Source organism: Sulfitobacter sp. GN1-4, assembly GCF_055693825.1.
The window spans coordinates 1494349-1606708 of sequence record NZ_JBVFUQ010000003.1 but is presented as its reverse complement, the minus strand read 5'-3'; the positions used below and the strand labels follow the sequence as shown (position 1 = coordinate 1606708).

The following is a 112360-nucleotide window of genomic DNA, read 5'->3' as shown; positions in this document are numbered from 1 at the left end:
CTGAAAGGTGAGTTTGGGGATGATGCGGATGTGCGTTTTGTTGTCATGGACCTGGCAGCGCTTGCCAGCGTGCGCAAAGCGGCGGCTGACGTTCTGGATACCGTGCCTCGGATCGACGCGCTGATCTGTAATGCCGCTATCGCTCAGGTGCCGACGCGCAAGCTGACCGTCGATGGTTTTGAAAGCCAGCTTGGCACAAACCACTACGGGCATTTCCTGCTCGCAGGCCTACTTTTCGATCGGATCGCCGCGTCAGCGGGCCGGATCGTTGTCGTGGCGAGCCTTGGCTACAACATGGGCCTGAAAACCATCAAGTTTGATGATATGAATTGGGACAACGGCTATGGAGCCAACACCGCCTATTCGCAAAGCAAATTGGCGCAAATGATGTTCGCTTATGCGCTTCAGGACAGGCTGGCCGCTGCGGAGCGCACGGACGTTGAGGTCTACGTCTGCCACCCCGGCTCGTCTGCGACATCGCTTATTGAGACCAGCGGCAGCTGGCTTACCAAGCTGCTCTTCCGGCTGATGAGCATGACACCCTTGGTTCAAACGGCTGAGCAAGGCGCATACCCCGAGGTGATGTGCGCGACCGAGGACGGCCTGGTGCAGCGCGCCCTTTATGGCCCCACCGGTCGGTTCGAATTTGGCGGCCCCGTTGGCCGGGGGACGCTGAACCCACACGCCTACGACAAACCCGTGATGACGCGGCTTTGGGATGTCTCAGAAAAAGCGACAGGGTTCAGCTGGCCTGTCTAAGCCTGTCGGTGCTTGGGCAAGAGCGCCTGTTTGAGGATCGCATGAGATGGCCTGAAGTGCCGCGACGCACTAGCAGACTAGGCCTCCATCGCCGCACGCGCATCCGCAGCGGTGCCGTATTGCGGCAGGTCTGCAGTGGTCTTTCCGTGGGCCGCAAGCAACGTGTCCCGCACATAGGCGATCTGAGCGGTTTCTTCTATGATTTCCGCAAGATACTGCGCTTTCATCAGATCTTTGCCAACGCCAATTGTTCCGTGGTTTGCTAGAACGGCGGCCACCACTTTCTTGTCGCGAAAAACCGGGCTGATCTCTTTGTCGGTCTGCGGCCCCCCTTGCGGTGACAGCGGGATCAGCGGCATGCGCCCGATTTTTTCAATCGTCTGCACCGTCAGACACGGGATCTCAATGCCTGCACTGGCATAGCCCGTGGCCCAAGGGCTGTGGCAATGAACGACCGCGCGAATATCATCGCGGATGCGGTAAAGATCCAAATGAAAATCAAGATCTTTGGACGGCTTATGCGCAGAGGGTTCAAGTGTCCCATCCAAATGCACCACCTGCAGGTTCTCGCGGGTGCATTCATTGAATCCGACACCTGAGGGTTTGATCACAATGGCATCCGCGCTGTCCAGCCGCACCGAAAGATTGCCCCCTGCGTTTGTTTGCAGCCTAAGATCAAAGCACCGCTTCGCCGTGGCGATCAGCGCATCTTTCTTTTCGTTCAGATCATTCATGCAGGCTCCTTTCAGGGCGCAAGCGTGTCCAGTTGGGTCAAGATCGCCTCTGTCACAGGGGCGTCAAAGATATGGGCGTCCAGGACGGTCAGGCCGATCTGCGGGGCCAGTGTGGCCTTGAACGTGTCGTGACACAACTGACGCAGCTTGCGGTCCTGGATCGCCCCGCCGGGGCGGTCATGATGCGAAAACCCACCCATGGGCAAAATCACATGCACGGGGCCTTCAAGCGCGTTGAGGTCTTGCGCAAGGATGGTGGTGACATGCGCCATTTCATCGAGCGATAGTTTGACATGGGTAAATTGCGCCGTGTGCGCGTAATGCGGTCTGGCCAAATATTGTTCGGGCAGCAGATCAAGCTGTCCCAGGCCGATAAAATTCATCGCACCGGGCAAAACCACACGCGGCAAATGCCCTGCCGCGCTGAACCGCCCCGGCATGGAGACATGTGCGCCTGCAATATGGATACGGGTGATTTCATGCGGCGTCAGATCGACCACCGCATTAAAGGCGCCGTTTTCTGCAAAGCGCGCAAAGGCCGCCCCGCCATAGCCGTTTGAATGAAAGACCATGCTTTCGCGCCCCTCGGGCTGACAGCGCTGCGGTCAGGGCGGAAACGGCGCCGTCCGTGGCACCCAAGCCCGTGACGCCGACAGAGGGCGAGATGTCAAAAAGCTCACCCTTGCGGGTTTTCTGACACAGGCCTGCGGCCATGAGCGCGGTGTTTTCCAAGGCCTCCCGGACCATGATGTTCAGCCCCGACAGGTCCGCAAGCGTTGGCACCAACACGATGGAATTGTCAGCAAGAGCGGCGCGCGGATCAAAGGGAAGCGTTGTGACCAACAGCTTGGGGAACGTGATTGGCAAAGCGCGCAGCACGTTCATCACGATCTCACCACCGGTGCCGCCGCCGATGCCAATGACAACTTCTGCGTCTTTCTGGGTGGCCTCGATCACCTGCGCCAGCACCCGGTCTGCAGCCTCCACCATCGCCAGGCACTTTTCTGCACCATCGAGAACCTTGCCGCCCACGTCCAAAGACACGTCGATCATCCGGCAAGACACCCCAAGGCCTTGCAATTGTTCCCGAAGGTAGCCTGCTTCATCTGCCTTTGTGGCCAAAGTGGCCAGAATGAGGACTTGCGCCATCGCTCAGCCTTTTACCGCGCCTGCTGTCATGCCGGTGATGATCTGCCGGCTGGCAAAGAGCGTAAAGATGATCGGCGGGATCGCCAACAACATGCCAGTGGCCATGATCACACCCCATTCCACGTTAAACTCGCTCATGTTGTTCACGATAAGGATGGGCACGGTTTTGGTGTTCCTGTCGCTCAGGGCTGAGGCCAGAAGGTATTCGTTCCATGCAATGCGGAAAGTAAAGATCGCGGCTGCGGCAAGGCCGGGTTTGATCAAGGGCAGGACCACTTTGAAAAAGACCTGGAACGGGCCAGCACCGTCTACCCGCGCGGCCTCTTCCAAGGAACGTGGGACCTGCACAATGAAGCTTTGCAAAATCCAGATGACAAAAGGCAGGTTCATCGCGACATAGATGATGATGATGCCCGAATGCGTGCCAGCCAAACAGACGTCCCCCCGCCCCCCAAAGGTGTCGCGGATCGCACCGCCGATCAAACCATCGCGGTCGAGGCAAAATTCATTGTTCCACAGCCCAAAGACCGGCACCAGCAGCACCGCTGGCGGGACCATGCGGACCATGAGCGTAGTGACAGAGACGGTATCGCGGCCCATAAAGCGGAACCGCACCAGCGCATAGGCGGCCATGGATCCGATGACGAGCGTCAGGGCCGTAGAGACCAGCGCGATGATCAGCGAGTTCTTGAAGGCCCCGCCGAATTTTAGCGCGCAGAAATCAAGGTGTTCAGGTTCATACCACAAGACATCGCAAAGGGCGGTTTCGTAGTTCTGGATCGTTGGCAGAAAGATCAGGCCAGACGTGCCTGAGATAATGTCCACGTCCAGCTTGAACGAGTTCACGAACATCAAGATCACAGGGCCCACGGACATAAAGACCAACAGCGCTATGACGGCAAAAAAAGCGGGGCTGTTCTTTTGGGATGGCGCGCTCATCAGCTGTCCTCCTCTGCGGCCATGCGGACACGGGCCGCACGGGCCTCTTGCCATTTGTTGAAAGCAAACATCGCAACCGTCAGCAGCATGAGCAGTATCAGCAGGTAGTTTGACATCGCGGCCGCCACACCCAGCTCACGGAATTCCGTTGCGGTGCGTGAGATGCGCAGCGCCAGGATTTCCGTGCTCAGACCCGGCCCGCCCTCTGTCAGAACCAGGATAACCTCCAGCACCTTGAAGGCATCAATCAAACGCAGAAGCGCGGTGACGATCAGCACCGGCATCATCAAGGGCAGCTTGATATGCACGATTTGCTGCCAGGGGTGGCACCATCAATGCGCGCGGCCTCAAGCGCGGAACGCGGCAGTGATTGCAGCGCGGCCAGCGACAGAATGAAGATGAAGGGCGTCCACTGCCAGATATCAGCGATGATGACCGAGGCCAGCGCATGTTGGCCCAGCCAATCCACGTCCGGCAGGCCCAGCCATTCCAGCGTTCGGTTAAATGTCCCGACCGTTGGGTGGTACATGTACCGCCACATCAGACCCACCACCACGGGTGCAATCATCATCGGCAGGATGAACATGGTGCGCAGCAATGACATGCCGCGGATGTCTCGATCCAACAGCAGGGCCAGGCCGACGCCCAGCACCATTTCGATGGAGACGCAAAAGAATGCAAAGCGCAGCGTGACGCCAAGGCTTTCGCGAAAGTTTGGATCGTTCCAGAGGGTGACATAGTTTTTCAGCCCAACGAACTCAGCCTCACCAATGGTTTGGCTTGGATCCCAGGCGCGAAAAGACCCCCAGATCATGTAGCCCAAAGGATAGATCAGGGCGATGGCCATGATGATCGCGGCCGGGGCCATGAACATGTAAGGCGAAAGCCTATTGACGCGCGACGTGAACATGAGGGCGATCCGTGTTGTGTGTCAGGTGCGCATGTGCTGCGCACCTTAAGGTATCAAATGGTTGGGGTGGGTACGCAGAACGCACCCACCCCATTGGTCTTACTGCCAGGTGTAATAACCGGCTTCTTCCATCACAGCTTTGGTGCGCTCAGCCACACCGTCCAGCGCGGTCTGGATGTCCAGATCTTCGGTCAGAACCTTAGACAGGGTTGTGCCCAGATCCGCGTTGATCTTACCCCAAACCGGGATGATCGGACGCCAGTCAGGGTCAGCATACTGCAGCGCTTCGCCAAAGGTCGCCATGTGCGGGAACTTTGCGTTCACGTCCGCATCCGCGTGGGTTGAGAACCGCGATGGGTTGCCACCGGCGAGCGCCACCAGCTTGTCCCCTTGCTTGGAGGTCAGCCACTGCATCAGCAGGAACGCGGCTTCTTTGTTTTCAGCATTGGCTGGGATGCCGATGCCAAAGCCTCCTGTTTGTGAGCCGCGGCGCACGCCCTCAGGGTGCAGCGCCCAACCGACGTTGCCCAGCACCTCTGGTGCGGCGCGGTCAGGGTCAAGCGTTTGACCGGACACCACAGTGGTATCGAGGAACATGGCGGTATCGCCTGCAAGGAAGGCTCCCAGCGCCTCGCCAAAGCCAAAGTTCGTGGCACCTTCCGGCCCGCAATCAACGATCTGCTTGAGCGCCTCTGCTGCGGCAACGCCTTCGGCGCTGTTCATCGTCGGGTTCCACTGGTCATCAAAGATGCGCCCGCCCAGCGGTGCCAGATGCAGCAGGAACGCGTGCGATGCGTGGTGGCCGGATGCCGCACGAGAAGCGACACCGCCCATGCCTGGCTCCAACTGTGGGATCTGGCAGGCCAGCTCCAGCAGCTGGTCATAGGTTTGCGGCACTTCAAGACCGTGCTTTTCAAAGATGTCCTTGCGGTAGCCCAGCACAGACGTCTCAGACCCGTATGGGATCCCAAAGAGCGAGCCGGTCTTGCCTTCCAGATACCCCTTTGCACCACCGGCAAAGCCGATGTTGTAAACATAGCCGTCGATCAGATCGTCGGCGTCATAGCTGGGGTCGGCCAGCTTTGGGTTCATGAAATACTTGGCAAGGTTTTCCAGTTGGTCCGCATAGACATAGTCAGCCTTTGAGAAAACCACATAGGCGATCAGGTCATATTCCCCTTCATCCTGCCCCAGCTCAAGGGTTTGGCGTTCCCGCATCTTGAGGTAGGGCAGCTGGTCCACTTCGACCTCAATGCCGGTTTCCTTGGTGAATTCCGGCAGGATTTGCATCACGGCATTGTAGTGCGGGTGCGCGGGGAAGTTCACGATCAGCGTGGTCCCCTCGTATTCGGCATAAGGATCGGCCATCGCCGTTCCGGCCATCAACGCTGTTGCCAGCGTGGCAGTCTTGAGTGATTTGAGCATTATTGCTTCCTCCCTTAGAAACCTTTGGCGTCAGAGCGCCTGTTCACTTGTCTTGTCGAATAAATGCATGCGCGGGGTGTTAACCTCGAACTGCAATGTCTCTCCGAGCGCCATGGGCGTTTCAGAGTTCATCTCCACGGTGACCTTTTGGCTGCCGCAGGTGCACATCAGCACCGATTGCGCGCCGACGTACTCGGACACCATGACATTAAGCGTCAGTGCGGCATCCGCTGCGGCATCCGGGTTAAAACTCAGATCCGAGGGACGGATACCAAGGATGACATCGCGCCCGCTGTGCACGCGCGCTGTTGCCGCCCGCTCCTCTGACAGGCGCAACGAAAAGCCATCGCCCTTGATGCGGATAACGCCGTCCGTCTCTTCGATTTGTCCGTCAAGGAAATTCATCGGCGGCATACCAAGAAAGCCCGCGACAAACTTGTTGACCGGGCGTTTGAACAGCTCTTCGGGGCTGCCCTGTTGCTGGATATGCCCACCGTTCATGACCACGATCCGGTCCGCCAGCGTCATCGCTTCAATCTGGTCGTGCGTGACGTAGATCATGTTCTTTTCAACACGCTGGCTCATTAACGCCAGTTCGGCGCGCATCTGCCCCCGCAGCTTGGCATCAAGGTTTGAGAGCGGCTCATCAAAAAGGAAAATCCCGCTGTCTTTGGCCAAGGCGCGCGCCATCGCAACACGCTGACGCTGACCGCCAGACAAGGCACCGGGTTTGCGATCCAGAAAATCGGTCAACCCCACCATGTCCGCCACTTCGCGGACCTTTGCGTCAATCTCAGATTTGGGGCGCTTTTGAAGCCGCAGAGCAAAAGAGATGTTCTGGGCCACGTTCATATGCGGATAGAGCGCATAATCCTGAAAGACCATCGCCAGGTCGCGATCCTTGGGCTCAAGATGCTTTACGGGCCTTTCGCCGATATAGATTTCGCCCTCAGACACATCTTCCAACCCTGCGATCATGCGCAGCGTTGTGGATTTCCCGCAGCCAGACGGCCCGACAAGAACGGTGAACTCATTGTCCGCCATCTCAAGGCCAATGCCGTGCAAAACCTCGACCGCGCCATAGCGCTTCACCATCCGTTCCAAGCGAATTTGCGGCATTGATTCCGTTCCTCCCGTTCGCCTCACTATTTTGTATACAAAGTTAAAAGTAAATATGCAAAATTGCCTTTGGTTCCTTTTCAATGTAACGTCAGGCGACAGAAAGGATCTAAACCATGGCCACGATCGCCCGATTGTCGACAGGAAAGCGCATAGAAGCCGCGCTGACAGAAGAGATCGCCGCAGGCGAGCTTGCCCCCGGCACCCGGCTGGATGAAGCCAGCCTGGCGGCAAGGTTTGACGCCTCTCGCACACCGGTGCGCGAAGCACTTGGCCGCCTGACTGCGCAAGGCATCCTGGTAGAGGGCGCAAAACGTGGCGTGTTTGTTGCCGAATACAGCCGCGAAGAACTGGCGCAGATCTTTGAAGCGATGCACGAAATCGAAGCCGCTTGCGCCCGCATTGCCGCCCAGCGCCTTAATTTACTATCGAAAACGGAGATTGAGACGGCGCAATCTGCCTGCATCGCAGCCGCCCAAGCAGGTGACCGCGCTGCATATCTGCGCGCGAACGAAGCCTTTCACATGGCGATCTACCGCGCGACGGGAAACCCCCATATGGCGGAAATCGCCTCTGAATTCCGGCAACGCACGGGTCCGTTTCGCGCCAAGAAGTTCGCCACCAAAGAAGACCTCATTGCCTCTGCTGAAAGCCACCAGGAGCTGATCAATGATATCTTCAGCGAAGATCTCGTCCCAAGCGTCGTCTGGTATGCGCGACCATATGGCGACCAGTTTTTTGCAGGCGCTGAAGGCAAATTAGGCCAGCGCCGCAAATCAACCCTTGCCAATGTGTGCGGTTTGATATTTTTGTATACAAAAGTGAATCGCACCGGGAGGACCTCAGTATGGGCGTTGCAGAAACCAAGATTTATCCAATCAACACCGGTTGGCTGGAGGCGGATCTGGGCACCTATATCTTTTGGAAAGGTCCGGCGGGCAAAAAGTACTGGAACCCGGTCTATTGCCACTACGTCGACACAGGTGAACATAAGATCCTCATCGACACCGGCCTGCCTGATGAAGAGCGCGCCAGCAAATATCACCACAAATGTGAAAAACGCGGCTGTCTTGAGGTGCATGAACACCTGCAGCAGAAGCTTGGCGTACATCCCGACGAGATTGACGCCATCGTCTTTACGCACCTGCACTGGGATCATGTGCAGAACATGAAGCAGTTCAAGAACGCCCGCTACATTGCCCCTAAGGCCGAGATTGAGATGGCCTATAACCCCCTGCCCCTCTACTACCGCACGTATGAGGCCAACATCGGCGTCGAACAGGCCTATGCGGGCTGCGTGTTCGAAGCAGTTGAGGATGAATGCGAGGTCTTGCCGGGGATCACGATGTTCCACACGCCTGGCCATTCCGTTGGCCACATGTGCGTGACGGTGGCGACCGCTATGGGCGACATTGTCGTTGCAGGGGACGCCATTTTCGTTGAGCGCAACCTGGAGCCGAACCCGGCTGAGGCCTGGCGCTATTGGGTGCCCGCGCGGTTTGTGAATTCCTACGAAGGCTGGAAATCCGTCGAAGAGATCGACAAGCGCGCCGATTACGTTCTGCCCTGCCACGACGAAGCGGCGAACGCGCGCTCGGACGTATATCCTTACGAAGGGATGCCGCTGCGCAAACGCCGCCAGAGCATTCCGGGGTTCAAGTTCTACTTTGGTGACATGCCAGACGGATCCGTGGCCAAAGCGGCTGACGCCATGAAGCGGGATGAGGTTGAGGCCTATCTTGCCAGCCTGACTGACCCCAAGGACATGGCCGAATACTAGGTCTATGACGCAACCGATCGACAGTCTGCTGACAATTGCCAAAGGCTATGACGCGATTGTCTTTGACCAATGGGGGGTTCTGCACAATGGGCAGACCGCCTACCCCCACGCCGTCGATTGCCTGAACCGCCTGCAGGGCCAGGGCACGGTGATGGCCGTGCTGTCCAACTCAGGAAAACGGGCCGCGCCCAATGCCGCGCGCATCGCGTCCATGGGATTTGAGGCGGGCCATTTTGACGTGGTGATGTCCAGCGGTGAGGCACTTTGGCAAGAAATCCAACAAGGGTTGGTCCCAAAGCACCGTTTCTTTCCGATTGAGCGTAGCCCCGGCGATGCCGCGATCTGGGCCGAGGGGCTCGATTTGCCGCTCAGCGATACCCTGTCAGACGCGGAGGCGATACTGTTGATGGGGCTGCCTGATGGCAGCGCCTTTGCGCAATGGGAGGCCATGCTGGATGAGGCCCTCTCCCGCGGTGTGCCGATGTATTGCACGAACCCCGACAAGGCGAGCCCACGGGGCGACAGCTATGTCATATCGCCGGGTGTTCTGGCCGCGTCATTTGAAGACAGGGGTGGCAAGGTTCGGTTTTACGGCAAGCCGCACCGCCCCATCTTTGATGCGCTCAGCGTGCGCCTTGGGGCCGGTCGGGTGCTGATGGTGGGTGACAGTCTGGAACATGACATTGCGGGCGCACAAACTATCGGCTGGGACAGCCTGCTGATCCAAGGCGGGCTTTATGCGCAGGAATTTGCATTGGGCGCGGCAGCGGATGTTCTGGCCGCTCTTTTACATGAAAAGGGCGTGCGCGCCCCAACCTACCGGATGGAGTTGTTGGCATGACTGCGGCTGATCTTTTATCGCGCGACTTTCGTGCCCTGTCGGCGCGTTTGGGCCAAGACCCGTTGCAGGTCCAAGGCCCGGGGGAAACACATCCATCAAAGATGGGCGGGTGATGTGGATCAAAGCCTCCGGTACAGAGTTGGCGGACGCCAATGACAAAGACATTTTCGTCGCAGTGGACCGCATCGCCGCTCTTGCCGAGGCGCGTGAAGAAGCAGGGGATGGCAGTTGCAAATCAACCGTCCTTGACCCGTCCCTGTCGCTGCGGCCGTCGATTGAGACAACGTTTCACGCAGCCCTTGAGTGGCCTGTGGTGGTGCATACCCATTCTGTTGCCACACTCACCCACGCCATAAGCCCCGAAGGGCGCAACATTGCGGACGAAAAGCTTGCCGGTTTGCCGTTTGTGCAGGTGCCTTATGCCAAACCTGGCCTGCCTTTGACGCGTGAGATCCTGGCCAGGATCCAGCCCGACACGCAGGTGATTGTGCTGCAAAATCACGGTCTGATCTGCTGCGGAGAGACTGTCGCGGCAGTAAGCGAACTGATTGCGGACGTCGAGAACCGTCTGGCCTTGCCGCCCGCTGAGACCGCCGCCCCTAACGTGTCTGCGGAGCCTCCTGAGGGGTTTGAATGGGCCAGCGCCACTTGGTTGGCGCGCAACGCGCGCGCGCAAGAGGCTGCGTTGTCAGGGACGTATTATCCCGACCACGTTGTCTTTTTGGGTCCTGCCTTGCCCGTTACGAATTACGACGGTGCCCGCCCGGTTATTCTTGTGCCGGGGCAAGGGGTTCTGTTGCGCAAGGGGGCGACATCTTCGCAGATCGCGATGTTGCAGTGTTTGTCAGATGTGCTGGCACGCCTTCCAGATCATTGGAGCCTGGAGGCGATTGGCCCTGAGGCAGAGGCAGAGCTGCTGGATTGGGACGCTGAGAAATACCGCCAGGCCTTGGCGGCCCGCAGCTGATGTTTTCGCTTGGCATAGATGTGGGCACCTCCGGTGTGCGCAGCGCCGTCGTAGAAGGCACAACTTTGATATCACAGGCGCGGGCCTCCTACCCGCCGCAGAACCCCGACGGGATTGATGCCACCAAGTGGTGGACCGCTGTTGAGGGCTGTCTGAACGCGCAAGTTGGCGCGCTTGTGGCCGCAGGGCACGATCCCAAGGACATCACAGGCATCGCCGTTGACGGCACATCGGGCAGCATGGTGCTTGTGGATGCAGGTCTGGTGCCGGTGGGCCCGGCCTTGATGTATAACTCCAAGGGTTTCGACGCAGAGGCGGAAAAGATCGCGCGCTTTGTCTCTGGCCCGCATATCACAAAGGGGAGCAATTCAGCACTGGCCCGCGCCATGCGGCTGATCAGCTTTGCAGAAGCCACACCGCAGCATTTGCTGCATCAGGCGGATTTCATCGCATCAAAGCTGTGTGGGCATGCGGCCGGGTCTGATTTCAACAACGCGCTGAAAACCGGCTTTGACCCTGAGCGCAATGCTTGGCCAGACTGGTGTGATCAGGTGATCGCGCCGTCGCTCTTGCCCGTCATCGCAGCCCCCGGCACGCCCGTTGGAACGCTTGCGCCCGCCCTGGCAGAGCGCTTGGGGCTTTCTGCCAAAACACGCATCCATGCGGGCACCACAGATAGCATCGCCGCATTTCTTGCAGCCTCTCCCATTGTGCTTGGCAGCGCGGTGACGTCTTTGGGATCCACCTTGGCCGTGAAGCTTTTGTCCGACACCAGGATCGACGACCCAGAGATCGGGCTCTATTCCCACCGTCTTGGGGCGTATTGGCTTGTGGGCGGGGCCTCTAACACCGGGGGCGCTGTGCTGCGCGCCTTCTTTGATGACGTAGCACTTGCGCAGCTTAGTGCGCAGATCGATCCAAGCGTCGAAAGCGATCTGGACTATTACCCCCTGCTGTCGCCTGGGGAGCGGTTTCCGGTCAATGACCCGGCACTTCCCCCCGGCTTGATCCGCGCCCCGCAGATGACGCCGCATTCCTGCATGGGCTTTTTGAAAGCATCGCCCGCATCGAGGCACGGTGTTACCAAAAATGCATGCCAGCGGAGCGGTGATGCCTACTCAGGTGCTGACCGCCGGTGGCGGGGCGAAAAACCCCGTCTGGCGCAGTATTCGCGCCCGGCACCTCGGGATGGCACCCGCCATCGCACAACATGACGACGCCGCCTATGGGGTCGCGATGCTGGCGAAGAGCGCGCGGCCGTGAGCGGCGGAGGACCGGCGGCGGAACGAAAACCGTCGAGGTTTTGGCACCAGTCCCCCACCCAAGGCACTGGCTTTGCCGTCGTCTTTCGACAGGTTGTCCCATTAAACCTTCCATAAATTTCAACCACCTGAGCAGGCAAACCCGCATCAGTGCAGCCAAATTCTGTCGGTTCAGACTTCCATTTCTCAAAGTTGTCACGCAATACTCCACCCGATTGCACACTTAATTTGATCGCTCCCAATTTTAGGCCCAAGCAATGTATCGGATCGCCCTCCTCGGAATACTCCTTGTCGTCATCTCGCCGCTCTTGCTCTATTTTAGCGGGGGCCTTGGGGTGGGCTTGGATCCATTGGGCGGCGAAACGCCTCCTGATCTGGGAAACGATCCGAGCTTTCCGAGTGATGGGTTTCAAGACATCAATAATCCTCCACCAGTCTCACCCGTTGGCTACGCTCTTGAAAGGCTCGCCGTGTTCACACCCATTCTCGGCTTTATCGCCACAGCAATGGGCGTTGTCCTTGGCTGGAGAAAAGACCGCCGCGAAGTTCTTCGGGCTGAGCTGGAGAACAAAGAGTTACGGCTTAGAATACAGCGGCTTGAAACAGGGAGCTGAGCTTTGGCGCGCTCTCACGCTTCGCAATCGCCCTGGTCAAAGAAGCGTCTGTTGATCACGCGTCATCCTGACCATCACGCGACGGCCTAGGCCCACTTCGCCGCCTGTTCCCAGACCCGCTTCCGGGCTGCGCGCAACGAAGCCGCTTTTGTACATGACTACACGGAGCTTCAAACACTCCAGCGCGGCTTTCGCTTTGAATTCCGGCGAATGGGTCTTCTGTTTCGGCATCCCTGATCTCCTTCTCGTCAAAGATCAGCTGACAACAATCGTAGCTGACGTCAGTGGCCGCATTTGGAGGAAGTCACTCAAACCAATACAGTTGCTTGAAACCATCTCAACTGACGCCGCACATAGTTTGGGCAGATCGTTGAGACTGTACCGGTTTGTTTTGGGTGGTGAAGCGGAGGGCTCCGCTTCAACCTTTCTCTTGCTAGTGGCCACTTTGCAATCGACGCAGTCCAATCTGACGTTGTTGCCACCGTAATCAGATCGGTTTCGAATTGCTGCGCAGCCCCTGCAACCTTACACGCTTTCGCGCGATAGCTTCAGGACGACATCATTGCGACCGGGACCATTGATGTTCACGGTTCCTCCGCCCTTGCTCCAGAAATCCCTGCTAAACGGATCATTGCCGTCCCATTTGGTGTAACCTCTGTCACTGTCGGACATGTTCTTTTGCTGCCGCTCCCCGCTGAAAGAAGGAGGCTTGCGATCTGCGTCAGGTGACATGGTGACCGGTATCACACCATGATCGCCGGACCGAACCATAAACGTCAGATGAGGGCTTGCGGACTCGATCGTGAGAACCTGTGTCTGGCCTCTTGAATTGTATTCCATTTCGAAGTCGCGGGTTTCGGCTGTCTTCTGGTCTTTCCCCCAAGTGCGCGTTTCGATTTCATCGAATAGTACCTTGCGCGATGGGATATCCCCGTGCTCTGCCGAATACGCGAGGCGCGACCAGCTCCTACCGCCGTTGCTTACATAAAACCCCTCGAGCCCTTTGTTGGCATCACTGACGTTATACTCAGGCATTTCGAACTGAACGGTATACTTGTAAGTTGGTCCTGATGGCACCGCCCCCGCTGATGCATCGTCGTCCGGGTCTCGCTTCTTTGCGATTTCTGCAATGAAGTCCTTGTAGGGCGGTAATTGAGCGGCGGCTCTACGCGTCGCGCGGTTCAGATCGCGGCGGCTATCCACGTATTCGTCAAACACGCGGTCCGCGTCATTGGTCACATCATCTGCTTCGCGCCGCAAGGCAGCCAAATCATCTAGAGCTTGACCAAGTTCTCGCGCTTGACGATTTGCGTTCCCGCCTTGGGCGTAGTTCAGATAGGCATCTTGAAGCATAGGGTAAGTGATTGTTGTTAAGCCTAATCCGGCGGCTGCAGCGCCTAAATAGGTTCGCAGTTCTGCAAAGGTGCCAGCCCCTTGCGCCACGGCGCCAATCGTGGCGACAGCGCCCATCGCTGTCAGACCCACGCCCACAGGCGTCGCAATCTGCCGAAGCGGATCTCTTTCCCTGCGCGCGACTTCCCGTTTCGCAATATCTCTTGTGACCTCCAGCGCACCTCCTACGGCATCCATGTGATCTGTCAGAAAGTCCCGAAGGGTCTCGCGATCCTCCGCATCAAACCGCCTGAAGTTGTTCTCGCCGCCAGCTTGACGAACGTCGTTATCAATTTCTTGGGTCAACTCCCGAATTCGGGCGTATCCCTGCCGTTGGCCAAAGGCCTGAATGTAGCTGTTTCGGTTCCCAGAAGGGCCACCATCCGCGATGTCTTCCAACGCATTTTCATGCGCAACTTTGATCCTTGCGATTAAGTTCTGGAAGCGATCGGATGTCCTGGCGTCGACAGTTTGACCGTCCACCTGGATATCTGCGGTGTCCCTGGCCCGTTCTTTGAACGCGTCTTCAAACGCCGATCCGTCAGCAGGTACGCCATCTGCGGCCAATTGCAATCGGGATCCAGCATCGCCTGTGGCAACGTTGATGCCCGCATCCTTTGCACGGGCGGCGAGCACCTCGCCCACCTCTTCTTTGGCGACACTATCTGCAAGATCCGCTTTCTGACCACGGGCCAGGACAACGGTGTCATTACCCGCAGCGTCGCGGTAGTAGGCCCCGTCCACACCTTTTGGCAGGGCGTTCTTTTTGGAGCCGTCCGCGATGTTCGCCGGGTCGGTCTTGCGCATGGTCTTGACGTCGATGTCCTGCAGACCATCCGCGCCGAGTTCTTTGGCAAAGAAGTCGTCGAGCGTCTTGTTCTCCGCCTTTGTCCGGTCCGCGCGCCCGCTACCGGTGAGCGCATAGGCCAGGGCGTCGCGTCCTTCCCGCGTTTCTGCTTTCGCGCGGAAGGCGTCTTTTGCCATGCCGGTCAATTCCTTAGCTTTGGCATCATCGAGTTTCAGGTTATTCGGTTTGTCAGAACCGCTGGTTCCTGCAGCGGATATGTCGCCAGCTTCATAGCGGACATTCACATCAGGGCGCGTCGCAAGGGCCATCCGCGCGCCAACGCCGCCGTCTGCGACATTCACACCAGCTTCCTTGGCCTGTTTGCCCATGACATCGCCAACACCAACAAGCGCGCTTGTCTGGCGAACGTCGTTCCCCATCTTGCTGTTAAGAACGATGCTCTCTTGACCACCTTTTCCGGGCACAGATGACCCAACCACGCCTTCACCCAGCGTCTGCAGGACAACACGTCCAGACGCTGCGCTCGCATCTGTCGTGCTCGATGCTGCTTTCCCATCGATTTTCTGCACGCCAGAGGACGCGACCTGATCCAGGTAGTTTGCAACAGCTTTCTGTTGCTTTGGGTCCAATTCCGCTGGGCTCTTGCCCGTCAACGCCTCGGACAAAGCCGCACGTCCCAATTCGCTCTGAGCGGTTGATTTGTACGTTGCAGAGGCATCGGCGATCGCTTGCCGTGCGGAGACGTTGTCACCCACACTTGGCACAGTTTCCACGTTGGACATCAGCCGGCTGACATCGACATCGTCCGTCTTGTGGCTGCTTCGTGCCGGATCAACGCCGCTTTGCTCAGCCGTTACGCTGTCCTGGCGGCCAGAAGCGCCCGTTTTGTCGGCTTGAGACTGACGATCAACGCCATCCTGACGCCCACCGGCCTGCCCTTTCTGATTGGCCGCACTGCCGTTGTCGCCTTCGGTTTTGCTCTGCGATTTGTTGTCCTGATCGTCAGAAAGCGCCTTTTTGCGCTGAGGCTTCTCGGCACTGTCTTCGGTCATTAACTTTGAGAAGTTTTTCTCATTGCCCGCATCTTCAACTCGAGATTTACCGTTGCGCGATGCTTCTGCGCTTTGGTCGATAGCTTTCATCATTTCCTCGTTAAATATGAATCCCGAGACTGCTGTCCGTTGATCCAACTAGGCGAGTCAACAAATTGCCATAATTTCGCCATTTTTTTGCCACAATTGGAAACGGTGCTTTCTAGTGCATCGGATTAGGGTTCCAAATCGACCTAGTGGCAAAGCATGGCTGTCGGACGTTTTTCGAATCTCTCGGAGGTCACGGTCTGGCATCTGCGCCAAACCCACCAAGGCTACGTCAACGAGTGCTAGCTTGAATTGTCTCGCCAAGACCCTTCCAAAACATCTGACAAGCGTTCTGAGTAGGATTTGGCTTCACCTTGCTTTTGCGACAGCGCTTGCCTGATGAAACTCCCATAGGTTTTGCCTGGATGGGCAGGTGCACGATGGTTGCCAAAGTCCGTACCAGAGCGGCAGATGGCGTATCGAATGTGAGACGGAGCAAGACCCTTCGAACGGTAAAGTCGAAGGGAATTCAGCGGCTTGCCAGAAATTTTGGGTGCAGATGAGAGGGCAAAGCTCGAACCAAACCTGCCTCAAGTAGCCGAAGGCGGTAGGCCATTTGAAAATGGTGCGGTCGGAGCGCAGCAAACTCGCATATCATGATGTTCCACAGCGCTCCATTAACACAATAAAATCAGATGCCTAGATTAAGTCAGTGCGTCAACGTGTTCCACGCTGTACCATTACATGTCAATTTGGAAGGTGGATATTAGAGTGGATCAATTTGGCTAGAGAACTGAACAAACGTTCAGACGCGTTCGTCAAATTGGCGATGCCTGGAAAGTATGCTGACGGCGGTGGCTTGTGGCTACACAAACGCCCTGATGGTGGCGCGCAGTGGTTCTTGCGGGTGACTGTCCATGGGCGACGCAGGGAGATGGGATTGGGGTCTCTTCCTTATGTCTCCTTGAAGGAAGCACGGCTGAATGCGGACATGTGGCGTGCGGATCAGCCCCACCTAAGTGGTCCAGCTTGAGTGTTAGTGCATAATTGGCCCGGGTTCCATCGGGACGATGGTTTCCGGGGCCGGTGGGCGGTAGCCCAAGGCACTATGTGGTCGTTTGGTGTTGTAGTGTTTCCTCCATTCTTCGATCAAAATTTGCGCCTCTCGCAAGCTGTAGAAGACCTCCCCGTTTAATAGCTCGTCCCGCAGCCTTGCATTGAAGCTTTCACAGTACCCATTTTCCCAAGGAGATCCCGGCTCGATGTAAGCGGTCTTAGCACCAACGGCTGCAATCCAATCTCGAACGGCCTTAGCTATGAACTCTGGGCCGTTGTCTGATCGGATGTAGGCTGGCACGCCACGCAGGATGAACAGGTCCGTCAACGCGTCGATCACCTCGGTCGAGTTCAGGTTGCGCTTCACTCGGATCGCCAGGCATTCCCGGCTGTGCTCATCCAGGATGTTCAGAGTCCTGAATGCCTTCCCTTCATCAGTTCGATGGTGCACAAAATCATACGACCACACATGGTTGCGATACTCAGGCCTAAGCCGGATGCGCGAGCCGTCGTTCAGCCAGAGCCGTCCTTTCTTTGGCTGTTTCATTGGCACTTTAAGCCCTTCACGCCGCCACAGACGTTCGACACGCTTGTCGTTCACAAGCCATCCGGCGTCTCTGAGTAAAGCTGCGATCCGGCGATAACCATACCGACCATACTGGCGGGTCAGTTCGATCATATCAGACACCAGACGCTCCTCGTCAGCGCGCCCGACTGGCAAACGCCTCTGTGTTGATCGGTGCTGCCCCAAGAGGCGGCAGGCGCGACGCTCTGAGATGTGGAACTGGCTTCGCACATGGTCGATACAGGCACGACGACGTGAAGGGCTCAGTAGTTTCCCCGTGCAGCCTCCGATAGGATCAGCTTATCCAGCGTCAAGTCCGACACAGCTCGCCTCAGCCTCTCGTTCTCCTTCTGAAGCCGCTTTAGTTCCTTCAGTTGGTCGGTTCCCATACCACCATATTGCTTACGCCAGCGATAGAATGTCTGTTCTGTTATCTGCACCTGGCGAATGGCATCCACGCGTGGCGTTCCCTGTCCGCAAAGCACCTCAACCTGCCGTAACTTCGTGACAATCTCTTCCGGCTTGTGTCGCTTGATTCCCATCTATGATCCTCCGTTTCCTAACTATAGGGGCGGACCACTTCAGTGGGGGAGGATCAATGACGCGGATATCCAAAACCTGTACCGCGACTTTGCCGATGCGTTTAATAACCCCGGTAGCCTTGCAGATTTTGCAGCAAACTCGTTGGTTGACGACACGCTTTATGCGGCGGTCTTCATTCCTGGCGGCCACGGCGCGATGCTTGGTTTGCCTGATAATGCTGATCTGGGCAAAGTGCTGCATTGGGCGCACAACACCGGCCTTCATACCCTTGCGCTTTGCCATGGGCCTGCTGCGCTTTTGGCTGCTAAAAATGAGGCTGGTTTCTTGTATGACGGCTATAAGATCACCGTCTTCCCTGATGCAGTGGACAAGCAAACGCCGATGATCGGATATTTACCCGGACCGATGCTGTGGTGGGTTTGCGAAAAACTGAACGCATTAGGCGTGCAAACAATCAACAAAAAAGCTGACAGTTCGACACATGTTGACCGCCGGCTCGTGACAGGTGCAAGCCCCCAGGCTGCGAATAGCTTTGGTAGGTTGGCCGCAACGACTTTGCTGAAGCGTACGGAAGCAAGTTCTTAGGTCGAGTCGGCACGAATAGAAGAGCGGTGCAATAGCATTTGCAACTCGAACCCATTTGAATTGAAACGCCGTTCTAAGCTAGGCGGCTTTTCAAGAGGTCACCAGACTTTAGCAAAATGGGGTGACCGACCATCGAGAATGCTGCGTTGATTTGCTTTAACGCGCGAAGCGTTTCTTGATGGATGTTGCTCGTTTCTATGCTCTCGGACAGCCCCTCTCGAAGGCGACCAATGTGGCTGCGCTGTAGTTTTTGCTCGACCTTGCGCACTTTTTCTTTGGCGGCCACCAGCTCGCGCGCTTCGGCCGGGTTTTGGTTCATCATCACATTCAGGGCGAGCTGCACATTGCTTTGAACGCGGTCCGCAAAATCACGGATTTCTTCGCGGCCTTGGGGAGAGAATTGAACGTTTTGCAGATCCAGACGCTTGGCGAGTTCCAGCATGATCCGTGCGATGGTATCGGACGCAGAATCCAGATTGGATGCAATCGAGGCAAGTTCCATCGACCGGCGGCTCAGGTCTTCGTCCAAACCCTTTTGCCCAAGGCGGGCTAGATAGAGTTTGAGCTCAAGGTGGGTCTGTTTGATGGCTTTGTCTTGATTGCTGATCAAGCTGGCGGTGGCGGCATTCCACTGGTCATAAAGGGGTTCGACCGTGATCAGCATCTGTTCAATCTTTTGGCCCATCCCCAAAAGCTCTCGCGCTGCACAGTCAATGGCCCGGCCAGGACGGTCCAGCAAAGCAGGGTCCAGGGCGCTGGCTTGCTCCAGCCCGCCAGGCTGATCGGGTTTTTCAGGCATGAAATATGACACCACGGCCGTAATCAGCCCGACGAATGGCAGTGCCACGAGCGCTAAGCCGACGTTAAACGCGAGGTGCAAATTGATCGCTTGCCGCGCAGGCGTCGTACCAAGCCAGGATAACAGGTCGGGCATCACGGCAATCAAGGGGAGCACCAATGCGGCACCGCCACCCCGGAGGATCAGATTGGCCACAACCATGCGTCGCGACGCGATTGGCGCAGAATAGGTGAGAACATATGCAATAACCCCCCGCCCAAATTGGCCCCGAGGATCATGGCGGCGGCGGCAGGGGGTGGAAGGATGGATTGTCCTGCAAATGTGACAAACAGCAAAACGGCCGCGACGCTTGAGTGGACGCCCCAAGCAAACACAGCGCCAATCACGAAACCGGTCAGTACATCGCCGCCCAGATAGGCCATGACGGCCTGCGTGCCGGGATGGGATATCATCGGTTCGGTGGCACTTCGGATCATATCCAGCGACACAAAAATCAGGGCAAGCCCGATCATGATGCGCCCGATTTGCCGCGTGTTGCTGCCTTCGCCGCGCAGAAACACGGTGACCCCGATCAGCAGCAGCAAAGGGATCAGCAGAGGCTGACGCACCATCAAAAGCTGCGTAACCACTGCCGACCCGACATCGGCCCCCAACAAGATCGCCAGCCCTGTCGCCGCTCCCAACCCTCCTTTTGAGACAAAGTTGGACACCAAAACGGCGACAGCTGTCGCGCTCTGCAAAAGCACTGCCGCGCCCATGCCTGTCCCCGCCGCCAGTAACCGGTTCTTGGCGGAATGACGCAACCAGCTGCGCATAGGTGCTGCAAATCCACGCTCGACGCCGGTGCGCACAAGGCGCACGGCCCAAATCAACAGCGCCGCAGCGCCTGCGATTTGTATGACGATTTGAAGGGCGTGCGGTTCACTCACCGGTCATGCTCTCCCGCTGATCAAGAGGTCTTGAATGGAAAGGGACCGTCACCGTCATCGGGGCCGATGCGGATCGACTGAAAGCCCCCATCCCATCGGTGCAGCAGGCATCCGTCCTCTTGGGTGTGAAACCCAACCGGCGCATCAGGCCGCCGGTCGAAGGCAAAGGTGCTGTTGGGTGATGGTGCAGAGATCGCGACATGGCCTGCGATTGTCTGTATCATCATGGCGTGGATATGCCCGCACACAATGCGAAGCTCACCCACATAGCCGCGGACGGCATCGGAGAAATCCTGTTGATTGGTCAGGCCGATGTCATCCATGAACTTGATCCCACATGGAAAAGGTGGGTGATGCAACGCCAACAAAACTGGTGCACCATCTGCGCGGACCAATGCGGCACGCAGGAAGGTCAGAGTTCCAAAGGTTAGGGTTCCGTGCTTTTGGCCCTCGACCAGTGTGTCCAGGCCGATCAGGTGAATCTCGCCGGTCCTGTGATCCCAGTTGATGGGGCCCGCGTTCGGGATGCTATCAGCAAAGACTGCACGCATCGGCGCGCGCGCATCATGATTACCGGGGATGACATGCAGCGGCACCTCCAGAGGAGCGATCAGTTTTCTGAAGTGGTCATAGCTTTGCGCACTGCCATCATCGCTGAGATCACCGCTTACAAGTACAGCATCAAGCCCCCCGATCTGGTGACGAATTGCGCCGATCCGGGTTACCAGGCGATCCAGTGCATCTGCGGTGTCGAGCCGACCCCCGACACGCCCACCTGGTGCCACGATATGCGTGTCAGAGATTTGCAGGACTGTTGTCATTTGATCCCAGCACGCAGGAAGGCTTGAACAAATTGACGTTGGAAGATCAGAAAAGCGATCAGCAAGGGCGCGACTGACATCAGCGTTGCGGCAGAGATGACACTGATATCCACACCGTTTTCAGGCGCGCCGAAGATCGACAAACCGACTGTCAAAGGCCGCGTTTCCGGTGAGTTGGTGACGATCAATGGCCACAGGAAATTGTTCCAGTGGGTTGAGACCGATACCAGCGCGTAGGCCAGATATGTGGGCTTTGCCAAGGGCACATAGACCCGCCACAGAATGCCCAGCAATCCACAGCCCTCAATCCGCGCAGCCTCGTGCAGCTCAATGGGGACGCCCTTAAATGACTGGCGCATCAAGAATATTCCAAACGCGCTGGCCATGTAGGGCATACCGACGCCAAGGATCGTATCAAACAGCCCAAGCCGCGAAACCATCGCATAGTTTTCGACGATCAACACTTCGGGCAGGATAAAGAGCTGCATCAGCACCAAAATGAACACGAAGTCCTTTCCTGGAAACCGTAGCTGCGCAAAGGCAAAGCCCGCCAGAGTGGTCAGAAAGAACTGTCCGATCAGGATGACGGTCACCAGCAGAAACGTATTGATGAAATACTTCAGCCATGGCGCGCCCTCCCAAGCGGCACGAAAATTATCCAGCGTCCAGGGAGAGAACAGGTTCAGATTGACCGCGTCCGACGTGGAATGTGTCGCGGCCCAAAAGGCGAACAGCAGGGGGAAATCCAGATGATCGCCAAAAGGATCGCGCCAAAGCTGTCCATGAATTTGGTCAGGCTCTTCATTGGTAGTGCGTCCTTCTATCGAGATAGAGGAACTGCACAGCCGCGACGATCCCCAGCACCGCAATAACCATCATCGTCATAGCCGCCGCACTTGGCGCATCAAAGAAGGCGAATGCCATCTCGTAGATGTAATAGAGAATGAGTTTGGAGGCATCTGACGGCCCGCCCTTGGTCAAAATGAACAAATGGTCGATCAGTTTGACGGAGTTGATCATAGCATTCACAGCGATGAACAGAGTTGTGGGCATAAGCAGTGGCAACACGATCCGGCGGGTATAGGTCCAGCGGCTAGCCCCTTCGATATCGGCGGCTTCCTTCAGATCCGCTGGTATCGTTTGCAGAGCTGCGAGGTAGAAGATCATGAAAAACCCCGCCTCTTTCCAGATGGTGACGATGATGATCGCCCAAAGCGCCGTTTCCGGCTGGCCCAGCCAGTTGACGGACGGCAGGCCGAACAGGCTGCCGATCTGGTCCAGCACCCCCAAGCCGGGCGTATAAAAGAACAGCCACAGGTTTGCGGCGGCGATCATCGGCAAAACAGTTGGTGTGAAATAGGCTGTGCGGACAAAGCCACGGGCGCGGATTTTTCCATTGGCCCAAAGCGCCATGGACAACGCGATAAAGATCGACACAGGGATGGTGATGCCTGCGTAAAGCAGGTTGTTCTTGACCACGATCCAGAAGGTCGGATCGGCAAAAAGATCGGCGTAGTTTTCGGTGCCGACAAATTCGGTAGGTTTGCGGCGGGTGCCGCGGGAAAACAGGCTCGACCAGAGGGTCGCGACGGACGGATAGAACGCAAACAGCGTCAGCAAAACAGCAGCAGGCGACAGCAACAGCCAGCCATAAATAGCCTGTCTTCGGCGTTCAAGATTGGCGTGGGCTGACATGGCACGTCTCCGCTGCGTGGAAAAGTCGGGCCGACGCACGTGGCGCCGGCCATAACAGTATCGTTACTGGTAGTCTTTGAGCAGACGCTTCGCGGCGGCTTGTGCCTCGGCCAGTGCTTCGGCTGGTTCTTTCGCGCCGGTCAAAGCGGACTGGATCGCATTGTTCAGACCATCACGCACGCGTGCTGTCTCGAAGGTCGAGAATTCGGCCACAGCGTTTTCCAGTTGGTTACGCGCCACCAAGGCAGGCGGGAATTCGGCGACATATGCCTGAAGCGCCTCTGTCTCATAGGCTGCGGGTGACACGCCCATGTAGCCAGTGCCGATGGACCATGCGGCTGCCTGATCAGGTGCAGTCATGAACTGGATCAGCTTCATTGCAGCGGCGCGCTCCTCGTCAGACGTATCTTTGAAGAGGTAGAAGTTGCCGCCACCCGTTGGGGAGCCTTTACGTACATTGGCGGGCAATTCGGCTACGCCGAAGTCAAAACTCGCGCCTTTCTTCACCGCAGTCAGGTTGCCGGTTGAATGCCACATCATCGCGGTTTGACCCTCAAGGAACGCCTGACGCAACGTGCCCCACTCAACGGTACCTGTGGGCATGATGCCATGCTCAGCCGAAAGCGATTTCCAGAACTCCAGTGTTTCCACGACCGTGGGATCGTCGAAATAGGTGGTCAGACCGTCATTAGACATGACCTCTTTGCCATTCTGGATCGCGAGCGCCTGGAACATCCAATAGGGATATCCTGTGGAGGGGATCATCAGGCCGTAGGTGTCGCCCTGGGTCAGGGCTTTGCCCATCGAGATCATTTCGTCCCAAGTCGTTGGCGGTGCTTCTGGATCAAGGCCTGCTGCGCGGAACAGGTCTTTGTTGTAATAGGCCACGATCGTGGAACGCTGAAACGGGATGCCCCATGTCTGGCCTTCGATCTTACCATTGGCCATGAGCGCGGGATAGAACCCGTTCAACCATTCCTTGTCCGCATCCGTTGTTGCGACCTCCTCGAACGGGATAACCAATTCCTGTTCGATCAGGTCATAGGCATCGATGGAAAACATCACCGCCAATTGGGCAGGCTCACCAGAGGCAAGTGCGGACAAGGCCCGCACGCGCGTGTCATCGTAGTTGCCCGAATAGATGGCGTTCACCTTGATGTCCGGGTTCGCGGCTTCAAAGTCTGCAACGATGCCGTCGACTACTTCGGTCAAGGCACCCCCGACCGCAATCGGGTAGTACATTGTCAGTTCGGTTTCAGCACTTGCCGGAGCGGTCAGGCCAACCGCCATCGCAGTGGCCAGCCCCAATCCAGTTGTCGAAAATAGTTTCATCTCTCTCTCCCTTGGTTTTCGTTGGTTGTTTTGTCAGCCGGTGATTTTCACCCAGCCAGTCGTTGACCCGCAGCGTCAAAGACGTGCAGGTTTTCATCATGAAAGGTAATTTCGATTTCGCTGCCATCGGCCATCATCGAAAGACCCGGCTTGAGGACGCAAAGCCCTGCAGCGCCTGCATGATCCAGACCAATCAGCGTCTCTGCCCCCAGAAACTCACTTTCATTGACAGTGCAGCGCATCCGCCCTTCGCCCTTTGGCACAATCTGGATGTTCTCGGCTCTGATCCCGATTGTCTTGTCATCGCCAAACCCGTCCAGAACGGACGACTGCAACAAAGCCATGGGCGGCGCGCCGACAAACTCGGCAACAAAGGTGTTGTTGGGCCTGCTGTACAAATCCTCGGGCGCACCAACCTGCTGGATATGCCCGTCTTTCATCAGCACAACCGTGTCGGCCATGCTCATCGCTTCTGTCTGGTCGTGGGTTACATAGACAACCGTGATGCCCAGATCGCGTTGCAGTTTCTTTATGTCCTTACGCACGGCATTTCGCAATTTGGCATCAAGGTTAGACAGCGGTTCATCCATCAGACACAGGCGTTGACCCGCCACGATGGCGCGGGCCAAGGCGACACGCTGGCGCTGACCGCCTGACAATTCGCCTGGTTTGCGATCCTCAAGCCCAAGTAGGCCGGTGATTTCCAAAGCGCGGCGCAGCTTTTCGAGCCGCTCTTTTTGGGGACGCGCCGGACCTTCAGGCCAAACATGACATTTTCGGCAACCGACAGATGCGGAAAAAGTGCGTAGGACTGAAACACCATCGACAAGTTCCGGTCCGATGCCGCACTTGTCGTCACGTCCTTGCCATCGATCAGGATCTTGCCCTCGTCGGGCAGTTCCAATCCCGCTAACAGACGAAGCGTCGTTGATTTCCCGCACCCCGACGGACCCAGAAGGGCGGTAAAGCTACCCTCGGGAATATCCAGCGTGATGCCTTCAACGCCTAACTGGCCATTCCAACGCTTTGCTACGCCGTCGAGCTTCACAAACGGTGTTGTTGTCATGTTGCATGTCCTTCAGCCACCAGCAGGCGATCTTTGATATTGTCCAGCAATGGCGCAAATTGCGCCCCCGGCCGTCGGTCGATGATGATCCGGTCCATGTCCGCAATATTGCCGCCCAACGCGGGGGCCTGACGCCCGAACTTTGAGCCGTCGATCACAAGGAGTGATTGTTTGGCATTTTCACAAATCTTTTGTGTCGCGCTGACTTCAGTTGTGTGAAACTCCAGCAATCCGCCGTCTTCCGCGATCCCGGCAGCGCCAAACACCGCGAAATCCGCACGGAACCGTCCAAAAAAATCCAGCACTTCGTTGCCCAGAATGTCACGATCCGGCAAACGCACCTCACCACCGGGCAGGATGATCCGGTTTGAGATATCCTCGCTCAACGCCATCGCGGCACTCAGGTTGTTTGTGATGACGGTGAGCCCTTTCCTGCGGCGCAACGCCTGCGCAACGCTCAGCGGCGTGGATCCTATGGAAATAAACAAGGTGGCACCGTCAGGGATCATCTCTGCGGCGGCCTCTCCGATGGCGCGCTTGCCCATCAGGTTCGTGCCAGCACGTTGATCGAAGGGCGTGTTGAGAAATTCTTCACTCAGCTCGATGCGGCCGTGGACACGGTGCAGCATGTCGCCTTCGCAAAGAGTGTCTACGTCTCGCCGGATTGTCTGCATGGACACATTGAACCGGTCAGCCAATGACCCAATGGTCACAGCACCCTGTTCAAGCACCAAAGCCGAGATCGCTTCGCGTCGTCTCTGTTTTTTTGATGACATTCCGCCCCCAAGACCCTGAGTCTCTCGCAAGGTTAATCCGCGCAAAACAACAAAACAACATTTTATTTGCACGACTTAGTCAGCGCCCCCCAAGATACCCGCCTTCGGGCCTAAAAATGAGCCATGATGCGCCAAAAGCGCTGGCGAAATATGTTGTTTTGTTGTTTTTGCTTTCGCTTGCGAAATATTTCTCTAAGGTGTTCCCCAAGCGGGCGATCAGAAAGCGAAATGGGGAAGCATGCTGACAACGCAGTCGATTTTTGATCGTTACGAAGAAGTGCGGGCACGGTTTCCAAATGTTGTTGCCCGCGAAGCCTCGCTTGGGATCTCGTCATTGCTGGACATCGCCGATCAGGTTGATGCCTTTGTTTTTGACGCATTTGGCGTATTGAATGTGGGCGAAACGATGATCCCCGGTGCAGATTTGCGGCTGGATCAGCTGCGGGCACGAGGTTGCGCAATTCGCATCCTCACCAATGCCGCCAGCTATGACAGAGAGGGTGCAATTGCGAAATTCAAACGCCTTGGATTGCGCGTGGAGGATGACGAAATCATCACTAGCAGGGAAGCTGCCCTTCAAAACCTGACCGAAGGGCATTGGGGCGTTATCGCCGCCGACAATGACTCGCTGAACGATCTGCCTAGCAGCGTTACGCGCCTGAAAGACAATGCTGACGACTATGACAAGGTCGAACAATTCCTATTCCTATCGACAGCTGACTGGGCACCCTCGCGTCAGGACTTGCTGGTGTCAGCGATGCAGCAGCACCCGCGAAAAGTATTGATCGCAAACGCAGATCTGGCCGCACCTCGCGATGATGGATTCTCCGTTGAGCCGGGGCACTATGGCCACCAGATTGCTGACCAATTCCCTGGCCATGTCCACTTCTTTGGAAAACCATTCCCCGAAGTCTATGACTTGATCGAAGCGTCACTGGCTTCGCTTAAACCTGACCGGATAGCGATGTGCGGCGACACTCTTCATACGGATATTTTGGGCGCTGCGGCACGCGGCTGGCGCACGGTATTGGTCACGCAAGATGGCTTGTTCGCGGGCTACGAAACGCAGCCATTTTCAGAGCAAGCGCACCTTTTTGCAGATTGGCACCTCAGCCGAATCTGATCGAGCGGATTTCAAGTTGTTTGTGTGTCGAAGGTTGAGTCTGTTGATGAGTTCCCACCTGCCCAGACGGGCAGCGCAACATCCTGTGGTACACTGTGCCGGTCAGCGTTGGGTTGTCGCTTTGGGGGGGGAAGGACAAAACTCGAGAAGCCGAAAATAGCCTCTGGCAATCGACGAAGCGTACGACAAAACTCATCGTATGCATCGTTGATCGATCTCATGTTTTCCCGAGCCACTTTCATAACCACAATGCCTACTGCGTCAAAAGTTGGAACGATGACGCCATTCCTTCCGTTTGCAAAGCAAAAGTTACCATCATCTGTCTTGAACGTCTGCACCCTCGAGCTTTAGGGTTTGACTTCGCATCCGCAGCGAACTTCCGCTTCCCGCCCTCTTTGATGATTGCTACGCCAACAAGTGAGTTCGCATTGCGCTCTAAACTTGCATTCACGCCACTCCGGTGTCTGGAAGCTTTATCCGCATAACTAAATTCAGTGCTTAGTACGAAAGGTTGCCGGTGCTCGCCTCATTTACCGTTGACCGCTGTAGTAGCATACTGTGTTGCGGGTGAATAAGGCAGTCTTCCATGGACCAAACATCACTACACAAACCGTTGTCCAAGAGTTTTGCTCTGTTGGCGCAAAGGTTGACGTCCGGGTGGACAGACAGTGCCTGCAGCCGTAAATCATCTTTAATTACAAATCACTAATGTCGAATGTTGGTGCGGTCGGAGAGACTCGAACTCTCACGGGTATTACCCCACAGCGACCTCAACGCTGCGCGTCTACCATTCCGCCACGACCGCATGCCATGGAAGGTAGCCGGGGTGTAGCCGGGAACGTTGAACTTGTGAAGAGGAAAAAGGCACAAAAAACCCCGGCTGCGGGGGGCAACCGGGGTCAGGATTTTTCAGTGTTGCGGTCTCTATTCGCTGATCGAGAAAGTCGGCAAACCGCTGCTTGATGCAGGCTGTGGCTGCGGCAAAGCACCCCCGCCGCTGACCATGCGCTGGGATGCCGCGCGGATCAGCTCAGTGCGCTCAGGCTGGCCGGGCACGAACACCGCTGCGGCACCGCTATCGACCGCTTGCAGACCCGCAGCGTACCAGCTGGCGGCCATGTCCACGCGTTTCGCGGGGCCGAACCCTTGGCTCAGGTGGTGGCCCATCAGCTCGCCATAGACCCCCTCGCCCATTGCAAAGAGCAACAGCGCCGATCCGACCGCGACGTCCATGTTGTCAGTACGGTAGCCTACACCCATGCAGATCCGCGCGGTGCCAGCCAATTGCGCGGGCGACATGCCGGTGGTCAAAATGAATGAGGACACATCCGCCACAACCGCTTCTCGCGATTTTAGGGAAAGGGCGGCAACATGATCCTTCATTGCGGGGCCAAACCCTTGGCATTGCTGGGCAATTTGATCGGGGGTAAAGCCCTGGATCTGGCTGACCAGTTCTTCTGATTTGGCGATGGCATAGGTGCGCGCCAAGCAGAACTGTTCATTAATCGCGACATTGGGATCAGACATGCTGGCCAGCGTTGTAAAGCCGCCATTGGTGTTGGTGATCAAGGACACCGTGTTGCAATGCGATGCCAACGACGCCTGGGTGCCTGCGCCAAGGAAATTGGGCAAAGCGGTGGTGGGCGCCACAGCGGCCGCCAGACCAGCGGCCCCCGCCAGGGTGCCCGTTGCAGCCACCGTTGTTGTCGCGGGCGCGGGCTGTGGGGCGGTCTGCGGCGCCACCACGATGGTTGTTTGCGGTGCCACGTTGCCTGCCGGGGATTGGCCCGCCATCTCAGCGCGGTAGGTTTTCAGCAAACCACGGGTGCCGTCGGGGTTGGTTGCGACCTGTTGTTGCACCGCATACCCACCCGCTTGCGCGCGGTTGTAGCTGGACACCAACAGGTTTTGTTCAAACGCAGACAGCTGGCCCGTGACCGGATAGCCCAAATAGGCTTGGTAACGCGAAATCGCGTCCCGGCTTTTGCGGCCCAACTGGCCATCCACTGACCCCGCGTTAAAGCCGAAGTAATTCAAAGACGCCTGAATACTGCGCCCTTCTTGCGTGGAAGGGATGGTTGAGCGTTTCTTGTAGGTCCGTTTTGTGGTGCTGCGCTGCTTTTTGGCATTTGCACCGACGATGCCGCCGATGATGGCACCTGCGATAAAGTCGCCCGCATCCGCTTGAGCACGTTCAACGGGCAGGACGGCAAGAGAGGCTGCAACAAAAGCCCCGGTCATGAACTTAAAATGCATTCAAAATCTCCAAATAAACGAGTCGGATATGGGGCCAAGCCTACCACAGGTCTGCCGATCCCCCAAAAACACAGGTGGTATTGAGCGGCGGATGCCCCTTGAAAGACAGTCTGGAATTCCCGACCTTGGACAGGTCATCTCATGAAAGGACGCCTTGTGACCCAGAACACCGCCGCCGACGCCGGACCTGTCGTTCAGGTTGATATCGTGTCTGACGTCATGTGCCCCTGGTGCATTGTCGGGTTCAAACAGCTGGAACAGGCCTTGGGGATGACCGGTGCGGGTGCCTACATCCGGTGGCATCCTTTTGAGCTGAACCCGGACATGCCAGCAGAAGGGCAGAACCTGGCGGAACATATCGCACAGAAATACGGCAGCTCACCCGCCCAATCCCAGGCAGCACGGGCGCAACTGACGGAGTTGGGTGCGCAATTGGGGATCGCGTTCAACTTTCAGGAAGACAGCCGGATCGTGAACACCTTTGCTGCGCACCAACTGCTGGGATGGGCACAATCGCAAGGCAAACAGCATCCGCTGAAAATGGCGCTCTTTGCGGCTCATTTTACCGATGGCAAAGATGTCTCGCAGCCTCAGGTGTTGGTGGATGTCGCCGAAAGCGTAGGCCTGCCCGGCGCGGAAGCGGCGGCGCTTCTGGCCTCAGGCGAACGCGCGGAGGAAACCCGCGCGCATCAGCAGTTCTGGACGTCACGTGGTGTCTCCGGTGTGCCTTCCATGGTTTTTGAGGGGAAATACATGCTGACCGGGGCCCAAGGCGCACAGACCTATGCGCAGATGTTGCAAAAAGTACTGGCCGAACGTGCCGCGGCCTGACCAGCCCCTTCCCCCCAGACCCGCCAGGGACTAAACCGCGCATATGGTTGAGTGGATCATCTCAGACGGTTTAACCGACTACCGGACCGCAGAGGCCTGGATGGAGGCGCGGGTTGCCGCAATTTCTTCGGGTGCGGCCCCTGAATGTATCTGGCTGGTAGAGCATCCACCGCTCTACACCGCTGGCACCTCGGCTGAGGATAAAGACCTGATCGACCCGATGGGCCTGCCGGTGTATCAAACTCGGCGGGGTGGGCAGTACACCTATCACGGCCCCGGCCAGCGCGTGGCTTACGTGCTGTTGGACGTGGCCAAGCGCGGGCGCGACATCCGCCAATTCGTCAAGCAGCTGGAACGCTGGGTGATTGAAACGCTGGCGCAATTTGGGCTGCGTGGCGAAATTCGCGATGGCCGGGTTGGCGTTTGGATCAAACGCCCCGAAAAGCCTGCAGGCCCAAACGGCCAGGTCGCAGAGGATAAGATCGCGGCGGTGGGCATCAGGATGCGCAAGTGGATCAGCTTTCACGGAATCAGCATCAACGTGGAGCCGGATCTGACGCATTTTGAAGGCATTGTGCCCTGCGGCATCGCCGATCACGGGGTCACATCGCTTGTCGATCTTGGCCTGCCGGTGACGATGGACGATCTGGATGTCGCATTGAAAACGAACTTCGATCTGGTGTTTGGCGAAACGGGCGTGGAATCAGCCGTCTGAACAGGCGCTTCGCCGCCCTGCCCTGCGCCTTGGCGGCCCCGAATTGCCCCATCAGCCAACATCAGGCGGGCAAACGGACCTAACCCTTGCTGGATGAGGGAAAAATATCGCAACTTTTTCCCCCTGCGACCATCGCGCCCATTGCTCCGGCGCGAGTGCTCGCCTAGAACGAGGACCAGATCCGCATCGCGTGTAGCCAACAGGCGGGGTGCGACCAAATTCTATATCTGAGGAGGCACCGCATGGCAGACGCAGCCATTCACGGGCACGACCATGAAGACAACCGGGGCTTCTTTACCCGGTGGTTCATGTCAACCAACCACAAAGACATCGGCATTCTGTATCTGATTGTCTCAGCCTTAGCTGGTTTTGTATCCGTCGCTTTCACCGTTTACATGCGGTTGGAACTGATGAACCCAGGCGTTCAGTACATGTGCCTGGAAGGCGCACGTTTCATTGCTGACAGCGCCGCAACCTGTACGCCCAATGGGCATCTTTGGAATGTTTTGATCACCGGTCACGGCATTCTTATGATGTTCTTCGTGGTGATCCCGGCGCTGTTCGGGGGCTTTGGTAACTACTTTATGCCACTGCAAATCGGCGCGCCTGACATGGCGTTCCCACGGATGAACAACCTGTCCTTCTGGCTTTATGTCGCTGGTACAACGCTGGCGGTATGCTCCGTTCTGGCCCCTGGCGGCAACGGGCAGGCAGGCTCTGGCGTCGGCTGGGTGCTGTATCCACCGCTTTCTGTAAAAGAGGGCGGCATGTCGATGGATCTCGCGATCTTTGCGGTGCACGTCTCTGGCGCATCCTCGATCCTGGGCGCGATCAACATGATCACCACCTTCCTGAACATGCGCGCACCTGGCATGACGCTGTTTAAGGTGCCGTTGTTCTCTTGGTCGATCTTCGTCACTTCTTGGCTCATTCTGCTGTCCCTGCCGGTTCTGGCGGGTGCCATCACGATGCTGCTGATGGACCGTAACTTTGGCTTTGCCTTCTTTGATCCTGCAGGCGGTGGTGACCCGGTTCTTTACCAGCACATCCTGTGGTTCTTTGGGCATCCTGAGGTGTACATCATTATCCTGCCGGGCTTTGGCATCATCTCTCACGTGATTGCCACGTTCAGCCGCAAGCCTGTCTTTGGCTACCTGCCGATGGTCTGGGCGATCATCGCGATCGGTGCCTTGGGCTTTGTCGTCTGGGCGCACCACATGTACACGGTGGGCATGACGCTGAACCAGCAGGCCTACTTTATGCTGGCCACCATGGTTATTGCGGTGCCGACAGGGGTAAAGATCTTCTCTTGGATTGCCACCATGTGGGGCGGCTCAGTTGAGCTTAAAACACCCATGCTCTGGGCCTTTGGCTTCCTGTTCCTTTTCACCGTCGGTGGTGTGACGGGCATCGTGCTGTCGCAGGCCGCTGTGGACCGCTATTACCACGACACATATTATGTGGTGGCACACTTCCACTACGTGATGAGCCTGGGTGCGGTGTTCTGTATCTTTGCGGGGATCTACTTCTACTTCCCCAAGATGACGGGCCGCATGTACCCTGAATGGGCGGGCAAGCTGCACTTCTGGACCATGTTCATCGGTGCCAACCTGACCTTCTTCCCACAGCACTTCCTGGGCCGTCAGGGCATGCCACGCCGCTACATCGACTACCCAGAGGCATTTGCCTACTGGAACCTGTGGTCCAGCTGGGGTGCGTTCCTGTCCTTTGCGTCCTTCGTGTTCTTCTTTGGCGTCATGATCTACGCCCTGACACGCGGCGCACGGGTGACAGAGAACAACCCATGGAACGAATATGCCGATACGCTGGAGTGGACGCTGCCGTCCCCCCCACCAGAGCATACGTTCGAAATCCTGCCAAAGCAGGGAGAATGGGACAAACAGCCAGGACATTGATCCGGTTGCACCGCAAGATAAACGAAAGGCCCCAACCGTTGTTGGGGCCTTTTTCTTTGTCCGGCGCGGTGGCGTTTCCTTGCAAGGAAACGGCCAAAACCCTTTAAAGGGTTTTGCCCCCTACGCCACGTCAGTCTGGACAGAATGACGGCGCTCCGGTCAGGTTGCCACCTGCACCCGTCCCGCGCGCCCAACACCCAAAGGAATACCCCATGACCCTCGCCATCACCCCCATCTATGCCGCCCTGACCGCGCTGATCTTTCTGGCACTCAGCTGGCGGGTCATTTCCTACCGGCGTGCCAATATCATTTCGCTGGGCGATCAGGGTGACAAGAATCTGCTGAAACGGATGCGGGCGCAGGCGAACTGCGCTGAATACGCGCCGATCGCCCTTTTGCTGCTGCTGCTGACCGAGCTTTCAGGCGCCCCCGCCGTGGCTGTGCATGTGATGGGTGTGGCGATTGTGCTGGGCCGCGTGCTGCATGCCTACGGGTTTGCCTCAACCCCGCAAAAGATCATCTTCCGTCAGATGGGGATGCTCTTGAACCTTTTGGCCATTGGCCTTGGGGCCTTGGCGCTATTGGCTCACGCCTTGGTTTGATCGGGCCACCACCGGCTTAGCGTCCGCCATCCCCAGACCCCCAGCACAACCGCGCCAACGGTCCCGGCCAGAAACGGCACAACCAGCGCCGTAGGCCGCGACACGATCTGCTCAGCAAATCGCACAAGCACCCCTGACAGCATCAGCCCCACCGGCATCATGCCCCAGGCCAAAAGACGGTAGAGGCTGTTGACCCGCCCCAAGAGCGCATCCGGGATCATCCGCTGGCGATATGAAACCGAAACCGTGTTCCACACCAGACCGGTGAAGTTAAACAACATCAGCACAATCCCAAGACTGATGGCACCGGGGGCAAGGGCCATGGCCAAGAATGCCGGGGCCGACAGGACCAGCATCCATTGGGCGGTGCGCAGGGGGCCAAGCACGCGGACAATCACCTCTCCGTACCATCCGCCCAAAATGCCCCCTACTGCGCCTGCCGCCAGGATCAACCCATAGGCCTGCGCGCTGAGGTTCAGGTTTTCCTGACCATGCAGGATCAGGGCAATCATCACCATTTCAAACAAGAGGTTCCAAAAACCAGTGATCAGCGCCAGCGCCCTGAGCAGCGGGGCGGCACGCAGAAAATCATAGCCCTCGCGCAGCTCTGCCCGCCAATCTCTGCGTTCTTTCGGCGCGGGTTTGAAAGATCCTCGCACCTGCAGCAAAAGCAGGATGGCCAGCACATAGGCGCCCGCGTTCATCGCAAAGGGCGCGGCAATCATCCAAGCAATCAAAAACGCGCCCAGCGCCGGCCCCAAAAGGGCGTTGCCCACCAGCTCAACACTCCAAAGCCTGCCGTTTGCGCGCTCTAGCTGGGCATGCGGCACGATGGCGGGCAGCATGGTTTGCGCGGCATTGTCGCGAAACACCTCAGCGCCGCCCACAAGGAAGGCGGCTGCAATGATCAGATACAAAAGCGGCGGTGCACCTGTTTCTTGCGGCGCGGGCAATGTGCCCGCCTGCCAGATCATAAAGGCTACCAGCGCAAAGCCTACGCCGCGCAGGATGTCCATCCACAGGATCAACTGCCGTCGGTCCACCCGGTCCGTCACAACGCCCGCAGGCAGTGCAAAGAGAAACCAGGGCAAGCGCAGCGCGACAGGCACAAGCGCAATCATCAGCGGGTCGCGCGTCAGCAGGGATGCAAGCCAAGCCCAAGCCACAACAGCAATGCCATCGGCAAGGTTTGTCAGGCCACTGGCGGCGATGAAGGGGCGGAAGCCCTGGGGCGATTCTGCAGATGACATGATTGCACAGTGGCGCTTCAACCATGGTTGAGGTCAAGGTCAGAGCACAGCAGACCTACGGCGCGGCGGGCGTGTGTGACTTTCTAGAAATTTTTCGCAGCTTGTATCATTTCCCTCTTGCAGGACCGTGCCGGGATGGGTATTTCGCACTCACCCAAGGATGCGGGCGTAGCTCAGGGGTAGAGCATAACCTTGCCAAGGTTAGGGTCGGGCGTTCGAATCGCCTCGCCCGCTCCAATTGGGGCCTGCCACCCAGCAGGCATGAATGAGACCGCCTTCGGGCGGTCTTTTTCGTTTCCAACCTGTCCAAACGCTTGCCCTATTTGGGCCCCTCCCCTCATCCGTCAGCCGCTGATGGTTACCGCACAGCATATCCGCACGCACGCCCATGTCCCAATCCTGGTACGAGAATGTGCCGTTTCAGCGCTTTCGCCGCAATTCGGGCATGTTCTGTGCAAGCCAGCGGCCAATTCCCTAATTTTTCCGAAAATAGTGTCATAATGAGGCCGATATCCTGGTGTCTAAAGGTTCAACCCCTGGTTCTGCCACGTTGGAACCGCTTTGAGACCTGAGGTACACAATGAGATTGCTTGCTGTCGACGACGATCCGCTGATCCTTGACCTTTTGCCGATCGTCTTTCGGCAAGCACAGCTGCCCAACATCACCGTTGCCTCTTCTGGCGCTGCGGCGCTGGAATTGATCAACGATCCTGATCTGGAATTTGATGGTTTGATCCTGGACATTGAGATGCCCAACATGACGGGCATTGAGCTGTGCGAGAAAATCCGCCAGATCCCGCTTTATCGCAACACGCCCATTCTGATGCTTACCGCTGTCACAGACAGCACACGCATTGAACGCGCCTTTGCCGCGGGCGCAGATGACTACATCACCAAACCCTTTGACGTAAAAGAAATCGCAACACGGGTCCGCGTGGCCGAGCGCATGACCGAACGCTCAACACGCGCGCCGGTTCTTGATCTGGCCCAGATGCCATGGGATGCCGAGGAAGGCTCGCATGGGTTTGACATCAGCGAACCCATTCGATTGGCCGCCCATCATCAGGTGATCCTGCCCTTCGCTTTGGGCAACTACCTGTCACAGCTGTCGCGCCGTCGCCTGGACACCTGCACCATCTTTGCCGCGCGCATCGCGGATCTGGAACACTACTACCAGCGGAGCAAGCCACATGAATTCACCCAGCTTCTGACCCATGTGGTTGAGGCCATTACCGATGTCGTGGACTGGCCGCATTTGCTGATGGCCTATGAAGGCGACGGGACATTCATGTGCATCACGCAAGGGTCGGAACCGCCCGCGTGGCCTGAGATTGAGGATAAGATCCAATTGGTTTTGGCCGCCCAACCCTCTCCTTTTGAAGATGGGCGCAATATCAGTCTGGATGTCTCTGTTGGGAACCCGGTGATGCCAAATGCCAGCCGCAATCAGCGTGTGAAAAAGACCTTTGACCGCGCCCGCGACCGGTTGCGCAACCGCGAGAAGATTAAGCTCAAGCAGCAGGCCAAGTCGGCGCGCCAAGGGCATCCGCAATTCTAAGGCATGCGGATCGCTCAGCGGCGGACATGCTTTGGCCTCAAGCCCCCAACATTGCCTCTGATCAATGGTTTCAACGGGTTGCGGGATACGTCGCATCAACAGGAAACGCATTTCGCCGGTGAGCAGAAATGCATACACTCGACCTCCTCAACCCTGCCTGAAATCAGAGATTTCAACGGGTTGCGGGATACGTCGCATCAGCAGAAACGCATTTCGCTCTAGTTTATGGGAAACTCACGGAGGCACCAGGTGGCGTTGCGCCGGTAGTCCTCAATGGTGTCATCAACGCTGCGCCGGTCACGCATCACCGACAGCGCTGCTTTCTTCTCGCGCCATGTGCCGCTGACATGGCGCTCTAAGATCAGGGTCGTGATGCCTAACATCACATCCTTTTCCGCCTGCCCAATCATATCGGCACGCGACAATGCGACAGCCGTCAATGCAACCGTGTTGGCACAGCGCAGTGCCGATGCCTCGCGGCCTTCATAGACCCGTTTGGCGTCACCCGCTTGTGGGACCGCGAACAACATGGCTGTCAAAGCTAGAGAAAGCGCTTGGCGCATCAAAAGACCTTAAAGGTCATCGTGGTCAAAGATCGTTCAATGCCGTCGATATCCAACAGCCGGTCATTGATGAAAACACCAACATCTTCATCCTTGGGAATATAGACCTTCATCAGCAGATCATAGTCACCCGAAGTTGAATACAGCTCTGAATGGATCTCACGCAGGGCAATTTCCTCAGCCACCTTATAGGTTTGGCCAGGCTTACAGCGGATCTGGATAAAGACACAGGTGCTCATGTCGGTCTCTTTCGTTGGGACATGTAAGGGTCGCACAAGGCCAAGCGCCCTGCAATGGGTGATATGGTGCGCAGATGCCCCCGCCGGGATCGCACCCACCCTTCCTGAACGCAAGGATTTCAACAGGTTGCGCATTGCGCACGGTCCTTCTCCAGATGCACCTCGCAATAGCTACCGCAAGGTGCGGATCAATCCTGCACCAGTTGCCAGCGATTGTTCCCGCAGGTGCGGCCACGGGGTTGGCCTGTACGCTTTGGTTGATATAAGGCAACTCATTATTCGCGCCCGGAGGCCCCACATGCGCAGCGCAAGCCTGAACCGCACCACTGCAGAAACGGACATCACTGTTGAGATCAATCTCGACGGCTCAGGTGCCTATGACAATGAAACTGGCGTGGGGTTCTTTGATCACATGCTGGATCAGCTGGCGCGCCACTCTTTGATTGATATGAAAATCCGCGCCAAGGGCGATCTGCACATTGATGACCACCACACCGTCGAAGATGTGGGCATCGCCTTGGGTCAGGCGCTGGCCTCAGCCTTGGGCGACAAACGCGGCATCCGCAGATATGGGTCCTGCCTGTTGCCCATGGATGACGCTTTGGTGCGCACCGCGCTTGATCTATCCGCCCGCCCTTTCCTGATCTGGAACCTGGATTTGCCCACCCCCAAGATCGGCAGCTTTGACAGCGAATTGGTGCGCGAATTCTTCCAGGCCCTCAGCACCCACGGCGGCATCACGCTGCACGTCGATATGCTGCACGGCATCAACAGCCACCACATCGCAGAAGCCGCGTTCAAATCCGTCGCCCGCGCCCTGCGCGAAGCGGTTGAGGTTGACCCCCGCAAGGCTGAGGATATCCCCTCAACCAAAGGCGCATTGTGAGCAAAGGTCTGCCCCCGTGCTAACGGCGATTATTGATTACGAATCCGGCAACCTCCACTCAGCGCATAAAGCGTTTGAGCGTATGGCAAATGAAGTCAACGCAGGCGAGGTTTGCGTGACCGCGGACGCCGATGTTGTGGCCCGCGCTGACCGGATTGTGCTGCCCGGTGACGGTGCATTTCCTGCCTGCATGGCGGCGTTGAAAGGCTCAGGTGGCCTTTATGACGCGATGGTTGACGCAGTTGCGGTCAAGGGCCGGCCGTTTCTGGGTATTTGCGTTGGCATGCAGCTGATGGCGACATGGGGCCGCGAATATGAAGATACCCCTGGCCTGGATTGGATCGGCGGTGAAGTGACCAAGATCACGCCCGCAGATACCACGCTCAAAGTGCCGCATATGGGATGGAATGACCTGATCGTTGATGCCGCACATCCCGTCTTTGCCGACCTCAAGACAGGCGATCATGCATATTTTGTGCATTCCTATCACATGGCCGTCGCAAACCCGGCTGAGCGGCTGGCCCATGTGGATTATGCCGGTGACGTCACTGCCATCATCGGACGCGACACCATGCTGGGGATGCAGTTCCACCCCGAAAAAAGCCAACACACCGGCCTGCGTCTGATCGCGAATTTCCTGACCTGGGCCCCGTGATCACCTGATCCGGGTCCAGACCTCTTTGCTGCACCCCGCATCATTACAGGCCTCCAGGCGGAGTTCTTTGCCAATCACCTGGACACGGGATTTTTCAAAACTGTTGGCCTGCGGATCGCGGTATTCGCCCAGAAAGCTGCCATCAGGCTGCGGGCGCATGCCCCAGATAAACTTGTCACCCACCGCATTAGACGGCGTGTCATAGCCGCGCCGGTTTTTGGCCCGCTCCACCCGACCACAGAGCGCGCGCCCACACCGCCGGGTGCGCACATGAAACAACACGCCCGTTTCATCAAGCGGCGTTTCCCACAAACCGCGCGGGATTTCGACCTGTCCTTCGGCCTCTTGCGCGCTTGCCCCCCTGCCCATGCCGCGCAGATGGCAGCACAGATCAAAATGCGGCGATACGTCATTCGAATTTCCCCAGCCGTGGCAACAAACCCCTGCCACAGCTTAGAAAAATCAAACTGGTGTTTCAATAACCTGCGTGGTCTGTGAAGTTATTTGACCCGGGACCACTTGCCACCACTGCGGCAAACGCCCAACACACAGCCTTTCACATCCAGCGCATTGCCGGACAGTTCCAGACGACCGTTGTAGGTTTTGTCCCGATCCGGGGAATAGACCTTGCCGCCGGCATATTTGCCGCCGCCTTGGCTTTTCATATCCCAGATCAGCTTGCGACCGTTGTTGTCTGACGCAAATTCCTTACCGGCAGAATCAAAAGACTTCACCAAAGTGCCGCAAATCGCGGCCCCGCATTCGGTGATCTTGATCTGACCGTAGTTGCCATTGTCATCCTTGATGGTTTGCCAGGTGCCAACAATTGGATCTGCGGCCAAGGCAGCCCCGGCCATCAATACGCCAGCAATGCTTGATGCGATAAGTGTTTTCATAGTGTCCTCCCGTTTTGCCCCAGTGTGCGCGCGGGCTGCGCTTTCTGGCAAGCCTGACCTTGGGTCGCGTTGCAAATCGGGCAATCCCATGCCACAGGAAGCCAGGACAGCTTAGAAAGACACGCCCATGATCCTCTTCCCCGCCATTGATCTCAAAGACGGCCAAGCGGTGCGGCTTGTGCATGGCGACATGGAGAAATCCACCGTCTTTAACGACGATCCCGCCGCCCAAGCCCGCAGCTTTGTTGAAGCGGGATGTTCTTGGTTGCACCTGGTTGACCTCAACGGCGCTTTCGCAGGCGAGCCGGTGAATGCAGCCCCGGTTGAGGCGATTTTGAAGGCCTGCGATGTGCCTGCCCAATTGGGCGGCGGCATCCGCGACATGGCCACGATTGAGCGCTGGCTGGACAGGGGATTGGCCCGCGTGATCCTAGGCACGGTGGCTGTCGAAAACCCTGATCTGGTGCGCGAAGCCGCCCGCGCGTTCCCAGGCCACGTGGCCGTGGGCATTGACGCGCGCAACGGCAAAGTGGCCACCAAAGGCTGGGCTGAGGAAACCGATGTGATGGTCACAGACCTTGCCAAATCCTTTGAGGACGCAGGCGTTGCGGCGATCATCTACACCGACATCCTGCGCGACGGCGCGATGGGCGGGCCCAATACGGCGGCCACTGCCGATCTGGCCCGCGCTGTCTCAATCCCCGTGATCGCCTCAGGCGGCGTCTCATCGCTGGGCGATCTGCAAGCGCTGAAAGACACCGGCGTCATCCACGGCGCCATCTCTGGCCGCGCGCTCTATGACGGGGCCATCGACCTGGCGCAAGCGCTCAAGATGCTCGCGCCCTGAGCTTCATCTTTCCAATACACCTCATCCCCACCTTCCCCCACACACAAGCCTCTGTTACGAAACGCCATGCTCAAAACCCGTATCATCCCCTGCCTTGATGTTGCCGATGGCCGCGTTGTGAAAGGCGTGAACTTTGTGGGTCTGCGGGATGCGGGCGATCCGGTGGATGCCGCCATCGCCTATGACGCGGCGGGTGCGGATGAGCTGTGCTTTCTCGACATTCACGCCACCCATGAAAACCGCGGCACCATGTTTGATCTGGTGCGCCGCACGGCTGAGCATTGCTATATCCCGCTGACCGTCGGCGGCGGTGTACGCAGCGCGCAGGACGTGCGCGCGCTGTTGCTGGCGGGCGCGGACAAGGTCAGCTTCAATTCAGCCGCCGTCGCCAATCCAGACGTCATCGCAGAGGCCGCCGATCAATTTGGCAGCCAATGCATCGTCTGCGCCATCGACGCGAAAACCGTCTCCCCCGGCAAATGGGAGATTTTCACCCACGGCGGGCGCAAACCCACCGGCATCGACGCAGTTGATTTTGCCCGCATCGTCACCGCCAAAGGGGCCGGAGAAATCCTGCTGACCTCTATGGACCGGGATGGCACCAAGGCCGGGTTTAACCTGCCCCTCACCCGCGCGATCTCGGATGCGGTGCATGTGCCCGTCATCGCCTCGGGCGGTGTCGGCACGCTTGACCATTTGGTCGAAGGCGTCACCGAAGGCGGTGCCTCTGCGGTGCTTGCGGCCTCAATCTTCCACTTCGGTGAATACACCATCGCTGAGGCCAAGGCGCATATGGCTGCGGCCGGCATCCCCATGAGGCTGACATGACCCTTGATGATCTCTACGCCACCGTCGTGGCGCGCAAAGCAGCTGACCCTGCCAGCAGCTGGACGGCGCAATTGTTGGCCAAAGGCCCCGAAAAATGCGCCGAGAAATTTGGCGAAGAAGCGATAGAAGCGATCATCGAAGCCGTCAAAGGTGACAAACCGGCCCTCACCTCTGAGGCCGCTGATGTGCTTTACCATCTGCTGGTAATGCTGGCTGCGCGCGATGTTGCCTTGTCCGATGTGCTGGCCGAGCTGGAGCGCCGCCAGGCGCAGTCGGGTCTTGCGGAAAAAGCCAGCCGGTAGACGTGACGGCAGCACGTCCGCTAAAGCTTGCTCGAGATAACCCCGGTCGCAAACCCACCCATCCGCAGCTCGCCAAAAAGGCGCTGATATTCGATCTTTGGACAGCGGTTCTGAATGACCGTGACGCCCCGCGCCTCTGCGCGTGCAGCTGCCTGGGCGTGCTCCACCCCGATCTGCATCCAGATGGTCTGAAGCCCCTCAAACAGCGCCAATGCTTCATCCACAATATCGGGCACGGCCTCAGAGCGGCGAAAGATATCGACCATATCCACCGGCCCCTCAATCTCAGCTAAACTGCCGACAATCTCGCGGTCGAAAAGCTGTTGTCCGGCATAGGCGGGGTTCACCGGCACCACCTCAAACCCCTTCAGGCCCAGATACCGGGCCACGAAATAGCTGGCCCGAACCGGGTTGGTCGATACGCCGACCACGGCAATTCGCTTGGCCCGCTTCAAAACGTCTCGCAATACTGCGTCTGAATATTCCATGGCCGTGCTTACCCTGCCCTGCGCACAAAAAAAGCGCTCTCAGGCAACAGCCTCAGAGCGCGTGAGTGCGGAACGAGGGACAGTGACAACGCAGGCAAGTTCCAAAGACCTGCGTTCACTCATTGAAATAGGAACTGATGCCCTCCGCCAAAAGGGCGATGCCAAAGCTGTGATCAACTTCACGCGCCATCGGCAAACCTTTGCCGAGTGTTAGTCAAAGATGTCTTCGACCAGATCAAAAACGTCCTCAGCCAGATCCTTGAACCAGCCTTTGCGCTTCTTGGCCTTGCGTGGCTTGGTTTTTTTATAGGCCACAGCCTTTGATTTCTCAGGAAAGCGGCGCAGGTCGGGCTGGTGGCTGACAGCCTTGCTTTTCTTTTTGCCCGCCACGGGCAGCATTTTTAGATCGCGCAGCGGCGCGCCGCAGCTGCCACAGCTGAGCTCATGGCGCTGCTTGTCCAGCCTCAAAACAGTGGTACTGCCGCAAAAACAACAGGTTGCGACTTTACTTGGGTGGCCCATATCGCCTCACGTTATGCATTTCCTCTCACTGCATATAGGGCGATTGCTGCTGCGTTGGAGACGTTGAGAGAGCCAAATTGCCCAGCGGCATCAATTTTGACCAAGGCATCGACCGTTTCGCGTGTTTTTTCGCGCAAACCCGGCCCTTCGGCCCCAAGCACCAGGGCCACAGGGCGGTCGCGCTTGCCCTCAACTGCGGCCTCAATCGTTGCATCCGCTTCGCCGTCCAAGCCCAGCACGAGATAGCCCATTTCCTGCAATGCCCGGATCGTATCGGCCAAGTTTCGCACCCGCAGATAGGGCTGGCGTTCCAAGGCACCTGAGGCGGTTTTGGCCAATGCGCCGGTTTCAGGGGCTGAATGGTGGCGCGTGCCAATAACGGCAGAAGCCCCCAACACCTCAGCGGAGCGCAGGATGGCACCAACGTTGTGCGGGTCTGTCACCCGGTCCAGCAACAACAAACGGGGGGCCGCCGCACCAATGGCCACGTCCTCCAGCTTGCCCCAATTCAGTGGCTTGACCTCCAGTACAGCCCCCTGATGCACAGAGGCAGGATCAATCGGCGGGCGGAACTTTCGCGGGTCCACAACCTCAGGCGCCAGCCCGCCCGCCTCAATCGCATCGGCAAGTTTGGCCTGCGCGTTCGGGGTCACCATCAAGGTCAGCTTTTCGCGCCGGGGATTAACCAAGGCGTCCCGCACCGCATGCAGACCAAAGAGCCAAACCGTCGCATTTGCTTCGGCTTTTTTGTCCTGCTCTTTTTGAACCACCCACTTGGGTTTCTTCATGATTTGCCCTTTCGCGACACCTGCAGATTTGGCGTCAGATTTTGCCTTGACGCCCCTCAGGCCCGCTTGTAATCACGCCTTCACGTCGGGCGCAATTGCGCAGACGTAGTGGGCGACAGGCCGCAAGGTGTGGCAGGGGACTGTAACTCCCTCGCGGAGACGCACGCCTGGTTCGATTCCAGTGGTCGCCCACCATTAAACTCAACATGCTGTTTTTTATGGCCATGAGGTGCTATCATGCACCCCATAAGGCCCATTTTCGATACAAACAGACGTGATTTCGATACAATGAGTGATGAAGAGAAGGTTCCCTACCTCAAAATCGACCGTGGTCGATACTTCTACCAGCGTCGTGTTCCGCAGAAGATGCAGGCCCATCTAGGCATACGTCGGTGGCAGTTGCCCTGTGGCGATGTCAGCTACTCCAAAGCGGTTCAGATGGTCGTCACATGGGCTGAGGAACATAATGAGCTTATTGCTGACCTTCGCAATCCAGAGAAGCTGCGGCAAGCAGGCATTGCCGCTGTTCGCAAGGTCAAAGCCCGACGTGCCACAGAACCCGACCCTCTCGACCTACCCCGCTTCTATGAGATGACGGAGCAACTTGATGGGGAGAAACAGTTCTTCCCCCGTCATGCAATTCCTCGGCCCTGGCAAGCTGCTGCAAAAATGTTGCGTGATGCAGAAGCGGCATATGCGGGGAAACCTGATCAGCAGACCACAATTGAGACTATCAACTTCTGGATCGAGGAAACGAGGCGTGGTGATCCACCAAACAGGACCAAGGATGTCCACCGATATCCAGAAATAGTAAGACACATCGAAACGCTGGACCCTAAACTCGTTCAGGATGCCAAGATTAGGCTGATCAATCTACCACCACCAATGGCACCAGAACTATACTTGGACTGGTTGGTCGAAGCCTACGATGTTGGGTTCGGACCAGATTGCGACCCTCCTACCGATCCTGATCAAAAAGATGAGTATGACTTCATCAAAAGAAAGCTGGAACGCAAGATATCGGAACTTTCACCCGATCCGCACACACTTACCGCTATGACCGAAAAGTATTGCGACTTTCATTCTATCAGACCTGCAACAAGGTCTAAGTATCGTCGTGAGCTTGCAAGGCTCATCGCGATCACGGGCGATGTTCCTATTGCGCATGTTCGAAACCAAGACCTGAAACGTCTTAGGGATGCTTTGATCGGGGAGATAAAACCTGCTTCCATTCAAGCAGTGTTCACCCCAATCAAAGGCATTTTCAATTTCGCCTACGATGAGGGTCTGATTGAGCTAAACCCAATGAATGGTGTGAAACTTCCACGCGATAAACGCCCCATCGAAGAGCGGAAATGGAAGCCCTTTGAACCCGCCGAGGTTAGTCGCCTGCTGAACGCAGCAGAAGAGGTCTGGGGCAAACCTGCCAAAGGTTTGTCAGACGAACGACGTACTGCGATTCACATGGTCGTTCGCGTCCTCGCGTTCTCAGGGATGCGGCCAGTCGAAGTCATCAGACTTACTCCTGACGACGTGAATGCGGACATGATTAGGATCAGAGGCAGCAAGACTGAAAGCTCAACTAGAGTGATACCCCTGCACCCTGAACTAATAGACCTGCCAGAATGGGTAGGAAACGGCGGACTCGATACGTTCCAAACGATCAAGTCGGACCAGGTTGGTTCTGTCCGCCACAACTTCGCCAGGCTATTGCGAGAACAGATGCCTGAACCAATCAAGGACCCCCAGAAAGCTCTCTACTCGCTGCGTTCGACGTTCGTGAATGCTATGCGCCGTGCTGGTGCCGACATTCAGGTGCAACGTGCCATCTTGGGCCACAAAGAAGCGGGTGCCATTCGCCATTATGATGATGGCCCCGAATTTGATGTCAAACGACGCTGGGTGGATGCGACCGACCCAAGGGTTTTGTGAAATGAAATACATCTGCATGAGTGTGTAATTTTTCCATAAGAATAAGGATATTTGTGATTTTTCAAATACTCTTATTGGGACAAATACCGCTCACTATTGGGACATCGTTGAGTTGATCCAATCAGCTTTAGAATCTCTATGGGTCGTGCAACACGTACGGCCCATTCCATATTCTGAGTTTGGTTATTCACACATGGCCAACCGCTTCTAAGGCACGCTTAACCAGTCCAACGAGATGCTGACACTTGCGAATACTCCAGTGTGACAAATCCCTTTTGAAGGTCAGCCGAGTGAAAGGCGGCGTTTGTGTTAATCAACCAGAGCCGCTTCGCGATCCAGAAATAGCTCCGCAATCCGATGTCCACTTGCTTCAGTCAATGATCTGGCAACCGGTGGCATCTCAACCACCGCTCGACCGACATCATCCATCGCGATGCGTTGCCCTACTTCGGGTGCATCCAGCCTAATTAGGTTATTGCGCCCAACCATCAACCCAGCTTGACCAATTGCATTATGGGACTGTGCCCGCATTACAGAGGATGTAAAATGGCTCCGCCAATGCCACAGTCCGCCAACCCGCTGCCACCAAGTCATCTTGTGTATATCTTGACCACAACCAAGACTCAGAATGCGCACCTGTCGCCGATCAATATCAAAACAGGTCAACGCATCTACCAATCCAACCATCGTCGGATTGTTGGCCCAAATACCACCATCCACGAAAGTGTAACCCCCCTCTTTCAATGAAGCAAAATTGGTGGGTGCTGCTGCGGTGGCCAGGCCGACCGTAACCAGTGGCTTGTGCTGATCCCTTTGATAATCGGGATGATGTGGAGTCTTGAACACGTAGGGCTCACCATACCTCCCCTCAAATGAAGGTATACACAGCGGGGTCTTGCTTGAGCCAAACAATGCATCGCCAAACTCACGACGCAGTTCATTTTCCAAATTGTCCCGGTTGTAGGTATGCATGACGTATTGAAGGTGCTTCTTAATCCATTTCTGTAGCCGGTTGCCGGGAAAGATGAACTCTCCACGCTCCAAATAAATCTTGGAGATTTCACGGGCAGATTTCCCCTGAGCAAGGCCCATGGCGATAATCCCACCAGTGCTTGTACCAGTGATCATATGAAAATGGTTTCCGATGGGTTCGCCATCTAGGAAACGGCTTTCAAGCTCTGCCAGCACCAAGCAAGGCAGCAATCCGAGAATGCCTCCACCATCAATGCTGAGTAGGCGAAATGGTTTACCTTCAGGCCATGGCTGAACCGGTCTCAAGGTTTGTCGTGTCCCATCTGAGCGTCTTGGAACTGTGTGATCATACTTGTCATCACGCGGCATATTCTGCCCCCTTTACTTCACCGGGGCCATCATGACGCCCACCACCTACCCACCTACCGGTTGCCTCCCAAAACTCATACGAAGCCAACCATCGAGCGGCCCAACCGATGGTCGTCCTACTGATCAACATTGATCCATTCCACTGTTTGGCCATTGGGTCGAACAGGCAAAGTGGCGACAATCGAATGTCAGGCCCTTCAAAATACACGTGCGGTAGAGGTGCATCTTCGGCAGCATCAAAGTTTGGCACCAATGAAGGCCGCAGCACACGAACAACGGGCATTATCCTGCATAGGTCTCGCCGCCCTTGAAGAGGCAAACCGTACTCAACACTGACGTGAAAAGGGCGATCCAAACCGGTCAGGTTACCGAACCACGCTACTGAGGCAGGCCCGAGGCCGAGCGTCGGCTGGAACTGAGGCCAATCACGCCGCATGGTTCTAACTTGTTCTTGCAGTGTCTTCATGGCTTAGACCAATGAGTGCCATAAAAGGTTGAAGGCGGGATTGATGGCTTCGCAACCGCTGCCGCAGGTGCTGCAAGTATCGCACCGGTCGGGCCAAACTTGTGAAGACCGCTTTGGATCATGCCACCCAAGTCGTCGCCGAGGTCATCAACGACTGACTGGCCGACATTCTCGCCGAACAGTTCTTTCAACACTTGGACCTTTTTCGATAACGCAGATTCAGTACTCAGGAGCACTTCGAGTTGCTGGAGAAAGAGCCGCAGGTCCGTGATCAAAAGGTCCTGTGCTGTTTGGTTTTCTGGCCAGCGATCTGTGAAGATGTCACCGGGGCAACATGGGTTTTCGACATGAATGAGTACCCCCTGACGCTTCGCTGCCTGAAGGCGTTCCAGCATATAAGTAGCGATGACCCGCAGGTTTTCTCCAATAGTTCGCCCAGGTGCTGCGACCTCTAGGCTCAAGCAGCTATACATTACTGAAGCAGGCATACGCCGGTCACGGGTAGACCAACGGATATTCCGATTGCGCTTTAGCAACTGGAGGGCGACAGTTACGGCTGATTTGCCCCCAACTACCGTAGAATGGGCCGGTACAGGCACCGTATCTGCGTCGGCCATGACGCGATCCCAACCACGGTCTGAGGCCGTAACCAATTTCGAGTACTCTTGTTGGAAATCTTTGTCGATTGGGCAGCGGGCGTTGTAGTCGCTCACAAATGCGAAACTGTTGGTGAGTACTATTTTGTCGTTGGCGCGTGGCTCCTCCAACTTCGAATGGAAGATGTGGCTTCGCCGGGGGTCGTATTCATCCAGTAAGATCGATGGTGAAAGATCGATGTGCATATCGTCAGCGTATGTGATCGTTACGCAGCGGGACTGACGATGGGTCATATCATAATAGCGCGACCCCTTTTCACCACGAACCGCAACATAGAGCATGTCTAATATCTCACAGGGCGTCATGCCACTGACCATCAACTCCACGATGATATCGATGTCGAAACCTTCGAAGCGAAACTTGGCACGAATGGTTGCACCGATAGCGACTGATCCTTGCTGATAGAACAGACGAATGAGTCCCTTGAGTGGGCTGCCGTCCCGTTCCAGGTGCTTTTCGATGGCAGCTTTACGTTCTGCCAACAGTGCGTGATGGCTTGGAGGCAGTTCGATTTTGACAGCGGCTGCCGCCAGCAACCGTTCTCCAGTATTGTCCCAAGGTGAACGTGGCACCCCCAGTTGCTTATTCATGGTGACCCCTTTCTAAGGTCTGGCCATCACAACATTTAGTGAGGGCGACAGGTTACTGTTCGATATGCTGGGCGTCGTGCAGACTAGACGCCAAAAAAATACATCAACTCCGAACATACATGCGTCCCAACGTCGCGCTTGTCAATTACAAAAAGTTCGCCATAGTGAACTTTGCAACAGGGAGGATCAAAATGACCAACAATATGGGGGACCGAATTCGTGAACTTCGAAAAAGGAAGGGACTCACCCTAGACCAACTTGCGACCAATGCAGGTAGCAGCAAGAGCTATATCTGGGAACTCGAAAACAAGAACCCACCACGACCGTCGGCAGACAAGCTATCAGCAATAGCAGAAGCTTTGGATACCACTCTGGATCACCTGATGGGCACACCATTCAACAGCGAAGATGACCTATCGCCAGAAGACAGAGTTTTCTTTCGAAAATTCGTAAGCCTTGATCCTAAGAAAAAGGACAAGATGCGCCAAACCCTCGACCTTTGGGATGACGAATGACCATGGAAAAAACACCGGAACGTTGGGCATTTGACCTTTCGATAGTGCTTCGAGCAGCCTACGGTGAAGACCGATTCCCAATCGATGTTAAAAAGCTGGCTGTCGATTACAGCAAGCAAAAGTATCCCGGCGATCCAATAACCCGCGTCCGAGAGCGCAATACTGATGGCTTCGAAGGATTCTTGACGCCACACCCGGGTGGCAAACCAGAGTGGGGCATAGGTTATGCCAGTTCCATCGAGTCAGACGGCAGACGGCGATTTACCATCGCCCACGAGTTCGGCCACTATCTGATCCACCGGCAAAAATATCCTAACGGATTTGAATGTCGGCCTGAGGATATGGCCGCGTGGGATAGCGAATACAACCGGCTTGAGGCCGAGGCAAACCAGTTCGCGGCCAATCTACTAATGCCACTTGATGATTTTCGAAACCAGATCAATCCAAAAGCTCCGGCTGATCTAGATGACCTCGGTAAATGTGCCGAGAGGTATGGCGTGTCCCTGATGGCCGCGACGCTTCGATGGCTGTCTTTCACACAGCGACGTGCATTGCTCGTTGTCAGTCGAGAGGGTTTTGTATTGTGGGCAAGGTCTAGCGAACCAGCGTTCAAAAGCGGAGCATATATCAAGTCATCGATCTCCCCGCCGGTTGAAGTACCATGCGAAAGTTCGATCGCACTAAACCGAAATTCACGAGGCGTCGTTCCAAAGCTCACACATCCAGAGGGAGTGTGGTTGCGTGAGCCGGTGGAAGAGCATGCTCTCGTATCGGAACGTTATGACCTTGGGCTATCACTTCTGCTTCTAGGCAATTCCGCTCCTGTTGCGGGCGTCGAAGAAGAACATGTCTTAGACCTTTTGGAAGCCCAACCAAAGTTTTAAAAGGACCAGACTGTACAACTCTTGCAAACGTCACTCGCAATCACAAATGAGAGGCGACTGTTTGGTTGGTCGAGGCGGATTGGCAGCAAGTTTGGTAAAACAACGATAAAGGACGTTGACCAGCAAATCTCAATTCAACTTGGCTTAGCGAAACGAACGTAACATCCCTTCGTATTTGCGTAAGTCTAACGGGCTACTGCCTTGGTCCACGCCCTCAGATTCAAGCTTGTACAACTCAATAGTCAGGTCACCACGCTGCTGCGGCGTCAAAGACAAGCCGAGCTTCAGTACCATTTCGTCCAACTGAACAATCACTTCTCGCATTAGCTCCAAATCAATCTGCTCCTTCGATCTGGCTCTGCTGAAGATTTCGTGTGGTTCCACGTCGAAGACGCTGGCCAATGCGGCGATCCTTGCTTGCGTCAAGGATGATGTCCCTCTCTCCAACCGCGATAGTTGAGTGACCGACATGTTTAGGCGACCTGCCAGTGTCTCTTGAGAAAGACTGTGCACTTTCCTGAGTTTCGCGATGTTGTTGGGGACCTTGGGGGTCATTTTTGCTTACCCATCTTTGTTGCTTAGCCGACATCATCGCTGATTTTCTCCAGTTCATGCAGTCACTTAATATGGCATAAATCCACCAAAAACGTCATAATATGATTGATGCGATTCGGAAATGCGCACTTAATGCGTTGTCAGACCTTAACACGTCATTGCTAAACAGGAGAGACCATGAACCCCATAATGAAGATATGCGCCATAATCGCCGTTGCTACACCCGCGTTGGCAGATGACAACAGCATGTATGAGAACACTGACGCCTTCTTGGCCGATCTTGAACAAATGTCAGCTCGTTGTGGCACTATGGCCGAGGGCCAAGTCGATGACGAAATTTTCGGCATCCAGTTTGCCCGGGGTACCGATGGCCGTTGTACCATGGGTTCTGGAGAGATCGATCCGCTGGTTGCCGAGTTCTTTTCCGAAAACAGCCTTTCCTGGGCTGGTTTGATCAACGGGAACAGCATTTGGGTCACCACACAATAAGCATTGCTGGCCATTCAGCCCACCCTATTGAGCACCAATGCGAGGCTCCCATCGAAGCAACATCTGAACAACGACAGCGGCTCCTTGAGTCCATCTTTCGTCGGAACGCATTCCGGCTGCGGCATGGGAAACCTAGCTATGATCTATCGCGTGTTTATGCTGATGGCCTTGTAAAAATCAGGGCGTCAAAAACATGCAAATTCGAGCAAAGCGACGCATCGAAGTGGTCCTCCAGACCAACCGACAGCAATGTGTTGCCCTTTCGTGGTCGTCGATAAGGGCCCTCACGGTTCTCTTGTGAAGCACTGGAGATTATTTTTTTCTTCACGAAAAAAATATATTTTGAACAATCGGTTACGAGAATATTGCAGTTTTAGTCGGGCTTCCTACATCAGGTGAACAACAATTGTTGAGAGAGGTCGATTCCTCTCGAACCTGCTAACGTAAAGGAGGTTTCGTAATGAAACATGCAGAGACAGTGGTGCCGGGCCACTTTAACACACCGGCAAACCAAGTGGCTTTGGCCATCAGAAAGCAGCAAGACATTCAAGAGCTTCAACGTCGTGCAAGTGATGCAGGCTATGATGCAGATGCGGGATTTGATCTTGCTTTCGAACCTTGGCTTCGTGACGACAACTTCGTGTTCGACGACAATTGCAACGACTGGGGCTTGATCGGCCTTGATCCTGAAAAAGTATATCCAACGCTGCTACAAGTGCCCTTTTCGAACAGTGTTCAGCTTTTGATCTTTGCGGTAAACGTCCAGCATTTGCCACGGGACAACTGGAAGGCCGAGCTTTCGATTTACCATATTGCAGACCTTGGATATCCTGACGAGGACTACCCCATTTTTGAATACTCGAACCATTGCGATACACCGCTGACCATCCAAGTGGATATGGCTCGGTGTGGCGACGAACTTACGTTTGCAGATGGTCTTGGGATCGAATGCCTGGATGCGAAGATAAGCAGTGCCGTACGGGCACTTTCGTCACTTCTTCAGGGGCGAGCCAACTCAATTTCTGATGCAGGCAACGTTGAATACCTGATGTAATCGCACATCAGCCGCATTAGCCTTCTGCATCCTCCGCGACCGTCGGTTCTTCCCAACCAAGTTGGTCGGCCAGATAGAATTCTAAGGCGGCGGTGACGATTTCACCTAACGATTGATCTGACTGCAAAGCGAGCACCCGTGCCTCCAGTAGGAGTGCCTGATCGATGTTTCGGATTGTATTGCGGACATGTGCCATGGTGACGGGTCTCCCTTTGTCTCCATGTATTTAGGTGTCAGTTCCGACCGACGAGGCAGGTTCGGGGATGCGAATTGACATGCCCTCTCGTGCAGTCCGCTAAATAGCCATGCAACCTGTCTGACACGTGGTCAATCAGCGCACAAACCTCACAGGCACGACAGGCTGTCGTCAATATAATTAGGGGCAATCTGGTCAACTTTGCCCCTCTTTATAGTCAAGCCTTTACATGGAGAAATCCAATGACTGCAAATAGGTTGGAACGTTTGTATCGCTCAGGTCCCTCTGTCGTCTATCTGCGTGTCAGCACACCAAAACAAAAGAAAAGCGACTATAGGAACCAGATCACCACAATTAGAAAGGCGATACCGAAGCTACGGTTGACCACACCCGATACAACCCAACGAAAAGAGGTCATGTCAGGCAAAGCCGATATCGAGAAACGTATCGGTGGCCAGTTGGGCTCAGCAATTCGGCAGATGAAGCGCGATCCAGATATGATCATGCTTGTGTCTGAGTTTGATCGGATTGGCCGGGTCACAGCAGTATTTGAGATGCTCCAAGTCCAGGGGTTGGGCCATCGCATTTACGCTACAAGCTGTGGGAAAAGCCTAACTGAAATGATGACAGATGGTGACCACCACCGGATTGCTGAGCGGACGCAAGCTAAAGACATACGCCGTCAGCAGGGGACAGATCGGTTCTTGGCCAACGGTGGCATTCTGGGAAACCCCGATATTGTTAGAATCTCTCCTAAGGGTACGAACACACAGAAGAACAAAGCAAAAGACAGGTTCGAATTCGCTCTAAGTATCCTGAAGGAAAACGTAATTCAAAACCGAGGCAGACAGCCAGCATATCAATTTTTGTGTGACGAGTTGAATGAACGCGGCGTCCGTACAGGACAAGGAAGGCTGTTCACGCCAGGCAGCCTTTCTCAACTCGTGAAAGGGAAAAAGAAGCTTTGGGACCATGCGAAAGACAGCTTTCACCGCCCAAGGCGTCGCATCAGAAAATTGGTCAAACTAGCTATTCAGCAAACCAGATATCGGTATATCCGAAAAAAGCAGAAAGCTACGATATCTCCACTCGCCTTGGTCAAGCCAATTGCGCTCTACATTCAGACACTACCCCGTGTACCTCACTCTCCCGTGGGTCTCGTCCGCCATAAGGCCACCTATGACCACGATGGTACAGGACGGTGCAGAGGGCCGCCAAAGGCTCTATGAGGGGTGCACAGTCAACGCTGTGCCCCAGGGAGCCATCTGTAGAGGGTAGGAACGGATACCCCAACAGCCGCAGCCGCATCTCTCACCGCCGTACCGTTTGCCAAGAGTTCTCGAACCGCTGCCACTTTGTCTTCAGTCATCTTCTTTGGGCGTCCGCCAACTCGTCCTTTTGCCCTTGCTGCCCGGAGACCGGCCTGAGTGCGTTCGACAATAAGATCACGTTCGAACGCCGATATGGCACCCATGACGTGGAACAAGAGCCTGCCACCGGGTGTCTTGGTGTCGATGGCCTCTGACAAACTCTGAAACTCGATGCCGTCACGGTTCAATTGATCCATGATCTCAATCAAGTGTGGTAGACTGCGGGCAACGCGGTCAAGCTTATACACCACCAGTTTGTCTTCGGAATGGGGACGAAGATAAGCCAATGCGTCAGCCAACACAGGACGATCTTTCTTCGCGCCTGAAGCCGTCTCAGTGAATATCTTCTCGCACCCCGCAGCCTTCAGTGCTGTTAGCTGCGCGTCATGTGTTTGGGTGTCGGTGCTGATCCGTGCGTAACCTATGTTCATTTACTCTCCTTCTCGAAACTCATCATGATCATAACAGGATGATTGATTTGAATCGATAGGGGTTTTTGATAAGATCAGAATCGATAATACATGACTTAATTGCAGCTTGTTCGAGCTAGTATCGAGAACTCCGTAAACGACCGTTTGCGAGAAACGAAGCGGTTAGTGCGGAGACTGCCCCATCGCGATCATGAGATGGTGCTGTTGGTGATGCGCACCGATTGTCATCAACCCAAAGAATCCCAGTCCCAGCACTTGGTTCAACTCTTCCTCCGAAGCTGTCTGAACCAACATTGATGCGCCGCCTCCCACTTCTTCCGCGATGACTGTCCAATCCGATGATCGCTGCAACATTGGGCTATGTGCCAACACCATACGCCTGATGGATTCCCCGACTACTTCATCCCCCATGACTATGAATGTCACTCCCAAGCCATCGACCCTTCGTTCAACCAACGCTTTAGTCGTCACGTTGTCCATATCCACGAGATGATCACGCAAAGCTTTGATATCGACCTGCGCCCAATCCGTGTCTGGGTCATCACGCAGCAGGGTGACGATCTCAGCAATCGCTGCGAACTGTGACTGACCCGTTTCATTAGGTGACCCCGACGTATGCGCATGTTGTGCCATAGCACCCGATGCGACGAACATCATGGCTGCTGATAAAAGTCCTAGCTTCATTGAATCCTCCTTTTTCTTGATAACCCTATCCAACTTCACTTTGGTCGCTTATGATCTCGATCATATGATTGCTGATCCTTTCTCCCATCTACCCAAGACTGCGTGTCGCGCAATTGACATGCAAAAAGGTGACGTGCTGTTTCGCCAGGATCAGACAGCATCGGGACTTTACCGTGTCGTTTCTGGCTACGTGACGCTGCAACGCACTGGGCTGGGTGGCGACACCTTGACCCTTCACAGAGCGGTGTCGGGCGGGCTGTTTGCGGAGGCATCAATCTTCTCAGAGAACTACCATTGCGATGCGATTTGCACTGCGGCTGGCAGCGTCACAAAGATCGCAAAGGCGGATGTCATTGCTACGATGCAATCCAATCCTGCGTTCTCCGAAGGCTTCACAAGGTTGCTGGCTGTTCAGGTCCAACAGTACCGCGCACATATCGAGTTGCTGGCAATCCCGTCAGCCAAAGAACGCATACTGGCGGCTGTTCAGGCAGGCTACCTCGATGCAACGGTCACCGAGTTGGCGACCCGCATCAATCTTAGCCATGAAGCTTGTTATCGCGCACTGCGGGCATTGTGTGATGACGGTCGTGTGGTTCAAACGGGACGTGGACAGTACAGCCTAGCGTAATCATTCAGATTAATTGGCTGATAGTCAGCTAAACTGGCACCGTCGGAGCTTCACTCATCAAGCTGTCCAGCATCGGGCATGAAGATGTCCCCTCATCACAACTCGCAGACAGGCTCTGTAAGGCCGCACGAAGTCGTTCAAGACTATCAATCTTGGCATTGATCGCAACAATTTGGTCTTCGGCCATGCTCTTCACTTCCTTACAAGAACGGCCTTGCTCGTCGTTCAGTGAAAGCAACGTTTGGATGATCGACATCGGAAACCCAAGATCACGGCAACGCTTTACGAAACGCAATTTTGCGATTTCATCAGCGGTATACAGGCGTCGCCCCGCCGCCGAGCGATCAGGTTTCGGAACAAGCCCTTCACGTTCGTAATAACGGATCGTCTCAATGTGGACGCCGCTCTTCTGCGAAGCTTTCCCGATGGTAAACATTTCTCTTGCTCCTGTAGTCGCTACAGGAGCTATGACTGGATGGCGGGTGCCAATGCAAATAAAACTTTGGCGATAACCGCACAGTCGGGACGACGAGGGATAGCAATATGAAAAATAAACTATTGGCATTTGGCATTGGGGGAACGCTGCTTGCTGCGCTGTGTTGCTTTACGCCGTTGCTACCAATCGTTTTGACCGCACTCGGTCTTACTGGGTTATTGGGTGTGCTGTATAACGACGCAGTTTTGCTGCCAATTCTGGCTGGGTTTCTTATTCTTACGGGGTACGCGGTATGGCAACGACGGAAACAGTAGTTGTTCTTGAGTCCAAACTGACCTGTCCCGACTGTGGGCATGTTGAAACTGAAATGATGCCAACAGATGCGTGTCAGTGGTTTTACGAATGCAAGTCATGCCAAACTGTACTCAAGCCACTGAGCGGTGATTGCTGCGTTTACTGTTCGTATGCAACGGTTCCTTGCCCGCCGATACAAGAGGGCAAGTCCTGTTGTGGATGAAACGACTCCACTGAATTGTTAGTGGGGAGGGTTCCTGCTGGCTTGGACATCGCGTTCCCGCTCAGACCAAGTTGATCTGATGTAGGCGAGGATATCCCATATCTCGTCATCGGTGAGTGTTTCGCCGAAGCCTGGCATCCCGCTGTTGAACCCAGTGACACCCCTAACCTCCAATGCGGCAGCACCACCGAACTTAGTGTATTCGAACAGCAGTTCATTATCATGATGCCATGTATGGCCCGTCTCGTCATGCGGCGGGGCTGGAAGTACACCATAAGCGTCAGGGGTTCGCCAGTTCGGCTGCCCCTCAAGATTAGCACCGTGGCACGATGCGCAGTTGGATGCATATAGGCTTTGACCCGCAACGATGTCGCGGTGATCCCAGTTGTGATCAGCGGCGACTGGGGATGCCAAAGACAGCAAGATTGGGATCACCCACCTCATGCCACATTCACCCATGTTCGCATCCCGCCAACGGCGTGGCTGAGCATGTGGCAATGGATCAACCAGCGACCAGGGTTATCGAAGACACAAATGACATCACGGCTTTCACCTGCGTTTACCAGAGTTGTGTCACGCAGGTCGCCCAAGGCTCCACTCTCATCAACCTCATAGAAGTGGTGACCATGCAGGTGGATGCCGTGTGGGAACGAGGTGTCGTTTACAAGTGTAATCCGCACAGTCTCACCATTTTGGAATGATCCGAACGGGTCGCCTTGTAGGTCCGAAACGTTGTTGAAGGCCCAGATGTTATCACCATCATGGCGACCGCCCATTGCACCCCCCATCATCGTCAACGTCAGATGTTGCGTGGGATCAGCAGGTGTTGGCAGATTAGGCGGCGACAGGGCCATGATCGGCCCACCCATCCTATCCGTGTTTGTGCCACTCACAGCCAGATCAGCCAATCTATATGGCCCTTGACGGGTCAACATATCAAACCCAACGTGACCAGTGATGTCTACGATCAAGTCGGCCCGTTGTGCGGGTGCGAGGGTAAGCTCGGCCATAGGACGTGGCTCCGATAGAGCCATGCCATCCAAGGCCACGACAGACCCGCTGACGCCGCTGATCGCGACGGGAAAGATTCGGTTAGTGGCGGCGTTGATCAGTCGAAACCTGACCCGATCCCCAGTTTTCACCTGATCTTGGGACAGGAACGCACGGGCGAAATTTCCCAGGTAACCGGCATGGGCGACGCTGTGCATGTCAGTGAACTCATCTGATAGGCTGCCATTTTCCTGCATCTGCCAATCTGCCATCAACACAGTGATGTCGTGATTGATATCTGGGGGAGTTTCATCCTCAACAATCAGTGCTCCCATCATGCCACGTGCGACTTGTTCATGTGAAATGTAATGGGAATGATACCAATAGGTGCCTTCGTCAGGTGGGACAAAGCTGTAGGTTTTGGTGTCGTAAGGATCAATCAACTCTTGCGTCAACATCGGGACGCCATCCATCTGGTTTTCCAGCCTGATGCCGTGCCAATGCACAGCGGTGCCTTCTTCAAGACCGTTCTCAACATCGATGCTCACACGCTCACCACGACGCACCCGCAGTTCGGGACCTGGCATTGATCGGTTGAAGCCCAGCATGGATGTCACGCCATTTCCATCTGGTAGGATTTGTTGCGTCACCGCTTCTGCCCTCAATCGCACTGTTTCTTGGGCTGCAAAGCTCGGGAGGGGCATGACCGCTGTGGCTGAGGCGGAAGCCAAGAAGTGTCGTCTGTTCATGTGGTGCCTCATGTTGGCAAAGTCAGAGTTGTTGTGAGAACAACGGTCGTTCCCAGTACCGCGAGGATGACCAACCATTCGACTGATATAGATTTGGAGAGATGGCTTGCAGCGGCTGGATCACCTGCTCGAAGCGCAGGAATGAACCGAAGTTTATTGGCCGCAGCCAACCCAAGAAGCAGACCGACCAGTAACACCTTGATGATCAATGCCTGCCCGTATCCTGTGCCCAAAAGCGCAGGGAGCGAACCGACAAGCTGGTAGCCCATGTAACCACCAACGATGATAAGCGCGGGGACTGCGACAGCCGCAACAACGCCAAATCGATGTCCCACATCCGCCGCCGAAGCGAATGTGACAGTTGATGTTGCCAAGCGTTTCAATGGTGTAAGAATACCGATCCACAGGGCAACAGCTAACAAGTGCAACGTCAATGCGATGTCGAGCAGCGTCGTGTCTCGGCTAGAGATGTGTCCAACGTGATCGAATGACCAGATCGCAATGATTCCACCCAAAACCGCGACCCAAGCTCCAACACGCCCCATAAACAAGCCAGCGATCAACAGGCCGAGACCCACCAAACGCAATAGCAATGCCGTACCGACAGGCGTCGTCCATAGCAGGCCCAGCATCTCTGGATCAGTCATACCGCTGAGATCACCCGTCAGGTTGGCTCCGCGTAATGAGAAGGCAAGGACGGTCGCCGCCAACCCTAGAACGGCGAATGCTGCGGCCAAACCACGTGTGCGATCTAGCCGAAACATCAGCGTCGCCATGACAGTGCCAGCAGCAGTCATCACGCCAAGGTAGAGGGCAAATTTTGTGACGATGGCCGCCAGACCGAACGCATCAGGCATCGTTATTCGACTGTGAAGCTAAAGGTGCCGTTCAAGGCGTGGCCATCTACTCCAAGCCCACGCCATTCGATCACATAGGTTCCCGCACCCATGTCGTGCATTGGCAAGGCAAACTCCTGTGTGAACGCCGTTTGGTCGCCAAGGTCCATGTCCATACTGTGTGTGTCGGCATGTGTGATCGCGACCCGCGTCAGACGGATGTCACCTTTGAAGTTCATCAAGACTTCGGTCGGCATCTCTGTGACGATGGCCTCGTTAGCTGGTGTCGTTGTATCGAGGGGTGAGTGTGCCATCGCACCTGTCGCCCAAATCCCGATCATGCCTGCGAGTAGAATCTTCTTCATCGTTTTTCCAGTCTTGTTGTTGGAGATCAGTTGATCCCGTTGGCACGTTGCAGTTCCCGAATGTAGGCGATGATCATCGTGACATCGCCCCGTGTTACACCCTCAACTGGGGGCATGTCGCCAAACGGCCAATGGTGTCCCCGAACGCCCATAGCGGCGGCCCGTTGGAACGCCTCATCACCGTGATGGCTTGGTTCATAGATAACGTGGACCAGCGGCGGTGCGACGCCATCTTGGCCCGCCGCATTCAGCCCGTGGCAAGCCGCGCATTTGGCCTCATAAGCGAGTTGCCCGATCTGGGCATTCTGCGACAGCGTGTCAGGCAGCAGGACATTTGCAAGAACTCCGTCTTCCATGGCGATGGCAGCGTCTGTCGTTGTCGTGTGCGGTACTGTGGGCCACATCGCGTAGCCCACACCACCTGCAACCAAAATAGCAGCAATAGCGATAGTCGATTTCATTGAATGCACTGCTCCTCATGTCTTTCTTGATGTTGCTAAGCTTTCCAGTAGGTGGAGGGTCAAACGCTTTCTGATCACAGCTTTGAGAGCATCCAGATTGCCATACCGATCATCATCAGGTTCTCGGTAAGCGACACGAACCCAAGTGGAACTTTGCTGTCACCGCCGACACAGGCGCACTTAAGTTCGCGTTTGTCGATGTAGACCGCCTTGAACACACTGATCGCGCCGATGCTTGCCACAAACAACGCGGCTGGTGCTGAAATCCAAGTAAGAACACCCGCTATCATGAGCAGCCCCGCTCCCGTCTCAACGAAAGGATAAACGTAGCCGTAGGGAACCCATCGCTGAGCAAGCAGGTCGTAATTCAGGAACATGGTGGCGAACCGTTCAACATCTTGCAGTTTCTGTAGACCCAACAAGACCATTGAAATCGAGATAAACAACTCAACCGTCCGCTCTGTGAACATGGTGCCAAGGATGAGCCAGGTGACTGCAACAGCCATCAAAGCAGCAACCGTGAACAAGGCAACCACGGGCTTATAGGTCGTGGCATCTTCAGCCTTGGTGGTTTTCCCAAAGTATGCATTCAGATCATCGAAGCCACCAATGCGGGTTTCGCCAATGAATGTCTGTGGCGTCGTCTTTACATCATGCTTGGCTTTGAACGCATCAACCTCGTCACGGCTGGTGAGGTGGCGATCATCAACTTGAAAGCCCAGACGTTCCAGCAAGTCTTTCGACTTCAATCCGTACGGACACATGTGATCGGTCATTACCATCCGATAGAGGGTGGCAGTTTTGTTGGCGGTATCTTTGGGCATCGTCATTCATTCCTTACCAAGGTGCGGGCATCCATCCGACTGGTCCCTTGAAACTCATTCATCACCAACCTAATCTCTCCAGTAACTGGAAGGTCAAGAGGTGAGTTCGGTGAATATTTCTGCTGCATCAAAGGCTGCGGGTCTCCCCGTCAAAACCGTGCGTTACTACGCTGACATCGGCCTTGTTCAAGCTCCGTCGCGTTCTAATGCAGGGTATCGCACCTATGACGATGCTTCTGTGCGAAAGCTCGTGTTCATCCGAAGATCACGCGAGTTTGGTTTCACCATCGAAGAGTGCCGTGAACTCCTCGGACTATACCAGGATCAGGACCGCACCAGTGCAGAAGTGAAACGCATAGCGACTAAGCGACTGGAAGAGATCGAAGAGAAGCAACGTGAACTTCAATCGCTTCATGATGAGTTAGCTCACCTGGTGACATCTTGCCGTGGTGATCATCGCCCCGATTGTCCGATCATCGATTATCTCGGTTAACCGTTGATCTCAGCCAAAGCCTTTGGGTCTTGGATGAGCGCACAATGATCAACGTGTCCGATACGCTTCATAGGAACCTCCTGACCTTGGTAGCATAATCGGCATATCGCTCACCGTAGGTCCGTCTCAACCAAGGCTCTTCCGCAAATGGGGCTACGATGAGGACCGATACGGACACCAAACCGATCACGAATGCCGAAGGCGATGCCGACATCAACATCCAGCCAAGCACGATCATCATATCCGATACATATTGCGGGTTACGGGAATACCGATACAGCCCTCCTGTCCGTAGCACCCCAGAAGCACCGCCTGTTTGATCGACGCCAAACTTCATCACTTCCGACCACACACCCAGATTGCCAAGGGCGATCAACGCCCCTCCCAAACCGTATCTGATCGCAGCGGGAATGGACCAAGAACCCCACTCCATCACACCAACGCCAATCATGGTGCCGAACAGGGTGAACGTTGGCACCCAAACCAAAATCGGTGTCAGTGCTGTATACTCATTTGGTGGCCACAGTCGGCGTTCGGGATAAACGATGGACCAGACCATCGCAGCCAAGGTCCCGAACGCAATAACGATCCCAATGGATGTAAGCAGAACGACCATCATGTTGCCCCATGGATGTGCTGCATCGCATCTCGACGTTCCAGCAACGCCTGACGCACGATCTGGAATGCCGACGACAGGAACAATGTCGCCATGACCCCCGCAACAATGAGGTCAGGCCAACCTGTCGCTGTCCCCCAGACGCCGAGGGCGGCAAAGACAACAGCTACGTTGCCGATGGCGTCGTTGCGTGAACACAGCCAGACCGATCTGACATTGGCATCTCCGTCTTTGTATCGAACAAGTAAGAGAACGCTGGCGAGGTTTGTTGCCAATGCCATGACACCAACGACGCCCATAATGCCCGCTTCAGGCACTCCAACGTAGAATACGCGGTAAAGGGTCGAGCCAAAGACCCAAAGCCCCATCAACAGGAGGCTCAGTCCCTTTGCCAATGCAGCATTCGTGCGCACCTGTATTGACGCACCGATGACTGCCAATGAAATGCCGTAGGTCAGGGCATCGCCTAAGAAATCCAATGCATCGGCCTGAAGGGCCTGAGATTTGGCGTAGTGACCCGCCGACATCTCGACCACAAACATCATGGCGTTCAGGGCGATAACGATCCATAGGCGGCGTTTGTAATCAGCAGAGACGCCTTCGAACTTCGCATCATGTCCACAGCAACCTGACATTACACAGCCTCCTTCACATTAGGATGTTGAGGGGGCAATGCTGTTGCAGGACCGTTGGGGATGGTCGGCACCAGGCCACGACGGAGGCGTTCCACACGTACATTCATCCAGTGGCGGATCATGAGTCTATACAGCAATCCTTTGATGCCACGCAGTTGCTGATGTTCCGTGTAAAATGCATCTGGTGATGCGAATATTCCAAAGTCAGAGTTGATCCCAGTTCTTTGGATGTATGTATCATGCCCAGACCATCCGACATCAGGTGCGTGGAGGTTGTCCGTGCCAGCACCATAGCCACAGATGCTATCCTGATCAGGGAAAGCTGTTTGCAGGGCAGCCAGCACCGCATCATCAAGGATGAAACCCTCAAGGGTGACCCACCTCCCGTCCAACAGAACTTCCACCCAAGAGTGTAGGATGTTGGTAGGTGCAAGGGGGTAGACGATTTCGGGAACGATACCACGTTGCAGGGACTTGTGGATCGTGAAGCCGTGGAAGCGGCACGGCAAATCCAAGGCCCGCAGCAATGCCATCAGTAGCGTGGTCTTTGTATTGCACTGACCGTAACCATCTCGCAGCACGTCACTGGCTGTCAGCGTGTCGTCGCTGTTATAGCCAAATGCGATTTCGTTCCTGACAAACTCATAGGCGGCTTCTGCCCGTTCGGCGGGTTCAAGTTTGGACCACCCTCGATCCGCAATCAGTGACTGGATCGGGCCTGCTGAGTAATTGAGGAGTGGGGTCTGTTGGGTCATTGAATCAGAGGACATACGAATCGCCTTTTCTTTGTGTCCCACCCTATCTACAACCTCTAGTGACTAGAGCTTCAAGAGGTAAATCGTATGTTTTCTATCGGGCAACTGTCAAAGCAGACGGGTGTGAAAGTTCCGACCATTCGGTACTATGAACAGGTTGGATTGCTGGTATCCGCAGGTCGCACCGAAGGAAATCAACGACGTTATGACAAAGATGGTCTGGAACGGTTGGGATTCATTAGACATGCCCGTGACCTTGGATTCTCCATTGAAGCCATCACCGCGTTGATTAATTTACAACAACATCCTGACCGCTCCTGCCAACAGGCCACTGAGATCGCCCAGCATCAACTGACCGATGTGCGAGAGAAGCTTCTAAGGCTCAAGGCACTGGAAACCGAACTGGTGCGCATCGCCGACGGATGTGATGGGGAAGGAAATTCGGAAGAGTGCTATGTTCTAGCATCGTTGGCCGACCACCAACACTGTCGTGGCGACCACTAGCAATCGTACTATTTCGATACATTAGGCCAAAAATTCGATACAAATTTCTCACTCGCTCGGTGAAGGCGATATATAAATCATTAAATATAATAGCGTTTTTTCTTCATGATCAGGGTACTAAATTCGATTCCAGGGTCGCCCACCACTTTCTCTCTTTCCCAGATGTTCTCGGCGTCCCCCTTAGGGGATCAAAACATTTGCGCGGTCAAAGCGGGCCACATCCATGCTGAGATCGTCGTAGACCACCTGGATCGTGATGGTCTGAACTGAGCCTTGGCGAAAGGTCAGCACCGGCAGTCCATCGTCTTCCAGCACGGCGTTGGGGGTGGTGAATTGTTCGTGGCACGGCGGCAAGGGCCAGTTTTGCATCGTTTCATCGTTGACCGAAATTGCCATGGCTTTCAGCCCACAGCGCCAGGACCAGATGTGGGTGACATAAAGCCAGTCTTTGCCATCGTAATCCCTGACGGCCACCCAGTTGCCTTTGGTGGCCTCCATGATTGGTTTGACTTCCACCGCTGTGGTGAACTTGCCCGAAGGCGTTTGCGGATCAGCCACAAGGCCAGCGGGTACAACGGCCATGTTGAACTCTGCGGATGGATCAGCGGTTGACGCCGCTGGCGCGATCTGGGTGGTTTCTGTCTGCACCTGCGCGGTCTCACTGGCCTGGGGGGCCGTCACTGCGGCCGTGGCGGCACTGTCTTGTGGTGCAGCACTCATGCCGGCGGCAAGGAGTACGAAAAATATGTCAAGCATGGGTCTTCTCCCGTCGGGGCCGAAAAATGCGTTCTTTTGTCAAATCCATTTCGCGCCTATAACACTCTGAAAAAAACAGGGCGCACAGCAGTTATGGCACGCAAAGCCGCAGGCTCGCAAATTTTCAATGTTGTCGTGGTGGCTCAGCAAGGACGGCTGGCCTATGAGGCCCTGCTTTTTGCAGCGTCTTTGCGGCACACATCCCCGGATTTTCAGGGCAAGCTTTTCGTAGCTGAGCCGCAGCCCGGGATGCTATGGTCCAACAGCCCCGCGATCAAAAACGCCGAGGTGCGTGCAGCACTGGCGGATCTGGGGGCGGAAATACTGCCCTTTGAAAACAAGCACTTTGGGCAAAAATACCCCTACGGCAACAAGATCGAGATGTTGACGGCCCTGCCCAAGGGAGAGCCCTTTGTTTTCTTTGATAGCGATACGCTGATCACCGGCGATCTGAACACCGTTCCCTTTGACTTTGATCGCCCCTCAGCCTCGCTTCGGCGCGAAGGCACCTGGCCTGAACCCCAGCTTTATGGGCCGGGATATGCGGGGATCTGGAAATCGCTTTATGACAAGTTCGACCTTGATTTTGAAAGCAGCCTCGATCTGAGCCAGCCGGATGAATACTGGCGCAGGTATCTCTATTTCAACGCAGGCTTTTTCTATTACAAATGCCCGCATGTCTTTGGTGAGACGTTTTTGGAGTACGCCTTGGCCATCCGCGACGCACCGCCAGTTGAGCTTTGTGCACAAAGCTTTGATCCCTGGCTCGACCAAATCGCCCTACCGCTTGTGATCCATGCGCTTGGCGGTGGTCGGGACACCTTACCGCCGGGCTATCTGGACGGCGACGTCAGCTGCCATTACCGGCTGCTGCCGCTGATTTATGCGCGCGAAAGCGACAAGGTGATTGAGGTGTTGGAAACCGTCGCGGCGCCCAACAAGCTCAAGAAAGTGCTCAAAGGATCGGATGCGATCAAAAGGATGGTTTTGCAGGGGCGCGGTCAAAAGGTGCGCGCGCTCTTTGATCAGGAAAACCTGCCCCGCAAAGAACAGGTGATCCGAAACCGGATCAAAAAGAACGGGTTTTGGATTCTGCTAGCCCTTATTTTTGCCGTTTGCCGCCCCCGCCGCGGGGACAAACGTTCTGCAAAGCACCGCGCCACCAGAACATTGAAACACCCTGAGGGGTGATTTGGCGGGCTTTTCCTTCACTGGCGGGCTTGGCTTGTCTGGCCAGCACCGATCCCGTAACCATGGCCCATCCCCCACGCGGGCCTTTCAAAGGAGATTTTACATGACCGATCCCGTTTACGGCTTTGACACGCTGCAAATCCACGCAGGCGCACGCCCTGACCCGGCCACCGGCGCGCGGCAGACGCCGATCCACCAAACCACCGCTTACGTTTTCCGCGATGCTGATCACGCAGCAGCACTTTTCAACCTGCAAGAAGTCGGCTTTATCTATTCGCGCCTGACCAACCCAACGGTGGCCGTTCTGCAAGAACGTATCGCAACGCTGGAAGGCGGCGTGGGTGCGGTGTGCTGTTCATCCGGCCATGCGGCGCAGATCATGGCGCTGTTCCCGCTGATGTCACCCGGCATGAACATCGTGGCGTCCACCCGTCTTTACGGCGGGACGGTCACCCAGTTCAGCCAGACGATCAAACGGTTTGGCTGGGAATGCAGGTTTGTCGATTTTGATGATTTGGACGCGGTCAAAGCGGCGATTGATGACAACACCCGCGCGGTCTTTGGCGAGGCGATTGCGAACCCAGGTGGCTATATCATGGATGTGCGCGCCATCGCGGATATTGCGGATGCCGCAGAAATCCCGCTGATTATCGACAACACCACAGCAACCCCCTACCTGGTGCGCCCGATTGAGCATGGCGCGACGCTGGTTGTGCATTCCACCACGAAATACCTCACCGGGAACGGGACCGTCACGGGAGGTTGTGTTGTGGATTCGGGCAAGTTTGATTGGTCCGGCAATGACAAATTCCCCTCTTTGAGCGCACCAGAGCCTGCCTATCACGGTCTGAAATTCCATGAGACCTTTGGCAATCTGGCCTTTACCTTCCACAGCATCGCAATTGGCCTGCGCGATCTGGGCATGACCATGAACCCACAGGCCGCGCACTATACTTTGATGGGCACCGAAACGCTAAGCCTGCGCATGGACCGGCATGTTGAAAACGCCAAGAAAGTGGCGGAGTGGCTGGAAAAGGACGACCGCATTGAGAAAGTGACCTATGCGGGTCTGAAATCCTCCCCTTATTATGAGCGCACCAAAACCGTCTGCCCCAAGGGGGCCGGTGCCCTTTTCACCATCGGGGTGAAGGGCGGATATGACGCCTGTGTCAAACTTGTGAACGCGCTTGAGATCTTTAGCCATGTGGCGAACCTGGGCGATACACGGTCACTTGTCATCCACTCAGCCTCCACCACGCACCGCCAGCTTTCCACCGAGCAGCAAGAAGCCGCCGGTGCAGGCCCCAATGTGGTGCGCATTTCTATCGGCCTGGAAGATGCAGACGATCTGATTGCCGATTTGGATCAGGCGTTGACTAAGGCGTCCAGCTAACAAAACCGCCCGGTTTCGATCGAAGCCGGGCGATTTACCCAAAACGAAGATTCGTGCCGCATACTCAGGATGCGATGCGGCAACCGCAGCACTTTCCTTGAAGCGCTTCCCGCGCTATGTTCTAGGAAAAGGTGGCAGTGGCTGCCCCCTAGCCCTTGTGTTGATGCGACGACATGAAACCAGGATTTGCCCTTTCTCTCTCTTTCGAAGGCATTCGGCTGTTGCGCCGGGCCGCTGGGGGATGGCGCACTGTGGGCGAGGTTGGGCTTGACGCGGCGGATTTGGGAACCGCGCTGACGGGGCTGCGGGACAAGGCCGAAAAACTGGCCCCTGGGGCCGTGTTTACCAATGTGCTGCTGCCGAATGAGCAGATCAAATACCTCACGATTGACACGCCAGGCATGGATGCCGCGGACCGCCATGCAGCGGCAGCCGCAGCGCTTGATGGGGCCACGCCCTATGCGGTTGAGGATCTTGCCTTTGACATCAGCGCTGAGGGCGACAAGACCCACATCGCTGCGGTGGCGCGCGAAACGCTTGCCGAAGCCGAAGGATTTGCCACCGAACACGCGTTCAACCCCGTCAGCTTTTCAGCCGTGCCCGCAGACGAAGGGTATCTGGGCGCGCCATTTTTTGGGCTGGCATCAGGGGCGGAGGGCGCATTGCCGTCCGGCGAAACGGTTGAGCCTGATGGCGTCGCTGTTGTGGTCATCGGTGATGTCGAAGACGAAGCGCCTGCACCCGTCGAAGAACCCCCAAGAGCCGCCGCACCTGCGCCCGACACTAAGCCGGACCCTGAGCCAGAACGCCAGGATGCGCCCAAAGCCGAAAAACCCAAAGGTGCCGCAACGCCTGAAAAGGCGGAGCCGGTTCAGGCGGCACCAGCCCCCCTGCCCCTCAGCCCGACACCAGTGCGCCTGCGGCCGCAGCCCCGGTTGGCTTTTCCAGCCGCCGGTCCCAAGACAGCAGCAAGGCACCACAGCTTGGCGGCGTCAAACGCGACGCACCGCCAGCAGCCAAACCACCCCAGGTCGCAGCCCCAGCCCCCGCGCGGCGTGAACCTGAAATCGCGGCAGGCAGCGTTACGGCAAGCCAGATCGCGGTTGAGCCTGACAGCAGCTCGCTTGCGCCAGACACCCCGCCCGATCCGCCGCCCCCTGCGCCAAAGACCGGTTTCCTAAGCCGCCGCCGGAACAAAGAACCAGCCACCGCTGAGGTGATCGCCGCCCCTGCCACAGCAGGCGGGCCCGCAGATGTCTCAGAACAAGAGCGGTTGACCATTTTCGGCGCCCGCAAAAGCGAGATTGGCGGCAAGCCTCGTTTCCTGGGCCTGATCCTGACGGCTGCATTGCTGGTCTTCCTGGCCGGTGTTGCGGCCTGGGCTTCGGTTTTCCTGGATGACGGCGTAAAGCTCTCGCGCCTCTTTGGTGAGCGTGAGCCTGAGGTGACATTCTCTGAGTTGGCCAAAGATCTGCCTTTGCCAAAAGAAGCACCTGCGCAGCCCGAGATTGTGACAGCCTCGCTAAGTCCCGAGCTGACCGAAGAGGATGCAGCGGTGTTGGACGCCTTGCGCGAACCCGTCGAACCCCTGCCCCCCCAAGAGCTGACGGATGCAGAGTTGGCCGCACAATACGCGGCGACGGGCATTTGGCCGCGCGCCCCGCAGGTGCCGCCGGAACCTGCGGATCTGATTACGCTCGACGATCTTTACGTCACCAGCATTGACGCCGTCAGCACCGCCGCGGACGCCATCGCCCTGCCACCGATTGATACCTTCACAACCGACGCAAGCTTGGCGCTTGTCACGTCACCGGCAGCGGCGGGCACGCAATTTGCTTTGGACGGCGCAGGCCTGGTCATTCCGACCGCCCAAGGGGCGCTGAGCCCGGATGGCTTTACGGTCTTTCTTGGCCGCCCACCGGCTGTGCCACCGGCCACGCCAACGCGGTTCCAGTCAGAGCCGCAAGACACGGCCATACGCTCCGCTCTGGCTGCCGCACGGCCCAAGCCGCGTCCGGCTGATCTGGTTGAAAACACCGAACGCGCGCAGCTCGACGGGTTGACCCGGTCAGAGCTGGCTGGTCTCCGCCCGGTTGAGAGACCCCAGTCCCTGCAAGAGCAAGCGGCAGCAGTCGCGGCAGCGGTTGCGGCGGAACCCATCGCCACGGACGGTGCCGTGGCCCTTGCCTTGGCCCCGACACCCGATCTGGAAAACGCCACAAAGCTGGCGATTGCCGCATCATTGCGCCCTGATCCGCGCCCACGCAACTTTGCCCGCATCGTCAAACGCGCGCAGCGCGCCGCCCCGCAAGAAGAAGTGCGCGTCGCAAGTGCCGCCGCCGTGGCCCCGCGCACTGTGACACCAAAGATCCCGTCAAAGACCTCCGTTGCCAAACAAGCAACGGTGCGGAATGCCATCAACCTGCGCAAGATCAATCTGATTGGCGTCTATGGTAAGCCCTCCAACCGGCGCGCGCTGGTCCGGCTGGAAAACGGGCGCTACAAAAAAGTGGTTGTGGGCGACCGCATCGATGGCGGGCGGGTCTCTGCCATCGGCGACAGTGAGTTGCGTTACACCAAACGGGGCCGTGACCTGGTGTTGCGGATGCCCAGATAGAAAAAACGCCGCAGGCAAATGCCGCGGCGTTTTCTGAGCCTTACTGGGGCCTTAGGACGCTTCTTTCAACTCACCAGAGGCGATCTGCTCTTGCTCAATGCTTTCAAACAGCGCTTTGAAGTTGCCTTCGCCAAATCCATCGTCGCCTTTGCGTTCGATGAATTCAAAGAAGATCGGGCCAATGACGGTCTTTGAGAAAATCTGCAGCAGAATGCGCGTTTCGCCGCCATCCACGACCCCTTCACCGTCAATCAGGATGCCGTGCTTTTGCATCCGCTCAATCGGCTCTTCGTGCCCTACCACGCGTTCTTTGCTCATCTGGTAGTAGGTCTCAGGCGGGCCAGGCATGAACTTCACCCCGTTTTCCGCAATCGCATCTGTCGCATCATAGATGTCGCGCGCGCCCACGGCGATGTGCTGGATGCCTTCCCCTTTATATTTCTTCAGATAGGCCACGATCTGCCCCTTCTCATCGCGGTCTTCGTTGATGGGGATACGGATCCGCCCACAGGGCGAGGTCAACGCACGTGAGGTCAGCCCGGTGTATTTGCCAGAAATGTCAAAGAAACGGATTTCCTTGAAGTTAAAGAGATCACCGTAAAACTTGAACCACACGTCCATGTTCCCTTTGAACACGTTGTGAGTGAGGTGATCGAGGTAGTAAAACCCAACGCCTGCGGGTTTTGATTGGGCGATCCAGTCGTATTCCCAGTTATAGGGTGAGGTGTCATAGTATTGATCAACGAAATAGACCAGCGACCCGCCAATGCCCTTGATGGCAGGCACATCCAGGACTTTGCCACCGCCCGTATATTCCTCAGCGCCTTTCGCCACAGCCTGCGCCAGCGCCTGCTGTGCATCTGCGACGCGCCAGCCCATGGACGGCGCGCAGGGGCCATGTTCTTGCACGAAACGGGCGGCGAAACTGTCGGGTTCGGCGTTCAGCACATAGGTGATATCGCCCTGCTGCCACAGCTCAATGGCTTGGGTTTTGTGATTGGCCACGTGGGCATAACCCATGCGCGCAAAAAGCGTGCGCAGTTCTTCGGGGTTCGGGCTCGCGAATTCGACAAATTCAAACCCGTCCGTGCCTGCGGGGTTGTCTGATGTGATCTTTGACTTTGGTGCGTCATGCGGAAACGGGCCCATGTGATACCTCTTGCTGCGGCTGATGTTCTGTTGCCTACCAAGATATGAGCGGACATCCGCGCTGTCCGCGCATTCTCCTACATGAAATATTGAAAATATGCGTAGATTGCGCGCATATTAACATAAACACGCTCAAAGGCCGCGCCATGCTGGATGACACCGATCTCAGGCTTCTTTCCGCCTTACAGAAGAACGCACATCTCACCGCGCATGAGCTGGGTGAAACGCTGAACCTATCCGCCTCACAGGCCGGTCGGCGGCGGCAGCGGTTGGAGGCGGATGGATACATCAGCGGCTATACTGCGCGGCTGGATCCGCTGAAGCTGGGTTTGAACGTCCAGGGCTTTATCCAAGTGCATCTTGGCACGCACGGCCCCGATCATTCGCGCAGTTTTGCCCAGCTCTTAAGCACCCGGGCAGAGATCGTAAGCGCTTGGACCATGACAGGGGATGCGGATTATTTGCTGAGGGTCTATTGTGAGGACCTACCGCATTTGAACCGGCTGATTCACGAAGTGCTCCTGCCCCATGCCGCCGTATCGCGGGTGCACAGCCAAATCGTCATGGACCAGCTCAAGCGCGACGGGCCACTGCCAACGTAACGCCAACAACGCCCTAATAAGAGGATCCTCATGGAAGGTTTTTTGTTCCAAGCCAGCATCTATCTCGCGGCAGCGGTCATCGCGGTGCCCATTGCTGCGCGCTTGGGGCTGGGGTCCGTTCTTGGATACTTGGCGGCGGGCATTCTGATTGGCCCGCTTCTGGGCCTGGTGGGGGCTGAGACAAAGGACCTGCAGCATTTTGCGGAATTCGGCGTTGTGATGATGCTGTTCCTGATCGGGCTTGAGCTTGAGCCCCGCGCGCTGTGGGACATGCGGCACAAACTGGTGGGCCTGGGTGGGTTGCAAGTGGGCCTGTCCACGCTGGCGCTTATGGGCATTGCGATGGCCTATGACCAGCCGTGGAACGTGGCGCTGGCCATCGGTCTGACGTTGGCGCTGTCCTCAACCGCGATTGTGCTGCAGACCCTGTCGGAAAAGAACCTGATGCAGACGGGCGGCGGGCGCTCTGTGTTTTCTGTGCTGTTGACGCAGGACATCGCGGTGATCCCGATCTTGGCGCTGCTGCCGCTGTTGGCCTTTTCCAGTGGGGCGGGCGTGCTGCCCGATGGCTCCATTTCCACAGATGGCGAAGCGGTTGCTGATGCGCACAATGGCGGCGGCGATCACCATGGCCCGGCCGCGGCAGAGGCCGCCTTTCACTTTATTGAAAGCCTACCGGGCTGGGGTGTGACCCTTGTGACATTGGGGGCCGTCGCCTCCATCATCATCGTCGGCGTGTTCTTTACCCGCCCTGTGTTCCGGTTCATCCACTCGGCCCACCTGCGTGAGATGTATACCGCCCTGGCACTTTTGATTGTGACAGGCATCTCTTTCCTGATGATCCTGGTTGGGCTTTCCCCTGCCCTGGGCGCGTTCCTAGCGGGCGTCGTGCTGGCCAGCTCTGAATTCCGGCATGAGTTGGAGACGGACCTTGAGCCGTTCAAAGGCCTGCTCCTTGGCCTGTTCTTCATCACGGTGGGGGCCGGGATCAATTTTGAGCTGCTCTTTGCAGACACGATCATCATCCTCGGCATGGCGCTGTTGGTGATTATCGTCAAAGGTCTGATCCTGTTCGTTCTGGGCCGCATTTTCAAACTTAAGGGCCGCGACCAATGGCTTTTTGCGCTCAGTCTGGCGCAAGCGGGCGAATTTGGGTTCGTGCTGGTCAGCTTTTCTGTCACCACCGGCGTGATGCCAAATGCGGTGGCTGAAACGCTGCTTTTGGTGATTGCGCTGTCGATGTTGATCACGCCGCTTTTGTTCATCACCTATGATTTGATCAGCAAACGCATGGAGGACGTCGGCGGACCGCTTGAGGCGGACGATATCGACGAAGAAGGGCCGGTGATCATTGCGGGCGTGGGGCGGTTTGGTCAGATCGTGAACCGGCTGGTGCAGGCCAGCGGATTTGAAACAGTTGTTCTGGATCACGACCCCGAAACCATCGCCGTGATGCGGCGCTTTGGCTACAAGGCCTTCCTGGGCGATCCCACCCGCCCCGACATCTTGCGCAAAGCGGGGCTGGATGAGGCCAGCACGCTGGTTGTGGCGCTGGACGATCCGAAATCTGCTGTTGCCCTGATCTCATATGCGCGCAAGCAAAGGCCGGATTTGCACATCGTGGCCCGCGCCCGCGACCGGCAAGAGGTGTACCGCCAATATCAGGCCGGGGCGACAGACATCGTCCGCGAAATGTTCGACAGCTCATTGCGCGCAGGCCGCTATGTCTTGGAAAATCTTGGCCTGTCTGAGTATGAGGCGCATGAGGCGGAGCGGCTGTTCTACGATCACGACCGGATGTCGGTACGCGAACTGGCGGAGGTCTGGAAACCGGATGTCGCCGCCAAAGATAACCCCGCCTATGTCGCGCGCGCCAAAGAGCTACAGAAGGACCTTGAGACAGCCTTTCTGAACCGGGAAAGCGAGACCGACAAAAAGCGCGCTTAAGAACGGCTGACGTGCAAGGGCCTCTTACCCGTCGCTGACCCCTGCTTGCGCAAAGGTCGCCATGCCAGCGTGGCACGCCATCGCCCCTTTGAGCACGGCAATCGCCAGCGCCGCACCAGAGGCCTCTCCCAGGCGCATGCCCAGCTGTAGCAAGGGTTCTTTGCCCATGGCCGCCAAGAGCGGTGCATGGCCGCCCTCAGGGCTCAGATGCCCTGCCACGGCGTGATCAAGCGCGCCGTCCTGCGTCTTGGCCAGCGTGAGCGCCGCGGCTGAGCAGATGAAGCCATCCAGGATCACCGGAATGCGCAGGCTGCGGGCCCGCGCCATGGCACCGGCCATCGCGGCCAATTCGCGCCCGCCCAGGCACTGCAAAATCGCCAGCCCATCGCCTGCATCTTTGTGACGGGCCACACCATCGGCCACGACTTGGGTTTTAACGTCGAGCCCTGCGTCATCCACACCGGTGCCGCGCCCCGTCCATTCGGCAGGCGTGCCGCCCAAAAGCGCGCAGGCAATTGCGGCTGCGGATGTTGTGTTGGCGATGCCCATCTCACCCACCACCAACAGGTCTGCGTCGGGCTTCACCGCCTGCCACCCTGCCGACAGCGCGGCGATGACCGCCGCTTCGCTCATTGCAGTTTCTTGCGTGAAATCGGCAGTGGGCTGATCCAGATCCAATGCTACAACGTCCAATGTCGCCCCACTGCTGCGCGCAAGCTGGTTAATCGCCGCCCCGCCGTGCTGGAAATTCAGGACCATCTGTTCTGTCACTTCGGCAGGAAAGGCCGACACCCCGCGCGCAGCAACCCCGTGGTTGCCCGCAAATACAATCACTTGCGGCGTAGAAATCTCGGCGTTCTCGCCGCCCCGCCAACTGCGATACCAAAGCGCAAGGTCTTCTAGCCGGCCCAAGGCACCGGGGGGTTTGGTCAGCTGCATGTTGTGATCTGCCGCCGCCGCAAGCACCTCTTGATCGGCACCGGGCTGAGAGGCCAGGACCGCGCGAAATTCGGACAGGGTTGCAAATTCTTGGGTCATGGGCATGCTCTAGCTCTGGTTCGTGATGCCCCTGTCTAGCGACTGCATCGCACCATCGAAAGAGCCGGAGGGGCAGAAAGATGACCGGAAACGACATGACGCGATCTGCGTTCGCGCCCCGCCTGTCAGACATCGCGCTGAGCCTGGGGTTGCTGACCCGCCTGCCCCTGCCAGCCTCCGCCTTTCCCGACACCACCACGCGCCCTGCGGGCCATGCGGCCTGGGCCTATCCGGTCACCGGGCTGGCGGTTGGGGTGATTGTTTTAGCGGTGGCAAGCATCGCGGTGTGGCTGGGCCTTTCCACCGGGATCGCCGCCTTGCTGGCGCTGCTGTCGGGCACCGTGATCACGGGCGCGATGCATGAGGACGGTTTTGCAGATTGCGCCGATGGGTTTTGGGGCGGCTGGACAGCTGAAAGACGTCTGGAGATCATGAAAGACAGCCAGATCGGCACCTACGGGGTGATTGCCCTGATTGGATCCTTTGGGCTGAGGTGGTCCGCCATCACCCTGTTGCTCAACGCGCAAGCGGGCCTTGCCATCTTGGGCGCTGCCATCCTGTCGCGGGCCGCGATGGCCGTTGTGATGACCCATCTGGGCAACGCCCGGCAATCGGGGCTGTCGCATATGACCGGGGCACCGCCCTCCAAAGCGGCTTGGCTCGCTGTTGGTCTGGGCCTTGTCGCGGTATTTGTATGGGTTCCGGCACCCGTTGCATGCGTTTTTGTTGTGACAGCGGTTACAGCCGGATGGATGGCCATCGCGCGTGCAAAAATCGGCGGTCAAACCGGCGATGTCTTGGGCGCGACGCAGCAGCTTGTTGAAATTTCAGTGCTGATGGTCAGTGCTGCCACGCTGACGTAAAAACGCCGCCTCATGAAAGAGACGGCGCTTATGTGTATTCAAATTGCGCTTTGCAGGTCACATGGCCGTCGCCTTAGGCGGCGATACGGCTTTCCAGCACGTCGCCCACCTGCTTGGCCGCGGCCAGTTCATCGCCACCGCTCACAGCAGCAACTTCACGTGTCAGACGTTCCAACGCGGCTTCATAGAGCTGGCGTTCAGAATAGCTTTGTTCACGCTGATCATCCGTGCGGTGCAGGTCGCGCACCACTTCGGCAATCGCAATCAGATCCCCAGAGTTGATCTTTTGTTCATATTCCTGGGCACGGCGTGACCACATGGCCCGCTTGACCTTGGCCTTGCCTTTCAGCGTCTTCATGGCGTGGTTGATCACGTCAGGGGATGACAAGGCACGCATGCCAATCTCTGTTGCTTTGTGCGTTGGCACACGCAACGTCATCTTATCTTTCTCAAAAGCGATGACGAACAGCTCCAGCGAAATGCCGGCGACTTCCTGTTCCTCAATGGAGACGATCTGACCAACGCCGTGGGCTGGATAGACAACAAACTCATTGGGACGGAAATCAAGCTTCTTCGACTTACTCATGTACTGGCTCCTATGGCGCGGGATCCCCCGCAATTCAGTCTGTCACACGCTCAAAGAGCGCAAAAAACGCACGCCAACGGACATCTCAGTGCGTCAGCTGCGCTTGGTTTGGGTGGTAGAGTCAACAAACGCCGCGTGCGAAAATCGCGTTGCGGCGTGATCTGACCGTGTAATCGTTCCTCATTGAGACGAAGTATATCACAAAAATAGCCGACTCAAAAGCTGTGAGCGTTCTGAGCGGGGATAACCCCTTAAACATCAACATGTTAGCCAGCATGCCGCAGCCAATCACGCCGCTGAGGGGGCCGAATCAGCCGCCTTCACCCGGCGCTTCTGAAAAATACTTCTCCAGCTTGCCTGCTTCGCCATCACGTTCTTCGGCATCGGGCAGTGGGTCTTTCTTGGTGATGATCACCGGCCAAAGCTCTGAATACTTGCGATTAAATTCAACCCACTTTTCCATGTCCGGCTCAGTATCAGGTCGGATCGCATCCGCTGGGCATTCGGGTTCGCAGACGCCACAGTCGATGCATTCATCGGGGTGAATAACCAGCATGTTCTCGCCTTCGTAAAAGCAATCTACGGGGCATACCTCGACGCAGTCGGTGTATTTGCAGGCGATGCAGGCGTCGTTGACGATGTAGGTCATGAGAAACTCTGTCAGCTTTGATTGACGGTTAGCTAAATCAGCCAGAGCCATCAATCAAGATGGCGCGCCTTAGAAAGATCAAGACTGCGACGATCCTTCTTGGTTGGGCGCCCTTTTCCTTCAAAGGCGGGGTTTGGCGTGGTGATGTTCTTTTCTTTGGGCTTTGGCGGGGACAAATCGGTGTATAACGCCTGCGCCTCGGGCGCGGGTCCCCGCCGTTCGCCCAAGACATCTATCTGGATCACGCGAATATGATCGCCCTGGGCAAAGGTCAGCACATCACCTGGGGCCACCATGCTCGACGGCTTGTGGGTCAAATTGCCGTTCACCCTGACGGCACCGGTTTTGACTTTGCTTGCCGCCAAGGACCGGGTTTTGAAAAACCGCGCGTGCCACAACCATTTGTCCACGCGCAGTTTCGCAGCCGCCTCAGACACTTACTTGTTGTCCTTCAACCCCATGAGCGCGGCGGCGAAGGGGTTGTCAGGATCAATCTGCTTTTCCTTTTTGGTGGACGGGCTGAGAAGTTCTGCGCCTTGCCACCCTTATCGCCGCGCGGACCACCGCCTTTGCGGCCCTTGCCCTGCGGCTTGCCTTTGCCACGGGGCTTGTCACCGCGACGCTGGTTTTGGTTGCCACGCGGCTGACGGCCCCAGGTGAAGGTAAAGAAAACCTCCATCTCAGGGGCGTCCTCTGCGCCTGTGTCTCCTGATGCCGCAGGCTCGGTCGGGGCCGCCTCGGCAGGTGCCTCGGCCGCTGGGGCCGCTTCTGCCTCTGGGGCTGCTGCCTCTGCGTCAGCTGGCGTCTCTGCGTCAGGGGCTGCATCCGGCGCATCGGCTTGCGCCTCTGGCGCGGCTTGTGCCGGCTCTGCTGCGGCTTTCGCCTTCACGCGTTCGCCTTTTTCAGCGCTGTATCCCAGCCCGCCCATCAGGTCGGCAAACTGCTCCAGCGTCATGCCGGTGATGGACAGCATATCGGCCTTGGCCTCAAATCCTCCACGAGAGTCCTCGGCCCGCAGCATGTCGGCCAAACGCTCTAGCATATCAATCCGGATCGCACGCGTGCCTGCGTTGCGGTAGCCCGACATGGTGTCGGACCCGTCAGGTGCGCCTTGTTCCACCGGAATGGTGACCAAGCCGGGTGGAGGTGCTTCAGGAAACTCTGACAAGCCTTTGGAAAGCGACCACAAAACCAAACGCAACCGCGTCGGCGCGGGCTTAAGCAGGAGCGGCATAAAGATGGTGAACTGGCCAAAACGAATGCCATGTTTGCGCAGCGCACCCCGGGCATCCTGATCAAGCGATTTCACGTCATCAGCAACCACCGCGCGCGGCAAAACGCCAAAGGCTTCGACCATTTGAAAGGCAAAGCCGCGCGCCAACCCGGTCAGCTCTTCGTCCTTGGACAGGGCCAAAAGCGGCTCAAAGAGCGCTGCAATCTTGCGGTCGATAAAGTGCTGCAACCGGCGCTGCACCTTCTGCGCAACCTCTGGTCCGGCCACATCGTCCACGAAAACCTCAACCTGCGGCTTGAGCGCATCCTGGCCCGCGACCAATTTGCCCACCGCAGCGGTGCCCCACATCAATCCACCCTGTTCGGTAAAGTCGATCTCTGTATCAGGCGCATTGTAAAAACGGTCTGCGCGCAAATGGAACTGCGGTGCAAGCGCCTGAAGCGCCGCTGATTTGATCGTTTTCTCTTCTGCCCCGCCGGCACCTTTGTCAGCACGGAACCGGAAACCATCCAGCTTGCCTACAAATTCACCTTCTACAGTCACTTCACCGGTATCGTTTACTTCGGCCACCATGGCTTCCTTCTGTCCTAGCCGGCGCAACAAAACTGAGGTGCGCCGGTCTACAAATCTTTGCGTCAAACGCTCATGCAGGGCATCTGATAGGCGGTCTTCTACGACACGCGTGGCCCCACGCCAATGGCTTTCGTCCTGCGTCCACCCTTTGCGTTGCGCCACATAGGTCCATGTGCGGATAAACGCCAAGCGCTTTGACAGCGCATCAATGTCGCCATCAGTACGGTCGATGCGCTTGATTTGACGGGCCAGCCAATCATCCGGGATGCGCCCGCGCTCATGCAAATCGTTGAAAATACGCTCTAATAACTGGGCATGCTCTGCGTGGCTGATGCCGCGAAAATCAGGCACGCGGCACACATCCCACAGCAGTTTCACCGATGGCCCATCAGAGCAGCGGGCAAAGACCTCATCCACCTGCCCCAAAGCTTTCAGGGCGCGCAGATCATCCGCTTCGCGTGCGCGCACGAGGCGTTCATCGTCTGGCTTTTCCTCCAGCGTCGCAATCAACCGGTCGATGGAGCCAAACTGCAGCGCGTGATTGCGCCAGTTGATCTTGTTCTGTGGGGTAAAGCTGTGATCCATGATGGCGCGCGCCACACCGTCATCCAAGGATGGCGCATCGCCGGTCACGCCAAAGGTGCCGCTTTTCATCCCGCGCCCCGCCCGGCCTGCAATCTGGGCCAGCTCATTCGGAGCCAGGGGGCGCATCCGGCGGCCATCAAATTTGCTCAGGGCAGAGAAGGCGACGTGGTCCACATCAAGGTTCAGCCCCATCCCGATGGCATCCGTGGCCACCAGGTAATCCACCTCTCCGTTTTGGTACATATCGACCTGGGCGTTGCGGGTGCGCGGGCTGAGCGCGCCCATCACCACGGCCGCCCCGCCCTTTTGGCGACGGATCAGCTCTGCGATGGCATAGACGTTTTCCACCGAAAACCCGACAATCGCGCTGCGGGGCCGCATCCGGCTGATCTTTTTCTGGCCCGCATAGACAAGCTCTGACATGCGCTCGCGTTTGACGAATTGCACGCCGGGGATCAGTGCCGCGATGGTGCCCCGCATGGTGTCTGAGCCCAAAAGTTCGTCTCATGCAGGCCCCTTGCCCGCAACAAACGGTCGGTAAACACATGGCCGCGTTCGGGGTCTGCGCAAAGCTGGATCTCATCCACAGCAAGAAAATCAACGCCCATCCCCTCCGGCATCGCCTCAACCGTGCAAACCCAATACTGGGTGCGCGGCGGCACGATCCGTTCTTCGCCCGTGACCAGCGCCACAACCGAAGGCCCCCGCAGTGCGACGATCCGGTCATAGACTTCTCGCGCCAACAGCCTTAGCGGCAAGCCAATGATGCCGGTCCGGTGCCCCAGCATGCGTTCAATCGCGTAGGTGGTTTTACCTGTGTTGGTCGGGCCTAAGACGGCCACAACCCGACGCTCGTTTGACACTCTGGTCCCCGATCAAAGCTCGCGGCCGATGCCGTCACGCTTAAGGCGCTCCAGCGCCTTGGCTGCGTTTTCATGGTTGGGATGCAGGGCCAGAACCTTGCGGTAAAGCTCAGCTGCGCGCGGCAGGTCTCCAAACTCTTGCATCATGACCGCCAGGCCAAAGATGGCGTCGAAGTGATCAGGGTTAAGCGCCAGGGTGGTTTGCAGATCATCAAGGGCGGGGCCGTAAAGATCGGCGCGAAAATACGCCTCCGCCCGCGCGTGATAGCCTTCGGCGAAGGCTGGCGCGTGATCGGTGAGCGCGGTCAGATGTTCGATGGCCAGGCCGTAAGCGCCCTCCTCCATCGCCTCACGCCCCTGGCGCAGCAGCAGATCCATTGAGGCAGAGCCCGATTTCGACCATTCAAGCTCAATCTCAGCGGCCACGCGCGCAGCCTCAGCACCGGTTGCATTTTGCAGCCGTTCCAGCAGATCAGGCAGCGTGGATTGGGCTGAAACCGTGCCGGACAGCAACACCAACGTTGCAACTGCCGTAAGGTGACGTTTGAGGTTGACGGTCAAGATGCGCATAACAAATGTGAATGTAACAGGCTGCCGCTACTTTACCAGATGTGCCGGGGCCATTTAGCCAAAAAGGGTACAACATGAGCGATATTGTGAATGCAGCTGTGGCAGCACTGAATGAAAAGCTGGGCGGCGCAGATTTTGACGGCTCTGCCAAGTTCGACATCGAAGGCGAGGGCGCTGTGATCATCGACGCATCCGGCGCGCGCGCGTCCGACGATGAGGCGGATGTCACCTTGTCCGCAGCCGCCGATACGTTCCAGGAAATCATGTCAGGTGAAACAAACCCGACCTCTGCCTTCATGACGGGCAAGCTGAAAGTTGACGGCGACATGGGCATGGCCATGAAATTGGCGACCGTCCTGGCCTGATGGAGCTGGAGCCAGCCCCTTTCTACACGGATGTGGCACCTGGCCCCGAGGGGGGCAGGCCCATTGGGCTGTCACATCTGACGGCAAACGAATTCGGGTTGGCCACTGGCCGCTTGCGGGGGCCAAGGGCACGGTGTTGCTTTTCCCTGGGCGGACGGAGTACATTGAAAAATATGGCGTTACCGCCGGGGATCTGGCGGAACGCGGTCTTGCCACCATTGCGGTGGATTGGCGCGGCCAAGGCCTGGCGGACAGGCTGACGGATGATCCGCTGCTGGGCCATGTTGAAAGCTTTTCGGATTACCAAAAGGACGTCGCCGCGATGATGCGTGCCGCGCGCGCGCTGAGCTTGCCGCGGCCTTATTTCTTGCTGGCCCACTCAATGGGGGGCTGCATCGGCCTGCGTGCCGTAATGGAAGGGTTGGGCGTTCAGGCGGCGGCCTTCACCGGGCCGATGTGGGGCATTTATGTCAAACCACACTTGCGGCCCATCGCGACCCTTATGGCGCATCTGATGCCCAAAATCGGCAAAGGCCTAAGCCTGCCGCCCGGCACCAGCCGCGCGCCTTACGTGCTGAACGATCCTTTCGAGGACAACATGCTGACCAAGGACCGCGCGATGTGGGAGATGATGCAACAGCAGTTGCAGGCCCATCCGGAGCTGTCGCTGGGCGGGCCCAGCTTTACCTGGTTGCGCGAAGCCTTTGCAGAAACACAACATTTGGCGCAACGCGCCGCGCCGAACCTGCCTGCGGCAACCTGGTTGGGCAGCAACGAACGCATCGTCAGCACGCCACCTATTCATGAGCGAATGGACAGTTGGACGGGCGGACAGCTTGAAGTGGTTCAGGGCGGTGAACATGAAGTGCTGATGGAAAGCGCCGACATGCGCGCCCCCGTCCTTGATGGCATCCAAAAGCTGTTCTTGGGCACAGTCACAAGCTAACCGCTTTGACATTCACCGTGTTGGGTTAACTTGAGCCCTATGACACGCGAACCTGTTCTCACTTTCACCGAAAAAGGCATCTATTGCCCTGCTGGCGATTTCTACATCGATCCGTGGCGCCCGGTTGAGCGTGCGCTTATCACCCATGGCCACGCCGATCACGCGCGCTGGGGCATGGGGACATATCTGGCCACAGATCAGGCATTGCCGGTTATGCGGCACCGTCTTGGGGATATCTTGGCCGAAACGATCGCTTTTGGAGAAGTCCGCCAGATCGGCAGCGCGCAGGTTTCCTTTCATCCGGCGGGGCATGTGCCCGGATCTGCGCAGATCCGGGTGGAGGTGAAGGGCGAAGTCTTTGTCGTCTCCGGAGATTACAAAGTCGTTAACGATGGGCTGTCAGAACCCTTTGAGCCAGTGCCCTGCCACCATTTCGTGACAGAAAGCACCTTTGGCCTGCCGGTGTTCCGCTGGGCCCCTCAGGCGGATGTCGGGCGTGATATCAACACCTGGTGGGCCGCCTGTGCTGCGGCAGGAAAGACAGCGTTTTTAGGGGCTTACGCCTTGGGCAAAGCGCAACGGCTGATCAGCATGCTGGACCCAGACATCGGCCCCATTGTGACACATACGGCGGTTGAAAACACCAATGAGGTGCTGCGCGCCCAGGGCCTGCAGTTTCCCGCAACCCTCAAAGCGGCGGGTGATTTTGACCACAAGGCGCATCCTGGGGCCATCGTCGTTACGCCACCCTCGGCGATGGGCAGCGCATGGGCGCGCAAGTTTGGCCCGCAAGAGACCGCATTTGCATCCGGGTGGATGGCAGTGCGCGGCATCCGGCGGCGGCGCGCAGGCGACCGGGGTTTTGTGATCTCAGACCATGCGGATTGGTCGGGGCTGCTGGAGGCCATCACACTAACGGGTGCAGAAAACATATATGTCACGCATGGTTACACCGATATATTCACCCGGTATCTTAATGAAAACGGCTGGAACGCCCAAGTTATCCCCACCCAATTCGAAGGCGAAACCCTCGATCAGGAGGCGCAGTCATGAAACGATTTGCGCAGCTTTTTGAGGCCATAGATCAAAGCACCAAGACCACGGTGAAAGTCTCTGCTTTGGCTGAGTATTTCGCCGATGCAAATGAGACGGACAAGCTGTGGACCATCGCGCTTTTCTCAAGACGGCGGCCAAAACGCGCGGTGACGACGACAAAACTGCGCGAATGGGCGGCGGAAGTGGCCGGCATTCAGCTTTGGCTCTTTGAAGACAGCTATGCCATCGTGGGCGATCTGGCTGAAACCATCTCGCTTGTTTTGCCGACAAGCGACGCTGTGGATGATCGCCCGCTTTCCCATTGGATCAATGCCTTGCGTGCATTGGCAGATGTGGATGAACCCGCGCGCAAGGACTTTGTTCTGGCCTCCTGGCGCAGCCTTGCGGGGACAGAGCGGTTTTTGTTCAACAAACTGATCACCGGCGGCTTTCGCGTCGGCATCAGCCAAAAACTGATGACGCGCGCCCTGTCCAAGACGACAGGCAAACCAGAGGCTGAGCTTGCGCATCGTCTGATGGGCAACTGGCATCCCGATAGCGTCAGCTGGCACAGCTTGATTGAGGCCGAAAATACCGGCGCAGATGCGTCGCGACCCTATCCGTTTTATCTGGCCTACGGGCTTGAGGATAACCCGGAAACCCTAGGCAGCCCAGAGGCTTGGCGCGCGGAGTGGAAGTGGGACGGCATCCGCGGCCAGCTTATTTTGCGGAACGGTCAGTATTATGTCTGGTCGCGCGGCGAAGAGTTGATGACAGCGCGTTTTCCCGAACTGGCCCGCGCCATTGACCATCTGCCTGGCGGCACGGTGCTGGACGGCGAACTGTTGGTCTGGCCTGCGGGTGCGGCGCAACCGGGTTCCTTTAACGCGCTGCAACCGCGCATCGGGCGCAAAACGGTCCCCAAAAAGCTTTTGGCAGAAGCCCCCGTTGTTCTGCATGCCTACGATCTTCTGGAATGGCAGGGCCAAGACCTGCGCGGCCAGCCTTTCGCCCAGCGGCGCGCCCAGCTGGAAGCGGCCTGCGCTGATCTGCCCCTCGAAGCGCCTGTGCGCCTGTCGCCGCAACTGGCGTTTGACGACTGGCAAACGCTTGCCCACCTGCGCAGCACCGCCCGAGAGGCGCATGCCGAAGGGTTGATGCTGAAACGGGCCGACAGCCCCTATTTGGCGGGCCGGAAAAAGGGGGACTGGTGGAAATGGAAACTGGACCCGCTGACCATCGACGCGGTGATGATCTATGCGCAGTCCGGATCGGGCCGCCGGGCCAATCTTTTCACGGATTTCACCTTTGCGGTTTGGAACGGCAATGATCTGGTTCCCTTCACCAAGGCCTACTCTGGCCTGACCGACAAAGAGTTTCGCGAAATTACCGCTTGGGTGAAGAAAAACACCCAACAACGCTTTGGCCCCGTCCGCCAGGTGACACCGCATCACGTGTTTGAAATCGCCTTTGAGGGCATACAGGCCTCCAAACGGCACAAATCCGGCGTTGCCCTGCGCTTTCCACGGATGAAACGCTGGCGTCAGGACAAACCGCTGCAAGAGGCCAACACGCTTGATGATCTGATGGAGATGCTGCGCCAATATGGCTGATGCCTAAGTGATGCCGCCGCTTGGCCGCTGAACCGCTTGCCCTTCGCCGTTGCCGCGCCTACCTAAAGGCAAATGCAAAGAGGTACTGTAATGCTCCAACTCCCCTTCCCCGTCCGCGACGCCAACGCCGCCTCCGGCGACAAGAACCTTGGCGATCTGCCTGAATGGGATCTTAGCGATCTCTACACCGGGGAAGACGCCACCGAACTCAAGCGCGATCTGGATTGGCTTGAAAAAGCCTGCGCTGATTTTGCGGCTGATTACGAAGGCAAATTGGACACGCTGGATGCCGGTGGTTTGCTGGATTGCGTGTTGCGCAATGAGAAAATCAACCAGATTGCAGGGCGCATCATGTCCTTTGCAGGCCTGCGGTATTACCAGCTGACCACGGATCCGGGCCGGGCCAAGTTCATGTCCGACATGCAGGAAAAGATCACGAACTTCACCACGCCTTTGGTGTTTTTCACGCTGGAGCTGAACAAGCTACCGGATGATCATCTGGTCGGACTGCTGGGTGAAAACACGGACCTTGCGCGTTATAAGCCGATTTTTGACCGCATCCGGGCGATGAAGCCCTATCAACTTTCTGATGAGCTTGAGAAGTTCTTGCATGATCTGGGCGTCGTCGGCGACGCCTGGGAGCGGATGTTTGACGAAACCATCGCCGGGCTGACATTTGACGTGGAAGGTGAGACGCTGGGCATCGAAGGCACGTTGAACCTGCTGACCGATCCAGACCGCGCCAAGCGCGAAGCGGGTGCGCGCAGTTTGGCTGAGGTTTTTGAGAGCAATATCAAAACATTCGCACGCGTGCACAACACCCAAGCCAAGGAAAAAGAGATACTAGACCGCTGGCGTGGCATGGAAACCGCCCAGACCGGCCGCCATCTGTCAAACCAGGTGGAACCTGAGGTGGTTGAGGCGCTGCGCAACGCGGTGGTGGGTGCCTATCCCAAGCTGTCGCACCGCTATTATGAGCTAAAGCGCAAATGGCTGGGTCTGGACAAGATGCAGGTCTGGGACCGCAATGCCCCCCTACCGATGGAAGACCCCCGTTTGGTCAACTGGGGTGAAGCTGAGCAGATCGTTTTGGATGCCTATAACGCCTTTGACCCGCGCATGGGCGAATTGGCGATGCCGTTCTTCCGCAAAGGCTGGATTGACGCGGCGGTGAAGCCGGGCAAAGCACCGGGGGCCTTTGCCCATCCCACCGTCACCGACGTGCATCCATATGTGATGCTGAACTACCTGGGCAAACCCCGCGATGTGATGACCCTGGCCCATGAGCTGGGGCACGGCGTGCATCAGGTGCTGGCCGCAGGTCAGGGTGAGATGCTGTCTTCAACCCCGCTCACGCTCGCTGAAACCGCCAGCGTCTTTGGCGAAATGCTGACGTTCCGCAAAATGCTCGATGGGGCCAAAAGTGCGACCGAACGCAAAGTGATGCTTGCCGGCAAGGTGGAGGACATGATCAACACCGTGGTCCGCCAGATTGCGTTTTACGACTTTGAATGCAAACTCCACGCCGCGCGCCGCAATGGCGAGCTGACGCCAGATGACATCAACGCGCTTTGGATGTCTGTTCAGGCGGAGTCGCTTGGGCCCGCGTTTGAGTTCATGGACGGCTATGAAACCTTCTGGGCCTACATCCCGCACTTCGTACACTCGCCCTTCTACGTCTATGCCTACGCCTTTGGTGATGGCCTGGTGAACGCGCTCTATGCGGTTTACGCCGAAGGCGAGGCTGGGTTTGAGGAGAAGTATTTCGACATGCTCAAGGCCGGTGGCTCCAAGCATCATAAGGAACTGCTTGCCCCCTTCGGTCTGGATGCCTCAGATCCCGCGTTCTGGGACAAGGGGCTCAGCATGATTTCCGGCTTCATCGATGAATTGGAAGCGATGGAGGACTGATGCCGCTGTTCCTGCGCGGCAGAGGAATACATTCACAGGCGGTTAAGCAAATTGCGCTAGCGCTCTGACGTCAGCAGTTGGAGCGCGCCTGTGAAGGTATTCGAGAGTATTTTTGCGTCCATTGATGCCTTTATCTACCAATGCAAAAACGACGACGCCTATACCATGCAGTATATGGAAGGGGGCGTTGCGGCCATCACCGGCTACAACGTTGATCAGATCATCGGCAACCGCGATGTGTCTTACGTCGGTTTGACGGAAAAAGACGATGTCGAACGGGTCTTTGCCGAAGTCGACGCGGCCATTGCGGCCAATGAGGCTTGGGATGTCTTTTACCACATTCGCCACCGCGACGGCTCCTCCATCCCGGTGCGCGAACGGGGATCAGCCATCTTTGACGGCGATGAACTGGTCCATCTGCAAGGCATGGTGGTGTCTGCGATGGCCGAAAGGGATCTGAGCAAGAGCATCCAAGAGGTGAACGACACCATGTTGGAGACAAACACCAAAATCATCGAGCTCAGCCGCGAAATTGCCACCTCCACCCGCAAACTCAGCATGCTGGCGATCAACGCGGGCGTTGAGGCGGCCCGCTCAGGCGAGGCAGGCAAAGGCTTTGCGGTGGTGGCGGATGAGATCAAGATACTGGCAAAGCAGAATTCGCAATGGGCCAAGCTGATTGAGGATTGTGCGGAAACCACCCAACGGTAAGGGGTGGAGAGAATGCAGTCCCTGGCACCGTAGCTGATCATAGAGATGCGGCCAGACCTTGGATTAGCGGTGACACCGGGTGATCACGGGCTGGGCAGTTCTACTGCGACGCCTGCGCACTATTGCTGGCCCCTTCTGCTCAGGCGGGCACCTCCCTGCCCCCCGCCACTACCATCCGGCCGGGCCGTTATTTCAACTGACTGTCCTTTGATCCCCGGCGGTTGATACCGCCGCGCGCCTGAAATTGCGCGTCACGCTCTTGCATACACTCGATGCACAGCTTCACCCCCGGCACCGCCTTTCGGCGCGCTTCGGGGATCGGCTCATCACACTCGGCGCAATGGGTCAGGCTTTCGCCGACAGGCTGTTTGCGGGCCTTTAGCCGGGCCAGCTCATCCGTGATGGAGGCCTCAATCTGTTCGCTCACCGCGCCGTCTTTTGCCCATCCCCCGGCCATATCACCCTCCATAGAAAAACCCTGCCTGAGGATGCAGGCAGGGTTCTATCGTTGTCAATTCAGCAGCGCTTAGGCTGAGACGAGCATGCCTTTTTCGCGGGCAAGGTCACGCATGCGCTTTTGCAGCTTTTCAAACGCCCGCACCTCAATCTGGCGGATCCGTTCGCGGCTGACCCCATATTTCTCGCTGAGGTCTTCCAAAGTGATCGTCTCATCGCTCAGCCGGCGCTGTGTCAGGATATCGCGTTCGCGGTCGTTCAGCACATCCATGGCACTGGCCAACATGTCGCGGCGTGTCTCAAGCTCATCACGCTTTTCATAGTCACCCGCCTGGTCGGCATCTTCGTCTTCCAACCAGTCCTGCCACTGCATGGCGCTTTCGCCGTCAGAGCCCACTTGCGCGTTCAAAGACGCATCACCCCCCGACATGCGCCGGTTCATGGAAATCACTTCTGCTTCTGTGACGCCCAGATCCGTTGCAATCCGCTTGACGTTTTCGGGACGCAAATCGCCCTCTTCCAGCGCGCCAATCTTGTTTTTGGCTTTCCGCAGGTTGAAAAACAGCTTCTTCTGACCGGAGGTCGTGCCCAGTTTCACCAAGCTCCATGAGCGTAGGATGTATTCCTGAATGGACGCCCGGATCCACCACATTGCATAGGTCGCCAGACGAAAGCCTTTTTCCGGGTCAAACCGCTTGACCGCCTGCATCAAACCGACGTTGGCCTCTGAGATAACCTCCGCCTGCGGCAGACCATAGCCGCGGTAGCCCATGGCGATCTTGGCAGCCAGTCGCAGATGGGATGTCACCATCTTATGCGCGGCCTGCGTGTCCTGCTCTTCCACCCAACGTTTGGCGAGCATGTATTCTTCTTCCGGCTCCAAAAGCGGAAACTTGCGGATCTCCTGCATATAGCGGTTGAGACCACCCTCCGGCGTTGGTGCCGGCAAATTTGCATAGTTGGCCATCTGTGTCCCCTTTCCCTGCAAGAACGCGATATGTTTATAGCGTTAACATGCAAATGGTGATGCCTAAGAAGCGTTTCAAGATACGCTTGGTGATTTTCTTAATATTGGCACAAGATGTATGAAGCAGAAGTTATATTACCGTGCTGTCACGGCCATGTGCTCAAGGTTTCAATCGCAAATCAGCGCAGAATTTCCAGCAAATCTGACATGTCCTGCGGCAATTGCGCTTCAAAACGAACGTTTTCCTTGCTCACCGGGTGCTCAAAACCCAAAACCGCCGCATGCAACGCTTGCCGATCAAAGGCGCGCAGGGCTGTTGCGGCGGCCTCGGACACTGCCGATTTGGCCAACTTCCGACGCCCGCCATAGGTGGGATCGCCCACCAATCCGTGGCCTGCATGGGCCATATGCACCCTGATCTGGTGGGTGCGCCCCGTCTCAAGCCAGCATTCCATCAGCGCCAGCACAGGCGGTGTGCCAAAGGCCTCCACCGTGCGCGCCCGCGTCACAGCATGCCGGCCGCCCTGAAACAGAACCGCCTGCCGCTGTCGGTCTGTCTTGTGCCGCGCCAGTTGGGTGGTCAGCTTTAGGATATTGCCGGCCTCAAACGAGGCCCCTCGCACCTCGCGCAAGCGCGGATCATTGGCATCTGGCACACCGTACACCAAGGCTTTGTAATACCGTTCAACAGTGTGCTTTTCGAACTGGGCCGCTAGCCCGTGATGGGCCGCATCCGATTTGGCCGCAACCAACAACCCGCTGGTTTCCTTATCAATCCGGTGCACGATGCCCGGACGTTTCATGCCCCCCACGCCAGAAAGCTGATCACCACAATGCGCCATCAGCGCGTTCACCAAAGTGCCAGCAGGCGTGCCGGGTGCGGGGTGGACCACCATGCCGGCAGGCTTGTTCACAACGATCAGATCATCGTCTTCAAACACCACATCAAGCGGGATGCTCTCCGCCTCAATGTGGCTCTCTGCTGCGGCAGCGACGGTAATCTCCACGATCGCGCCTTCGGCCACCTTGGCGCGCGGATCTTGTTGAACAGCACCGGCAACACTGACGGCACCTTGTTCGATCAATTTACCCAACCGGGTGCGCGACAGGTTCGCCGCCTCTGGCACATCTCGGGCCAGCGCCTTATCAAGGCGCGACGGTGGATCTTCCCCCAGAACGAATGAAATGCGGTGTGTGGACATGGACGACCCAGTAGAACCAGCAAACCTGCGGTTTTTGCGGCGGTTGGTCACGGTGCTGACCGTGGTGATGATTGCAGGCGTGATAGTGGTCATTGGCCTGCTTGTCACCCGCCTGAATGCAAGTGCGCCGCCTTTGCCAGATCAAATCACCCTGCCCCAAGGCGTGACCGCCACGGCATTTACCCAAGGGTCTGATTGGTTTGCGGTGGTGACGTCGGACAACGAAATCCTGATCTATGACAGGCTCACAGGGGCGCTGCGCCAGACCATCGCGATTGATTAGGGGCCGGTGCCCATCGCACTGGACCGCGCAGCACGTTGAAATCGTTGATTTCAGGTAGCCTAGGGCCGGTCTGCACGCAAACATTGATATAAGGGGAAGAGTGGTACCACCTCCTGGCACAGAACACGTGTTTGCCGCTGTCCATATGCATCCGCCAACGCCAAGCCTGTATTGATATTTTCGCATTCATCGTCCATATACGCCCTAGAGCGTCCGCCTGCAGCGTCGACCAAATGGTCTACTGAATGGTCGACAGAGTGGTCTACAGGATTTTGAGAAGCAATGGCACGCAACAAGCTGACAGACACAGCCATCAAAAACGCCAAGGCGGGAACGCTGTCTGATGGTGGTTTGCTGTATCTGCGCAAAGAGGGCAAAGAGTCAGGCCGCTGGTATATCCGTTTCTCCCTTCGGGGTGAGCGGCAGGTCATGGGCCTCGGTTCCTACCCCTCCACCACACTGGCCGAAGCCCGCAAGCAGCGTGACCATTGGGTGCATGTGCTGAAAAACGGCAAAGACCCACGCGCAGAGAAGAAGAAACAAGAGGTAGAGGCGGATCTGTCGGCAAAGCACACCGTAAGCAGATGGGTGGAACTCAAGTTCGAGGCGCTCAAGCCCCAGCTCAGAAACGGTGGCGAGGGCTCCCGGTGGGCTTCACCACTGCGCATCCACGTGCTGCCCAAGCTGGGCGAGATACCGATTGAGGACATAACGACTGATGACATCGTGAAGGCGTTGCGGCCTATATGGTTGAGCAAGGCAGTGACAGCAGAAAAAGCGATCAACAGACTGGCCGCGGTATTCGACTTCGCAGAGGCCGGCGGGTTGGATGTGACACGCCAGACCATCCGCAGGGCAAAGCTCCTGTTGGGCGCACAGCCTAGTAGCAAAGAACACATACCGGCCTTGGATTGGCGTGAGGTTCCAGACTTCTATGCGTCTTTGGGCGAAAGCGCAGTGGAGCTGTGCCTGCGGATGTTGATCCTAACGGGCACAAGATCCGGCTCAGTTCGGAATTGCCACGTTGATCAGATCGACGGCGACACATGGACAATCCCCAGCAAATTCATGAAGGGCCGAGAGGGCAAGGTGAGTGACTTCCGCGTGCCCCTGTCCGATCAGGCTTTGGAGGTGATCGAGCTTGCCAAGGCCCAGGGTGATGGACTGCTATTCACAGGCCGCGCAGGCAGACCGCTATCAGACATGTCGCTATCTATGTTCATGCGCCGCAGGGATATGGAAGCCAGGCCGCACGGATTCCGGTCGTCATTGCGCTCATGGCTGGCAGACGAAGGGATCTCGTTTGAGGTTGGTGAGACAGTCCTCGCCCATGTGGTCGGCAATCGTGTGGCGCGCGGTTATCAGCGCTCTGATCTGCTTGATGTCCGTCGCGGGGTCATGCGGTCATGGGCTGACCATGTAGCCCCCAGAGCGGATGCCGGCTCGAACGTCACGAACCTGCACGCCGGCTAAACGCCCCCAAAATGATTCGTTTTCAGGCTTACATGTTCCATGAGAACCTAACTGTGAGTTACTGTTTTGCATGAGTTTTTCCGTGCCGGCACTTGACCGAAAAAAGTTGCAAGGCGTAACACGCAACGACGCCATGAGTGCTCATTGCGTGCAGGAGGTGAGCTTAGGGCAGCAAATACATGAATTACATCTGAAAATGCCGGTTCACGAGATCCTGACTGTTACACTCACCCATATTAGAAATTATATTTTCTACAATAATTACAATATCTTAAAGTTAATTTTTTACGTGACAGGCGCAAGCCACCTGTGCCAGCGATGATGGACATCAACAAATGCCGAAGGAGGCCAGAATATGACTACATCAAATGAAACAGCTGCCGCGCCTCTGCGCCGGTTCATGTCACTCAAAGAGGCCACGGTCTACGCCGGGGTCGGACGCAGCAAGCTCTATACAGAGGCCGAGGCAGGTCGCCTCAAGTTCACAAAGATCGGACGGCGCACTGTGATCGAAATTGCTGAGGTTGATCGCTGGCTTGACGCGCACGTCGCGGCATCAGAGGCCGCCGCCTGAAAAAGGAAAAATGGTAAGAGCGCCACGAGCTCTTACCCTTCAATCCTTCGAACACCACACCACGAAAGGAAAAACGATGAACAACCAAACACGGTGTGACAGTGTCAATTTCATACAATCTCCCAAGCTCCACTGCAAGGGCTAGTATCCCCAGAAGCAAACGCACACTAGATCTTGAGGTGCGTCATGCCAGCTGATTTTGCGCATCTTTTCCCTGAGGTCGATCATCCACCCCACGCCGTCTTGGATGCGGATGGCAATTGGAGCGGCACAAATTTCCTCGCCTACATCAGCGAAGAGGAGTTCAAGGAGGCGGCTGAAAAGGCCACGCAGTTGGAGGAAGAGGCTGCCAACCGAGACCGGCAGTTCGAAGAGAAGCGGCAGCGTCGGAACGACTTGCGAGACGCCGTGGGAGTGGAGGCCCTATCGCGGCTGCCAGAGTTGGCGCAGGAAGTCTTCGCTTCGGGTGGCGATGTGGCAACCGGCAGATACGGCAGCTATCTACGCTTTGGCGAGCGAAAAACCTCCGGCTACATCAGCGTATGCATTTCGGGCGCGGATGCAGGAGTTTGGAAGTCCTTCAAGAGCGGCGGCATCGTTGAAAAAGGCGGGCTCTTGCACATGTGGGCATACCACATGGGCGTCCCGCTGTCGGGCAACTATTGGGATGTGGTCGAAAGCCTGGCCGGCCGGCTTGGGATCAATGGGCGCAAGCGGACGGAGCAAGAACGCAAGGCCACAGCAGACCGCCTCGCAGCGCAGGAAGCACAGCGGAAAGTAGAGGCCGAGCTTGAAGAGCTGGAGCTGGCTGCAAAGATCCGGGCCGTTGAGAGCGTGGCCGTTCCGCTTCTTGGCACCGAAGGCCAAGCCTATCTGCAGGCCCGCGGCATCGAAGAACTACCGCCAGATCAGGTTTGCCAATTCATACCAGCTGGAGCCTTGCTGAACGTCGATCACGCACCGGGTTATGCCGAGGTCGCATCGGTGCTTTTTTGGGCCACTGACGACGATGGCAACCGCGTCGGCGGACAGCGGGTTTTCATCAACGCGAACGGCGAAAAGATCCACATGCCTGGCATCGGTGCAAAGTCGTCTTTCGGCAAGGTCGGGCGTGGCTCTGTACGGTTCCCAGAAAAGCCGGGCGCATCCAATGATATTGTGATCGTCAGCGAGGGCCCTGAAACCGCGTTGAGCCTGTGGTCACTGGCAAGGTTCCAGTCACACGCATGCCTGTCTATAGGGCAGATTGCGCCAGAGTTGGAGCGGCTGGATGAGGACGCCCGCGTTGGCATCGCCGCTGAGAATGACCCCGCCGGAAGTGACGGGGCAAAGGCGTCTCTGGCCATCATCCAAAAGGCGCAGGCGCTTGGGCTGAACCACGCCGTTCTGAGGCCTGACACGCCGAAAGACGGTGGGGATTGGCTCGACGTTCTCAAGGACAAGGGCTTTGACACCACACGCTCGGAGCTGTTGGCGCAGCTGAAGTTCGAGGGTCGCAGGCCCCGTCCATTGGCACCGGCACTGCAGCTGCCATTCCCGGTCAGGATGCCAGAGCAAGAGCGCGCCCAGAGCATCGCAGATGCAAACGCCGAGGTGCTGGATCTCGCAATGACGTGGGTCGCAGATGTTGTTCAGCGGGCGGTGCCATCACGTGAGCTTGCATCCGCATATGACGCCCTGCGCGAAAAGCGAAACGAGGGCCTGATCGGCGAAAAGGAAATGGCCCGCGAACGCCGTGTAGCAAGGCGCACGATTCAGCGCCGGCACGATCTGCCAAAGCCGCCAAAGGTTCGGCCTGGCCCGATGGATTTTCAGCCAGATAATCAGATCGGAATCATCGCAAGTGCTGGTTTGGGAAAGAGTACCTGCTTCACGGGCCGGAAAAATTCTGCCGGAGCGCTGCACGGCATGGGTGAGGGTGCTCGATTCCTGTTCTTAGCGCCCACGGGAGTGCGCGCTCGTGAGGGATACGACGATTACCTTGCAGGGGCTGTATCCGCTGATGGTGTAGCCCCGCGCGCGTTGCTTGTTCAGGGGCGTGGCGAGGACAATTGCCAGATGTATGAGCAGATCAACAAGGCCGCGCCGCTCGGCATCAACCTTTTGCGCGACATTTGCTCCAAATGCCCTTTCTCCATGGACTGCCAATCGACTGGATACTTGTCACAGGAGGATGAGCTGAAAGAGGCGATGGCGGCCCCAGAAGGCGCAGTGATCTTTGCGAGCCACAGCTATTTGGCCGCCCCACTTCCGGGCTCGCCATCGGTTGATGCAATTATCGTTGATGAGGCCGCGCATGGGGCCGTAAGTGAATATGTAGTCGCCACGCTGAGCGACATCGTGATGCCGATGCTTCCGACAGGCATGCCAGCGGAGCGCACGGCAGATCTAATGGATGAGCTTTCGGGCGTTGAGCCGCTGCTGGAGCCGCTCAGGGCCGCTCTGACGGGCTGGGTGAACCTTGGGGCGCTGAGAGACGCAGGATTGACCCCAGAGCGGCTGGAGGCGGCGTCTAGAGCCCTTGGGCAGTGTTTGGCCGCTGGATTGCCCACGCAGGCCCCGGGAGAGCCTGTGGAGGCGCTGGCAGCCCGCTGGAGCGAGTTACTGGACCGGGAGGGCGCAGGGCGCGCCTATCGCTTCCAGCGCACGCTTGATGCTTTGGCCATCGAATTGCGTCACGGGCAGCCGCTGGCGATTGGAATGCAGGGCCGTGATGGGCACATATTGTCATGGATCCAGAAGCCTCAGCGCTACAAAAATCATCCACTTGCGGTTCTGGATGCCACAGCATCTGAGGAGCTAACCGAACGGATCTTCGGCCCGTTGCAGTGGCATCGCTTTGAGGTTCAACGCCGCGTTACGCACGTTCAGGTTGCAGGGCGTTCGTTCAGCAATCGATCCCTGAGGTCGGGGCATGATGCGCTGGAATTGCAAAAGTTGATCCTCGACACCGCACGGGCTTTGGCACCAAGGGGGCCGTTGCTGTTGGCGGCGACCATTCCGGTTTTGCAGGAGCTTGGGTTTCAACGTGATGAGGCTAAGAGGCTTTGGCAACCGCCCGAGGATCTTGCAGGGCTTCAGGTAGTGGGGGTCCACTACCAAAGCGTTCGTGGGCAAAACCGGTTTGAGGATTTTAAGACGGTCATAACCGTGGGCCAATTCGAACTTCCGGTTTCTGTACAGGAGGACCAGGCCAGGGCATTTGCAGCGCAGCGGGGCGAGGCCATCGTGGCGCATCCCAGCAATGAATATCTGCGGCGCAAGGATGCCTCGATCATCGATCGAAGGGGCATGGCCGTGGACATCAAACAGCCCTTCCATCCGCATGGCTTGGTCGAGGAAATGCGCCAACAGGCATCAAGCGCCGAATTGGTTCAGGTTGTTGATCGCATCCGAGGTGTGCGTGCGACTAATGACAGCAAGCTAATCCTTTCCTTTGGCAATGTGGCGGTGCAGACTCCCGATGTTGTTGTTGATTGTGCGGATGTGTTGGCAGGCGGTTCGGACGTTGAGAAGTTCATCGCCCGCGTTGGCTTCCTGCCGCATTCTGCATCCGAGGTTCTTTGGCTGGATCAACAGTGGGCAAGCCAACATGAGGCGCAACCGATCTGGGGAGGCCTCACTTCGGTCAACCGCGCTATCACTCGGTTGTCACCAGCTTGGAAGCCCAACGACATCACAACGCACGAAGATCAGGAACGCGCACGCCGGGCGAAGGCACACGTTCTTGCGGCGTTGGATGTTGCAGAGAAAATGCCCAAAGCAGGGGCAAAAGATTTATCCGCTTCTCTCATAATAGTATTAGGAGAAGAGCGGATAAATCTTTGTAACAGAGTTGAAACTTACTTTTCAGTTACTTACAGGAAAAAACCCACAAATGAGGCCCCTCAGCCACGTGCAAAAACAGCTTGGGTGAAAGCCAATTCTGACATTGATGTAATAGGAAAAATAAAACGTCAGGTGGGTTCATCTGCAGAAATAATCGAGTGTTTTAGGTTTTCTAAGCATGAGGGGGAAAAATAATGTCTACCCCCAAAATAGAAAATATCGCACGAAACCTCACGAATTTGGTTGACGGGATTTTCTGCGGCGCGCCAACCCCCACCTCCAATCAACATGCAAATTCCTCCTCCTCCCTACCCGATTACTATCGTGACGGCCCCCCCATGCTTACGCCCTGAAACCTCAATGGTTCAAAGGTTTAATCTTAAAGCATTGAAATCACGCATACATCAAACACCCATCAGCACTGATGAGTGCGCATGCTGATAAACTAGAAAAGGTAAATCATATGAGCACTGAAAATGCAGACAGCACACCGAATGCTGCAGATTGCAAACCGCAGGAAGCGACCATTGATCCGATACGTGCACTGTTGGCGCAGCGTGAGCCCGACATAGCCAAGCTCTTCGCAAACCACCCCCGCCCCCAAACATCCGCGGGCCCTAACCCAACCCCAACAACACTTCACTAATGCAGGCAAAAGGAATGATGAAATGACTGATGACAATTACAAAGGCGGCGCATGGCAGGCACGCGCACCCGGTTACGACTTCGTGCGCTGGCGCGGAATGGAGGTCACTCGTGAACAGTTCGCGCAAATCCAGAGGTGGCACGATGAAAACAAGGACCACATCCTGTTTGTTGAGAAGCAAGCCAAAGAGTGGGGCGTGCTGCCTGAGGATATAAGAGATGCTTGCGTGCCCTCCCGCATCCATTGGCCAGGTCTATGCCCCCGCCGATATGATGATGGGATTGGCGACCCTGTTCAGTTTGCAGCAGAGAACCGCCGCCATTCAACTGAACCTGACAGCGATGGACGGCGCATGGTTGGGGCGGGCGTACGGCTGATGCAGATCGCAGAGGAAAGCCTGCGCTGGGATAAGTTCAAGTCCGCGTTCGACATCGCCGCAATCCACGTTGTCGCTTGTGAGTTGAACATGGCGCGCGGTGCATTGGGAGACGGACGCCCTGTCGATCAGATGGCCCCACAGGCGCAGGAGATCATGCGCGGGCTGCAGGTCAGCGCATATGCACGATCAGAGGTGCTGGCAAGGGAGGCAATCCGCAAGGTGGCCATTGAATCTGGCGAAGATCCTGAACGCGGATTCCTGCCCTCGAAATGGCTGCGGGATGCGCCGATGCCCCTCACTGACAAAGCAGTGGAAGCCGTGGAAGCAGCCGCAGAGGCCTTGGGTATCATCACGATCAAAGGCACCGATGTGAAGAAGTGGCACATCTACAATTCCGAGGAGGTAGCAACCCGCGCAGCACGTGCCATCGGAATCCTTGAGAACATGCACAGGCTGAACCCACCAAAGGACCACAGGCTGACGGCCTACACCAACACAGACAGACCGGGGCACCGTGCGCTGGACCTATCCCTAGCGACCCTGCAGCAACAGCAGGAGGTCACGAAATTCGCGGTCTCCTCCAGCCTGAACCTCATCATGTGGCTGGACAGCACACTGCAGGGGGCCCCACCGCACACCCAGCAACAGCCTACACCCGCTCACAGCCCCGCACAGCTCGCCCCTGAGCCTGCGAGGCCGGCCCTGCCCATGAGCAGACGGAAGCTCAAAGAGGCGCACGCGCAGTACCTCGCCAACGGAGGCGCAGAGCTGGACTGGTATCGGTATGTTGGCCGGTACCACCAAGAGCATCCCTATGGGATCTATGTGAACTACTGCTTCGCGGTTAATGACAAGTTCCTGACTTATCGCACCTTCGTGTCACGCGCCTTTAGCGGGGAGTTAAGCCGAGAATTTACAAGCACAGGCTATCTGCACCATCCGGGCGGCTACGCGTTCTTCACAGACTGGCTCGAACAGGATGAGGAGGACATGTTGCTAGGATAGCAAAAAACTCAAAGAAGAGTTTGCTGTAAATTGCACAAACCAGAGAGAGTGGGGGATGTTCCGCTGTATGGGGCAACCTGGGGGATTTCGAGGGAGAGAGGGCTCCAAATGATTGAGCCTTGGGGGGACACGCCCGCCGACACGCGAAGCGGTCCTTCAACTTTGCACAGCGAACGACTGCTTCGAGCCCAAACGTATCCTTAAATGCATCGCGGCGAACGTCCGTTCTAACCGCCAACGCGCTGAGTTATAGCCGTGTCTGTGCTCTCAAACGCATTGCGTTCATTGATCGTTTGGCTGTTTTGTTCGCACAAAGGACGTACACAAATGGAGCAAAAATGAGAAACATCGAAGAGACAGCGGAGTGGGCCGAGTATGAGCGGCTTACTTCAGAGGTAAAGAACGGGCATGAAACGATCCGGAAGCTAAATCTGGCAATAGGCGGCGGATCCGTCTTCGCTATTGGAGTCGCATGGTTTTTTCACTTTGGTGCAGGAGCTCTACTGCTCGCTCTCGTTTTGTGTATACCGCTACTTTTGCGGGCCGGAGAAAAAGCGCGGATACGCACATTGTTGGCTGAGCGGAAGTCACTCGATATCGATTAGCGAGAACCTTTTTGATTTCCGATTTAGGCTTATGGTTGATGAGTTTTGGCGGGCGTTTTGTGACTCGCGCCGCGCCGCTATTGGGGTGGTGATCAGAGCGCTCGGACTTTATCCATAACTCAACAAAGGAGCCTGCTTTGAAGGAAGATGGATCCTCGGAGGAATTGCGGGAGGCGGAACCAGGTATCGGTTTTGAACTGCGTCTCAAGGCCGTTGATGTTCTTTTGGCGAACGCGTACCGCGAAGCAAGTCTATTCTGGGTTCGTAATTCAGTCTTCCTGGTGGTGAATGTCGGCGCGCTTGGTTGGGCACACGGCAGTGTTTTTTCACAAAGACCAATGAATGGCTTTGTCATGTCGTCTGATATCATTTTGTGTGTTGCTGGTATTTTGCTGTCTTTGATTTGGCTGCTCGTGAACAAAAAAGGGCGACACATTAATCACCTTTTCGTACGGGACGCGCGCAATCTGGTTCGCCGGGACCCTGAATTGGAAGCCGCGTTCCGTGAGAGCGTCGCTGGAGTTCCGTCGGACGGCGGTGAAAGCTCGAATAAAGCACTTCGGGCGCGGGCTTCGCAACTCTTTTCATCACCGACCGGTTTGAACTACATCTTGATCTACGGGTTCTTGGTAGCGTGGCTGGCGATGCTGTATGGCTTGGTCTATAAGGCCGGCTGGATTACAATCAGCTTCGCTCGGTATCATACTTAAAGTACTGAGGCGTGCGGCGCCCGAAAGCGGCCATTTGGCCGATGACTGGATTGTCCGCTTATCAGATGTTTGGACAGTCCGCAGCGAATGGCTGCTTGGAGCCCAACCTGTCAGTTCGGAATTCTCGCTGCGCGCGCTCGCAGCACGGGATTTGCCGCAGATGCTCGGTCCAAGACGATGCGCGGCGGCAGAGATCGCTGCCATTCGTTCACCGCGCCGCGAGGATTTTCAGTGCAACTCACAAGTCGTGGGTTTTGCTGACTTACGTTGCATCTGCGCCATTGTCGGCTTTGGATGGTAGGCGCTGCTAAGCCAACTAGGTCGGAGGCTCGCAATAGCCGAACCAAGCTCGACTCAATGTAGCGTTTTTGGCTCGCGCGTTGAGCACAAACATCTGGTTTCCAAAGTCGTAGTACCAAAACTCGGAAGGGTAGTTCTCAAATCCTGCTTCTGTCATGGTCCAGCACAACAAGCGGCGTTAAGTAAAGCGGCATGATTGGGCCCGATAAGACCACACTTGAGCGCCTGCTCCAGTTGGTCTGTACCCGCCCAAGACTTCAATCCTGTGAATAGAATATCGCCTGAACTGCGTCACACACTAATTTTGAAAGCTGGTTTGCTTGTTCTCCCTGGAAAAAGTTGTGACCTACGGCTTCGATGAAACCAATCTTGGCCTCATCAAAGAAACTCTAGGCCAGCCGATGATCCACACACACATCGTCAGTCCCAAATACAGCAAAGCCCAACCATGAGCAAAAAAGAGCCACGGCGAAAAGGTTTTTAGAGACATCCGCCGAGCCACGCGCAAGCAATATTCAGCGGAAGAAAAGCTCATTGGTGCCGGACAGACTTGAGAACCGGCACTGACGACAGCTGCAACCCCGTTGCGTGGCCTATCTGGCTGGCAGCGGCACAACCGGCAGTTCTGGCGACTTAAGGTTCTCAAGCAGTTCTGTGCGTATTACCCGGCCTCGGCCGCGGCTGTATTGGGTGAGATCATTGCATCTTCAAGGCAGCCTTTGACCACGGCGAAGAACCGTTCCAGCGCAGGGTTTTGTTGCAGCACGGTGATTGTCCGAGTGCGGATCGCAGGTTGGTCTCCCGATTTTCGGAATGTGCCTGCTTCGCTGGTTTGTCCCTCTTGCTCTTCCACGATGACGTCGATTTCCCTGGCCTCCGTGACCGCAGTATTGAACAACTGCACCAGGTTGGAGAAATCCGCCAGTTCGCGACTGGTGCCGTGCAGCGTGCGGTATTCCACTTCGCGCATCGCAAGTACCATTGTGAAAGAGGCCAGCCTGACCGGGACGCCAGTCGTCCGCCCAGCATTCTCCGTGTTTGCCAGATCGACTTCCAAATAAAGCGACCCGGCCATGGCGATACAATTCATCCGCGACGCGCCCGTGTAAAGCGCCTCTACAGCCGATTTTGGGGTGCCCCGCATGCCCACCTGTTGAACAGTCACCGCGTCAACCGCGCGTTTTGCCAGAACAGTATCTGTCGCACCGGAAGCGGCGCCCGAGACGACAAGCCCCGCCGCCCGAATAAGGCCTAAGGACAAGACGTCTTGCGTGCCTTGCGTTGTCCTTGCGGCTTTTGCGAAGGCGTCAGCCTGATGGAAGGCCAACCGGATTGCGCCTTCAATCTTACAGTTGTTCGGATCTTTTGGACATTGCGCAACCGCGCGCATTTCGGCGTAGTTGTCAAGCCGCTTGTTCTTCAGGTGAACGTCATTTTTTCGGGCGGCATCAAGGTAGAGCTCGGCACAGCCCGAGGTCACCAGGGCGCAGAGCAGTGCCATTAAATTTGTGAATTTGAGTGTCATGGACTTGGTTCCAGTTCTCTAAAGTGTCGGAATGACCATCCCCGCCGGAACCGGCCCGCTTGTTGCGACCCAGATGCGGCAGAGAGGACAGGGAGTGCCGGCCCGCGCACGCGTTCTTGTGCGCAGGCCGTGCTGGTTCAGGTGCGAAGCATGCCTGCCAGGGCGCCTATTCCGGCGGAGGTCACCGCGATCACCCATTCGGGTGTGTCCGTTGCATTTTCCTGCCTGAGCAATGCGAAGGCACCGATGATGGTGATCAGCAATGTCAGCCCGACAAAGATGACCGCCGCCTGGTAGATGAACACATTTGGCAGCGTCGGCGCGTTGTCACGGATCTCTGTATCCGCGGCGCGCAGCACCTCGGTCGGTTTTGCATCAAACATCGTTTTCAGATCGGCGTCTGCTTCCAGCCGTTCGACAAGGTCGCTGACGGTTTTTATGCCTTTGATGTCCTGCATCCTAGCCTACCTCCGGTTCGCTTGGGCCGTCGTCCACGATCCCGTATTCGGCCACGTCGCGTACCCACCAGTCATGCTCATCAACCACGTTGCCCGACGTGTCAGTGATTTCTGCCCACGTATTGCGGCCATCGGTCATCAGCATGATGCTGTCGCCATCGAAACTCTTGAGCGACAGGCCCAGACCTTCGTGGTAGGTTGACATCTGCTCTTTCAGGATGCTGATCGCGATGCGTTCGCCCATGCGCAGGCTGTCGTAGTAGTCAGAGTAGTAGTGCACTCCGGCGATGTTGCGCCCGATCGAGATATTGGCCGCCAGTTTGTCGAGTTCCTGGCTCACCGTGGTCTCGGTACTGCCCTGCGTATTGGCGGGTATCAGTTCATCATCGGCGTCTGCCGCAAAGAACTCCGTCGCGCCTTTGACCGCTTCGAGGAACTTCGCATCACTGTCGAAGAAGGCCTTTAGGACGGTCACACAGGCACCGGCGACGGTCGCATGCCCGGCACCGTAAGCCGGGTGCATGGGTGAACCCTCAATGAAGGCCATCGGCAAGAGGAAGTTCTTATCTGAATGGATTGGCCCCAAATCCTCTGCCGTGCTGTTTTGCTTGGCGTTGTGCTGGCGGATCCAATCCAGGATCGATCCATTACGCAAGGTGCCGGACTTGGTGTCAAACCCCAGCTCCCGCAGCATGCTTTCCAGCTGTTTCACGGCGCCATCATCCATACCCGAGGCATGCCCGTTGGCCACCTGCGTCAGGCGGGCGGCAATCACCTCTGGCCGTGCGCGGCGGTGGACCTGGAATTTGGTGCGCCGCGCAGCGCGCAGGCCCCGCGTTGCGACCTCTGTCACCAGGCTAAGGATATGCGGCGGGCCCCAGGTCGCGAAGCCTTCGCTGTTTGCGTTGCGCTGGCTGAGGATCGGCGTGCCCGGGTCAGGCGCAAGCTCATTGCCGACAAGGATCAAGCAGGCGTTCAGATAGGCCTGATAGAGGGCGTCAAAATGCACGTAGCCGGCCAGATCCCGCGGCGTGTGGATGCGGCGGAAGCCCAGGTGCGCGGGCTGATCGAACTTAGTGCCCTGCTGCGCGGCAAGCCATCTTTCCCAGGTCGTCATGAAATCGATCCCGCGTTCCGGGTAGAACTGGGCCTGAGTCGTCTTTTGCAGCCCGTAGCTGATGTGGCCGTCGCGCGGGTCACCGCCGGAGTTGCCGACGCCCGACCGGTTATGCGTGCCCAGCAGCATGAACTGCGAAATGTAGGGGCCTTGCTTGGCGCCCGGCGTTGAGCCGCGAAAGAGCGTACCGATTGTCAGTCCCAACTCGGATGAGGCCCAGGCGGCCTTGCGGCGGCGCTGTTCGTGTTTGGTCAATGTCTTTCCAAAAAAGCCAAAGGGTTCGCCATTTGTGTCAAACCAGCTGAGGCGGCGCAGCTCTTCGACCAGATGACCAACCGTGACGGTCTCCTCGTCTTTTTTGAGGCCCTCGATTTCTTGCTTGGGGTTCTCCAACGCCTCAAACGGGATATCGCGGGTTAGGGCCATGGCGTATACGCTGGCCATTTCGGCGCAAAGCTCGCTCGCCCCCAGTTTCGGCGCGGGCGCCATGGCCACCGCATCCGGGTCTGCGCCGATGTCGTTGAAGTAGACCCCGGCAAGCGGACTTTCCCATTTCCGGTTTTTGGGTGCCGCCGCAATCGTCAGCCCGGCCATTGCCACGTCGCCGGTGACAAGCGCTTTGCGGAATTTAGCGTAGGTCGCCTTGTCCACGAGCCCTTCATCGTCGTGTGGCAGACCCTTGGTAAAGCTGGCCGGTTGGCCGTGGGGGTAGTTTGCCTCGTCACCGTTGTCGGTGGCATTCAGGATTGGCAGGTGCCCGGATTGATCGGCGGCCTCGGCTCGGCGGTCTTTTGCCTCTTGGCGCCGGTCGCGCCCGGTTGGCAGGTTCGGGGTGGTCATGTCATGTCTCCCTATTGCGGGCGCCGCCCTTTGGACCTGCGCCTGCTTTTTGAAATTGACCACGGTGGCCAGGCCCCCGCAGGTCGCCAGCGCGCGAACGCCCGCCAGTTCCGCCACCTTGAAGGCCAGGCGTTATAGCAGCGGTATCGCAGCGTTAAACGGCCGTTAAATCTTTCAGAAAAATGTGAAAAATCCGCGAAGCGCGAAAAGAAAAAGAGCCCGCGTGGGAGTTCAGGCGCGGGCTCTTGCTGCTCGATCTTGGCGGAGTGCGGGTGGCTAAAAGCGCCTGCGCCGCACTCGCATCCCCTGACCTGGTTCCGTCACCCCATAGCTTTGCGGGTAAGGCAGTCGGCCGACGCCCATCTTCAAAGGCACCGGGTCGTGGTAGTGGTCCGGCTTCTCGGTGGATATTTCATAGGCCCGCGCTTGGGTCTGCAGCCAGGGTTGCCCCACCCGCGTATCGGGATTTTGCAACAGCGCATCAACCATCTTGCGCGACGCCAGTGCGGTTGCCACGCTGGTCCCGTTCAGCGCCAGCGCCGCACCGTCACGCGGGCCCGCGCCCAGGACGCCAAAGTGCACGTTCCCGTCTTCGCAGGGCAGCGCCGCATCCACATCCGACCTGTTGTGAACCGCCGGGGGGCCTTGGAAGCCCGTGGCCGAATAGCCAGCCGAACAGCCGCTTGAGGTGTGAAACCCGCCCACCATCGTTACATAAGGTGTGGTCGCAAGCGCATTGTGGGTTCCGATGCGCCGAATTGGCCCCTCATCAAGGGGCGTGTGCGGATCATCGCAGGCAAAGCTGTCGATGACATGGCCGCCTTCGTCATGGGTGCGGTAGCGCATGTCGTCGAAGTAGGCCCGTCTGGCGTTCTGCATAAACGGGCCATCAAAGAGGTCCGCCTGGATGTAGGCATCAAAACGCAGCCCGTCGGTGATGCCCTGAAAGTCAAACTTCCAGCGCCCGGCAAGGGCAAGGGTTGTGTCTTTCGGTGGTGGTGTGTTGTCTGTCACGGGCGCGTCCAGCGAATAAAACACCAGTGTCGGGGCAAGCGCCGCGACAACCCGCAACCGCATCCGTTCCGGACCGCGCAAAGCCGAGCTGCGCATTTCATAGTAAACCCGTCCGTAGACTTTACCCCCACCGGCGCGCGTGAGATCGACCATCTTGGTTTCGTCTTTTTTGGGCTTTTCCAGATGGACACGCACAGCCGGCCCGTCAGGCGGTTGCACGTTCAAATAGAAGTCGTCGAAAAAGTCGGAGTTGCGGGGGAAGGTTTCGGACCAGAATTCAATGAAAGTAGAGGAATGGTCGTTCGGCTGCACTACAACTTCGAATGGGTCGTGGCCGTCTGGCCAGACCGTCAGGTTCGCAGCTATGCGGTCCAGGTTCGAATTGCCGGCGGGCATGTTCACGTAGGTTTTTATGGGCAGCACTTTGGGCCTGTTACTTGCCTCGCCCGCTACCTTTTCCGCAGCGCTTTCTTCGTTTGGCCAGTGCGGATTGGGATGCGGAGTTTCCCGCGACCGTTGCCGGATTTGGTTGCGGATGGACCGCTCCATATCAAGTGAACCGTCTTTCGGCCCGGCCTCAAACCCGAAAGAAAAGTTCACCACGATCGGAAACTGGTGGTCTTTGCCAAATCCCTTTGCCGCTGAAATCTCATCTGCGATGCGGATGATGCGCAACAGGCCCAGCACCGCGTGATATTGCAGAAAATTGCCGCTGTGCCCGTGAAAGAAGAGCGGCGGCAAAGACACGGCAATCACATGGCACCGGGGCTTTCTGCCCGACAGCTTGGCCCCGGGCTGTCCGGGTTCGATGCCGCCTGCGACATCCAGCATGTGCGTGCCGTGGGACATAAGCGTTTGCAACTCTTTACTGCCCTCCCAGATCGGCTTGTCCGCGTCCACGGCGCCGATGTCGCGGTTGAAGGCATCCTGATCGAGGGGCTTCCGAAGGCTGTTACTGCTGTGGTTTTTGATCAGTTTCTCGATCCGGGCGTTGGAATATTCTTGACCGAAGGGCAGATGCTTGCCGCTGCCCTCGGAACTGGCACCCTGAAACCACGCCGCCAAAACGCGGCTTTTGCCGTTCTGAAACCGTAGGCGGTGGTGCCCCAGAGCAAAGTTAGTGTCGATGACGCCGAGGATGACATCGTTGGCTTTTATGTGCGGGTAGTCTGATGGCGTCGCTTTCCAGGCGTCCCATTCGGTTTCGTTGAAGTCCTCGTTGAAAGCCCCCGCGGGCAGGGGAACATCGAAATTAACTTCCGGGCTTCGTTTGAGTTGGAAGAAACCTCTGGAAAGACCTAAGAACCCAAATGGGCTTTGATCCTCGCTCTCTTTGGGCCTGCGTCGGCCTTCGGCTGATCGCCACCAATCCACATAGGGATCGGTCAGGTCCACCGGTGGGCGACCGTTTCCTTCTCGGCGTGCATCCGCCATGTCACCACTCTTCCTTTGCGTCTTGCCAAAGCTGCCGGGCGATCGGCAGCGGCGCAAATGCGGCGCTGGATTTTGTGATCTTCTCGGTAGATTTCCCAAGCTCTTTAAAATTGCTCAGCAGGAAATCCTGGTTACTGAGGATTATTTGTTTGCTGTCATTATGTATCCGGATCTTCCGAGGTGCGTCTGCGTTCCCGCCGTCAGCTTCAGCGCCCAGGCTGTAAATCAGGTCACCCAGAATAACACCGATGAACGCACCCGCGCGGCAATCGACGGGGAAGTGCACGCCCGCCACAACCCGGTTGGTGGCTATGCGGTGAGCCAGCAGAAACGGCATGTCCGGCTCACTGCCGTCAAAATGGACCTGGCCCGTTTCACCGGCTTTTGTTCCGCGCATGAAGCGGTCCAGAACAGTTGCGATTGCAAAGGCCTGGATCGCGTGACCGGCCGGGAAGGACGAATGATCCGGCGTCTGGATTAGCGGTTGCACCTCTGGCGCATAGTCGATGGGCCTGTTCTGGCGCAGGTAGAATTTCATCAGCATCGACACGTGGATCGCAACCGACAGCGTCACCGACAAGTAAAGCAGTGTTTTCGCCCGCCGCCCATTGTCCAGATAGGATTGCGCCCCGAAAAATGACAGCAGATCAGCCAATTGCACTTGAATTTCTGGCAAACGGTCGATGCGCAAATCCGCGTAAGCCCGCACCCATTGCAGCTGACTTTCAAATTCATCGACCTTGGGGCTTTGAAGATCTGCCAGCTTCAGTGCGGCAGGGGTGCCATCAATTTGGTGTGTGAAAAACAGCTGTGCCTTCGCCTGATCCGTCTTTGGGTCCGCGACGGGCTGGCCAAAAACAGCAAGGCGGCTGCGCAATTCGCAGTCCAGCAGCAACGCCTGGGTCGGCGTGCGCAGCTTGTCCAGATATTCGTTTGTGCCTGGCAGCGCAGAGGGGCAGTTGGTGACCGATCCGGGCCAATAGTTTAGCAAGCCGTCGCGCGTGCTGTTCAAAGCGGAGCTTAGGAACGGAGACGCGGGCGATCCCGCATGCTTGCTGAGAAACACCTGACCTGTCAGACCTACATCACCGGAGCTGCCTCCTCCCGGGCCCACGCCCGGCCCGACACCGGGCCCAACGCCCGGACCTACGCCTGGTCCCACCCCCGGTCCTACTGAAGTTGCCATTATCGCCTCCCGTTGAATTTCTCTAAAATCAAGACCGGGCAGGTCCAATTGTGTCAATGGGCACACACTTGCGCCTCCTTCCTTTTAACGCATTAATAACGCTCAGTTGTTGGAACGGCGGATTATTGGGTGGCTTTGGGGTGGCTTTGACCGCGAATTGGGGGAAATTTGCATGAGCGTTACTGCTCAATTGACGGGTCCATTTCGGATGGAATCCAGCGACGGTACAAATTTAACGCCGCGTTCCGCCAAAACCTGCGGTCTTTTGTTATTGCTGTTAACTGCCCCCAACGGTTGCCGGGAACGGGCGTGGCTTCAAGACAAGCTTTGGAGCGATCGTGGCAAAAGCCAGGGTGCCGGCAGTTTGCGCCAGGCAATCCACCAATGCAAATCAGCCCTTGGGCCCCACAAGGCGCTGCTGACAGCCACAAAATTGCGGGTGGCCTTGGACATTGATCAGATCATGCTTCTGCATGACCATCACGGCGACTTCGCCGAAGGCCTTGATGTCCGTGACCCAGAGTTTGAAAGCTGGTTGGCCATCGAACGGTCTGTGCGGGCAGACCGGGGGCCCCCTTGCGTGCCAGCAATTTGCCTTCTGCAGGGTCAGCCCAACAAAGGCCCAAAGTTACGCTGGCCATTGAAGCGGCACCGAGCGAAAACCCGCTCGCGCAATGGTTTGTCGAAGTTTTTGCTGATCAATGTGCGTCTTTGCTCGATCAGGTTATGGGCGCGGATGTGGTGGTCTCTAACAACGCGGTGACAATCGATCCCGAATTCCGCCTTCACCTTACGGCTGTTGAGGGTGAGGGCGGATGGTTTTTTCTGCGTGGACGGCTCAGCGAAGCACCCGTTAATGTTCAGATCTGGTCGGGTTATCGAATTTTGAAGTCCTTGAAGGTTGATCCCGGTCAGGACCAAGAAGCGTCAAAAATGGCTTTCGAGGTTTCAGAAGCAGTGCGACACCGGTTGAATCGCCGCGAGACGCTGAGCGATACCGGCCCCCCTGCGCTGAGCGCAATTGCAATTTCAAACATGTTCGAAATGACGGAACGCGGCGCAAGTGCTGCGGACAGCATGCTGCGACAGGCCTACGCCCATAACCCGCGGGCATCCCATCTCGCGTGGCGGGCGCTTGTCCGTGTGATCCAGGTGTTCGAAGGTTATGCGCTGACAGAAAATAACGTGGCCGAAGAAAGCGAGGCGCTTACGTCGCTGGCGCTGGAACAAGAGCCGGGCAATTCTCTGGTTCTGGCGATGGTTGCCAACGGCATGAACTACCTCGAGAACAAGCCTGAGAGCGCATTGGCACACGCCCAGCGTGCGGCGGAAATCGGCACAGGAAACCCCTTCGCGTGGTGGACCCTGGCCGCTGTGCAATTATCACAGCAAATGCCCACGCAGGCATATGCAACGGCTGCCAAAGCCCGCCAATTGTTTTCCGGTTCATCCCTGGAGTTTTTGCCTGAATCCATTTTGGGTGGTGCCGCACTTGCGGTTGGTGACGAAGAAACCGCATTGGATCATTTTGAGAAATCCCACTCCTTCAGGCCAACTTTCAAACCAGCTTTGCGCTATGCTATCGGGTTGAATGCAAAACGTGGTCACATAAATAGGGCGCGCATTCTAGCCGCGAAACTCCTGTCGGCAGAGGATGACTTTTCGCCTGAACGGCTTGTGGAAGATGGCACGTATCCCACTTCGCTCCTTAGATTTGACAAGCGGTTGGACATAAATATTTTGCGCGACTTGGGCAGCGGACTGACCGGGAAAGAGCAGCTCTAATCCTTGCCCGGTGGCCACGTGGCCGGGGCGCGGCAAATATAACATCCAAAAAACTAACCTTAAAATTGTAGCCAAGTTTCAGGTCTTGCGCATCTAGGATTGGGGCTTGAGTAAATCGGTTCCCCAACGCACAGCAAATTATTTTAGGTTTTATGAAACTTAGCAAAGGTGGGATGACCGATCACCTCCGATGCGTCGGTCCTCAGTCGAAGCCACTATCCTTTTTGGACTTCCTGAATCTTCTCGTGGTCATGTGCATCTTCGATCTACCATTGCTGGGCTTAAAGGGACGTTGAGCACCCGGACCATACACAATGCCTTATTCGCTGCGGACGGTACGGTTTCAGACATTGATCGAATGTCCGCAGAGTCCGCACCGTTCCTGTCTAACACTGGATCCTTTGAAAGTGCGATGTCGGTTCGTGCCAAATCGGCCACCGTGAACGACCGCAACGACCACATGCGCAGCGCTACAACAAATGATGTGCGCGCCTGCGAACCAATCCTGCGTCAGCGAAGGCTCAAAATCGAATGACCGGAATGTCCGCTTAGCCGACGTCTAGCTGCGGCTCCGACCGCATGCCGTGCCCCTCGCCAATAACCGAAAGCGCGCCAGAAAACGGTTTCAGCAGCTCGAACGCCTCATCGGCCTCGCCGGTCAGCCATACTGCGTAATCATCAGGAGACAGGATCACCGGCATGCGATTGTGGTACTTGGACGCCAACTCGTTTGGCTCGGTTGTCACCATTGAAAAGACATGCTGATCAATCTCTTCATCGCCCAAAGAGCCTGTCTGGTGTTTCCAAATCCCGGCAAATGCAAAGCCTTCGGACCCAGGAACGTTGAACCAGTGATGCGTAGCAGGGTTACGGCCTGTAGCCTCTGAATACGATGTCGCTGGCACCAAGCAACGGCGGTTTTCAAAGCTGTCCTTCCACAAAGCAACTGACCTAATCTTGTCATCCCTCGTGTTATTCCAAGCTCGTGGTTTGAGCCACTTTCCTGTTTTCTTCGACTTGTTAGGTGTGAGGAATCCCCAAGACGAACGACGCAGCACGCGTGCTCCTGCCTCCACTGCGATAATCGGTGCCTCATACTTTGGATAGATCGCAGGAAGCGGCTCCATGTTACCGACATCCACGTTCGTCGGCCCGACGTCGAACATCTTACGCATGGCGTCGGTGGGCATGGTGTTGGCGTAAAGGTTACACATTCATAATGGGTAGCATGCGGGTCAGTGTTGACCAGACTTTTCTAGGTCCGGTTTGAGCCCAATGCAGCCTTCGTATTGGTGCTCCGTATCTGTCAAAAAAGGGCGGGAAGCGGTCGTTCACTGCTGGTGCATACCGATCAAGACACAAAAGAAGAAGCGGACGTTCGAACCGAAAGCTCGGCTCAGTACAGTGTAAACCGAACATTGAGCTTGCCCTCTGTTCGCCAATAATTCTCTGTTGTTTAGCGCACGTGACCATTCACTCAGGAAAAGTGATTTTGACCTCTGCAGCTAGATTGCTCATTTCTTCCAAAGGGCACTTATTGGCTACACGAAAGACAAATGAGTCGAAGGTGATGCTTCCCAAGTTGTATTTTGACTTAACGTAATGGAAAAGCATCGAAAGCCAAAACTTCCCACTGACAACTTCCGTGGAAGATGCCAAGCGAAATGCACTAAGTCGAGCATCGTCTAGGATGTTATTGGTAGGTTTGGGAGTACCAACGGCTGTACACCGATCCAGTACCGTGGCGGAGAATTTCGCGACGAGATCCGGGCAAACCTCCCATAAGGCGCCGTGCTTGCAAAATTTTTCTGGCTTCTGACTGCTGTTGGGAATTCCCAGATTCTCGAGTTGGACAAAGAAGAAAAACGCAAACAGCGCTCTCAAATCCTCTCCAATCTCAGGAATAATCTTGTGAAGAGATAATGCCAAACGAATGTCGTCACGTTTCTCCTTCGGATGAGACTCAAGGACGACCTCAACGAGTGCATCTTCTTGTAGGAAGTAATTTTCAATACAAAAGGCATCCAAATAGAAAACACCTTTGACTTCTTCTTTACAGCCCAACAAGTCATCAAAGTCCTTGTCCAAGAGATAAACTCGTTTTCCAACGTCAGAGTTCGCTGCGTCTTTAGCATGGTTCAAAACGGCGAGCTTGCCTCCTAAGGGGAAAATCTTCTCAAAATCTATGTCAGAAAAGAATTTCCTAAGTATCGCAAAATACAAATTCTCCTGGTCTTCGTCTTCAACGTAAAAGTAAAATTCGTTATAGCTGCGATAAAAGACATCTGCCGCAGCCAATCCACCCTGACTCCGTTGTGGAAATGATGTTTCTTTCTCATCCATGAAAATGCTTCAGAAAAATACGCAAGAAGGTTTGCGTCCTGCCACAATTTCAGGAGAGTGAGTAGCTACAAGAACCTGCGAGTTTGCCGGGCAAAGCTGTAGAAACGACTCCATGAAATCAGTTTGCCACTTGGGATGAAGAGACAGCTCGGGTTCATCAACGACAAATACCGAGCCTTCATCAGCTTCAAAAGCCATGAGAGCCAGAAGTATAATTATTTGAGTTTCCCCCGACGACAGTTTACTGATTGGCCGAAGTGGGCCTGCTGGAAGGCCGTCCTGTAGCTCTACGAACGCAAGTTGCCCGAGACTGTCGTCAGCAATGACCATCTTCCCACTATCTTTAAGAAAACGGTTTACTGACTTCATGTACGTACCCAAATGTTTGAAAGCCGTTGCGTTACTCTCCTCAAATTCATTGAAAGCACGAGCCAATTGCTCGACTCTCGAAAACTGAGACTGGATCAAGTCTACAACTTTCCCTGAATTATCAGAGCTTTCAGACACTTCATCACTGAGAACTCTGAAATACCTGAAGAACCTCGCTACTCGCTCTTCTACATCTTCGGAGGCTATTGATGCTGCGAGATAGCCTTTAACCTTTTCCTCAAGTTGTTCAGTGCTCTCTTGCGGCATCTGGAAATTTGTCAATGTCGGCTCATCACTGTCAGGGCTATGTAGCGCAGTCAGGATGATGCGTGATTTTAGTTGCGCATCGTTTTCTCGAGCAGCTTTACGATATTCGGCGTATTGCTGTCCAAAAATTTTCTGTACGTGAGACAAAGGAGTTATCTGTCGCCGTTTTTGGCTTGGCGTCCTTCTTACGGGACGTTCATAGTAGACTTCAGTATCCACTTCGGCAGTTATGGTTCGCTCAAGTGACACCACTGTTGGTTTCTTTAGGTTCTTGAGAAAACCCCATGCCTTCTCCTCGTGTTCCTCTGGCCTGAGATTGCGATACCGATCTTCGTCTTCATAAGATGGATCATCTGGATCGACCCGTATCGAAATTGGATCGAATTCATCGTTTTCACACTCCACATGAATCAGAACTTCAGTGTCGCTGCGAACTGCAAGTATCTCATAACTTTTAGACGATACCTCTAGCTTCAGCGACAATCGATCAAAGAAGTTTGTCGCAAGCTTTGGAATATTTGGAGTGAGTAGCCAGTCAATAACGCTGAGCGCACTTGTCTTGCCGCTGCCATTAATTCCTACAAGAAGGTTTAGGTCATCAAAAAATTCTAGTTCTAGAGTTAGTGTGCCAAATAGGTTGTCAATGCATAAAGAGCTAAGGCGCATAGGTACTACCCTTGCTTTTTGAAGTTTGACGTCACGGCATTCTATACCCCAATCTGTTGAGTTCTGCGAGCCGAAATTTCAATGGAATCCAACGTGTGCTCCACTGTTCCTAAAAATTGCTTCACAACACGTCTTTAAAGTCGGGGAAGGGCCGATGCCGGGCAAGGGCCTTAGGTAGTCGGAAGTCCGCACTGTCCGCGGATTCCCAGTTTACCTTACACTGGTTGTCGCGGGCGCAGCGAAAGTCCGTTTTGGTGAAGCTGCATCGCAGCTATTGACTGCTTCGGCTATTTCCGCTTTGGGCCGTATGCTGACTTTCCAGCTGCTTCGAAGGACAGCAGATTTATCCGCAAACCGGTCTTTGCTGGTTGGCTCCGCGCACAGATCGCACCCAAGCACATAGCGGTTAGATGATTTGCAACCGCGTAAGATCAGCTCTTCCCAAGAGAAGAAGTAGATTTTCTAAGAGGGAAGTTCCCTGAAAATTGGTGTGGCGAGGGAGCATGGGGGTGTATGGAGTCGGGGGGTATGGGGGTTTTCGACCG

112 protein-coding genes, 3 tRNA genes and 6 pseudogenes (1 of these 121 cut by a window edge) are annotated in these 112360 nt (G+C 56.6%); 57 read left to right on the top strand and 64 right to left on the bottom strand.

Annotated features, from left to right (window positions below; genetic code table 11):
* Positions 1-759, top strand: partial view of an SDR family oxidoreductase gene (locus ACZ1HM_RS08460; RefSeq protein WP_472742380.1) — the 3' portion only. It extends 192 nt beyond the left edge of the window; the window shows 759 of its 951 coding nt (coding positions 193-951); its start codon lies beyond the left edge, outside the window; the stop codon is at positions 757-759.
* Positions 760-836: 77 nt separating this feature from the next.
* On the opposite strand, the gene ACZ1HM_RS08455 is transcribed toward ACZ1HM_RS08460, so the two are convergent.
* The 8 genes from ACZ1HM_RS08455 to ACZ1HM_RS08420 form a co-directional block, all read right to left on the bottom strand.
* A complete protein-coding gene (locus ACZ1HM_RS08455) occupies positions 837-1493 on the bottom strand; it encodes a class II aldolase/adducin family protein (RefSeq protein WP_472742379.1) in 657 nt (218 codons plus the stop codon).
* Between the two features lie 11 nt (positions 1494-1504).
* Complete coding sequence (locus tag ACZ1HM_RS08450) at positions 1505-2065, bottom strand: hypothetical protein (protein WP_472742378.1); 561 nt, start codon at positions 2063-2065, stop codon at positions 1505-1507.
* Positions 1998-2642, bottom strand: coding sequence for a Tm-1-like ATP-binding domain-containing protein (locus tag ACZ1HM_RS08445; RefSeq protein WP_472742377.1), 645 nt, complete (start codon positions 2640-2642; stop codon positions 1998-2000). The genes ACZ1HM_RS08450 and ACZ1HM_RS08445 overlap by 68 nt, the downstream gene beginning before the upstream one ends.
* A 3-nt stretch (positions 2643-2645) precedes the next feature.
* A complete protein-coding gene (locus tag ACZ1HM_RS08440; protein ID WP_472742376.1) occupies positions 2646-3581 on the bottom strand; it encodes a carbohydrate ABC transporter permease in 936 nt (311 codons plus the stop codon).
* The gene (locus ACZ1HM_RS08435) at positions 3581-3889 is read right to left on the bottom strand and encodes a hypothetical protein (protein ID WP_472742375.1); all 309 of its coding nucleotides are present in this window, start codon (positions 3887-3889) and stop codon (positions 3581-3583) included. The genes ACZ1HM_RS08440 and ACZ1HM_RS08435 overlap by 1 nt, the downstream gene beginning before the upstream one ends.
* Positions 3868-4491, bottom strand: a complete 624-nt coding sequence (locus tag ACZ1HM_RS08430; protein WP_472742374.1) for a carbohydrate ABC transporter permease — start codon at positions 4489-4491, stop codon at positions 3868-3870. The genes ACZ1HM_RS08435 and ACZ1HM_RS08430 overlap by 22 nt, the downstream gene beginning before the upstream one ends.
* A gap of 99 nt (positions 4492-4590) precedes the next feature.
* Complete coding sequence (locus ACZ1HM_RS08425; protein WP_472742373.1) at positions 4591-5916, bottom strand: extracellular solute-binding protein; 1326 nt, start codon at positions 5914-5916, stop codon at positions 4591-4593.
* A gap of 30 nt (positions 5917-5946) precedes the next feature.
* The gene (locus tag ACZ1HM_RS08420; protein ID WP_472742372.1) at positions 5947-7035 is read right to left on the bottom strand and encodes an ABC transporter ATP-binding protein; all 1089 of its coding nucleotides are present in this window, start codon (positions 7033-7035) and stop codon (positions 5947-5949) included.
* Positions 7036-7151: 116 nt separating this feature from the next.
* Between ACZ1HM_RS08420 and ACZ1HM_RS08415 the strand changes: the two are divergent.
* From ACZ1HM_RS08415 to ACZ1HM_RS08385, 7 genes and pseudogenes are all read left to right on the top strand, one after another.
* A pseudogene (locus tag ACZ1HM_RS08415) lies at positions 7152-7664 on the top strand (GntR family transcriptional regulator); the annotation flags it as partial.
* A 218-nt stretch (positions 7665-7882) separates the two neighbouring features.
* Positions 7883-8815, top strand: a complete 933-nt coding sequence (locus ACZ1HM_RS08410) for an N-acyl homoserine lactonase family protein (RefSeq protein ID WP_472742371.1) — start codon at positions 7883-7885, stop codon at positions 8813-8815.
* Positions 8816-8819: 4 nt separating this feature from the next.
* Positions 8820-9656, top strand: a complete 837-nt coding sequence (locus ACZ1HM_RS08405; RefSeq protein WP_472742370.1) for a TIGR01459 family HAD-type hydrolase — start codon at positions 8820-8822, stop codon at positions 9654-9656.
* A gap of 112 nt (positions 9657-9768) precedes the next feature.
* The gene (locus ACZ1HM_RS08400) at positions 9769-10623 is read left to right on the top strand and encodes a class II aldolase/adducin family protein (RefSeq protein ID WP_472744585.1); all 855 of its coding nucleotides are present in this window, start codon (positions 9769-9771) and stop codon (positions 10621-10623) included.
* A pseudogene (locus tag ACZ1HM_RS08395) lies at positions 10623-11258 on the top strand (FGGY-family carbohydrate kinase); the annotation flags it as partial. The gene ACZ1HM_RS08400 and the pseudogene ACZ1HM_RS08395, both read left to right, overlap by 1 nt.
* 454 nt (positions 11259-11712) lie before the next feature.
* Entirely contained in the window at positions 11713-11886 is a 174-nt protein-coding gene (locus ACZ1HM_RS08390; RefSeq protein WP_472742369.1) for an FGGY-family carbohydrate kinase, read from the top strand.
* A 256-nt stretch (positions 11887-12142) separates the two neighbouring features.
* Positions 12143-12499: a hypothetical protein gene (locus ACZ1HM_RS08385; protein WP_472742368.1), complete on the top strand. Its 357-nt coding sequence runs from the start codon at positions 12143-12145 to the stop codon at positions 12497-12499.
* A gap of 36 nt (positions 12500-12535) precedes the next feature.
* Here the strand turns inward: ACZ1HM_RS08385 and ACZ1HM_RS08380 are convergent, their stop codons facing one another.
* Positions 12536-12730, bottom strand: a complete 195-nt coding sequence (locus tag ACZ1HM_RS08380) for a hypothetical protein (RefSeq protein ID WP_472742367.1) — start codon at positions 12728-12730, stop codon at positions 12536-12538.
* Between the two features lie 294 nt (positions 12731-13024).
* On the bottom strand, positions 13025-15889 hold the full coding sequence (locus ACZ1HM_RS08375) for a hypothetical protein (protein ID WP_472742366.1): 2865 nt from the start codon (positions 15887-15889) through the stop codon (positions 13025-13027).
* Positions 15890-16607: 718 nt separating this feature from the next.
* Here ACZ1HM_RS08375 and ACZ1HM_RS08370 point away from each other — a divergent pair.
* Positions 16608-16811 (top strand): Arm DNA-binding domain-containing protein, encoded by a 204-nt coding sequence (locus ACZ1HM_RS08370; RefSeq protein WP_472744584.1) that lies wholly within the window; start codon positions 16608-16610, stop codon positions 16809-16811.
* A 3-nt stretch (positions 16812-16814) separates the two neighbouring features.
* On the opposite strand, the gene ACZ1HM_RS08365 is transcribed toward ACZ1HM_RS08370, so the two are convergent.
* Positions 16815-17941 (bottom strand): IS3 family transposase gene (locus ACZ1HM_RS08365; protein WP_472742365.1). Its coding sequence is split into 2 segments (ribosomal slippage): positions 16815-17677 and positions 17677-17941, totalling 1128 coding nucleotides; the frame shifts between segments, so codons are not numbered across the junction.
* Between ACZ1HM_RS08365 and ACZ1HM_RS08360 the strand changes: the two genes are divergently transcribed.
* Positions 17931-18527, top strand: coding sequence for a DJ-1/PfpI family protein (locus tag ACZ1HM_RS08360; protein ID WP_472742364.1), 597 nt, complete (start codon positions 17931-17933; stop codon positions 18525-18527). The two genes, ACZ1HM_RS08365 and ACZ1HM_RS08360, sit on opposite strands and share 11 nt — an antisense overlap.
* Positions 18528-18600: 73 nt before the next feature.
* Here the strand turns inward: ACZ1HM_RS08360 and ACZ1HM_RS08355 are convergent.
* The 7 genes and pseudogenes from ACZ1HM_RS08355 to ACZ1HM_RS08325 form a co-directional block, all read right to left on the bottom strand.
* Positions 18601-20255: pseudogene (locus ACZ1HM_RS08355) on the bottom strand (Na/Pi cotransporter family protein).
* 20 nt (positions 20256-20275) lie between these two features.
* Complete coding sequence (locus ACZ1HM_RS08350; RefSeq protein ID WP_472742363.1) at positions 20276-21076, bottom strand: phosphodiesterase; 801 nt, start codon at positions 21074-21076, stop codon at positions 20276-20278.
* Positions 21073-21881, bottom strand: a pseudogene (locus tag ACZ1HM_RS08345) (carbohydrate ABC transporter permease). The gene ACZ1HM_RS08350 and the pseudogene ACZ1HM_RS08345 overlap by 4 nt, the downstream one beginning before the upstream one ends.
* The gene (locus ACZ1HM_RS08340) at positions 21878-22771 is read right to left on the bottom strand and encodes a carbohydrate ABC transporter permease (protein ID WP_472742362.1); all 894 of its coding nucleotides are present in this window, start codon (positions 22769-22771) and stop codon (positions 21878-21880) included. The pseudogene ACZ1HM_RS08345 and the gene ACZ1HM_RS08340 overlap by 4 nt, the downstream one beginning before the upstream one ends.
* A 63-nt stretch (positions 22772-22834) precedes the next feature.
* Complete coding sequence (locus ACZ1HM_RS08335) at positions 22835-24103, bottom strand: ABC transporter substrate-binding protein (RefSeq protein WP_472742361.1); 1269 nt, start codon at positions 24101-24103, stop codon at positions 22835-22837.
* 47 nt (positions 24104-24150) lie between these two features.
* Positions 24151-25169 (bottom strand): annotated as a pseudogene (locus ACZ1HM_RS08330) (ABC transporter ATP-binding protein).
* Positions 25166-25945 carry a DeoR/GlpR family DNA-binding transcription regulator gene (locus ACZ1HM_RS08325; RefSeq protein WP_472742360.1) on the bottom strand — a complete coding sequence of 260 codons (780 nt, stop codon included), beginning with the start codon at positions 25943-25945 and terminating at the stop codon, positions 25166-25168. Before ACZ1HM_RS08325 ends, ACZ1HM_RS08330 begins: the two are co-directional and overlap by 4 nt.
* 238 nt (positions 25946-26183) lie before the next feature.
* On the opposite strand from ACZ1HM_RS08325, the gene ACZ1HM_RS08320 reads away from it, so the two are divergent.
* A complete protein-coding gene (locus ACZ1HM_RS08320) occupies positions 26184-27068 on the top strand; it encodes an HAD-IIA family hydrolase (RefSeq protein ID WP_472742359.1) in 885 nt (294 codons plus the stop codon).
* A 719-nt stretch (positions 27069-27787) separates the two neighbouring features.
* Here the strand turns inward: ACZ1HM_RS08320 and ACZ1HM_RS08315 are convergent.
* Positions 27788-27873, bottom strand: a tRNA-Leu gene (locus tag ACZ1HM_RS08315).
* 119 nt (positions 27874-27992) lie between these two features.
* Positions 27993-29324, bottom strand: a complete 1332-nt coding sequence (locus tag ACZ1HM_RS08310) for a peptidoglycan-binding domain-containing protein (RefSeq protein WP_472742358.1) — start codon at positions 29322-29324, stop codon at positions 27993-27995.
* A gap of 156 nt (positions 29325-29480) precedes the next feature.
* Between ACZ1HM_RS08310 and ACZ1HM_RS08305 the strand changes: the two genes are divergently transcribed.
* The 4 genes from ACZ1HM_RS08305 to ACZ1HM_RS08290 all read left to right on the top strand — a co-directional run bounded on the left by ACZ1HM_RS08305 (position 29481) and on the right by ACZ1HM_RS08290 (position 33388).
* On the top strand, positions 29481-30155 hold the full coding sequence (locus tag ACZ1HM_RS08305; RefSeq protein ID WP_472742357.1) for a DsbA family oxidoreductase: 675 nt from the start codon (positions 29481-29483) through the stop codon (positions 30153-30155).
* 43 nt (positions 30156-30198) lie between these two features.
* Positions 30199-30870 (top strand): lipoyl(octanoyl) transferase LipB, encoded by a 672-nt coding sequence (gene lipB / locus ACZ1HM_RS08300; RefSeq protein WP_472742356.1) that lies wholly within the window; start codon positions 30199-30201, stop codon positions 30868-30870.
* A gap of 242 nt (positions 30871-31112) precedes the next feature.
* Positions 31113-32786, top strand: coding sequence for a cytochrome c oxidase subunit I (ctaD, locus tag ACZ1HM_RS08295; RefSeq protein ID WP_472742355.1), 1674 nt, complete (start codon positions 31113-31115; stop codon positions 32784-32786).
* A gap of 212 nt (positions 32787-32998) precedes the next feature.
* Positions 32999-33388: an MAPEG family protein gene (locus tag ACZ1HM_RS08290; RefSeq protein ID WP_472742354.1), complete on the top strand. Its 390-nt coding sequence runs from the start codon at positions 32999-33001 to the stop codon at positions 33386-33388.
* Here the strand turns inward: ACZ1HM_RS08290 and ACZ1HM_RS08285 are convergent.
* Positions 33373-34638 carry an MFS transporter gene (locus tag ACZ1HM_RS08285; protein WP_472742353.1) on the bottom strand — a complete coding sequence of 422 codons (1266 nt, stop codon included), beginning with the start codon at positions 34636-34638 and terminating at the stop codon, positions 33373-33375. The two genes, ACZ1HM_RS08290 and ACZ1HM_RS08285, sit on opposite strands and share 16 nt — an antisense overlap.
* A gap of 162 nt (positions 34639-34800) precedes the next feature.
* On the opposite strand from ACZ1HM_RS08285, the gene ACZ1HM_RS08280 reads away from it, so the two are divergent.
* Positions 34801-34875, top strand: a tRNA-Gly gene (locus tag ACZ1HM_RS08280).
* A gap of 343 nt (positions 34876-35218) precedes the next feature.
* Positions 35219-36196 (top strand): response regulator, encoded by a 978-nt coding sequence (locus ACZ1HM_RS08275; RefSeq protein WP_472742352.1) that lies wholly within the window; start codon positions 35219-35221, stop codon positions 36194-36196.
* A 218-nt stretch (positions 36197-36414) separates the two neighbouring features.
* On the opposite strand, the gene ACZ1HM_RS08270 is transcribed toward ACZ1HM_RS08275, so the two are convergent.
* Together ACZ1HM_RS08270 and ACZ1HM_RS08265 are read right to left on the bottom strand one after the other, a co-directional pair.
* A complete protein-coding gene (locus ACZ1HM_RS08270) occupies positions 36415-36759 on the bottom strand; it encodes a hypothetical protein (protein WP_472742351.1) in 345 nt (114 codons plus the stop codon).
* A complete protein-coding gene (locus tag ACZ1HM_RS08265; RefSeq protein ID WP_472742350.1) occupies positions 36759-36998 on the bottom strand; it encodes an Lrp/AsnC ligand binding domain-containing protein in 240 nt (79 codons plus the stop codon). Before ACZ1HM_RS08265 ends, ACZ1HM_RS08270 begins: the two co-directional genes overlap by 1 nt.
* 298 nt (positions 36999-37296) lie before the next feature.
* On the opposite strand from ACZ1HM_RS08265, the gene hisB reads away from it, so the two are divergent.
* Together hisB and hisH are read left to right on the top strand one after the other, a co-directional pair.
* Positions 37297-37884, top strand: coding sequence for an imidazoleglycerol-phosphate dehydratase HisB (gene hisB, locus ACZ1HM_RS08260; protein ID WP_472742349.1), 588 nt, complete (start codon positions 37297-37299; stop codon positions 37882-37884).
* A gap of 16 nt (positions 37885-37900) precedes the next feature.
* The gene (gene hisH / locus ACZ1HM_RS08255; RefSeq protein WP_472742348.1) at positions 37901-38539 is read left to right on the top strand and encodes an imidazole glycerol phosphate synthase subunit HisH; all 639 of its coding nucleotides are present in this window, start codon (positions 37901-37903) and stop codon (positions 38537-38539) included.
* On the opposite strand, the gene ACZ1HM_RS08250 is transcribed toward hisH, so the two are convergent.
* Positions 38540-38908 (bottom strand): DUF2147 domain-containing protein, encoded by a 369-nt coding sequence (locus ACZ1HM_RS08250; protein ID WP_472742347.1) that lies wholly within the window; start codon positions 38906-38908, stop codon positions 38540-38542.
* A 131-nt stretch (positions 38909-39039) separates the two neighbouring features.
* On the bottom strand, positions 39040-39435 hold the full coding sequence (locus ACZ1HM_RS08245) for a DUF2147 domain-containing protein (RefSeq protein WP_472742346.1): 396 nt from the start codon (positions 39433-39435) through the stop codon (positions 39040-39042).
* 127 nt (positions 39436-39562) lie between these two features.
* Here ACZ1HM_RS08245 and hisA point away from each other — a divergent pair, with 127 nt between their 5' ends.
* The 3 genes from hisA to ACZ1HM_RS08230 all read left to right on the top strand — a co-directional run bounded on the left by hisA (position 39563) and on the right by ACZ1HM_RS08230 (position 41412).
* Positions 39563-40282, top strand: coding sequence for a 1-(5-phosphoribosyl)-5-[(5-phosphoribosylamino)methylideneamino]imidazole-4-carboxamide isomerase (gene hisA / locus ACZ1HM_RS08240; protein ID WP_472742345.1), 720 nt, complete (start codon positions 39563-39565; stop codon positions 40280-40282).
* A 66-nt stretch (positions 40283-40348) separates the two neighbouring features.
* The gene (gene hisF, locus ACZ1HM_RS08235) at positions 40349-41110 is read left to right on the top strand and encodes an imidazole glycerol phosphate synthase subunit HisF (protein ID WP_472742344.1); all 762 of its coding nucleotides are present in this window, start codon (positions 40349-40351) and stop codon (positions 41108-41110) included.
* A complete protein-coding gene (locus ACZ1HM_RS08230) occupies positions 41107-41412 on the top strand; it encodes a phosphoribosyl-ATP diphosphatase (RefSeq protein ID WP_472742343.1) in 306 nt (101 codons plus the stop codon). The genes hisF and ACZ1HM_RS08230 overlap by 4 nt, the downstream gene beginning before the upstream one ends.
* Positions 41413-41432: 20 nt before the next feature.
* Here ACZ1HM_RS08230 and ACZ1HM_RS08225 read toward each other — a convergent pair whose 3' ends face one another.
* From ACZ1HM_RS08225 to rlmB, 3 genes are all read right to left on the bottom strand, one after another.
* On the bottom strand, positions 41433-41900 hold the full coding sequence (locus ACZ1HM_RS08225; RefSeq protein WP_472742342.1) for a CoA-binding protein: 468 nt from the start codon (positions 41898-41900) through the stop codon (positions 41433-41435).
* Positions 41901-42110: 210 nt separating this feature from the next.
* Positions 42111-42368 (bottom strand): hypothetical protein, encoded by a 258-nt coding sequence (locus ACZ1HM_RS08220; RefSeq protein ID WP_472742341.1) that lies wholly within the window; start codon positions 42366-42368, stop codon positions 42111-42113.
* A gap of 65 nt (positions 42369-42433) precedes the next feature.
* The gene (rlmB, locus tag ACZ1HM_RS08215; RefSeq protein WP_472742340.1) at positions 42434-43210 is read right to left on the bottom strand and encodes a 23S rRNA (guanosine(2251)-2'-O)-methyltransferase RlmB; all 777 of its coding nucleotides are present in this window, start codon (positions 43208-43210) and stop codon (positions 42434-42436) included.
* 110 nt (positions 43211-43320) lie between these two features.
* Between rlmB and ACZ1HM_RS08210 the strand changes: the two genes are divergently transcribed.
* Together ACZ1HM_RS08210 and ACZ1HM_RS08205 are read left to right on the top strand one after the other, a co-directional pair.
* A tRNA-Tyr gene (locus tag ACZ1HM_RS08210) sits at positions 43321-43405 on the top strand.
* 93 nt (positions 43406-43498) lie between these two features.
* Positions 43499-45142: a site-specific integrase gene (locus ACZ1HM_RS08205; protein ID WP_472742339.1), complete on the top strand. Its 1644-nt coding sequence runs from the start codon at positions 43499-43501 to the stop codon at positions 45140-45142.
* 309 nt (positions 45143-45451) lie between these two features.
* On the opposite strand, the gene ACZ1HM_RS08200 is transcribed toward ACZ1HM_RS08205, so the two are convergent.
* The 3 genes from ACZ1HM_RS08200 to ACZ1HM_RS08190 are packed head-to-tail and all read right to left on the bottom strand — an operon-like array spanning position 45452 to position 48196.
* Positions 45452-46483, bottom strand: a complete 1032-nt coding sequence (locus ACZ1HM_RS08200) for a CBASS cGAMP-activated phospholipase (protein WP_472742338.1) — start codon at positions 46481-46483, stop codon at positions 45452-45454.
* Positions 46473-46919 (bottom strand): type II CBASS E2 protein, encoded by a 447-nt coding sequence (locus ACZ1HM_RS08195; RefSeq protein WP_472744583.1) that lies wholly within the window; start codon positions 46917-46919, stop codon positions 46473-46475. Before ACZ1HM_RS08195 ends, ACZ1HM_RS08200 begins: the two co-directional genes overlap by 11 nt.
* Positions 46920-46945: 26 nt before the next feature.
* Positions 46946-48196, bottom strand: a complete 1251-nt coding sequence (locus ACZ1HM_RS08190; RefSeq protein ID WP_472742337.1) for a nucleotidyltransferase domain-containing protein — start codon at positions 48194-48196, stop codon at positions 46946-46948.
* 191 nt (positions 48197-48387) lie between these two features.
* Here ACZ1HM_RS08190 and ACZ1HM_RS08185 point away from each other — a divergent pair, with 191 nt between their 5' ends.
* Positions 48388-48711 (top strand): helix-turn-helix domain-containing protein, encoded by a 324-nt coding sequence (locus ACZ1HM_RS08185; protein ID WP_472742336.1) that lies wholly within the window; start codon positions 48388-48390, stop codon positions 48709-48711.
* Positions 48708-49595, top strand: a complete 888-nt coding sequence (locus tag ACZ1HM_RS08180) for an ImmA/IrrE family metallo-endopeptidase (protein WP_472742335.1) — start codon at positions 48708-48710, stop codon at positions 49593-49595. Before ACZ1HM_RS08185 ends, ACZ1HM_RS08180 begins: the two co-directional genes overlap by 4 nt.
* Positions 49596-49739: 144 nt before the next feature.
* On the opposite strand, the gene ACZ1HM_RS08175 is transcribed toward ACZ1HM_RS08180, so the two are convergent.
* On the bottom strand, positions 49740-50150 hold the full coding sequence (locus ACZ1HM_RS08175; RefSeq protein ID WP_472742334.1) for a helix-turn-helix domain-containing protein: 411 nt from the start codon (positions 50148-50150) through the stop codon (positions 49740-49742).
* Between the two features lie 177 nt (positions 50151-50327).
* Between ACZ1HM_RS08175 and ACZ1HM_RS08170 the strand changes: the two genes are divergently transcribed.
* Together ACZ1HM_RS08170 and ACZ1HM_RS08165 are read left to right on the top strand one after the other, a co-directional pair.
* On the top strand, positions 50328-50639 hold the full coding sequence (locus ACZ1HM_RS08170; protein WP_472742333.1) for a hypothetical protein: 312 nt from the start codon (positions 50328-50330) through the stop codon (positions 50637-50639).
* Positions 50640-51099: 460 nt separating this feature from the next.
* A complete protein-coding gene (locus tag ACZ1HM_RS08165; RefSeq protein WP_472742332.1) occupies positions 51100-51693 on the top strand; it encodes a hypothetical protein in 594 nt (197 codons plus the stop codon).
* Positions 51694-51709: 16 nt separating this feature from the next.
* Here ACZ1HM_RS08165 and ACZ1HM_RS08160 read toward each other — a convergent pair whose 3' ends face one another.
* The gene (locus ACZ1HM_RS08160) at positions 51710-51889 is read right to left on the bottom strand and encodes a hypothetical protein (protein ID WP_472742331.1); all 180 of its coding nucleotides are present in this window, start codon (positions 51887-51889) and stop codon (positions 51710-51712) included.
* Positions 51890-52131: 242 nt separating this feature from the next.
* Here ACZ1HM_RS08160 and ACZ1HM_RS08155 point away from each other — a divergent pair, with 242 nt between their 5' ends.
* On the top strand, positions 52132-53118 hold the full coding sequence (locus ACZ1HM_RS08155; protein ID WP_472742330.1) for a recombinase family protein: 987 nt from the start codon (positions 52132-52134) through the stop codon (positions 53116-53118).
* 11 nt (positions 53119-53129) lie between these two features.
* On the opposite strand, the gene ACZ1HM_RS08150 is transcribed toward ACZ1HM_RS08155, so the two are convergent.
* Both ACZ1HM_RS08150 and ACZ1HM_RS08145 read right to left on the bottom strand, forming a co-directional pair.
* The gene (locus tag ACZ1HM_RS08150; RefSeq protein ID WP_472742329.1) at positions 53130-53690 is read right to left on the bottom strand and encodes a recombinase family protein; all 561 of its coding nucleotides are present in this window, start codon (positions 53688-53690) and stop codon (positions 53130-53132) included.
* Between the two features lie 162 nt (positions 53691-53852).
* Complete coding sequence (locus ACZ1HM_RS08145; protein ID WP_299140271.1) at positions 53853-54374, bottom strand: hypothetical protein; 522 nt, start codon at positions 54372-54374, stop codon at positions 53853-53855.
* Between ACZ1HM_RS08145 and ACZ1HM_RS08140 the strand changes: the two genes are divergently transcribed.
* Positions 54346-55005 (top strand): Crp/Fnr family transcriptional regulator, encoded by a 660-nt coding sequence (locus ACZ1HM_RS08140; protein WP_472742328.1) that lies wholly within the window; start codon positions 54346-54348, stop codon positions 55003-55005. The two genes, ACZ1HM_RS08145 and ACZ1HM_RS08140, sit on opposite strands and share 29 nt — an antisense overlap.
* A gap of 28 nt (positions 55006-55033) precedes the next feature.
* On the opposite strand, the gene ACZ1HM_RS08135 is transcribed toward ACZ1HM_RS08140, so the two are convergent.
* Positions 55034-55441: a MerR family transcriptional regulator gene (locus ACZ1HM_RS08135; RefSeq protein WP_299140266.1), complete on the bottom strand. Its 408-nt coding sequence runs from the start codon at positions 55439-55441 to the stop codon at positions 55034-55036.
* 107 nt (positions 55442-55548) lie between these two features.
* Here ACZ1HM_RS08135 and merF point away from each other — a divergent pair, with 107 nt between their 5' ends.
* Together merF and ACZ1HM_RS08125 are read left to right on the top strand one after the other, a co-directional pair.
* Positions 55549-55755 (top strand): mercury resistance system transport protein MerF, encoded by a 207-nt coding sequence (merF, locus tag ACZ1HM_RS08130; protein WP_299140263.1) that lies wholly within the window; start codon positions 55549-55551, stop codon positions 55753-55755.
* Complete coding sequence (locus ACZ1HM_RS08125) at positions 55734-55958, top strand: GDCCVxC domain-containing (seleno)protein (RefSeq protein ID WP_472742327.1); 225 nt, start codon at positions 55734-55736, stop codon at positions 55956-55958. Before merF ends, ACZ1HM_RS08125 begins: the two co-directional genes overlap by 22 nt.
* An 18-nt stretch (positions 55959-55976) precedes the next feature.
* Here the strand turns inward: ACZ1HM_RS08125 and ACZ1HM_RS08120 are convergent, their stop codons facing one another.
* From ACZ1HM_RS08120 to ACZ1HM_RS08095, 6 genes are all read right to left on the bottom strand, one after another.
* The gene (locus ACZ1HM_RS08120; protein WP_299140259.1) at positions 55977-56402 is read right to left on the bottom strand and encodes a c-type cytochrome; all 426 of its coding nucleotides are present in this window, start codon (positions 56400-56402) and stop codon (positions 55977-55979) included.
* Positions 56399-57697, bottom strand: a complete 1299-nt coding sequence (locus ACZ1HM_RS08115; RefSeq protein ID WP_299140257.1) for a multicopper oxidase family protein — start codon at positions 57695-57697, stop codon at positions 56399-56401. Before ACZ1HM_RS08115 ends, ACZ1HM_RS08120 begins: the two co-directional genes overlap by 4 nt.
* Positions 57698-57705: 8 nt before the next feature.
* Positions 57706-58554: a CopD family protein gene (locus ACZ1HM_RS08110; protein WP_299140254.1), complete on the bottom strand. Its 849-nt coding sequence runs from the start codon at positions 58552-58554 to the stop codon at positions 57706-57708.
* A gap of 2 nt (positions 58555-58556) precedes the next feature.
* The gene (locus ACZ1HM_RS08105) at positions 58557-58898 is read right to left on the bottom strand and encodes a copper resistance CopC family protein (RefSeq protein WP_299140251.1); all 342 of its coding nucleotides are present in this window, start codon (positions 58896-58898) and stop codon (positions 58557-58559) included.
* 26 nt (positions 58899-58924) lie between these two features.
* Complete coding sequence (locus ACZ1HM_RS08100; protein WP_299140246.1) at positions 58925-59359, bottom strand: c-type cytochrome; 435 nt, start codon at positions 59357-59359, stop codon at positions 58925-58927.
* A 74-nt stretch (positions 59360-59433) separates the two neighbouring features.
* Positions 59434-60183 (bottom strand): glutaredoxin family protein, encoded by a 750-nt coding sequence (locus ACZ1HM_RS08095; RefSeq protein ID WP_299140244.1) that lies wholly within the window; start codon positions 60181-60183, stop codon positions 59434-59436.
* A gap of 109 nt (positions 60184-60292) precedes the next feature.
* Here ACZ1HM_RS08095 and cueR point away from each other — a divergent pair, with 109 nt between their 5' ends.
* Positions 60293-60676 (top strand): Cu(I)-responsive transcriptional regulator, encoded by a 384-nt coding sequence (gene cueR, locus ACZ1HM_RS08090; protein WP_299140241.1) that lies wholly within the window; start codon positions 60293-60295, stop codon positions 60674-60676.
* A 67-nt stretch (positions 60677-60743) separates the two neighbouring features.
* On the opposite strand, the gene ACZ1HM_RS08085 is transcribed toward cueR, so the two are convergent.
* The 3 genes from ACZ1HM_RS08085 to ACZ1HM_RS08075 are packed head-to-tail and all read right to left on the bottom strand — an operon-like array spanning position 60744 to position 62697.
* Positions 60744-61295, bottom strand: a complete 552-nt coding sequence (locus ACZ1HM_RS08085; protein WP_299140238.1) for a methyltransferase family protein — start codon at positions 61293-61295, stop codon at positions 60744-60746.
* Positions 61292-61927, bottom strand: a complete 636-nt coding sequence (locus tag ACZ1HM_RS08080; RefSeq protein ID WP_299140235.1) for a cation efflux transmembrane domain-containing protein — start codon at positions 61925-61927, stop codon at positions 61292-61294. Before ACZ1HM_RS08080 ends, ACZ1HM_RS08085 begins: the two co-directional genes overlap by 4 nt.
* Positions 61927-62697, bottom strand: coding sequence for a transglutaminase-like domain-containing protein (locus ACZ1HM_RS08075; RefSeq protein WP_299140232.1), 771 nt, complete (start codon positions 62695-62697; stop codon positions 61927-61929). The genes ACZ1HM_RS08080 and ACZ1HM_RS08075 overlap by 1 nt, the downstream gene beginning before the upstream one ends.
* A 72-nt stretch (positions 62698-62769) precedes the next feature.
* Between ACZ1HM_RS08075 and ACZ1HM_RS08070 the strand changes: the two genes are divergently transcribed.
* On the top strand, positions 62770-63186 hold the full coding sequence (locus ACZ1HM_RS08070) for a MerR family transcriptional regulator (RefSeq protein ID WP_299140231.1): 417 nt from the start codon (positions 62770-62772) through the stop codon (positions 63184-63186).
* Between the two features lie 180 nt (positions 63187-63366).
* Here the strand turns inward: ACZ1HM_RS08070 and ACZ1HM_RS08065 are convergent, their stop codons facing one another.
* The gene (locus ACZ1HM_RS08065) at positions 63367-63942 is read right to left on the bottom strand and encodes a hypothetical protein (protein ID WP_472742326.1); all 576 of its coding nucleotides are present in this window, start codon (positions 63940-63942) and stop codon (positions 63367-63369) included.
* Between the two features lie 93 nt (positions 63943-64035).
* Here ACZ1HM_RS08065 and ACZ1HM_RS08060 point away from each other — a divergent pair, with 93 nt between their 5' ends.
* The 4 genes from ACZ1HM_RS08060 (at position 64036) to ACZ1HM_RS08045 (ending at position 69143) form a co-directional block, all read left to right on the top strand.
* Positions 64036-65133, top strand: a complete 1098-nt coding sequence (locus ACZ1HM_RS08060; RefSeq protein WP_472742325.1) for a hypothetical protein — start codon at positions 64036-64038, stop codon at positions 65131-65133.
* 103 nt (positions 65134-65236) lie between these two features.
* Complete coding sequence (locus ACZ1HM_RS08055; RefSeq protein ID WP_472742324.1) at positions 65237-66526, top strand: O-acetylhomoserine aminocarboxypropyltransferase/cysteine synthase family protein; 1290 nt, start codon at positions 65237-65239, stop codon at positions 66524-66526.
* A gap of 173 nt (positions 66527-66699) precedes the next feature.
* Positions 66700-67707, top strand: a complete 1008-nt coding sequence (locus tag ACZ1HM_RS08050) for a hypothetical protein (protein ID WP_472742323.1) — start codon at positions 66700-66702, stop codon at positions 67705-67707.
* 35 nt (positions 67708-67742) lie between these two features.
* Positions 67743-69143, top strand: a complete 1401-nt coding sequence (locus tag ACZ1HM_RS08045) for a hypothetical protein (protein ID WP_472742322.1) — start codon at positions 67743-67745, stop codon at positions 69141-69143.
* A gap of 51 nt (positions 69144-69194) precedes the next feature.
* On the opposite strand, the gene hppD is transcribed toward ACZ1HM_RS08045, so the two are convergent.
* Complete coding sequence (hppD, locus tag ACZ1HM_RS08040) at positions 69195-70292, bottom strand: 4-hydroxyphenylpyruvate dioxygenase (protein ID WP_472742321.1); 1098 nt, start codon at positions 70290-70292, stop codon at positions 69195-69197.
* 146 nt (positions 70293-70438) lie between these two features.
* Here hppD and ACZ1HM_RS08035 point away from each other — a divergent pair, with 146 nt between their 5' ends.
* Positions 70439-70894, top strand: coding sequence for an Lrp/AsnC family transcriptional regulator (locus ACZ1HM_RS08035; protein WP_472742320.1), 456 nt, complete (start codon positions 70439-70441; stop codon positions 70892-70894).
* A 30-nt stretch (positions 70895-70924) separates the two neighbouring features.
* Entirely contained in the window at positions 70925-72841 is a 1917-nt protein-coding gene (locus tag ACZ1HM_RS08030) for a cation:proton antiporter domain-containing protein (protein ID WP_472742319.1), read from the top strand.
* Between the two features lie 24 nt (positions 72842-72865).
* On the opposite strand, the gene cobT is transcribed toward ACZ1HM_RS08030, so the two are convergent.
* Positions 72866-73879, bottom strand: coding sequence for a nicotinate-nucleotide--dimethylbenzimidazole phosphoribosyltransferase (gene cobT / locus ACZ1HM_RS08025; RefSeq protein WP_472742318.1), 1014 nt, complete (start codon positions 73877-73879; stop codon positions 72866-72868).
* Between the two features lie 80 nt (positions 73880-73959).
* On the opposite strand from cobT, the gene ACZ1HM_RS08020 reads away from it, so the two are divergent.
* Complete coding sequence (locus ACZ1HM_RS08020) at positions 73960-74742, top strand: adenosylcobinamide-GDP ribazoletransferase (RefSeq protein WP_472742317.1); 783 nt, start codon at positions 73960-73962, stop codon at positions 74740-74742.
* Positions 74743-74815: 73 nt separating this feature from the next.
* Here ACZ1HM_RS08020 and ACZ1HM_RS08015 read toward each other — a convergent pair whose 3' ends face one another.
* The 5 genes and pseudogenes from ACZ1HM_RS08015 to ACZ1HM_RS07995 form a co-directional block, all read right to left on the bottom strand.
* The gene (locus tag ACZ1HM_RS08015; protein WP_472742316.1) at positions 74816-75328 is read right to left on the bottom strand and encodes a CarD family transcriptional regulator; all 513 of its coding nucleotides are present in this window, start codon (positions 75326-75328) and stop codon (positions 74816-74818) included.
* Positions 75329-75638: 310 nt separating this feature from the next.
* Positions 75639-75977: a ferredoxin FdxA gene (fdxA, locus tag ACZ1HM_RS08010; RefSeq protein WP_472742315.1), complete on the bottom strand. Its 339-nt coding sequence runs from the start codon at positions 75975-75977 to the stop codon at positions 75639-75641.
* Positions 75978-76027: 50 nt separating this feature from the next.
* Positions 76028-76414, bottom strand: coding sequence for an RNA-binding S4 domain-containing protein (locus ACZ1HM_RS08005; protein WP_472742314.1), 387 nt, complete (start codon positions 76412-76414; stop codon positions 76028-76030).
* A pseudogene (locus tag ACZ1HM_RS08000) lies at positions 76415-79232 on the bottom strand (helicase-related protein).
* 12 nt (positions 79233-79244) lie between these two features.
* On the bottom strand, positions 79245-79802 hold the full coding sequence (locus ACZ1HM_RS07995) for a tetratricopeptide repeat protein (RefSeq protein WP_472742313.1): 558 nt from the start codon (positions 79800-79802) through the stop codon (positions 79245-79247).
* A 74-nt stretch (positions 79803-79876) separates the two neighbouring features.
* Here ACZ1HM_RS07995 and ACZ1HM_RS07990 point away from each other — a divergent pair, with 74 nt between their 5' ends.
* The 6 genes from ACZ1HM_RS07990 (at position 79877) to ACZ1HM_RS07965 (ending at position 86383) form a co-directional block, all read left to right on the top strand.
* Positions 79877-80167: an SCP2 sterol-binding domain-containing protein gene (locus ACZ1HM_RS07990; protein ID WP_472742312.1), complete on the top strand. Its 291-nt coding sequence runs from the start codon at positions 79877-79879 to the stop codon at positions 80165-80167.
* 133 nt (positions 80168-80300) lie between these two features.
* The gene (locus tag ACZ1HM_RS07985) at positions 80301-81113 is read left to right on the top strand and encodes an alpha/beta fold hydrolase (RefSeq protein WP_472742311.1); all 813 of its coding nucleotides are present in this window, start codon (positions 80301-80303) and stop codon (positions 81111-81113) included.
* Between the two features lie 39 nt (positions 81114-81152).
* A complete protein-coding gene (locus tag ACZ1HM_RS07980) occupies positions 81153-82166 on the top strand; it encodes a ligase-associated DNA damage response exonuclease (protein WP_472742310.1) in 1014 nt (337 codons plus the stop codon).
* Positions 82163-83761 (top strand): ATP-dependent DNA ligase, encoded by a 1599-nt coding sequence (locus ACZ1HM_RS07975; protein ID WP_472742309.1) that lies wholly within the window; start codon positions 82163-82165, stop codon positions 83759-83761. Before ACZ1HM_RS07980 ends, ACZ1HM_RS07975 begins: the two co-directional genes overlap by 4 nt.
* Before the next feature lie 90 nt (positions 83762-83851).
* Positions 83852-85672, top strand: coding sequence for a M3 family oligoendopeptidase (locus ACZ1HM_RS07970; RefSeq protein ID WP_472742308.1), 1821 nt, complete (start codon positions 83852-83854; stop codon positions 85670-85672).
* Between the two features lie 90 nt (positions 85673-85762).
* Positions 85763-86383, top strand: a complete 621-nt coding sequence (locus ACZ1HM_RS07965; protein ID WP_472742307.1) for a PAS domain-containing protein — start codon at positions 85763-85765, stop codon at positions 86381-86383.
* A 187-nt stretch (positions 86384-86570) separates the two neighbouring features.
* Here the strand turns inward: ACZ1HM_RS07965 and ACZ1HM_RS07960 are convergent, their stop codons facing one another.
* The 3 genes from ACZ1HM_RS07960 to ACZ1HM_RS07950 all read right to left on the bottom strand — a co-directional run bounded on the left by ACZ1HM_RS07960 (position 86571) and on the right by ACZ1HM_RS07950 (position 89008).
* Positions 86571-86840 carry a DksA/TraR family C4-type zinc finger protein gene (locus ACZ1HM_RS07960; RefSeq protein WP_472742306.1) on the bottom strand — a complete coding sequence of 90 codons (270 nt, stop codon included), beginning with the start codon at positions 86838-86840 and terminating at the stop codon, positions 86571-86573.
* A gap of 69 nt (positions 86841-86909) precedes the next feature.
* Positions 86910-87806, bottom strand: a complete 897-nt coding sequence (gene rpoH, locus ACZ1HM_RS07955) for an RNA polymerase sigma factor RpoH (protein WP_472742305.1) — start codon at positions 87804-87806, stop codon at positions 86910-86912.
* A 179-nt stretch (positions 87807-87985) separates the two neighbouring features.
* On the bottom strand, positions 87986-89008 hold the full coding sequence (locus ACZ1HM_RS07950; protein WP_472742304.1) for an RluA family pseudouridine synthase: 1023 nt from the start codon (positions 89006-89008) through the stop codon (positions 87986-87988).
* Here ACZ1HM_RS07950 and ACZ1HM_RS07945 point away from each other — a divergent pair.
* The 8 genes from ACZ1HM_RS07945 (at position 89007) to ACZ1HM_RS07910 (ending at position 98812) form a co-directional block, all read left to right on the top strand.
* Complete coding sequence (locus ACZ1HM_RS07945) at positions 89007-89291, top strand: DUF6476 family protein (RefSeq protein ID WP_472742303.1); 285 nt, start codon at positions 89007-89009, stop codon at positions 89289-89291. The genes ACZ1HM_RS07950 and ACZ1HM_RS07945 overlap by 2 nt on opposite strands.
* A gap of 282 nt (positions 89292-89573) precedes the next feature.
* A complete protein-coding gene (locus tag ACZ1HM_RS07940; protein ID WP_472742302.1) occupies positions 89574-90764 on the top strand; it encodes a tyrosine-type recombinase/integrase in 1191 nt (396 codons plus the stop codon).
* A 355-nt stretch (positions 90765-91119) separates the two neighbouring features.
* Complete coding sequence (locus ACZ1HM_RS07935; protein ID WP_472742301.1) at positions 91120-91338, top strand: helix-turn-helix domain-containing protein; 219 nt, start codon at positions 91120-91122, stop codon at positions 91336-91338.
* A 186-nt stretch (positions 91339-91524) separates the two neighbouring features.
* Entirely contained in the window at positions 91525-95361 is a 3837-nt protein-coding gene (locus tag ACZ1HM_RS07930; protein WP_472742300.1) for a DUF7146 domain-containing protein, read from the top strand.
* Positions 95362-95834: 473 nt separating this feature from the next.
* Entirely contained in the window at positions 95835-97196 is a 1362-nt protein-coding gene (locus tag ACZ1HM_RS07925; RefSeq protein WP_472742299.1) for a hypothetical protein, read from the top strand.
* Between the two features lie 338 nt (positions 97197-97534).
* The gene (locus ACZ1HM_RS07920; RefSeq protein ID WP_472742298.1) at positions 97535-97801 is read left to right on the top strand and encodes a hypothetical protein; all 267 of its coding nucleotides are present in this window, start codon (positions 97535-97537) and stop codon (positions 97799-97801) included.
* 137 nt (positions 97802-97938) lie between these two features.
* On the top strand, positions 97939-98511 hold the full coding sequence (locus ACZ1HM_RS07915; protein WP_472742297.1) for a RipA family octameric membrane protein: 573 nt from the start codon (positions 97939-97941) through the stop codon (positions 98509-98511).
* Between the two features lie 34 nt (positions 98512-98545).
* A complete protein-coding gene (locus ACZ1HM_RS07910; protein ID WP_472742296.1) occupies positions 98546-98812 on the top strand; it encodes a hypothetical protein in 267 nt (88 codons plus the stop codon).
* A 660-nt stretch (positions 98813-99472) separates the two neighbouring features.
* Here the strand turns inward: ACZ1HM_RS07910 and ACZ1HM_RS07905 are convergent.
* The 5 genes from ACZ1HM_RS07905 to ACZ1HM_RS07885 form a co-directional block, all read right to left on the bottom strand.
* Positions 99473-100336, bottom strand: a complete 864-nt coding sequence (locus ACZ1HM_RS07905) for a hypothetical protein (protein ID WP_472742295.1) — start codon at positions 100334-100336, stop codon at positions 99473-99475.
* Positions 100337-100473: 137 nt separating this feature from the next.
* Positions 100474-100794: a hypothetical protein gene (locus ACZ1HM_RS07900; RefSeq protein WP_472742294.1), complete on the bottom strand. Its 321-nt coding sequence runs from the start codon at positions 100792-100794 to the stop codon at positions 100474-100476.
* 1 nt (position 100795) lies between these two features.
* On the bottom strand, positions 100796-102751 hold the full coding sequence (locus ACZ1HM_RS07895; RefSeq protein ID WP_472742293.1) for a vanadium-dependent haloperoxidase: 1956 nt from the start codon (positions 102749-102751) through the stop codon (positions 100796-100798).
* A gap of 276 nt (positions 102752-103027) precedes the next feature.
* Entirely contained in the window at positions 103028-105199 is a 2172-nt protein-coding gene (locus ACZ1HM_RS07890; RefSeq protein WP_472742292.1) for a hypothetical protein, read from the bottom strand.
* Position 105200: 1 nt separating this feature from the next.
* Positions 105201-106385, bottom strand: coding sequence for a phosphatase PAP2 family protein (locus ACZ1HM_RS07885; RefSeq protein WP_472742291.1), 1185 nt, complete (start codon positions 106383-106385; stop codon positions 105201-105203).
* A 726-nt stretch (positions 106386-107111) separates the two neighbouring features.
* Between ACZ1HM_RS07885 and ACZ1HM_RS07880 the strand changes: the two genes are divergently transcribed.
* Positions 107112-108170, top strand: a complete 1059-nt coding sequence (locus ACZ1HM_RS07880; protein ID WP_472742290.1) for a hypothetical protein — start codon at positions 107112-107114, stop codon at positions 108168-108170.
* A gap of 358 nt (positions 108171-108528) precedes the next feature.
* Positions 108529-108705 carry a hypothetical protein gene (locus ACZ1HM_RS07875; protein ID WP_472742289.1) on the top strand — a complete coding sequence of 59 codons (177 nt, stop codon included), beginning with the start codon at positions 108529-108531 and terminating at the stop codon, positions 108703-108705.
* Positions 108706-108718: 13 nt separating this feature from the next.
* Here ACZ1HM_RS07875 and ACZ1HM_RS07870 read toward each other — a convergent pair whose 3' ends face one another.
* The 3 genes from ACZ1HM_RS07870 to ACZ1HM_RS07860 all read right to left on the bottom strand — a co-directional run bounded on the left by ACZ1HM_RS07870 (position 108719) and on the right by ACZ1HM_RS07860 (position 111815).
* The gene (locus ACZ1HM_RS07870) at positions 108719-109384 is read right to left on the bottom strand and encodes an SOS response-associated peptidase (RefSeq protein ID WP_472742288.1); all 666 of its coding nucleotides are present in this window, start codon (positions 109382-109384) and stop codon (positions 108719-108721) included.
* A 259-nt stretch (positions 109385-109643) separates the two neighbouring features.
* Positions 109644-110513, bottom strand: coding sequence for a DUF4435 domain-containing protein (locus ACZ1HM_RS07865; RefSeq protein ID WP_472742287.1), 870 nt, complete (start codon positions 110511-110513; stop codon positions 109644-109646).
* Positions 110514-110522: 9 nt separating this feature from the next.
* A complete protein-coding gene (locus ACZ1HM_RS07860; protein ID WP_472742286.1) occupies positions 110523-111815 on the bottom strand; it encodes an AAA family ATPase in 1293 nt (430 codons plus the stop codon).
* Between the last annotated feature and the right edge of the window lie 545 nt (positions 111816-112360).

Excerpts from the sequence above, each read along its gene's own strand:
- hppD (WP_472742321.1), bottom strand. The coding sequence starts at position 70,292 with ATGGGCCCGTTTCCGCATGACGCACCAAAGTCAAAGATCACATCAGAC.
- ACZ1HM_RS08380 (WP_472742367.1), bottom strand. The coding sequence starts at position 12,730 with ATGCCGAAACAGAAGACCCATTCGCCGGAATTCAAAGCGAAAGCCGCG.
- ACZ1HM_RS07900 (WP_472742294.1), bottom strand. The coding sequence starts at position 100,794 with ATGCAGGACATCAAAGGCATAAAAACCGTCAGCGACCTTGTCGAACGG.
- ACZ1HM_RS07930 (WP_472742300.1), top strand. The coding sequence starts at position 91,525 with ATGCCAGCTGATTTTGCGCATCTTTTCCCTGAGGTCGATCATCCACCC.
- ACZ1HM_RS08030 (WP_472742319.1), top strand. The coding sequence starts at position 70,925 with ATGGAAGGTTTTTTGTTCCAAGCCAGCATCTATCTCGCGGCAGCGGTC.
- ACZ1HM_RS08065 (WP_472742326.1), bottom strand. The coding sequence starts at position 63,942 with ATGCTTGACATATTTTTCGTACTCCTTGCCGCCGGCATGAGTGCTGCA.
- ACZ1HM_RS08205 (WP_472742339.1), top strand. The coding sequence starts at position 43,499 with ATGAGTGATGAAGAGAAGGTTCCCTACCTCAAAATCGACCGTGGTCGA.
- ACZ1HM_RS08425 (WP_472742373.1), bottom strand. The coding sequence starts at position 5,916 with ATGCTCAAATCACTCAAGACTGCCACGCTGGCAACAGCGTTGATGGCC.
- hisB (WP_472742349.1), top strand. The coding sequence starts at position 37,297 with ATGCGCAGCGCAAGCCTGAACCGCACCACTGCAGAAACGGACATCACT.
- ACZ1HM_RS08115 (WP_299140257.1), bottom strand. The coding sequence starts at position 57,697 with ATGAACAGACGACACTTCTTGGCTTCCGCCTCAGCCACAGCGGTCATG.
- ACZ1HM_RS08410 (WP_472742371.1), top strand. The coding sequence starts at position 7,883 with ATGGGCGTTGCAGAAACCAAGATTTATCCAATCAACACCGGTTGGCTG.
- cobT (WP_472742318.1), bottom strand. The coding sequence starts at position 73,879 with ATGACCCAAGAATTTGCAACCCTGTCCGAATTTCGCGCGGTCCTGGCC.
- ACZ1HM_RS08020 (WP_472742317.1), top strand. The coding sequence starts at position 73,960 with ATGACCGGAAACGACATGACGCGATCTGCGTTCGCGCCCCGCCTGTCA.
- ACZ1HM_RS08105 (WP_299140251.1), bottom strand. The coding sequence starts at position 58,898 with ATGAAGAAGATTCTACTCGCAGGCATGATCGGGATTTGGGCGACAGGT.
- ACZ1HM_RS08145 (WP_299140271.1), bottom strand. The coding sequence starts at position 54,374 with ATGAAGCTAGGACTTTTATCAGCAGCCATGATGTTCGTCGCATCGGGT.
- rlmB (WP_472742340.1), bottom strand. The coding sequence starts at position 43,210 with ATGAAGAAACCCAAGTGGGTGGTTCAAAAAGAGCAGGACAAAAAAGCC.
- ACZ1HM_RS08190 (WP_472742337.1), bottom strand. The coding sequence starts at position 48,196 with ATGAATAAGCAACTGGGGGTGCCACGTTCACCTTGGGACAATACTGGA.
- ACZ1HM_RS08150 (WP_472742329.1), bottom strand. The coding sequence starts at position 53,690 with ATGAACATAGGTTACGCACGGATCAGCACCGACACCCAAACACATGAC.
- ACZ1HM_RS08225 (WP_472742342.1), bottom strand. The coding sequence starts at position 41,900 with ATGGAATATTCAGACGCAGTATTGCGAGACGTTTTGAAGCGGGCCAAG.
- ACZ1HM_RS08270 (WP_472742351.1), bottom strand. The coding sequence starts at position 36,759 with ATGCGCCAAGCGCTTTCTCTAGCTTTGACAGCCATGTTGTTCGCGGTC.
- ACZ1HM_RS08290 (WP_472742354.1), top strand. The coding sequence starts at position 32,999 with ATGACCCTCGCCATCACCCCCATCTATGCCGCCCTGACCGCGCTGATC.
- ACZ1HM_RS08285 (WP_472742353.1), bottom strand. The coding sequence starts at position 34,638 with ATGTCATCTGCAGAATCGCCCCAGGGCTTCCGCCCCTTCATCGCCGCC.
- ACZ1HM_RS07860 (WP_472742286.1), bottom strand. The coding sequence starts at position 111,815 with ATGCGCCTTAGCTCTTTATGCATTGACAACCTATTTGGCACACTAACT.
- ACZ1HM_RS07995 (WP_472742313.1), bottom strand. The coding sequence starts at position 79,802 with ATGCGCATCTTGACCGTCAACCTCAAACGTCACCTTACGGCAGTTGCA.
- ACZ1HM_RS08180 (WP_472742335.1), top strand. The coding sequence starts at position 48,708 with ATGACCATGGAAAAAACACCGGAACGTTGGGCATTTGACCTTTCGATA.
- ACZ1HM_RS08075 (WP_299140232.1), bottom strand. The coding sequence starts at position 62,697 with ATGTCCTCTGATTCAATGACCCAACAGACCCCACTCCTCAATTACTCA.
- rpoH (WP_472742305.1), bottom strand. The coding sequence starts at position 87,806 with ATGGCCAACTATGCAAATTTGCCGGCACCAACGCCGGAGGGTGGTCTC.
- ACZ1HM_RS08080 (WP_299140235.1), bottom strand. The coding sequence starts at position 61,927 with ATGTCAGGTTGCTGTGGACATGATGCGAAGTTCGAAGGCGTCTCTGCT.
- ACZ1HM_RS08055 (WP_472742324.1), top strand. The coding sequence starts at position 65,237 with ATGACCGATCCCGTTTACGGCTTTGACACGCTGCAAATCCACGCAGGC.
- ACZ1HM_RS08200 (WP_472742338.1), bottom strand. The coding sequence starts at position 46,483 with ATGCCGCGTGATGACAAGTATGATCACACAGTTCCAAGACGCTCAGAT.
- ACZ1HM_RS07920 (WP_472742298.1), top strand. The coding sequence starts at position 97,535 with ATGAGAAACATCGAAGAGACAGCGGAGTGGGCCGAGTATGAGCGGCTT.
- ACZ1HM_RS08070 (WP_299140231.1), top strand. The coding sequence starts at position 62,770 with ATGTTTTCTATCGGGCAACTGTCAAAGCAGACGGGTGTGAAAGTTCCG.
- ACZ1HM_RS08245 (WP_472742346.1), bottom strand. The coding sequence starts at position 39,435 with ATGAAAACACTTATCGCATCAAGCATTGCTGGCGTATTGATGGCCGGG.
- ACZ1HM_RS08445 (WP_472742377.1), bottom strand. The coding sequence starts at position 2,642 with ATGGCGCAAGTCCTCATTCTGGCCACTTTGGCCACAAAGGCAGATGAA.
- ACZ1HM_RS08170 (WP_472742333.1), top strand. The coding sequence starts at position 50,328 with ATGAACCCCATAATGAAGATATGCGCCATAATCGCCGTTGCTACACCC.
- ACZ1HM_RS07885 (WP_472742291.1), bottom strand. The coding sequence starts at position 106,385 with ATGGCAACTTCAGTAGGACCGGGGGTGGGACCAGGCGTAGGTCCGGGC.
- ACZ1HM_RS08400 (WP_472744585.1), top strand. The coding sequence starts at position 9,769 with ATGTGGATCAAAGCCTCCGGTACAGAGTTGGCGGACGCCAATGACAAA.
- ACZ1HM_RS08390 (WP_472742369.1), top strand. The coding sequence starts at position 11,713 with ATGCATGCCAGCGGAGCGGTGATGCCTACTCAGGTGCTGACCGCCGGT.
- ACZ1HM_RS08385 (WP_472742368.1), top strand. The coding sequence starts at position 12,143 with ATGTATCGGATCGCCCTCCTCGGAATACTCCTTGTCGTCATCTCGCCG.
- ACZ1HM_RS08455 (WP_472742379.1), bottom strand. The coding sequence starts at position 1,493 with ATGAATGATCTGAACGAAAAGAAAGATGCGCTGATCGCCACGGCGAAG.
- ACZ1HM_RS08320 (WP_472742359.1), top strand. The coding sequence starts at position 26,184 with ATGCTGACAACGCAGTCGATTTTTGATCGTTACGAAGAAGTGCGGGCA.
- ACZ1HM_RS08060 (WP_472742325.1), top strand. The coding sequence starts at position 64,036 with ATGGCACGCAAAGCCGCAGGCTCGCAAATTTTCAATGTTGTCGTGGTG.
- ACZ1HM_RS08325 (WP_472742360.1), bottom strand. The coding sequence starts at position 25,945 with ATGTCATCAAAAAAACAGAGACGACGCGAAGCGATCTCGGCTTTGGTG.
- fdxA (WP_472742315.1), bottom strand. The coding sequence starts at position 75,977 with ATGACCTACATCGTCAACGACGCCTGCATCGCCTGCAAATACACCGAC.
- ACZ1HM_RS08275 (WP_472742352.1), top strand. The coding sequence starts at position 35,219 with ATGAGATTGCTTGCTGTCGACGACGATCCGCTGATCCTTGACCTTTTG.
- ACZ1HM_RS08050 (WP_472742323.1), top strand. The coding sequence starts at position 66,700 with ATGAAACCAGGATTTGCCCTTTCTCTCTCTTTCGAAGGCATTCGGCTG.
- ACZ1HM_RS08125 (WP_472742327.1), top strand. The coding sequence starts at position 55,734 with ATGGCAACGACGGAAACAGTAGTTGTTCTTGAGTCCAAACTGACCTGT.
- ACZ1HM_RS07975 (WP_472742309.1), top strand. The coding sequence starts at position 82,163 with ATGAAACGATTTGCGCAGCTTTTTGAGGCCATAGATCAAAGCACCAAG.
- ACZ1HM_RS08160 (WP_472742331.1), bottom strand. The coding sequence starts at position 51,889 with ATGGCACATGTCCGCAATACAATCCGAAACATCGATCAGGCACTCCTA.
- ACZ1HM_RS08405 (WP_472742370.1), top strand. The coding sequence starts at position 8,820 with ATGACGCAACCGATCGACAGTCTGCTGACAATTGCCAAAGGCTATGAC.
- ACZ1HM_RS08340 (WP_472742362.1), bottom strand. The coding sequence starts at position 22,771 with ATGTCAGCCCACGCCAATCTTGAACGCCGAAGACAGGCTATTTATGGC.
- ACZ1HM_RS07905 (WP_472742295.1), bottom strand. The coding sequence starts at position 100,336 with ATGACACTCAAATTCACAAATTTAATGGCACTGCTCTGCGCCCTGGTG.
- ACZ1HM_RS07990 (WP_472742312.1), top strand. The coding sequence starts at position 79,877 with ATGAGCGATATTGTGAATGCAGCTGTGGCAGCACTGAATGAAAAGCTG.
- ACZ1HM_RS08265 (WP_472742350.1), bottom strand. The coding sequence starts at position 36,998 with ATGAGCACCTGTGTCTTTATCCAGATCCGCTGTAAGCCTGGCCAAACC.
- ACZ1HM_RS08085 (WP_299140238.1), bottom strand. The coding sequence starts at position 61,295 with ATGATGGTCGTTCTGCTTACATCCATTGGGATCGTTATTGCGTTCGGG.
- ACZ1HM_RS08185 (WP_472742336.1), top strand. The coding sequence starts at position 48,388 with ATGACCAACAATATGGGGGACCGAATTCGTGAACTTCGAAAAAGGAAG.
- ACZ1HM_RS08015 (WP_472742316.1), bottom strand. The coding sequence starts at position 75,328 with ATGAGTAAGTCGAAGAAGCTTGATTTCCGTCCCAATGAGTTTGTTGTC.
- ACZ1HM_RS08420 (WP_472742372.1), bottom strand. The coding sequence starts at position 7,035 with ATGCCGCAAATTCGCTTGGAACGGATGGTGAAGCGCTATGGCGCGGTC.
- ACZ1HM_RS08165 (WP_472742332.1), top strand. The coding sequence starts at position 51,100 with ATGAAACATGCAGAGACAGTGGTGCCGGGCCACTTTAACACACCGGCA.
- hisF (WP_472742344.1), top strand. The coding sequence starts at position 40,349 with ATGCTCAAAACCCGTATCATCCCCTGCCTTGATGTTGCCGATGGCCGC.
- ACZ1HM_RS08110 (WP_299140254.1), bottom strand. The coding sequence starts at position 58,554 with ATGCCTGATGCGTTCGGTCTGGCGGCCATCGTCACAAAATTTGCCCTC.
- ACZ1HM_RS08440 (WP_472742376.1), bottom strand. The coding sequence starts at position 3,581 with ATGAGCGCGCCATCCCAAAAGAACAGCCCCGCTTTTTTTGCCGTCATA.
- ACZ1HM_RS08175 (WP_472742334.1), bottom strand. The coding sequence starts at position 50,150 with ATGACCCCCAAGGTCCCCAACAACATCGCGAAACTCAGGAAAGTGCAC.
- ACZ1HM_RS08450 (WP_472742378.1), bottom strand. The coding sequence starts at position 2,065 with ATGGTCTTTCATTCAAACGGCTATGGCGGGGCGGCCTTTGCGCGCTTT.
- ACZ1HM_RS08370 (WP_472744584.1), top strand. The coding sequence starts at position 16,608 with ATGCCTGGAAAGTATGCTGACGGCGGTGGCTTGTGGCTACACAAACGC.
- ACZ1HM_RS08155 (WP_472742330.1), top strand. The coding sequence starts at position 52,132 with ATGACTGCAAATAGGTTGGAACGTTTGTATCGCTCAGGTCCCTCTGTC.
- ACZ1HM_RS08120 (WP_299140259.1), bottom strand. The coding sequence starts at position 56,402 with ATGAGGTGGGTGATCCCAATCTTGCTGTCTTTGGCATCCCCAGTCGCC.
- ACZ1HM_RS08250 (WP_472742347.1), bottom strand. The coding sequence starts at position 38,908 with ATGGGCAGGGGGGCAAGCGCGCAAGAGGCCGAAGGACAGGTCGAAATC.
- ACZ1HM_RS08140 (WP_472742328.1), top strand. The coding sequence starts at position 54,346 with ATGGCTGCTGATAAAAGTCCTAGCTTCATTGAATCCTCCTTTTTCTTG.
- ACZ1HM_RS07865 (WP_472742287.1), bottom strand. The coding sequence starts at position 110,513 with ATGGATGAGAAAGAAACATCATTTCCACAACGGAGTCAGGGTGGATTG.
- ACZ1HM_RS07890 (WP_472742292.1), bottom strand. The coding sequence starts at position 105,199 with ATGGCGGATGCACGCCGAGAAGGAAACGGTCGCCCACCGGTGGACCTG.
- ACZ1HM_RS08100 (WP_299140246.1), bottom strand. The coding sequence starts at position 59,359 with ATGAAATCGACTATCGCTATTGCTGCTATTTTGGTTGCAGGTGGTGTG.
- ACZ1HM_RS07935 (WP_472742301.1), top strand. The coding sequence starts at position 91,120 with ATGACTACATCAAATGAAACAGCTGCCGCGCCTCTGCGCCGGTTCATG.
- ctaD (WP_472742355.1), top strand. The coding sequence starts at position 31,113 with ATGGCAGACGCAGCCATTCACGGGCACGACCATGAAGACAACCGGGGC.
- ACZ1HM_RS08430 (WP_472742374.1), bottom strand. The coding sequence starts at position 4,491 with ATGTTCACGTCGCGCGTCAATAGGCTTTCGCCTTACATGTTCATGGCC.
- ACZ1HM_RS08230 (WP_472742343.1), top strand. The coding sequence starts at position 41,107 with ATGACCCTTGATGATCTCTACGCCACCGTCGTGGCGCGCAAAGCAGCT.
- ACZ1HM_RS08035 (WP_472742320.1), top strand. The coding sequence starts at position 70,439 with ATGCTGGATGACACCGATCTCAGGCTTCTTTCCGCCTTACAGAAGAAC.
- merF (WP_299140263.1), top strand. The coding sequence starts at position 55,549 with ATGAAAAATAAACTATTGGCATTTGGCATTGGGGGAACGCTGCTTGCT.
- ACZ1HM_RS07875 (WP_472742289.1), top strand. The coding sequence starts at position 108,529 with ATGTCCGCAGAGTCCGCACCGTTCCTGTCTAACACTGGATCCTTTGAA.
- ACZ1HM_RS08135 (WP_299140266.1), bottom strand. The coding sequence starts at position 55,441 with ATGTTTACCATCGGGAAAGCTTCGCAGAAGAGCGGCGTCCACATTGAG.
- lipB (WP_472742356.1), top strand. The coding sequence starts at position 30,199 with ATGGTTGAGTGGATCATCTCAGACGGTTTAACCGACTACCGGACCGCA.
- ACZ1HM_RS07940 (WP_472742302.1), top strand. The coding sequence starts at position 89,574 with ATGGCACGCAACAAGCTGACAGACACAGCCATCAAAAACGCCAAGGCG.
- ACZ1HM_RS07950 (WP_472742304.1), bottom strand. The coding sequence starts at position 89,008 with ATGTCCACACACCGCATTTCATTCGTTCTGGGGGAAGATCCACCGTCG.
- ACZ1HM_RS07895 (WP_472742293.1), bottom strand. The coding sequence starts at position 102,751 with ATGACCACCCCGAACCTGCCAACCGGGCGCGACCGGCGCCAAGAGGCA.
- ACZ1HM_RS07970 (WP_472742308.1), top strand. The coding sequence starts at position 83,852 with ATGCTCCAACTCCCCTTCCCCGTCCGCGACGCCAACGCCGCCTCCGGC.
- ACZ1HM_RS07880 (WP_472742290.1), top strand. The coding sequence starts at position 107,112 with ATGGGCGCGGATGTGGTGGTCTCTAACAACGCGGTGACAATCGATCCC.
- ACZ1HM_RS07960 (WP_472742306.1), bottom strand. The coding sequence starts at position 86,840 with ATGGCCGGGGGATGGGCAAAAGACGGCGCGGTGAGCGAACAGATTGAG.
- ACZ1HM_RS07980 (WP_472742310.1), top strand. The coding sequence starts at position 81,153 with ATGACACGCGAACCTGTTCTCACTTTCACCGAAAAAGGCATCTATTGC.
- ACZ1HM_RS08350 (WP_472742363.1), bottom strand. The coding sequence starts at position 21,076 with ATGACAACAGTCCTGCAAATCTCTGACACGCATATCGTGGCACCAGGT.
- ACZ1HM_RS07870 (WP_472742288.1), bottom strand. The coding sequence starts at position 109,384 with ATGTGTAACCTTTACGCCAACACCATGCCCACCGACGCCATGCGTAAG.
- ACZ1HM_RS08335 (WP_472742361.1), bottom strand. The coding sequence starts at position 24,103 with ATGAAACTATTTTCGACAACTGGATTGGGGCTGGCCACTGCGATGGCG.
- ACZ1HM_RS08310 (WP_472742358.1), bottom strand. The coding sequence starts at position 29,324 with ATGCATTTTAAGTTCATGACCGGGGCTTTTGTTGCAGCCTCTCTTGCC.
- hisA (WP_472742345.1), top strand. The coding sequence starts at position 39,563 with ATGATCCTCTTCCCCGCCATTGATCTCAAAGACGGCCAAGCGGTGCGG.
- ACZ1HM_RS08095 (WP_299140244.1), bottom strand. The coding sequence starts at position 60,183 with ATGCCCAAAGATACCGCCAACAAAACTGCCACCCTCTATCGGATGGTA.
- ACZ1HM_RS07945 (WP_472742303.1), top strand. The coding sequence starts at position 89,007 with ATGGACGACCCAGTAGAACCAGCAAACCTGCGGTTTTTGCGGCGGTTG.
- ACZ1HM_RS08195 (WP_472744583.1), bottom strand. The coding sequence starts at position 46,919 with ATGCGGCGTGATTGGCCTCAGTTCCAGCCGACGCTCGGCCTCGGGCCT.
- ACZ1HM_RS07925 (WP_472742299.1), top strand. The coding sequence starts at position 95,835 with ATGACTGATGACAATTACAAAGGCGGCGCATGGCAGGCACGCGCACCC.